This window comes from Rhizobium sp. ZX09 (assembly GCF_017357485.1).
GTDB lineage: Bacteria > Pseudomonadota > Alphaproteobacteria > Rhizobiales > Rhizobiaceae > Agrobacterium > Agrobacterium pusense.
This window is the reverse complement of sequence record NZ_CP031363.1, coordinates 2,649,134-2,737,500: the sequence shown is the minus strand read 5'-3', so window position 1 is coordinate 2,737,500 and position 88,367 is coordinate 2,649,134. Positions and strand designations below refer to the sequence as shown.

Sequence of the window (88,367 nt, the reverse complement as noted above, 5' to 3'; positions counted from 1 at the left end):
CATTCCTTGATTTATTTAGAACGAAAGACTTCGTCGCCAGCAGCGCCGCCGCCCTCGTTCAGTGAGCGGACTTATAAATCCATCACCTCAAACAAGTCAACACACCTACCGTCAAAAAACTGACATTTTTGGTAAGTTTTTGAAATATATGATGATAATTAGCCATTTATGCAAAAACCCACAGAATGCGCCAAATCCCGCAAGCGTTTGCTGCGCACCGGCCATCTGCGCCTTTTAAAACGTCCGAGCCTTCCCGCGGCGACCGCCATTTTGCCGGTGGCGCATCTTCGAAAGCGGCGTGGCCGGCTGTCAAACCGTTGTGTCGTGCTTTAAAACAACAAGAAGACGCTCTTATGCTACCCTCATACCAGGCTCCTTTGCATGACCAGAACACCAGCGCCAATAAAGACCGACTTACCTGAACTTCCCGTCAGCGCTGTTCTCGCGGAAATCGCAGGTGCCTTGTCGGGGGCGAGACGTGCGGTTCTCTCGGCCCCTCCCGGGGCGGGCAAAACGACGCTGGTGCCGATTTATCTCCTACAGCAGAGGTGGCGGGGCGACGGAAAGATCATTCTTCTCGAGCCACGCCGGCTTGCAGCCCGCGCAGCGGCGGGACGCATGGCCGATCTCCTGCATGAAGATGTCGGTGACACCGTCGGATACCGCATGCGGCTCGACAATCGTATTTCATCAAAAACCCGGATCGAGGTGGTAACGGAAGGCGTATTTGCCCGGATGGTTCTGGATGATCCCGAGCTTTCCGATGTCTCGACGGTGATATTCGACGAATTTCATGAGCGCTCGCTTGACGGAGATTTCGGGCTGGCGCTGGCCCTCGATGTCCAGACCGGTTTGCGTGACGACCTGCGGATCCTCGTCATGTCCGCAACTCTCGACGTTGAACGCATCAGCGCGCTTATGGGTGGCGCTCCGGTCATTCAAAGTCTTGGAAGGACCTTTCCGATCGACATTCGTTACGAGGAACGCTGGCAGGGCATGCCGGTCGATGAAAAGGTGGCAAGGGTGATTAGGGAAGCCCATGCATCGGAAACAGGGTCCATTCTGGCCTTCTTGCCCGGACAGTCGGAAATTACCCGGACGGCTGCAAGGCTGGAAGGACATTTCCCCGACGATACGGATATCATCCCGCTTTACGGCAATCTTTCTCAGAAGGAGCAGGACGCCGCGATCAAGCCGGCAGCCTCCGGGCGACGGAAGATTGTCCTTGCAACATCGATAGCGGAGACCTCGATAACCATCGATGGTGTGAGGGTCGTGGTCGACAGCGGTCTGCAGCGGTTGCCGGTTTTCGAACCGGCGACCGGCATCACAAGGCTTGAGACCGTGCGGGCATCACGCGCCTCGGCCGATCAGCGCGCCGGCCGCGCCGGCCGAACCGAGCCCGGTGTTGCCATTCGCCTCTGGCATCAGGGGCAGACGGCAGCACTCAGTGCATTTACGCCGCCGCAAATTTTGGCGAGCGATCTTGCCGGCCTTGCGCTCGATCTTGCCCATTGGGGTGTTCATGACCCTTCGTCTCTCGCCTTTCTGGACGCGCCACCTGAGGCTGCACTCAAAGAATCGGTCGCACTCCTGAAAAATCTTGGCGCCCTTGATGAAAGCGGCGCACTGACGCCGCAGGGCCGCCTGATGCGAGGCCTCTCCCTGCCGCCGAGGCTCGCAGCGATGGTGATTGCAGTCGCAGGCGAAGGCTCGGGAAAAAAGGCGGCGATGCTTGCGGTCATGCTGACGGAACAGGGCCTGGGCGGAAATGATATCGATCTCGATGACAGACTGCGGCGCTTTCTTGCCGATAGAGGTGAAAGGGCGCAGGCGGCGCGCAAGCTGGCTTTCCGCCTTCTCGACACAGTCGGTGATATGCCGGCGGCAAACGACCTGCCGAGCGAGGCGGGACCGCTTCTGCTGCACGCATATCCGGACAGGATCGCGCTTCAGCGCGGCGCGCGCGGGCGGTATGTCATGGCGAATGGCCGCGGGGCTGAACTGGCTGAAACGGAGCGGCTGGCGGCGAGCCGAATGCTTGTTGTCGCTGACATTACGGGACGGGCCGCGCAGCCGCGCATCCTTGCGGCGGCCGGCATCGACAGGGCCGATATAGAAGAGCGTATGCCACATCTTATCGTTCAGCAGGATCAGCTGCTGTTCGACAAGGCGAGCGGACAGGCGCGGGCGCGTCGGGTAGTGCGTCTGGGCGCCATCATTCTGGACGAAACGCCCCTGCCCCGTCCCGACGGTGAGCAGGCAGCGCAAGCGCTCGCCAACGGCGTTCGGGATTTCGGCATCGGCATACTTCCTTTTTCGAAAGAGACCGCGCAATTGCGCGATCGGATCGGATTTCTGAATGCCAGCATCGGAGAGCCCTGGCCGGATGTCAGCGACGAGGCGTTGCTTTCGCGGCTGGACGAATGGTTCATCCCTTTTCAGCATGGCGTCCGGAGCCTTCAGGACATCCGGCCCGGCAGTCTTTCCGAAGGGATTCTGTCCCTGGTGCCACATGAGGTCGCCCGAGATCTCGGCAGGCTGGCGCCGACCCATTTCGAAGCGCCGACGGGCCAGCGGCATCCCATCCGCTATGACGCCAGCGAGCCGACGCTTTCCATTCGCGTGCAGGAGCTTTTCGGGCTGAAGGCGCACCCGGCCATTGCGCAGGGGCGGTTGCCGCTGCTCCTGGAATTGACGTCGCCGGCGCACAGGCCGATACAGACGACGCGTGATCTTCCCGGCTTCTGGGCGGGATCGTGGAAGGACGTGCGGGCAGATATGCGTGGTCGCTATCCGCGTCATCCGTGGCCGGAGGATCCCGCCGATGCCCTGCCGACCAGCCGTGCGAAACCGCGCGGAACGTGATGATGACAAGGGTAAAGGAGACGAAGGTGGCTGGCCATCCGATCGAAACCACCAGGCTTGGCCGCGCCAGCCGCAGGATAAGGTTGCAGACCATTGTGTGGCTTCGCTGGCTGGCGGTTGCGGGACAAACGGCGACGATCCTGCTTGTCGCCTTCGGGCTGAATTTTCCGCTGCCACTTTTGGCCTGCGGCCTTTTGATCGCGGCGCTGGCGCTCGCCAACCTTTTTCTCACGGCCCGTTTTCCCTCCACCTACCGGCTGGAGCCGTGGGAAGCGACATTGCTGCTGGCCTTTGACCTTTTGCAATTGACGGCGCTGATCTACATCACAGGCGGACTTTCCAATCCCTTCGCGCCGCTGATCTGCGTGCAGGTCATCATTGCCTTTGCCTCCCAACCGTTGAGGCATTCCCTCATTCTCCTCGGCTTTGCCGTCATCTGCTCGACGGCGATCGCCTTTTCGCCCTTTCCGGTTCCCTGGTATCCCGGTGAGGTCTTGCCGATCCAGCTTCTGCTGCATGTCGGCACCTGGGTGGCGATCATTGCCACCACGTCTTTCGCAGCTTTTTATGCCTATCGCGTTTCCCACGAAGCCAATCAGCTCGCGGATGCGCTGGCTGCGACCGAACTGGTGCTGGAACGGGAAAAACATCTTTCACAGCTCGACGGCCTGGCGGCCGCCGCAGCGCACGAGCTGGGTACGCCCCTTGCGACGATCAGCGTCGTCGCCAAGGAGATGGAGCGGGAACTTGGGGATGATGAGAAATATGGCGAGGACATAGCGCTGCTGCGCAGCCAGAGCGAAAGATGCCGCGACATTCTGCGTCGTCTCACCTCCCTGTCCGCCGACAATGAGGAGCACATGCGCCGCCTGCCGCTTTCATCGCTGATCGAGGAGGTAATGGCGCCGCATCGCGAATTCGGCATTCGTCTGGAACTGGTTGAAAAGAACAATCGCGCCGACGAGCCGGTCGGAATCCGCAATGCCGGCATCATCTACGGCCTTGGCAACCTCATTGAAAATGGCGTGGATTATGCGCGCGAAAAAGTCACCGTAACGGTGGATTACGATCATCAGAACGTCGCAGTCATCATTGAAGACGATGGGCCGGGTTATGCCCATGACGTGCTTGCCCGTATCGGCGAGCCCTATGTGACCGAACGTCACAATGACACACGTGCAGGTGGGCTCGGGCTCGGGCTCTTTATCGCCAAGACCTTGCTGGAGCGCTCCGGCGCCACCGTCGCGTTCGAAAATCGCGGCACAACCGGAACCGGCGCGCGGGTCACAATCGTCTGGCCTCGGGCGCTCATGGAGGATAAAAGAAGCCGTTGACTTTACCATTCACGCTGAAGCGGCAATAAGAACAAGAAAAGCCGATGACGTTGCCGGGAAGGCCGGAGACATGAAGACAGAAGACCAGACCTTATCCACAAGCGCGCCGGCGGACGATATCGATCCTATCGGACCTGACAAATCTCTGCTGATCGTTGATGACGATGGCCCTTTCCTGCGGCGGCTTGCCCGGGCCATGGAGACACGTGGCTTTATTGTCGACACTGCCGAGACCGTGAGCGAAGGCATCGCGCGTTCCAAGGCTGCGCCGCCGAAATATGCGGTTGTCGATCTGCGGCTTGCGGATGGCAACGGGCTGGAGGTGATCGAAGCCATCAGGCAGAACCGCGACGACACGCAGATCGTCGTTCTGACCGGCTACGGCAATATCGCCACCGCTGTTACCGCCGTAAAACTGGGGGCGCTGGACTATCTGGCCAAGCCTGCCGATGCCGACGACGTGTTCAACGCCCTGACGCAGCGCAAGGGTGAAAAGACGGAAGTGCCCGAAAACCCGATGTCAGCCGACCGGGTTCGGTGGGAGCACATTCAGCGCGTTTATGAAATGTGCGAGCGCAACGTCTCGGAAACGGCGCGGCGACTGAACATGCACCGAAGGACGCTGCAGCGTATTCTCGCGAAGCGCGCGCCCAAATAAGCGCCTATTCGCCAAAGCTGCGCCCGGTGGTCCATTCCGCCAGCATAAGCCGGGTCGCAGCGGTTCTGGAAAAATCCAGCATGACAGATTTGCGGGTCGCCGGCGGCAATTTATGTTCGGGCGCGTCGCGAAGCATGTGAGCGCCATACCCATCCGACAGTATCAATCCGCATTCCTCCGGGAATATATCGGTCGGAACTTCCGGATGGGTGGCAAAAAACAATCGATCGCAATGCAGGCGGTATTCCGGCCATTTGCGATCGACGCGGAAATCCTCGATCGAGGATTTGATCTCGATGATCCAGATTTCACCCTTGACCGACAGGCTGATCAGATCTGCCCGTCGCCCGCTTGCAAGCGGCAGTTCCGGCAAGACCGAGTGGCGCATTTCGTGCAACAGCACCTGCACGCCGCGGCGCACCAGCATCGCCTTGTCCGACTGGCGGCCGTCGATTAAGGGATTATTGTTGGTAACGGAAAGAATAGTCATGGATAAAGGCTGCTGAAGCGTTTGGCCTATTGTTGCAAAAAAGGCAATCAACCGGCAATTTTAAATGCGGTGCCGTTTCGCGGCTGCACAACGGCTTGCCAAGAGCGGCTGAATGGAAAATAACCGATTTATCCTATTAAGCCTACTCCTTCGCACAATTTGGCGAATTTTCCGCGAGAACGACATGCGCATCCGTACCCCATTGACCATACTCGGTCTGACGGCAGCACTGGCACTGGCCGGCTGCGCCGAAACTACCTCCCAATCCGCCACTCCAACATCAGGCAAGATCGCAGCCTCCGTACCGGTTGCTGATCCCGTTCCGGCGAAAGTCGAGACGGTGCAGATCTTCAATGATGTTTATGGTCCGGTGACCGATGCGGGCTATGCGCTGCCGGCCATTCCGATCAACCGTGTGAATGAGAAGTACCGTCGCCAGATCGTCGAGTTCCAGACCAACGAGCGTCCCGGCACGATCATCGTCAATACGCGCGATCGTTTCCTTTATTATATCCTCTCCGGCAACCGCGCCGTGCGTTACGGCATCGGCGTCGGCAAGGCTGGTTTCGCCTGGGCCGGTGAAGCCTATGTGGCCTGGAAGCAGGAATGGCCGATGTGGCATCCGCCAAAGGAAATGGCAGACCGCAAGCCGGAAGTGGCGAAATATGTCGAGGCCGGCATGGGCCCCGGCCTTTCCAACCCGCTCGGCGCGCGCGCCATGTATCTCTTTAACGAAAAGGGACAGGATACGCTGTTCCGTATCCACGGTTCGCCCGAATGGGCCTCGATCGGCACCGCCGCTTCTTCCGGCTGCATCCGCATGATCAACCAGGATGTGATCGATCTTTACAGCCGCGTCCGCCCAGGCCGCAGCACCAAGGTCGTCGTGATCCAGTAAGGGCCGCAACAGCAGATCAAGAAAAAGCCGCCGGGAAACGTCCCGGCGGCTTTTTTACTGGTGAAAAGGGCGGAGATTACGCCGCCTGCTTTGCCTTCAGCTCGAGGCGGCGGCGGTGCAGGACCGGTTCAGTGTAGCCGTTCGGTTGCTCCCGGCCCTTCAACACCAGTTCGACAGCAGCCTGAAAGGCTACCGATCCTTCAAAGTCGGACGCCATCGGCAGATAGGCCGGATCGCCTGCATTCTGCGCGTCGACCACAGCGGCCATGCGCTTCATGGTCTCGACGATCTGCGCCTCTGTCACGACGCCGTGGCGCAGCCAGTTCGCCATGTGCTGCGCTGAAATGCGAAGCGTCGCGCGATCCTCCATCAGACCGATATTGTTGATGTCTGGTACCTTGGAGCAGCCGACACCCTGATCGACCCAGCGCACCACGTAGCCGAGAATGCCCTGCGCATTGTTGTCGAGTTCACGCTGGACTTCTTCCGGCGTCCAGTTGGGACGCGGCGCAACCGGCACTGACAGAATGTCGGAAAGCTTTGCACGGCCGCGGCTTTTCAGCTCTTCCTGAACAGCGGCGACATCGACCTTATGATAATGCGTGGCATGCAGCGTCGCCGCCGTCGGCGACGGCACCCATGCCGTGTTGGCGCCAGCCTTCGGATGCGCAATCTTCTGCTCCAGCATCGCTGCCATCAGGTCCGGCATGGCCCACATGCCTTTGCCGATCTGCGCATGGCCGGAAAGACCGCATTCGAGCCCAATATCGACGTTCCAGTTTTCATAAGCGGCGATCCAGGCGGCCTGCTTCATGTCGCCCTTGCGGATCATCGGACCCGCTTCCATGGAGGTATGGATTTCGTCGCCGGTACGGTCGAGGAAGCCTGTATTGATGAAGACCACACGATCCTTCGCTGCGCGAATGCTTTCCTTGAGGTTAACAGTGGTGCGGCGCTCCTCATCCATGATGCCCATCTTCATGGTGTTTGGCTGCATGCCGACAAGCTCTTCGACCCGCGTGAAAATCTCGTTGGCGAAGGCCACTTCTTCCGGCCCATGCATCTTCGGCTTCACCACATACATGGAGCCGGCCCGAGAATTCTGGCGTCGCCCGGAAGGGCCGACGTCATAGAGTGCAATGAGCGCCGTGACGACAGCATCCATGATGCCCTCGGGTACTTCACGCCCATCCCGGTCAAGGATTGCCGGATTGGTCATGAGATGACCGACATTGCGCACCAGCATCAGCGACCGGCCCGGCAGCGTCAGCGCGGAGCCATTGGGCGCTGTATAATAGCGATCCGGGTTGAGGCGGCGCGTGAAAGTGTGGCCGCCCTTGGAGACCTCTTCCGCCAGGTCTCCACGCATCAGGCCGAGCCAGTTACCGTAAACCAGAACCTTGTCCTCGGCATCGACGGCGGCAACCGAATCTTCGCAATCCATGATGGTCGTCAGGGCAGATTCAAGAATGACATCAGAGATGCCCGCCCTGTCGCCCTTGCCGATTTCGGTCGAGGGATCGATCACGATTTCGGTATGCAGACCGTTCTTGCCGAGCAGGATCGTCGCGGGCTTTGCCGCTTCCCCGGTGAAACCCTTGAATTGCGTTTCGTCCTTGAGACCGGTTCCGCCATTGCTGGCAACAAGCTGCAGCAGCCCATCGACGATCTCGAAACCGGTGACATCAGACCAGCTGCCGCTCAAAAGCGGAGCGGTTTCATCGAGGAAGTTGCGCGCCCAGGCGATGACCTTTTCACCGCGCTTCGGGTTATAGGCCCTGCCCTTTTCGGCACCATCGGCATCAGAAATGGCATCCGTGCCATAGAGTGCATCGTAAAGCGAACCCCAACGGGCATTGGCGGCGTTCAGCGCATAACGGGCATTCATGACGGGAACAACGAGCTGCGGACCGGCGACGGCAGCAATTTCCGGATCGACGTTGCTGGTTTCCACCTTGAAATCAGGACCTTCCGGCAAAAGGTATCCGATTTCCCTCAGGAATGCCTCGTATGCATCGAAATCCGAGGGAGCACCGTTCTCTCGGTACCAGCCGTCGATTTTTTCCTGCAACGCATCGCGCTTGGCGAGCAGTTCACGGTTCTTCGGAGAAAGCTCGTGAACAATGGCCGAAAAGCCTTCGAAGAACGCCTCGCTGTTTAGACCCGTGCCCGGCAGGACATCTTCAGTCAAAAAGGCATAAAGCCTGTCATCGATGGAAAGGCCGAATTTATTCGTGCGGCTCACATGCGCCTCCTCTATTCTGGAAACACAGATTGGACGCGGAGGCGGGCGCTCGTCAATTGCGGCAGCCAGCCAAATATTATTTCCTTTTTGGAAACAATGCAGCGTATAGTCGCCGTTTTCTACAAAAGCGCCTGGAGATCCTTGATGCGGTCATTCACCAGCCAGCCGTAATAATTTTCCTCCGGCAACAGTGGCTGTTCCCCGCCTGCGGCGCGCTGGCGGTTCTTTTGGGCCAGAATAGCAGCGCGCTGTTGCGACCCACCGACATTATAAAGCGTGGAGGTCACGCCCGGATTCTTCGAAATGTCCATATCGGCAATCGACCGGTAATCATCGATCGATTTGCGGATAGAGGCCGCCATGAAAGCCAGCGAGCGGTCGGGGTCCATGATGGCGGTGTAGACCGCGGTGGCGTCGTTCTCATCCAACTTCTCATAACCCGACGTTCTCGCCACCATGTCGGACAGCATCAGCGCCGTCAGCGGATTTATCTGGCCGAGGCCGAAGGTCTGGCCGGCATAAAAGGGCTGGAAGAACACAGCACTGAAACGGTTGTTCGGATAGGTCACGCCATCGACGGTCTTGCCGCGGAAACTGCCATCCCATACATCTTCCCGGCAGTTCCAGAGACTGTAGGAATCTTTCTTCGACTGGCATTTGGAAAATTGCGAATGCGTCAGAAACTGCGCAATCGTTTCATCCTTATAGCCGAAACGGAAGCTGCTACCCGCGTAAGAAGCTGCCTTGACGTAATAAGACTGCAGCCGGTCATAGGCATCGACATTATAAGTGTGTTCGCCAACGATCGCGCCGATCATATGGATCGGATCAATCCCGTAACGCCCGGCCGTCGACTTGATCTTGGCGATCAGCGCCTTGTCGGAAGACAAAAGATCGATGACCTTCTGGTATTTGCGCTCAAAAGACGTGTTGGACGCCTTGGTTCTTTTGGCGGAAGCACCGGGAACGCCCGGTTGCTCGGCATTGCGATTGCCCGGCGGCACGACCGTTGCGGCCTGCACATAAGAAGACGCGGTGACGGTGAACGTCAAAGCAGCGGCAAATGCCAGAAGAGTTTTGCGCACGAGCGAATGCCTTTTCTCAAGCCTGCGGCTTCTGCCAGCGAAAGGTGCTGGAAAACCTGATCATTCCACTAAAACGGTTCCAACCGGAATGCAGCCCTTCCCATAAACAAAATGCGGGCTGAATGCGAGATGAGGCAGATAAAATAAAAGAGTGCGGCAAATATGGCCGCACTCTTCTTTCCTCGATCCCTGAAGTCTTCAGAGAATATAGCGCGAGAGGTCCGTATCGGCGGCGAGGTCGCCGACATGTTTACGGACATATTCCTGGTCGATCTTGACGGCGGAACCGCCACGATCCGGCGCGTTGAAGGAAATTTCGTCCAAAACACGCTCCATTACCGTCTGCAGACGGCGGGCACCGATATTTTCGACCGACGAGTTGAGATGAACGGCCACATCAGCCAGAGCATCGATGGCGTCGTCGGTGAAGTCGAGATCCAGTTCTTCCGTCGCCATCAGCGCCTTGTACTGGCGGATGAGGCTTGCTTCCGTCTCCGTAAGGATACGGCGGAAATCTTCCCTCGTCAGTGGCTTCAGCTCAACGCGGATCGGCAGGCGGCCCTGAAGCTCAGGCAGGAGATCCGACGGCTTCGCCACATGGAAGGCGCCCGATGCGATGAACAGGATATGGTCGGTCTTGACCGGCCCATATTTGGTCGAAACCGTCGTGCCTTCGACGAGCGGCAGCAGGTCGCGCTGCACGCCTTCGCGCGAGACGCCGGCGCCCATGCCGCCATCGCGGGCCGCAATCTTGTCGATCTCGTCAAGGAAGACGATGCCGTCATTTTCCACCGACTTGACCGCTTCGCGCTGGATCATCTCATTGTCCAGCAGCTTGTCGGATTCGTCGCGGATAAGGTCGGCATAGGATTTCGACACCGTCGTGCGCACCTTCTTGGTGCGTCCGCCCATGGCTTTGCCGAACATTTCCGACAAGTTGAGCACGCCAATATTGGCGCCCGGCATGCCCGGGATTTCGAAACCGGGCATGCCCGATCCGCTATCGGCCACCTCGATGTCAATTTCCTTGTCGTCCAATTCACCATCGCGCAGCTTCTTGCGGAAGCTCTCGCGCGTGCCCGGTGACGCGGTTGAGCCGACCAACGCGTCGAGCACGCGCTCTTCGGCGCTCTGATGCGCCTTGGCCTGCACTTCGGCGCGCTTCTTTTCGCGCACGAGGCCGATACCAATCTCGACAAGGTCACGAATGATCTGCTCGACATCGCGGCCGACATAACCGACTTCGGTGAACTTGGTGGCTTCAACCTTGATGAAAGGCGCGCCGGCCAACTTGGCGAGGCGGCGCGAGATTTCCGTCTTGCCGACACCGGTCGGCCCGATCATGAGAATATTTTTCGGCATCACTTCGTCGCGCAGGCTCTCATCGAGCTGCTGGCGACGCCAGCGATTGCGCAGCGCAATCGCGACCGCCCGTTTTGCATCGTGCTGACCGATGATGTGGCGGTCCAGTTCCGAGACGATTTCCCGGGGAGAAAAAGTGGTCATTCTGTCCTCTCGGCTTTCCTGTTCCGGCCGGCCATTCGGCCCGGCCCACAGGACCCATTGGTGAGAAATACGCTTACTCGGCGTCGAGCGTTTCCACGACGAGATTGTGATTGGTATAAACGCAGATATCGGCGGCGATATCGAGCGCCTGCCGGGCCACGTCTTCGGCCGACTTGTCGGTATCCATCATGGCGCGGGCGGCAGCGAAAGCATAATTGCCGCCGGAACCGATGGCGATTGCGCCGTGCTCGGGCTCCAGCACATCGCCATTGCCGGTAATGGCAAGCGTGGTGGATTTATCGGCGACCAGCATCATCGCTTCGAGATTGCGCAGATATTTATCCGTGCGCCAGTCTTTTGCGAGTTCCACGGCGGCGCGCATGAGCTGGCCGGGATATTGCTCGAGTTTCTTCTCGAGGCGGTCAAGCAAAGTAAAAGCATCGGCCGTCGCGCCTGCGAAACCGGCAATCACTTCACCCTTGCCGATGCGGCGAACCTTGCGGGCGTTGCCCTTCATGACGGTCTGGCCGAGGCTCACCTGCCCGTCGCCAGCCATGACGACCTTGCCGCCCTTTCTGACTGTAATGATTGTTGTCATCAAACACCTGTCTGCCCTGCCGGGCCTGGAGTTAACGGGCCGGGTTGCGGCCCTTTTCGGGTTCTATGTAAGTCTGGTTTTTGCGATTGCAATCATCGGGATCACACCCGGTTTTCCGCAGGTCAGCCAAGACGATGGAACAACTGGATATTTGTGTCCCGTGCTGATAAGGAACGGCGACATTTTCACGGAGCGGCCAAAATGGCAGAACGTAAAGGCGAGATTATCCGCAAGACCAACGAAACCTCGGTTTCGGTGCGTGTGGATATCGACGGCACCGGCAAATCGAAAATTTCCACCGGCGTGGGATTTTTCGACCATATGCTGGACCAGCTGAGCCGCCATTCGCTGATCGACATGGAGATCGAGGTTCAGGGCGACCTGCACATCGATGATCATCACACCGTGGAAGATACCGGTATCGCCATTGGCCAGGCGATCGCGAAGGCGCTTGGCGACCGGCGCGGTATTACCCGCTACGCCTCGCTCGACCTTGCCATGGACGAGACGATGACCAAGGCCGCCATCGATATTTCCGGCCGGCCGTTCCTCGTCTGGAACGTCAATTTTTCCGCGCCAAAGATCGGCACCTTCGACACGGAACTGGTGCGCGAATTCTTTCAGGCGCTCGCCCAGAATGCCGGCATCACGCTGCATATCCTGAACCATTACGGCGCCAACAACCATCATATCGCCGAAACATGCTTCAAGGCCGTTGCCCGCGTTCTTCGCACGGCAACCGAGATCGACCCCCGGCAGGCAGGCCGCGTTCCCTCAACAAAGGGCATGCTGGCCTGACGCCAAAGCTGTCAGGAAGCCCATGACAAGCTATCTCGTTCTGGAAGCCCCCAACGGGCCGGACAGGGACCACAAGACGACCCGATTCATTGCCGATCGTTTCGTCTGGCTGGCTCTCTTTGCGCCATGGTTATGGCTTGCGATCAACCGGCTGTGGCTGGCGACGGCTATCGTTGTCATCGCACTCGTTGCGGCCGGACAAGTCTCGATGTTAGCCGGATTCGAACCTGCCGGAATTCTTGTTGGTTTCACGATTGGGCTCATAACAGCGCTGGAGGGACGCAATTTTCTCGTCCGGCACCTGATCCGCAAAGGTTGGACGCTGAAGTCAGTCGTTTCCGCCCCTGATCTTTCGAGCGCCGAAGACATATATTTCTCCGGTCTCTCCGAAAACGCTGACGCTGAAGAACAGCTGTCACACCCGGTCTGGACCCCTTCGCCGCAAAAGAGCGGCGGCAAAAACTTCGTCAACGATCCCGCCGGATCGTTTCTTTTCGACTTGAATGGAAGGCGCTGACATGCGTGTCGCGATCATCGACTACGGTTCGGGCAATCTGCGTTCGGCCACCAAAGCTTTCGAGCGTGCCGCCCGTGAGGCCGGTATCAATGCAACCATCGACCTGACCGACAAGCCGGATCATGTCGCCTCGGCGGACCGCATCGTGCTGCCGGGCGTCGGCGCCTATGCGGATTGTCGTGCCGGCCTCGACGCCGTTCCCGGCATGCATGAGGCGCTCCTCGAAGCGGTGGAGAAAAAAGCCCATCCATTCCTCGGTATCTGCGTCGGCATGCAGCTCATGTCCTCGCGCGGGCTGGAAAAGACTGTTAGCACCGGGCTCGGCTGGATCGAGGGTGACGTCGTGGAAATGACGCCTGCCGATAAGGACCTGAAGATTCCGCAGATCGGCTGGAACACGCTGGAGATTCGTCACGCGCATCCGCTGTTCGACGGCATCAAGACTGGCGCGGATGGCTTGCACGCCTATTTCGTGCATTCCTATCATCTGGCGGCAAAGCATTCTACGGATGTCATCGCCACCACAAATTACGGTGGCGCGATGACGGCTTTCGTCGGTCGCGACAATATGGCCGGCGCGCAGTTCCACCCGGAAAAAAGCCAGACGCTCGGCCTAGCCCTGATCTCCAATTTCCTGCGCTGGAAGCCCTGACATGATTCTTTTTCCCGCAATCGACCTTAAAGACGGCCAGTGTGTTCGCCTGAAACTCGGCGATATGGACCAGGCCACCGTCTATAATACCGACCCCGGCGCACAGGCGAAAGCTTTCGAGGATCAAGGCTTTGAATGGCTGCATGTCGTTGATCTCAACGGTGCGTTCGCCGGCCAGACGGTCAATGGCGCGGCGGTTGATACCATTTTGAAGGCGACGAAAAACCCGGTGCAGCTGGGCGGCGGCATCCGCACGCTCGATCATATCGAGGCCTGGCTGAGCCGTGGGCTTGCTCGCGTCATTCTCGGCACCGTGGCGGTGCGCGATCCGGTTCTGGTCATTGAAGCCTGCAAGCGTTTTCCCGGCCAGGTCGCCGTCGGCATTGATGCCAAGGGCGGCAAGGTTGCGGTGGAAGGCTGGGCGGAAGCCTCCGAAGTCGGCGTGATCGAGCTTGCCAAACGTTTCGAAGGCGCTGGTGTTGCCGCGATCATCTATACCGATATCGATCGTGACGGCATTCTGGCCGGTATAAATTGGGCCTCAACGCTGGAACTGGCCGACGCCGTCTCCATCCCGGTCATCGCGTCCGGTGGTCTCGCCTCCATCGACGACATCAAGCGCATGTTGCAGCCGGATGCGGCAAAGCTTGAGGGCGCGATTTCCGGCCGCGCGCTTTATGACGGCCGTATCGATCCGGCCGAGGCGCTCGCCCTCATCAAGGCCGCAAAGGAGGTACGCGTATGACCCTAAAAGCCCGCGTTATTCCCTGCCTGGATGTGAAAGACGGCCGTGTCGTCAAGGGCGTGAACTTCGTCGATCTGATCGACGCCGGCGACCCGGTCGAGGCGGCGAAAGCCTATGATGCGGCAGGCGCGGACGAACTCTGCTTCCTGGACATTACCGCCTCTTCGGATAATCGCGACACGATATTCGATGTGGTTTCGCGCACGGCCGATCATTGCTTCATGCCACTGACCGTCGGTGGCGGGGTTCGCGCCGTCGCCGACATCCGCAAGCTGCTTCTGTGCGGGGCCGACAAGGTCTCGATCAATTCCGCAGCGGTCAAGGATCCCGACTTCGTGGCGCAGGCGGCCGACAAGTTCGGCAACCAGTGCATCGTCGTTTCGATAGACGCCAAGCGGGTTTCGAAGGATGGGGAAGAAGGCCGCTGGGAAATATTCACCCATGGCGGACGCCAGCCGACCGGGATTGACGCCGTGGAATTCGCCATCAAGATGGTCGAACGCGGCGCCGGCGAATTGCTTGTCACCTCGATGGACCGCGACGGCACAAAGAGCGGTTACGATATCGGCCTGACGCGCAGCATTGCCGATCAGGTTCGAGTCCCCGTCATCGCTTCGGGGGGCGTCGGCACGCTGGATGATCTGGTGGCAGGGGTTCGGGATGGCCATGCGACTGCGGTGCTTGCCGCTTCGATCTTCCACTTCGGCACTTATTCGATCGGTGAAGCCAAGAACTACATGGCCGAGCATGGCATCGCCATGCGTCTCGACTGATTGCAGGATTCCCCCATGAGCGCATTTTCCCTTTCCGATCTGGAGCGCATCGTCGCAACCCGCGCCGCTGCCTCTCCTGACGAATCCTGGACGGCCAAGCTGATTGCGGCCGGCCAGGAGCGTGCGGCAAAGAAACTCGGCGAAGAAGCCGTGGAAGCCGTCATTGCGGCCATCGCAAAAGACCGCGACGGGCTGAAGAACGAAGTGGCGGACCTGCTTTACCATCTGCTGGTGGTTTTGAAGATCGCCGACATCCCGCTGAATGAGGTTTTCGCCGAGCTGGAGCGGAGGACCGGGCAAACCGGTCTTGCGGAAAAGGCAGCGAGGCCGACATCATGAAGATCGAGGCAGGCAGCGGGGAGAGAGGCATGCCGAGCACACTCGATCATTTCCGACCGGATGAATATTCGCCCTACCACTTCTTCAGTTCGGAAGAATGGTCGAAGTTTCGTGCCGATACTCCATTGACGCTTTCTGCCGACGAGGTCAAACGGCTGCGTTCGCTGGATGATCCGATCGATCTGGATGAGGTGCGGCGCATCTACCTGTCTCTGTCGCGCCTGCTGTCTTCCCATGTGGAAGCATCGCAGCTGCTGTTTGAGCAGCGCAACCGCTTCCTCAACATGGCTGACGTCAACAAGACGCCCTTCGTCATCGGCATCGCCGGCTCCGTTGCCGTTGGCAAATCCACGACGGCACGTATTCTGAAAGAGCTTCTGGCGCGCTGGCCTTCCAGTCCCAAGGTCGACCTCATCACCACTGACGGATTTCTCTATCCGAACGAGGTATTGCGGCGCGAGAATCTGATGGAGCGCAAAGGCTTCCCGGAGAGCTACGATATCGGCGCGCTCCTGCGTTTCCTGTCGGCCATCAAGGCAGGCCAGCCCAATGTCAAGGCGCCGCGTTATTCGCACCTGACCTATGACGTTCTGCCGAACGAGTTCACTGTCATCGACCAGCCGGATATTCTCATCTTCGAAGGCATCAACGTGCTGCAATCGCGCGACCTGCCGGCAGGCGGGAGGATCGTGCCGATCGTTTCCGACTTTTTCGATTTCTCGATCTATATCGACGCTGACGAAGGCCTTATTCACAACTGGTATGTGAACCGGTTCATGAATCTGAGAAAAACCGCCTTCCGCGATCCCAATTCATTCTTCAACCGTTATGCCTCGATCAGCGAAGAAGCGGCGCTCAGCATTGCTGAAGGCCTCTGGCAGAACATCAACCTGAAGAACCTGCGGCAGAACATCGTGCCGACCCGCCCGCGCGCCGACCTTATTTTACGCAAGGGCAAGAACCACCTGATCGACACGGTCGCGCTTCGCAAATTGTGAAAGATGCCGCGAAGGCGGCATCTCCGTCGCAGCGATTACAAGGCGTTATCAGGCAAGGTCTGGAATGCGCAGAACCTGGCCGGGATAAATCTTGTCGGGGTGCGTCAGCATCGGCTTGTTGGCTTCGAAGATGATGTTGTTCTTCGCGCCATTGGCCTTGCCATATTGCGCTTCCGCAATCTTCCAGAGATTGTCACCCTTTTTGACCGTATAGAAGACCGGTTCTTTCGCCGGCGCTTCGGCCACTTTCAACTCGCCGGCCTCGACCTTGGAAATGCCGAGCGTGTTGCCGACCGCGATGACCGCCTTTTCGAAAATCGATTGATCGGCCACTTCGCCCTTCAGGACAACCTTGTCATCCACCACCTCGACCTGAACCTTGTCGGTGCCGAGATCGTGGGAAGCGAGTTCCTTCTTGACCGCTTCGACATCCGGCGCGTCGTCGCCGCCGATACCAAGCTTCTTTCCCGCTTCCTTGATGAAATTGAACAGACCCATAGCACCCTCCTTGGTTGTAGGGAGGCTTACCAGACGATATTTGAAGCTCTATGACAAGGGCGAGAGATTCGTCGTCTGATCGTCGCTTATTCGCCCGAAGGTTTGCCGCGCATCTTCTTGATATCGGAGCGACCGGACTTCGCCTTGAGGCGGCGCTCGACGGAGCCCTTGGTGGGTTTGGTAGCCTTGCGCACCGGCGGCGGGGGGGCGGCGGCTTCGAGGATCAGTTCCTTCAGGCGCTCGCGCGCATCCTCACGATTGCGCTCCTGGCTGCGAAACCGGCTCGCTTCGATCATCAGCACGCCTTCTTTTGATACGCGCCTGCCACCGAGCCGCAACGCATTGACCTTCACCCTTTCCGGAAGGGAGGGTGAATTCGCAATGTCGAAAAATAGCTGAACCGCTGTCGAAACCTTGTTGACGTTCTGGCCGCCCGGCCCGCCGGCCAGCACGAATTGCTCCGTCAGCTCCCAGCCGGCAATGGTGATGCGGTTATTGATGTAAAGCGGGTCGCTGGCCATGTTTTCTCTCCGCGCCGGTGATGCCACAGATCCTGAAAAATGAAAACAAGGACAAAACGAAAGAACCCGGCAAAAAGAAACCCGGCACTTGGGCCGGGTTCCCCTCCTCCTCATAAACGAGGCTTATTCATTCTGCCGCGAGCAAAAGGCCCGGCGCTGCGTCACGAACCTTGCTGTCGACGTGGTCTTCGAACTTGGTGAAGTTCGTGACGAACATCGACACCAGCTTCTTGGCTTGCGCGTCATAAGCTGCGCCATCGGCCCAAGTGGAACGCGGATCGAGGATCGCGCTGTCAACACCTTCAAGCGACTGAGGGACGGCGAAGCCGAAATTCGCATCGGTGCGGAACTGTGCGTTCTTCAGATCCCCAGTGAGAGCGGCGGTCAGAAGCGCGCGGGTGGCCTTGATGGGCATACGCTTGCCGATGCCGTAAGCGCCGCCGGTCCAGCCGGTATTGACCAGCCAGCAATCCACACCGTGCTTGCCGATCAGCTCACGCAGCAGGTTGCCATATTCGGCTGGATGGCGCGGCATGAAGGGGGCGCCAAAGCAGGTGGAGAATGTCGCTTCCGGCTCGGTCACGCCCTTTTCCGTACCGGCGACCTTGGCGGTGTAACCGGAGAGGAAGTGGTACATGGCCTGCTCCGGTGTCAGCCGGGCAATCGGCGGCAGCACGCCGAAGGCGTCAGCCGTCAGCATGATGATCGTCTTCGGGTGGCCGGCAATGCCCGTCTCCGATGCATTCGGAATGAAGTGCAGCGGATAGGCGCTGCGGGTGTTTTCCGTCAGCGAATTGTCGTTGAAATCAGGAACGCGGTTTTCGTCCAGCACGACGTTCTCGAGAACCGTGCCGAAACGGCGGGTAGCGGCGTAAATTTCCGGCTCGGCTTCCGCCGAAAGCTTGATCGCCTTGGCATAGCAGCCGCCTTCGAAATTGAAGATGCCGTGTTCGCCCCAGCCATGTTCGTCATCGCCGATCAGCGTGCGCGACGGATCAGCCGACAGCGTGGTCTTGCCGGTGCCGGAGAGGCCGAAGAAAACGGCGGAATCACCTTGCGGACCGACATTGGCCGAGCAATGCATGGGCATGACACCCTTGGCCGGCAGCAGGTAGTTCAGCACCGTGAAGACCGATTTCTTGTTTTCACCGGCATAGGACGTGCCGCCGATGAGAACGAGGCCGTTGGTCAGATCGCAGGCGATGACTGTCTCCGAACGGACACCATGACGGGCCGGATCTGCCTTGAAGCTCGGCAGGTTGATGATGGTGAGCTTCTGCTTGAAGCCCGCCAGTTTTTCCTGCTTCGGACGGATCAGCAGATTGCGGATGAACAGCGAATGCCAGGCGAGCTCGGTGACGACGCGTGTCGGCAACGCATTTTCCTCATCGGCGCCGCCGATCAGGTCCTGAACATAGAGCGTCTTTCCGGCGGCATGGGCCAACATGTCCTGGCGCAACAACTCGAAGTTTTCCGGCGACAGCGGCTTGTTGTTGTCCCACCAGATGGTGTTCTCGGTGGACGCGTCGCGCACGACGAATTTGTCCTTCGGAGAACGGCCCGTGTGCTGGCCGGTGACGGCGCGCAGCGCACCATCGATGGTCAGCTCGGCCTCGCCGTTGCGGATTGCCTCTTCGTATAGTTCGCTCTCATTGAGGTTATAAAAGACGCGGGAAGCCTTGCCCAATCCGAGTTCTGCAACTCCGTTGGCAGGATTATGAACCCCAATCTCGGTCATGACGCGTTCCTTGTTAATGACGATAAGGCCGTTGAAATTTTCACGGAAAATACGTGGCACCTCTTGGAAACGCAAGAGCCGAAGTTTAAAAAACTTAGTAATTTCAATATATTAATCGATTTAAAAGATTTTATTTCTTTTTAAATCGGTTGAAGACGCATTAAAATTCAGCTGCGGCGTCTCTACGAAATCTCCTCGTCCTACCCTTGCGATTTTAGGTGAGTTTTCCTTTGCCACAATTTGTTCCACCTTTATACTCAAGAGAGTGGCTCGCGGCGCACAACCTGGCTGGGTGAATGTCGGGAGTTACGAGAAAATGACGATGGAGACCAACTACATGCAGACGATCGCGCTTGTCGACGATGACCGGAATATTCTCACTTCGGTATCGATCGCGCTCGAAGCCGAAGGCTACCGGGTCGAAACGTATACGGACGGCGCTTCCGCGCTTGACGGGTTGATCGCCCGTCCGCCGCAGCTCGCCATTTTCGATATTAAGATGCCCCGCATGGATGGCATGGAGCTTTTGCGGCGCCTTCGCCAGAAGTCGGATCTGCCGGTCATCTTCCTCACCTCGAAGGATGAAGAGATCGACGAATTGTTCGGCCTGAAGATGGGCGCGGACGACTTCATCACCAAGCCGTTCTCGCAACGCCTTCTGGTGGAACGCGTCAAAGCCATCCTGCGCCGCGCCAGCAGCCGCGAAGCATCCGCCGCAACCGGCAACGTTCTGAAGCCGACTGCAGACCAACAGGCGCGCACACTGGAGCGCGGGCAGCTCGCCATGGATCAGGAACGGCATACCTGCACCTGGAAGGGCGAACCGGTAACACTGACGGTAACCGAATTCCTCATCCTGCATTCGCTGGCACAACGTCCAGGTGTCGTGAAAAGCCGCGACGCGCTGATGGATGCCGCCTATGACGAGCAGGTCTATGTGGACGACCGCACCATCGACAGCCACATCAAGCGTCTTCGCAAGAAGTTCAAACTGGTCGATGGCGACTTCGATATGATTGAAACGCTTTATGGCGTAGGATATCGCTTCCGCGAAGCGGCTTGAACGAGCCGACTCACGCAGAAGGGACCGCCCGGTATGGGGTGGTAAGGACTTGAATACGTGTTGAAAAAAACGCCGGAAACCGTCTCGGACAGTGACGATGCCGAAGAACGCGGCAGCGAACGCCGCCATCGTATCCATCCGCTGACGATCATCCGGCGCATTTTCGGCAATGCGGTGTTTTCCAGCCTCACGCGCCGCATCCTGTTCTTCAACGTCGCCGCGACGGTGGTTCTGGTCGGCGGCATTCTCTATCTCAACCAGTTCCGCGAGGGGCTGATCGATGCGCGCGTGGAAAGCCTGCTGACGCAGGGCGAAATCATCGCCGGCGCGGTTTCCGCTTCCGCCTCTGTCGATACCAACTCGATCACCATCAATCCGGAAAAGCTGCTCGAGTTGCAGGCGGGCCAGAGCATCACGCCCGCACCGAACGATGAGGATTTGAGTTTCCCGATCAATCCCGAACGGGTGGCACCAGTGCTGCGGCGGCTGATTTCGCCGACGCGCACTCGCGCGCGGCTGTTCGATGCCGATGCCAATCTGCTGCTCGATTCCCGCCACCTTTATTCGCGCGGTCAGGTGCTGCGCTTCGACCTGCCGCCAGTAACGCCCGAGACGCAGACCTGGGGCGACTGGTTCACCAGCATGTTCAACCGCATGCTGCAGCCGAGCAGCCTGCCGCAATACAAGGAAGCGCCCGGCGGCGATGGCTCTATCTATCCGGAAGTGATGAACGCGCTGACCGGCGTGCGCGGCGCGGTCGTGCGTGTCACGGAAAAGGGTGAGCTGATTGTTTCCGTGGCCGTACCGGTACAGCGCTTCCGGGCAGTGCTCGGCGTTCTGCTGCTTTCGACACAAGCGGGCGATATCGACAAGATCGTGCATGCCGAGCGCCTCGCCATCATGCGCGTCTTCGGCATCGCCACGCTGGTCAACATCGTGCTGTCGCTGCTCCTCTCCTCCACCATCGCCACGCCGCTGCGGCGGCTGTCGGCGGCCGCAATCCGCGTACGCCGCGGGGCGAGAACCCGTGAGGAAATACCGGATTTCTCGGCGCGCCAGGATGAGATCGGCAACCTCTCTATTGCGCTGCGTGAAATGACGACGGCGCTTTACGACCGTATCGATGCGATTGAAAGTTTCGCCGCCGATGTCAGCCACGAGCTCAAGAACCCGCTGACCTCGCTGCGCAGCGCCGTGGAAACCCTGCCGCGCGCCAAGACCGAAGAGTCCAAACAGCGCCTGACCGAGATCATCTTCCACGATGTGCGCCGTCTCGACCGCCTGATCAGCGATATTTCGGACGCCTCACGGCTTGACGCCGAACTGGCGCGCGCCGACGCCGCGCCGCTCGATCTTGATGTGCTGATGAAGGGTCTGGTGGATATATCCCGCCAGATAAGCACCAAGAAGAAAAGCGTGACGATCGACTATGTTGTCGACCGGAAAGCGGGCACAAAGACCTCCTTCGTGGTGAACGGCCACGATCTGCGTATCGGCCAGATCGTCACCAACCTCATCGAGAATGCGCGCTCCTTCGTTGCCGAAGAAAGTGGCCGCATCACCGTGCGCCTCTCCCGTCACAAGGATCGTTGCATCGTGCAGGTGGAGGACAACGGGCCCGGCATTCAGGCCGAAGATATCGACCGGATTTTTGAGCGTTTCTACACCGACCGGCCGGCGAGCGAAGGTTTCGGACAGAACTCCGGCCTTGGCCTTTCCATCAGCCGCCAGATCGCGGAAGCCCATGGCGGCAGCCTGCGGGCAGAGAACGTCGTCGACAAATATGGCGTGATATCAGGCGCGCGCTTCACCCTGTCGCTGCCGGCGGCCGAAACCCATGAACGCTGAACGCTTCAACCTGCACGCAACCGCCATCGTTGTTCAAAACACCGGCATCCTTTTCACGGGGCCGTCGGGCAGCGGCAAAAGCGAACTCGCCTTCAGCTTCCTGACGGAGGCGGAACGGTGCGGATTGCCGGCCGCATTGATTGCGGACGATCAGATTTTCGTGTATCGCGATGGCGAGACCATCATCGCCGAACGGCCAGAAGCCATCGCCGGCCTGTTGGAATTACGCGGCAGCGGCATTGTTTCACTTAAAAGCATTGCGCGCGCGCCACTACATTTCGCCGTCACGACAGTTGTTTCACCCGAAAATCCAAGACTTCCCGAAGATGACGAGATGTTATCGCTGCCGTGCGGCGGGCATCTTCCGCTTCTGCGTATTCCGCTTTCAAGTCTCATGCCCTATGGAAAATTTGCTGCACTTGCTCAGAATCTTTTCAAAACGAATGTGAAGTGACGATGATTCGGGCGATTTTAGGCTTGCGATTCGCATTTTCCTCATCAAGATGAAATCCCACCGATGGACAGGATTGCCGCGTTGCGATAGTCGGCAATGAGAGTGCGTGTGCAAGGGAGCATTTCATGATCGGACTAGTGCTTGTCACCCATGGCAAGCTGGCTGAGGAGTTTCGTCATGCGTTGGAGCATGTCGTCGGTCCCCAGAAATTGATCGAGACGGTCTGTATCGGTCCCGAAGACGACATGGATCAGCGCCGGCAGGATATCATCGACGCTGTCGCGCGCGCCAATGACGGCAATGGCGTCATCATCCTGACGGACATGTTTGGCGGCACGCCTTCCAATCTTGCGATTTCGGTCATGAATAACGGCAATGTCGAAGTCATCGCCGGGGTTAACCTGCCGATGCTGATCAAACTTGCCGGCGTTCGCAGCGAAGACAATATGGACAAGGCCCTTCAGGACGCATCCGATGCCGGCCGCAAATATATCAACGTCGCCAGCCGCGTTTTAAGCGGCAAATAAGAAGTCAGCCCATGTCGCCACTCTCCCGGGAACTACCGATCATCAACAAACGCGGTCTCCATGCCCGGGCATCAGCGAAATTCGTGCAGATGGTTGAAGGCTTCGACGCGACCATCACGGTTTCGAAAGACGGCATGACCGTCGGCGGCACCTCGATCATGGGTCTCATGATGCTGGCGGCCAGCCCCGGATGCAGTGTCTATGTCGAGGCGAGCGGCAATCAGGCCGAAGAGGCGCTCGCCGCACTTGAGGCCCTGGTCGCCGACCGGTTCGGCGAAGAAGCCTGAGCCGGCGCCATATAAAGACATAAAGACTTCTTTATATCATTATTGCCAGATCGCTCGTGGCCTGCTAAACCGCTGCTACGTAAAAAGCCGGGCCGCGATGTGCGGCGCTTCTGATCTGGAGAATCTCATGAGCCTTGAGAAGGACTACATCGTCGCCGATATCAACCTTGCCGCATTCGGCCGCAAGGAACTCGACATCGCCGAAACCGAAATGCCGGGCCTGATGTCCTGCCGCAAGGAGTTCGGTGAAAGCAAGCCGCTGAAGGGCGCCCGCATTTCCGGTTCGCTTCACATGACGATCCAGACCGGCGTTCTCATCGAGACGCTGAAGGAACTCGGTGCAGACATTCGCTGGGCCTCCTGCAACATCTTCTCGACCCAGGACCATGCTGCAGCGGCCATTGCGGCAGCCGGCATTCCGGTCTTTGCCGTCAAGGGTGAGAGCCTGACGGAATATTGGGAATATACCGACAAGATCTTCCAGTGGACCGACGGCGGTCTCTCCAACATGATCCTCGACGATGGCGGCGATGCCACCATGTACATCCTGCTGGGCGCACGCGCGGAAGCGGGCGAAGACGTGCTCTCCAATCCCGGCTCCGAAGAAGAAGAAATTCTCTTCGCGCAGATCAACAAGCGCCTCAAGGCTTCGCCCGGCTGGTTCACCAAGCAGCGCGACGCCCTGAAGGGTGTCACCGAAGAAACGACGACCGGCGTGCACCGTCTCTACGACCTCAGCAAGAAGGGCCTGCTGCCTTTCCCGGCGATCAACGTCAATGACAGCGTCACCAAGTCCAAGTTCGACAACAAATACGGTTGCAAAGAATCGCTGGTTGACGGCATTCGCCGTGCAACCGACGTGATGATGGCCGGCAAGGTTGCCGTGGTGTGCGGATACGGCGATGTTGGCAAGGGTTCGGCCGCTTCGCTGCAGGGCGCCGGCGCCCGCGTGAAGGTGACCGAAATCGACCCGATCTGCGCACTGCAGGCCGCCATGGACGGTTTCGAAGTCGTTCGCCTGGAGGACGTTGTTTCCTCCGCCGATATCTTCATCACCACGACAGGCAACAAGGACGTCATCCGCATCGAGCACATGCGCGAGATGAAGGACATGGCGATCGTCGGCAATATCGGCCACTTCGACAACGAGATTCAGGTCGCATCGCTGCGTAACCTCAAGTGGACGAACATCAAGCCGCAGGTCGACATGATCGAGTTCCCGAAGGGCAACCGCATCATCCTGCTGTCCGAAGGCCGTCTTCTGAACCTTGGCAACGCCACCGGTCACCCCTCCTTCGTCATGTCGGCCTCCTTCACCAACCAGGTGTTGGGCCAGATCGAACTCTTCACCAAGCAGGGCGAATACAAGAACGACGTTTACGTGCTGCCGAAGCACCTCGACGAGAAGGTCGCACGCCTCCATCTCGAGAAGCTTGGTGTGCGCCTGACTGAACTTTCCGACGTTCAGGCAGATTATATCGGCGTCTCGAAGCAGGGCCCGTTCAAGGCGGACCACTACAGATATTAATTTCATAGTTAATATCCACTGAAATTACACAATATCTAGATGCCGCGCGCTTGACAAAGCGCGCGGCATCTTTTTTGCGCGCTCCCTTTTCGCAGATTTATGAAGGCGGTATTGTCATCAGACTTGATTCGGACGCACCACAGGGCGGTGCGGACGAAATGGGATGTCTTGTCGAAGATGCGGCACATAGGACGGAGACAGACCGGGGATGTCGGTTCAAAATTCGGATCTGCGCAAGCAGACAGTTCAACGCGTTGAAAACACGCAAGCGGGCGTGGCATTGAGCGCACAGACTCTGGTGCGTTTTGGCGCATCTGCGGACGGAAAACCGGTGTTCACTTTTCCTGGAAATGCTCTGGCACGTTGCCGGCTGGCAATCCGTGCGATCCGGACCGGCTTTTCACGGCTTCCCTTCCTGCTTTCCGGCACGTTTCTGGCCGGTTCAGCCACCGTAGCGCTGGCGCAGGATGGACTTGCGGCCAAAGCCGGCGCTCGGCTGTTTTCATCAGGTGAAACCATAACCTATTCGCTTTTCGTGGGTATGCTTTCCGCGACGCTGTTTTCAGTCGTCTGGCTGGTGCGCCAGCGCGGCAATATAGAGGCGGAGAGCAGCGAATTTCGCCAGGCGCTTGCCCAGTCTCACCACAAGATCGCCAAATACGAAGCGCTGATTTCCGACAAGAGCCGCCGCATCGTCATCTGGGATGGCGCAGAAAACCGTCCGGAATTTCTGGGGCAGCTGCCGGCCGAGACAGGCGTGCCGCAGGCGGACCAGGATTTTCTGGCCTTTGGCCGCTGGCTGAAACCGGCATCCGCCAGTCAGCTTGAGAAATCCATTGAGAAACTTCGTAGCCACGCACAGAGTTTCGATCTCACCATCGAAACGCATCGCGGCGAAGTTATCGAGGTTCAGGGCCGGGTTTCCGGCGGCAATGCCTTTGCACGCTTCATCGCCCTCAACAATCTGCGTGCGGAGCTCGCCGAACTGCAGGTGGAGCGTGAACGGCTGATCGCTTCCGTCTCGACTTTTCAGGAACTTCTCGATTCCATTGAGCAGCCCGTCTGGCGTCGCAATGGCGAAGGCGAACTTATCTGGGTGAACCATGCCTATGCACAGGCAGTGGATGCGCGGAATGCGGAACAGGCCATTCAGGAGAAACGAGAACTTCTGAACACGGTTACCCGGCAGAAGATACGCGCGGCCGCGACCCCGGAATCGCCCTATCACGACCGTATTTCCACGGTGGTTGCGGGTAATCGCAGCTTCTTCGATGTCGTCGACATCAAAACGGCGGGCGGGTCTGCCGGTATCGCCATCGATGCCACCGAGGCCGAAACCATCAGCGAGGAACTGAAGCGGGTTCTGAAGAGCCACGCCGAAACGCTGGATCATCTGGCAACGCCCGTCGCCATTTTCGATGGCCGGCAGCGGCTGCAATTCTATAATCAGGCTTTTGCGACCCTGTGGGGCCTCGACCTGATGTTCCTCGAATCTGGGCCTGACAATTCAGAGCTTCTCGACAGGTTGCGCACCGCCGGCAAATTGCCCGAGCAGCTCAACTGGAAGAACTGGAAGGAGACGGCGCTCTCCGTATACCGTTCGCTCGATACCAAGACCGATCTCTGGCACCTGCCCAACGGCCAGACACTGCGGGTGATTGCGACGGCCCATCCGCAGGGTGGCGCAACCTGGGTTTTCGAAAACCTGACCGAGCAGGTCGATCTGCAAATGCGCTACAACACATTGGTGAAAGTGCAGGGCGAAACCATCGACCATCTGGCCGAGGGGGTCGCCGTGTTCGGTGCGGACGGTCGTATTCGCCTGTCGAACCCGGCATTCCGGGCGCTGTGGGGTGTGACTGCCGAACAGGCCGAAACCGGAACGCACATCCGCGCCATCGAAACCGCCTGCGCACCATCCTACGACGGGCCGGACGGCTGGCGCGCCTTCAGCCAGTTCATCACCAGTTTCGATGATGAGCGGCCATCCCGGCAAGGCACACTGGAACTGCTTTCCGGCCTCGTCCTTGATTATGCGATCATTCCGCTGCCGGATGCGCAGACCATGCTGACCTTTGTCAACATGACGGACAGCGTACGGGCTGAGCGCGCCCTTATGGAAAAGAACGACGCTCTTCTCAAGGCAGATGAGTTGAAGAATGATTTTGTGCAGCATGTTTCCTATGAGCTGCGTTCGCCGCTGACAAACATTATCGGCTTCACCGATCTCCTGAAGACGCCGGGCCTTGGGGAACTGACGGAGCGGCAGGCGGAATATCTCGACCATATTTCCACATCCTCCTCGGTCCTTCTGACGATCGTCAATGATATTCTCGATCTTGCGACCGTCGATGCCGGCATCATGCAACTCAATTATTCGGATAATGACCTGAACGAATTGCTCGAAGATGTTTCGGTGCAGATCGCGGACCGGCTGCAGGAAAGCGGCATTTCACTTCAGATCGTCGTCCCGGCTCATCTCGGCAATCTGGTGGCAGACCACCAGCGCCTGAAGCAGATCCTCATCAAGCTCCTGACCAATGCGATCAATTTCGCGCCGGAAGGGTCTTCAGTTACGCTTTCCTGCCAGCGCAGCGAAGGTGACTTCATATTCTCTGTGGCGGACAAGGGACCGGGCATCCCGGAAGACATGCTGAAAACGGTTTTCGATCGTTTTTCGACCCGCGGCAATGGCGGCCGGCGAACCGGCGCCGGGCTTGGCCTTTCCATTGTCGAAAGTTTCGTCAGTCTCCACCATGGAACGGTTAGCATAGACAGCCGGCCCGGCAACGGCACCACCGTCACCTGCCGCATTCCTTCCGCCACGCGTCCGCATTCCATTGCCGCAGAATGATCGAAAATGTCTTGCCGATCACCATTCCTCTCGCGGGGGAAAAGGACACCATCAGGCTCGGTGAAGACCTCGCGCTGGCGCTGAAGCCCGGCGATTGTCTGGCGTTGGTCGGCGACCTTGGCGCTGGTAAATCGACGCTTGCCCGCGCCTTCATCCGAGCGATGGCGGACGAGCCGGATCTTGAGGTTCCGAGCCCCACCTTCACCATCGTCCAAACCTATGCCACCCGCATTCCAATTGCCCATCTCGACCTCTACCGGCTTTCGGATGTTTCCGAACTGGATGAGCTCGGCATCGATGAGATGCTGGAGGACGGCATCTGCCTGATCGAGTGGCCGGATATAGCAGGAGAGATTCTGCCACCCGGGCAGACCGTAACCCTGACGCTGACACATTCCGGCGAAGGGCGGATCGCCTCCATCGAGGCTCCGGCAAAACCGAAAGCGCGGCTTGAGCGGGTTTTTGCCATCCGGGAATTCCTCGCCAGAAATGGCCGAGGTGACGCGGTCCGCCGCTTTCTGAGCGGCGATGCTTCCACCCGTGCCTATGAGACCATTTCCACCGATGGCCCGGACCTTATCCTGATGGATTGGCGCCGCCCCTTGAAAGGCGCCATCGTCGCCGACGGCAAGACCTATGCGGAGATTGCCCATCTCGCCCAGGATGCCCGCTCCTTCGTGGCGATCGGTAATTATCTGCGGAATCGCGGCTTTTGCGCGCCGGAGATCATCGCGGGGGACATCGACCAAGGCATTCTCCTGTTGCAGGATCTGGGGCGAGATGGAGTGTTAGCCGCCGATGGCGCCCCAATCGAGGAGCGCTATCTGGAGAGCGTTGCCTTTTTGGCGGCACTTCATCAAGCGTCACAACCCGGTCCCCTGCCCGTGGGTGATGGCAACACCTATGAGGTTCCGCCCTTTGACCGGCAGGCGATGAAGATCGAGGTCTCGCTGCTGGTGGAATGGTATCTGCCCTATAAGCGCGGCAGGCCACTGTCCGATGGCGAGAAGCAGGAATATTACGCCATCTGGGACGCTCTGATCGACTCGCTTGCGGATTGCGAAAACGGGCTGCTGCTGCGCGACTTCCATTCGCCAAATATCCTCTGGCAACAGCAGAACGCCGGCGTACGACAGGTCGGCCTGATCGATTTTCAGGACGCGATGATTGGCCCGACCGCCTATGATCTCGCTTCCATTGTTCAGGATGCCCGGGTTACAATCGAGCCCGGATTGCAGGCACGCCTGCTTTCGCATTATCTCCAGAGCAGGCGACACACGCCTTCTTTCGACGAGGCTGCTTTTCTCAAGGCCTTTTCCATCATGTCGGCGCAGCGCAACTGCAAGCTTGCCGGTATCTGGGTCAGGCTGATGGAACGGGATGGCAAACCCGGTTATATGAAGCATATGCCGCGGACGTTCCGCTATCTCGCCGCAGCGCTTTCGCATCCGGAACTTGCGCCGCTCAGAGACTGGTGCCTGCGCATGGGCATGGACTTTAACGACTGAAAGACGGTTGACCACGATGACGATCACAAACGCGATGGTGCTGGCCGCCGGGCTCGGTACTCGGATGCGCCCGATCACCGATACGATCCCGAAGCCACTCGTACAGATCGCCGGCAAGCCAATGATCGATTACGTGCTCGACGCTCTTGTGGAAGCCGGTGCCGAAAGAATTGTCGTCAATGTGCACCACCACGCCGAGCAGATGGTCGCCCATCTTCAGCGCCGCGCCGATGCCGAAATCCTGATTTCCGACGAACGCTCCCAGCTGATGAATTCCGGCGGCGGTCTCGCCAAGGGTCTGAAGCTTCTGGAACCCGGCCCGGTCTTCGTCATGAATGCCGATCTCTTCTGGATCGGTGAGCAGCTGCACGTGGCAAGCAATCTGCGCAAGCTCGCACAATTCTTCGATCCCGGTCGGATGGACATGGCACTGCTCTGCGTCGACATGGATCGGACCACCGGCCACAATGGCAAGAGGGATTTCAACCTCGCCGGGGACGGAAGACTGACCCGCCATCGCGAGGGCGACACGAACCCCGTGGTCTATGCCGGCGCCATCGCCATGGACTCGCGGCTGCTTGACGATGCACCCACGGACGCTTTCAACCTGAATATTTACTTCGATCGCGCGATTGAAAAGGCCCGGCTTTACGGGCTGCCGCTGGATGGTCACTGGATTACCGTCGGCACGCCGGACGCCATAGACGATGCTGAGAACATCATCCGGCAATTCAGGGAAAAACGCTCTGCATGACGGGCTCCCACCACGCAAAGCGCGTTCTGACGATCGCCGCGGGAACACCGTTCCTCAAAACGCTTGCGGAAACGCTGTGCGACGGAAGACTGGCGGCAGGCTATCGATATGACCCGGCCGATCCCCTGTCGCTTGCCAAGGTGACGATATATGTGCCGACGCGACGTTCGGCCCGCGTGCTGCGCTCGGAATTCGTCGATCTTCTTGGCGGCCGTTCCGCCATTCTGCCGCTCATCCGGCCCCTTGGCGAAACGGATGACGACAGCGGTTTCTTCGATGTCGAAAACCCTGAGATCATGGATCTCGCGCCGCCGATTTCCGGCACCGGCCGACTGATCGAACTCGCGCGTCTCATCCTTGCATGGCGCAACAGCCTGCCGGACGCCATCCGGGCGATCCATTCCGATTCGCCGCTGGTGGCCCCCGCCAGCCCGGCCGACGCGATATGGCTCGCGCGTGCGCTGGCAGAGGTGATCGACGCAATGGATACGGAAGAAAAAGATTGGGAAGCGCTTCAGCATCTCGATACCGGTGATCACGCTCAATGGTGGCAGCTCACGGCCGATTTTCTAAAGATCGCCAGCATCTTCTGGCCCGCCCGGCTCGCCGAACTCAACAGATCTTCGGCCGGACGGCACCGCAACGCCATCCTCCGGGCAGAAGCGAACCGAATTGCCACATTGCCGGACACCGGTCCGATCATCGTCGCTGGCTCGACAGGCTCCATTCCGGCCGCCGCCGATCTCATCGCCGCGGTTGCAGCTTTACCGCAAGGCGTGGTGGTGCTTCCGGGGCTTGATCTTGCCATGCCGGAAGAGCAATGGCAGGCGATCGCCGAGGACCCCACCGATCCTTCGAGCCGCACTCACTCGCAATACGGGCTTTATGTCCTGCTGCAGAAACTGGGCATCCTGCGTGACGATGTGGTTCCGATCGGTGTCCTCGACAACGATCTGGAAAAGCGCGCCGCGGTGTTTTCGGCAGCGCTCGCGCCGGCCAAATCCACCAGTGACTGGAACCGATGGCGTGAAGACCGGGATTCCGCAATTTTTGACGATGCCTTTGCAGCGGCCACGCTGATTGAAGCTGCCAACGAGCGCGAAGAGGCCACCGCCATCGCAGTGGCGCTCAGGCTTGCGCTCGAAGCACCAGCCTCGGAACGGCCTTCGCAGGCGGCCCTGATAACACCCGACCGCGGGCTGGCGCGGCGCGTGGTAACGGAGTTGCAACGCTTCGGCATCGAAGCCGACGATTCGGCCGGCACGCCGCTTTCGGCAACCGCCCAGGCCGGCCTCACGCAACTCGCGCTGGAGGCGATCCTGAGACCCGGAGACCCGGTGCCGATTATTTCCCTTCTGAAACACCCGCTCGCCCGTTTCGGGCTCTCAAGCGAAGCTTTCACCAGAGCTTCGAAGGCGCTTGAGCTGATTGCGCTGCGAGGCGGCCGCGTCGAAACTGAAGTGGGCAATCTGGAAACGGTTCTTGACACCCAACTCCTTGCGCAACGCGAGGACAGACATCCGCCCGCCTGGCGGCTGGCCCTGCCTGACGGAAGCGTTGACGCCGCGCGTGATCTGGCGCGACGGATTGCAATGGCCACAGAGCCGCTGCGCTCCGCCTTCGTCCGCCGCGACCGATCTGGCCGGGCCTTTACCGACAGGTTGCCTCTTTCCGACTGGGCGGAACGGACCGGCCGCGTGATGGAAGCCATCTGTGGGGATGAAAATACAGATCTTGCCGCTCTCTGGTCTGGCGAGGCCGGAGACAAGCTTTCCAGCCTCTTTGCCGAACTGATGGAAAGCGGAGATATTCTCGACGCGGACGGTCCGCAATGGATCGATATATTCGCGGCGCTTGTGGCAGGGGAATCAATCAAGCCAAGATCGATGCGCCATCCGCGCATCTTCATTTTCGGCGCGCTGGAAGCGCGGCTGCAAAGTGTCGATACGGTCATCATCGGCGGTCTCAATGAAGGCCTCTGGCCGGGCCAAACGGCGAATAATCCGTTTCTTTCCCGCACCATGAAGACTGCGATCGGGCTGGAGCCGCCGGAACGGCGTATCGGCCAGCTCGCGCATGACTTTGAGATGGCCAACGGCACGCGACACATTTTCTACACCCGGGCGCTCAGGCAGGGCTCCACGCCTGCCGTCGCCTCACGCTGGCTGCAAAGGCTGCTGGCCTTGGGCGGCGAGGATTTTGCCAAGGTCCTTAAAAAACGTGGCGAGACATATCGCCATTGGGCGGGTCTGATGGATGAGAGCATCGAGCAGGAGGCGGCAAAGCGCCCTTCCCCGAAACCGCCGGCTGAATTGCAGCCGACGCGTTACTCCTTCAGCGAAGTGGGCCGCCTGCGCCGCGACCCCTATTCGATCTATGCGCGGCGCATTCTGAAGCTCGACGCGCTTGACCCGTTCAACCGCGACCCGAACGCAGCCGATCGTGGCACGCTCTATCACACGATCATCGAGCGCTATTCCCGTGAGGGGCACATTCCCGGTACGTCGGCCTCGCTTTCGGCCATGCAGCGCATTCTCGACGAATGTTTCGATGCGGAAAACCTGCCTCCCCATGTGGATGTCATCTGGCGACCACGTTTTGCAGCGGTGGCGCGCGCCTTCATCGACTGGGAAAAAGAACGTCATCCATCCATTCGTCACAGCTTTTTCGAGGCGCGCGCGGGCCAGGAAATCGTCGAAGCAGGCATAAGGCTCACCGGCGTCGCCGACCGCATCGACATCAAGACAAACGGTCAGGCGGATATTATCGACTACAAGACGGGGCTCGCGCCTTCCGTCAACCAGGCGCGGGCGCTGCTTGATCCACAGCTTGCGCTGGAGGCGGCAGCATTGATGCGCGGCGCCTTCCGCGAAGCCGGTTCACCCACGCCTGAAAACCTCATCTATGTTCGCCTGCGGCCGGGCGAGCGTTTTTTCGCCGATCAGGTCAATAACGAACATTCCAGCCGAAGCGGGAAAAGACCGCCAAAATCGGCGATTGAACTCGCGACGGAATCGATAGAACAGCTCACCAAATTCGTTCATTCGCTGCGCAATGGGGAAAACGGCTTCGCCTCGCGGCTGGTGCCGGAAGAACAGCAATCCTACGGCGGGGAATATGATCACCTCGCCCGCGTTTCGGAATGGTCGACGGCAGAACCGGGAGACGGCGATGACGATTGATCCCTTCGATGCCGGTCCTGCCGCCGACACACCTGAAAGCTGGATCGACTGGACCAGCGCCCGGCAGCGGCTTGCTTCCGATCCCGCCAGTTCCGCCTGGGTGTCGGCCAATGCCGGTTCCGGCAAGACCCACGTACTGACCCAGCGCGTCATCCGCCTGCTTCTGGCTGGCTGCCGGCCTTCGGCGATCCTCTGCCTCACCTATACCAAGGCTGCAGCGTCGGAAATGTCGAGCCGCGTCTTCGACCGTCTGGCGGAATGGGCTACTTTGCCGGATTCCGATCTCAGCGACCGCATCGCCGCCATCGAAGGCAAGGCGCCGGATCGCATCAAGCTCGCCGAAGCGCGCAGGCTCTTCGCCAAGGCGCTGGAAACGCCCGGCGGTTTGAAAATCCAGACGATCCACGCCTTCTGCGAGGCGCTGCTGCATCAGTTCCCGCTGGAAGCCAATGTCGCCGGCCATTTCTCCGTTCTCGACGACCGGGCCGCAACCACGCTGCTGGCTGAGGCGCGCCGTTCGCTCCTGACCGCTGTTTCGACGGAAAGCGATGCGGACCTGGCGCAGGCGCTGGCCTATGTTCTCGATCTCGCCGATGAAAGCGGGTTGGAAGCGCTGCTCTCCGCCATCATCGCCAATCGCAGTGCCTTGCGGGCCTTCCTTCTGGATGCCAAACAGTCAGGCGGCATCAATGCCCGGTTGCGGCAGGCGATGCAGATTGCAGATGGAGAGACCGAAGAAACTGCCGCGGTCGCCTTCTGGCCTCTGCCCGGCCTCTCCGGCCTCGCGCTCGATACGTATCTCACCCTTGCCGACGAGGTGGGTGGATCACGCGTCATCGATGTCGCCTATGCACTCAGGGAAGCAAAACGACAACCAGACCCCGTGCGGCGGATGGAATTCATCGAAGCCGCCCTGCTGACGGCCAAGGGCGAAAAGAAATCCGATGCCTATGTCATCAACAAGGGCATGCAGAAATCCGCCCCCGAACTTCTCGACGCGCTGACGCTGGCGCGGGACCATGTCGTTGCCTGCCGCAACCGTTATCGTCTGGTGCGGATGCTGGCGGCGACCAAATGCGCCCTTGTTCTGGCGGAAAGGCTGATCGGTGATTTCGAAGACCTGAAGAAACAGCGAAGCCAGCTCGATTTCGAAGACCTGATCGAGCGCGCGGCCAACCTCCTCAACCGCGATACTGCGGGTGCGTGGGTGCATTACAAGCTGGATCAGGGCATCGACCATATTCTGGTCGATGAGGCGCAGGACACGAGCCCGGTGCAATGGTCGATCATCCAGTCGCTTGCGGCGGATTTCTTCACCGGCGAGAGCGCCCGCATGGGGCGGCGTACGCTGTTTGCCGTGGGCGATGAAAAACAGTCGATCTATTCATTCCAGGGCGCGCGGCCGGAACGGTTTTCGCAGGAGCGCGAAGAGACCAAGAGACGGGTCGATTCGGTCGAACAAGCCTTTCACCGCATTCGCCTGCCGCTATCCTTCCGATCCACGGAGGATGTGCTGGCGGCTGTCGACCAGGTGTTTTCGGACCCGAGTAACGCAAGCGGCCTCAGTGCCGATAACGAGCCGGTGGAGCACCGGTCCAACCGCGCTGGCCATCCCGGCACCGTGGAAGTGTGGGATATGGTGGCACCGGAAACCACCGAGGACGAAGAGGATTGGACAGCCCCCTTCGATGCGCTGCGGGAAAGCGCGCCGGCCACCATAATTGCCCGCCGGATCGCCGCGCGCATCGCCGATATGATCGGACGCGAGACCATCATCGAAAAAGGCGTGGAGCGCGCCATCGAACCGGGCGACATTCTGGTGCTCGTCAGAAAACGTCATGCCTTCGTCAATGCACTGACCCGGGAGCTGAAACGGCGCAAGAACATACCCGTTGCCGGCGCTGACCGCCTTCGTTTGACTGACCACATTGCCGTGCAGGACCTTCTGGCGCTCGGTCATTTCGTTGTCCTGCCCGAAGACGACCTTTCCCTTGCCGCACTTTTGAAAAGTCCACTCTTCAACCTGACGGAAGGCGACGTTTTCGACATTGCCGCCATGCGATCGGAAACGGAGAGCGTCTGGAAACGGCTGCAAATCCTTGCGCAGGAAGATAATAGCCATCTTTCCAGCGTTACCGCCAAGCTGGAAGGTTTTATCGCGCTTTCTAAAACGGCCACCGTGCATGATTTCTTCGCAGCGGTGCTTACACTGCATGACGGACGCAAGAAATTTCTCGGCAGGCTTGGCAACGAGGCAAGCGACGTTCTGGATGAATTCCTGTCCTTCGCGCTGGATCACGAAAGGACCGGCCTGCCCGGCCTGCAGGCCTTTCTCTCCGTCCTGGAAACTGACTCACCGGAGGTGAAGCGGGAGCAGGACAAGGATCGCGGCGAAGTTCGCATCATGACCGTGCACGCCTCCAAGGGGTTGGAAGCACCCGTCGTTTTTGTCGTCGATGGCGGTTCGAAGGCCTTCAATCACAGCCATGTGCCTAAACTGCGTTTTGTCGAAGCGGGTGAAGACGCCTTCCCGGTCTGGTTGCCCGGCAGCGGATTTTCAAACCACCTTATCCGATCGGACGAAGAGCGGCTGAAGACCGCCGCCGAAGATGAATATCGGCGGCTGCTTTATGTGGCCATGACGCGCGCCGCCGATCATCTCGTCGTCTGCGGTTATCGCGGCCAGAAGGAAAATCCCGAATGCTGGCATGCCATCGTCAAAAAGGCGCTTGCCAACAACGAAGACCATTGCAAGCCCCAGCTTTTCACGGCGGATGGTGAGGAATGGCAGGGGCTCGTCTGGCGCAAATCCGAACCGCGCTCGACACCTGCCCCACTAAGGCCACCGGAAACGCCGCAGCAGGAAGACTATGCCCTTCCGGCGGGACTTCTTACCCCTTTGCCGGCCCTGCCCTCTCTACCGAGACCGCTCAGCCCTTCCGGCGCGGGCACCATCATCGATGACGGTGCGGATGATCTCGCCGTGCGCTCACCACTGTTCGGGGGGAAAGCCGAGGTCTCTTCATTGGCGCTGCAGCGCGGCCGGTTGGTGCATCGCATGCTTCAGGCGCTGCCCGATTTTCCGGCGGTCGAACGGGAAGAGGCGGCGCGCCGTTATGCTGAACGCGCGGCGCGGTTCTGGCCTGTTACCGAGCGCGAGCAATTGGTACGGGCCGTTTTGCGTGTCATGTCCGAACCCGCGGTTCAGCCGGCCTTCTCTGCCAACAGTCGCGCGGAAGTGTCGATCATGGGCACGATGGCCCTCGGCCGGCAGCAATATGCCGTCTCCGGCCGCATCGACCGGCTGGCGGTCGAGGGAGATCGCGTCATCCTGATCGATTACAAAACCAACCGAGTGCCGCCCCGCGAAGCGCGTGAAATACCCTTCTCCCATACGGCGCAGCTTGCCATTTATCGGGAAATTCTGGCACCGCTTTATCCCGGCAAGGAATTTGTCTGTGCGCTGATTTATACGGAAAATGCTGCCTTTATAACGGTTGGCGACGATGCGATGAGAGAGGCCCTTGCCGCAATAAAGACAAAGTGAGATACCGGGGCATTGAAATTTCGACGCGCCCGCATCACATCGCTAGTGGAAAAGATTTACTGAAAGGAGAGCCAGATATGGCTACCGTAAAAGTCGATGCCGCCAACTTCCAGTCCGAAGTCCTTGAATCCTCCGAACCCGTCGTGGTGGATTTCTGGGCCGAATGGTGCGGCCCGTGCAAGATGATCGCGCCGAGCCTTGAGGAAATTTCCTCCGAGCTGGCCGGCAAGGTCAAGGTCGCAAAGCTGAATATCGACGAAAACCCGGAACTGGCCGCTCAATTCGGCGTTCGCTCCATCCCGACGCTCGCCATTTTCAAAAGCGGTGAAGTGGCTGACATCAAGGTTGGCGCTGCTCCCAAGACAGCGCTTTCGGCCTGGATTTCCGGCGCCGCATAAGCATTATCAATGGAATGAAAGAAGCCCCGCAGCGATGCCGGGCTTTTTTATTGCGGCACTGTGCCGTTCAGGGCAAGTGCATTGCCAGCAAGGTAAAGCGAACCGCCGATCAGGATGCGCGGTGCCGGTCCTTCAGGGTCGAAGCGGCGCGACAACTCTTCCAGAGCATGTGTCAGAGACGATGTTGGCGCTGCAACGAGGCCAGCATCGAAGGCGGCATGGGCGAGTACCACAGGGTCGATCGCTGCATCCGTGCCGCCGATCGGCACGGTAAAGACATATTCGGCGATATCAGCGAAGGCCTTGAAATAGCCCACCGGATCCTTGGTGTTGATGAGGCCAGCGATGATGAAGAGCGGCCGCGGCGTCTTTTCCTCAAAACCCGCCATTGCCTCTGCAATCACTTCACCCGCACCGGGGTTATGGCCACCGTCGATCCAGATTTCCGCATCTTTCGGCGCCATTTCAGCGATTTTTCCAGTCAGGATGCGCTGAAGACGACCGGGCCATTCCACCGTGGTCATGGCCTTTTCGATCATCCGCTCCGTCACCTCAAAACCGGCAGCCTTGACGGCGCGGATCGCGGCGGCGGCATTGGCAAGCTGGTGACGGCCCGGGAGCCGTGGCAGCGGCGCATCCGTCAGTCCGAACTCGTCCTGATAGACCATGCGGCCGAATTCTTCATGGGCGGAAAAATCCTGGCCATAGACGGACGCCGGGCAACCGAGACGCTCCGCCGTGGCGACAAGTGTTTCGAGCGCCGCATCATATTCCTGATGGCCAATGACGACGGGTGAGCCCTTTTTCATGATTCCCGCCTTTTCGGCGGCAATCAGTTCCACGCGATCGCCGAGATAAGCCTGGTGATCAAGCGAAATCGGCATGATGACGGAAACCGCCGGGTTATTGATGACATTGGTCGCATCGAAACGGCCGCCCAAGCCAACCTCAACGACCGCGGCATCGGCGGGCTGTTCCGCAAAAAGCACGAACATAGCCGCAGTCAGGATTTCGAAAACCGTGATTGTCTGACCTGCATTGGCAGTTTCAATGCGGCGCAGCGCGTCCGCAAATATCTCGTCTTTGACGTAACGGCCTTTATCGCCCGCCACGCCTATACGGTATCTTTCGTGCCAATTTACCAGATGCGGTGAGGTATGAACGTGGACGGAGAGCCCTGCAGCCTCGAGGAGGGCACGGCAAAAGGCAGTAACCGAACCCTTGCCATTGGTGCCGGCTACATGGATCACCGGCGGCATTCTGTTTTGTGGATTGCCGAGTTTTTCGAGAAGACGGGAAATTCTGTCGAGTGAAAGATCAAAGCCCTTGGGGTGGAGCTGCATTAGCTCTTCAATGATCTTTTCTGCCTCACCGATCGCGGGCTTCGTCATGTCTTCCGTTCGCCTTTCAGGCGTTTTGCTTGTCATTTGTCCGCCGCCCCAAAAATGAAATCAGGCAACGTATAACATCATCCCGGAGGCAATTTATGCCTCCGGGCGACATATTTTTTTTCTCAGGCCGAAACGGCCAGGGGGACGACGGCGTTTGCGTTGTCAGCGGGCGCCTTGGTCATGATTTTGAGCAGATTAGCCAGCGTGTCCGGGATTTCGCGACGATCAATGACCATATCCACCATGCCGTGCTCCAGCAGGTATTCCGAGGTCTGGAAGCCTTCCGGCAGCTTTTCGCGAATGGTCTGCTCGATCACGCGCTTGCCGGCGAAGCAGATTTCAGCGCCCGGTTCGGCAATATGCACGTCGCCGAGCATGGCGTAGGAGGCCGTGACACCGCCTGTGGTCGGGTTCGTCAGAACCACAATGTAAGGCATGCCAGCTTCCTTCAGCATGTTTACCGCAACCGTGGTGCGGGGCAGCTGCATCAGAGAAAGAATGCCTTCCTGCATGCGGGCGCCACCGGAGGCCGGGAACATGACGAGCGGGCAGCGCTCGGAAATGGCGCGCTCAAAGGCCTTGACGATGGCTTCACCGGCGGCGATGCCGAGCGAACCGCCCATGAACTGGAATTCATGCACGACGGCCACGATCTTCAGGCCCTTCAGCAGGCCAACGCCGGCGAGGATCGTATCTTCCTGCTCGGTCTTTGCGCGGCTGTCGCGCAGGCGATCGGTGTATTTCTTGGAATCGCGGAACTTCAATGGGTCCTGCGCCACCTTCGGCTGCGGCAGAGCCTCATAGACGCCGCCATCGAAAAGATCAGCAAGGCGCGCTTTCGCTGGCATCTTCATGTGATAACCGGACGCCGGGATGACCCACTTGTTGTCCTCGAGATCCTTGTGGAAGACCATTTCGCCCGTTTCCGGGCACTTGATCCAAAGATTTTCCGGAACCTCCGGGCGGCGACCGAGCATGGAATTGATCCGCGGCCGAACGTAATTGGTGATCCAGTTCAACTGTCTACTCCTGACTGGGCCGCGCGCTTATTCTGCAGCGGCGAGGCGTGATGCACGCACGCCCGTTGAAAGTCCTTTTACCAGCGTCGTAACGGCCGGCACGGTGTCTGCGGTTGCCTGTCCATCCTTGGTCAGGCTGCCGGCAATCTGGTTGACGATGGCCGAACCCACCACCACGCCATCCGCCACGGCACCGATCGCCTTGGCATGATCAGCCGTCTTGACACCGAAACCGACGCAGACCGGCAGTTCCGTATGCGCCTTGATACGACCGACAGCGCCCGAGATCAACGACGGATCGGGAAGCGCTGAACCGGTGATACCATTCATCGAGACGTAATACACGAAACCTGAGGTATTTTTAAGGACGGTCGGCAGACGTTTGCCATCGGTGGTCGGCGTTGCAAGACGGATGAAGTTGATGCCGCGCGCAAGCGCCGGAATGCAGAGCTCATCATCCATTTCCGGTGGCAGATCGACCACGATCAGGCCATCGATGCCTGCCGCCAGTGCGTCGTCGAGAAATTTTTCGACACCATATATGTAAATCGGGTTGTAGTAGCCCATCATCACAATCGGCGTTGCATCGTCTTCCTTGCGGAACTCCCGAGCAAGATCGAGCGTGGTTTTCAGCGTCTGTCCGCCCTTCAGCGCGCGCTGGCCAGCGAGCTGAATGGCCGGGCCGTCCGCCATGGGGTCGGAAAACGGCATACCGAGTTCGATAACGTCGGCACCGGCTTCCGGCAGCGCCTTCATGATGCCAAGCGAGGTCTGGAAATCCGGGTCGCCGCCCATGAAATAGGTAATCAGGGCCGGGCGATTTTCCGCGCGCAGATCGGCGAAGCGCTTGTCCATACGTGCAGTCATGATCTTATACATCCATTCCAAGGAACTTGCTGACGGTGTGGACATCCTTGTCGCCGCGGCCGGAGAGATTCATCAGGATGATCTCGTCCTTGCCCATTTTCGGCGCACGCTTGATGACCTCGGCCAATGCATGGCTCGGCTCCAGAGCCGGAATGATGCCTTCAAGGCGGGTCAGCATCTGGAAGGCATCCAGCGCCTCATGGTCCATGATCGGCACATATTCGACGCGGCCGATGTCGTTCAGCCAGGAATGTTCAGGGCCGATACCGGGATAATCGAGGCCTGCGGAGATCGAATGGCCTTCCTTGATCTGACCATCTGCATCCTGCAGCAGATAGGTGCGGTTGCCGTGCAGCACGCCCGGCGAACCGGCGGTGATTGAAGCGCAATGCTCTTCGCCCGAAAGGCCCTTTCCACCCGCCTCGACGCCGACGATGCGGACGCTCTTGTCATCAAGGAAAGGATGGAAGATGCCGATGGCGTTCGAGCCGCCGCCAACTGCCGCAATGACCATATCTGGCAGACGGCCTTCCGCTTCCAGCATCTGCGCCTTGGCTTCCTCTCCGATAACGGCCTGGAAATCGCGGACCATTTCCGGATAGGGGTGTGGGCCAGCGGCAGTACCGATCAGGTAATAAGTGTCGTCGACATTGGTGACCCAGTCACGCAGTGCCTCGTTCATGGCATCCTTCAGCGTGCCGTGGCCGGCCGTGACCGGCTTTACCTCGGCGCCGAGAAGCTTCATACGGAACACGTTCGGGGCCTGACGCGCGACGTCCGTCGCGCCCATGTAAACGACGCAGGGCAGACCGAAACGTGCCGCAACGGTCGCCGAGGCAACGCCGTGCTGGCCGGCACCGGTCTCCGCGATGATGCGGGTCTTTCCCATGCGCTTGGCAAGCAGGATCTGGCCGAGGCAATTGTTGATCTTGTGTGAACCCGTGTGGTTCAGTTCTTCGCGCTTGAAGTAAATCTTCGCGCCGCCGAGTTCCGCCGTCAGCCGCTCCGCAAAATAAAGCGGGCTCGGACGACCGGTATAGTGCGCGCCGAGATGCTTGAGTTCCGCCTGGAACGCGGGATCGGTCTTGGCCTTGTCCCATTCCGCCTGCAAATCCAGAATGAGTGGCATCAGCGTTTCGGCAACGAAGCGACCTCCGTAAATGCCAAAACGTCCGTCCTCATCAGGACCAGCGCGAAAAGAATTGGGTGTTGGCGCGTCGTTCACTTCAAGCTCCCTTTGGGCCTTTCGACCAATCATTCACCACATCGAAAAAAGCGTCGATCATGGACAGATCCTTGACGCCCGGCGCGCTTTCGACGCCAGATGACAAATCTAGTCCGCTCGCCCGGGTTTCTGCCAGAGCCTCGGCGACATTGTCCTTGTTCAGCCCCCCGGAAAGCATGTAATCGATGCTTCCGTCAAGGGAGCGCAGGATGGTCCAGTCGAAGGAAACACCGTTGCCGCCCGGAAGCTCCGAACCAGCGGGCGCCTTGGCATCCAGCAGAAAACGATCGGCTATCCCGTTATAAGGACCAATTTTGGCAAGATCAGCGGCATCGCGAATGGAAATCGCCTTCATGACCGGCAGGCCGTAAAGCGCCTTGATGGTCAACAGCCGCTCCGGGCTTTCACTGCCGTGCAGCTGCAGAATGTCAGGTTTTACAAGATCGACGATTTCATCGAGATAATCATTATCGGCATTGACGGTGACGGCGACCACCTTGGCTGCGCCACGGGCGGCTTCGGCCAGCTTACCGGCTAAATCGGGCTCGATGTTGCGTGGACTTTTTTCAAAGAAAATAAAACCGACATGCGACGCGCCGCGCCTGATGGCGCGCTCCAGCGCTTCCGGTGTCTTCAATCCGCAAATCTTGATATCCGGTTTCATATCCGCGACCTGACACGAAATGCGACGAGAGTCGAGCCAAATCGCATCCGTTATTGATGGAATGTTTCACGTGAATCCAGATGGCGATCGACGCCCTAAGTTTCAATCGAAATCGATGGCGTGGAGTTTGGAGCCATTATGTTTCAGCCAGTCCTTGGCTTCATCGGTGTGCGGGCAGAGTTTTTCGCACAAAGCCCAGAATTTCGGTCCGTGGTTCATTTCCCTCAAATGCGCGACCTCGTGGGCGGCGAGATAATCGATGACCTTTTCCGGAGCCATGACTATGCGCCAGGAAAAGCTCAGGTTTCCATCATGGGAACAGGAACCCCAGCGGCTGCGTGTATCCTTCATGCTGATCGATCGCACCGGCCGGCCGGCCGCTCTGGCATGAACGGCCACAAGCCGCTCCAGGTCGGCCTTCGCCTCCTTTTTCAGGAAGGCCGCTATCCGCCGTCTCAGATGCTCGGGCGCGCCGCTGACTTTCAGAACGGGCGCGCCATCAGCGTCTTTCGCGACATGCGTCAGGCCGCGCAGGCTGCCCGTATGGTCAATACGGTGGGCTATGCCCCTGATATCGATGGTCGTGCCGGAACGCAGACCGTCGTCAGAATTGAACTTCGGAAGTTTGCCTTCCAGCCAGCCCTGATGTCTCTCGAGAAAATCATCCACCTGGCGATGATGCAGACCCATCGGGATCGTCAGCTTCAGCGCCCGGCCGCCCGGCTCGATGCGCAAGGTAATGCGCGTCGCCCGCGGGTTCTCCCTGACCGTGATCGGCACCTGCCGGCCTGCCACCGAGACGGTGCGCTGGCTCGGCACGACCTTCTTTGGCGCCGGGGACTTCAGGGATTTTCTGAGGAGCGAAAACATGAAGCCTTCATAACCGATTCGTCCATCCCTTGGCCACGCAAATGCGCGGCGTCACCTACCGTTTTGCCGTTAGGTCGTCTGGTGTTTGGCAATGAAATCCAGCATACGCGGCACGATTTCCTTGCGGAAGCGCGAACCGTTGAAGACACCGTAATGCCCTACATCCGGCTGCATGTAGTGCGCGCGTTTATCTTCAGGGATGTTGCGGCAGAGATCGTGCGCTGCCTTTGTCTGGCCGACGCCGGAAATATCGTCATTCTCCCCTTCGACAGTGAATAATGCGACCTTGCAGATGGCAGCGGGATCGACCGCCCTGCCCCGATGCAGCATGTTTCCCTTCGGAAGCGCATGGTCGATGAAGACGGTTTCCACCGTCTGCAGATAAAATTCCGCCGTCAGGTCCATGACGGCCAGATATTCATCGTAAAATTCGCGGTGTTTTTCGGCGGAATCGCCGTCATTCTTGACCAGGTTGAGGTAAAAATCCTTGTGCGCCGTCATGTGCCTGTCGAGGTTCATGGACATGAAACCCGACAGCTGAAGGAAGCCCGGATAGACATTGCGGCCGAAGGCTGGCTGCGGCCACGGCACCTGCATGACGACATTGTCGCGGAACCATTCGATCGGCTTAGCCTTGGCGAGACCGTTGACGGCGGTGGGGTTGATGCGCGTATCGATCGGCCCGCCCATCAGCGTCATGGAAGCGGGTGCAAACGCGTCACCATCCGCCTCCATCAGGGAAACGGCAGCCAAAACAGGCACGGATGGCTGGCAGACAGCAACCACATGTGCGCCCGGCCCGATCTCGTGCAGCATCTCGATGATATAGCTGATATAATCGTCGAGATCGAAAGTTCCTTTGCTCACCGGCACCGTACGGGCATCGGCCCAATCGGTGATATAGATATCCGCAGATGGCAGCAGGGCCTCCACTGTCCCCCGCAACAGGGTGGCGTAGTGACCGGACATCGGAGCCACCAGCAGTATCTTCGGATCGGACTGACGGGGCGTATCGAACTCTCTTTCGAAATGAAGAAGATTGCAAAACGGACGAGACCAGACGACCTCTTGAGCAACATTTATGCTCTGGCCATCGACAATCGTGTTGCCGAGACCGAATTCCGGCTTCGCATAACGGCGCGTCAGGCGTTCGAAGACCTCAAAGCCTGCATCCAGGCTCCTTCCCAAAGCAGTGCTGGAAAGCGGGTTCAAAGGATTGTTGCAGGCCTGGCGCATCATGTCGGCACCGGCACGCAGCGGCGCCATGGCCGCATGGTTCATTTCATAGAGATGGTAGAACACTGATGACGCCTCCCTCGCGATCACGCTCTTTTTTCCAACCATAGCAGCTTTTCGCAGGTGCACAAAATCGAAGGCGCCGGCGGTTTCCCGCCAGCGCCTCACTTTCCGTTGAACGCCGTATAATCAGATGTCGGCGACGAAGGTCTGCTTCTGGGAACCGAGACCCTCGATACCGAGTTCCACGACATCGCCAGCCTTCAGGTAACGCGGCGGCTTCAGGCCCATGCCGACGCCGGGAGGCGTGCCGGTGGAAATGACATCGCCGGGGTGCAGCGACATGAACTGGCTGAGATAGGAGACAACGTGGGCCACGCCGTAAACCATGGTCTTGCTGGAACCGTCCTGCATGGTCTGGCCGTTGACCTGCAGCCACATGCCGAGGTTCTGCGGATCGGTGATTTCGTCCTTCGTCACCAGCCACGGGCCGATGGGGCCGAAAGTGTCGCAGGACTTGCCCTTGGTCCACTGGCCCGCGCGCTCCGTCTGGAAGGCGCGCTCGGAAACATCGTGCGAAACGCAATAACCGGCGACATAATCGAGAGCATCCGCTTCGGAGACATATTTGGCGGTCTTGCCGATGACGACGCCAAGCTCGACTTCCCAGTCGGTCTTTTCCGAACCGCGCGGGATGACGACATTGTCATTCGGACCAACGATGGCCGAGGTGGCCTTCATGAAAATGACCGGTTCCGGCGGTACGGTGGCACCCGTTTCAGCGGCATGGTCGGAGAAGTTAAGGCCGATGCAGATGAATTTCCCGGTTCCCGCAACGCAGGCGCCGATGCGCTCTTCGTTCAGCACCGGAAGTGTGCCGACATCGATCGCGGCGATCTTCTTGAGGCCCTCGGGAGAAATGGCTTCGCCGCCGATATCTTTGACATGGGCGGACAGATCGCGGACTTTTCCTTCCGCGTCGAGGATTGCAGGTTTTTCCTGGCCGGGCTGGCCGACACGCATCAATTTCATGGAACTCTCTCCCGGTTGTCAGACAAGGTGATGCATATATGAACGATGCATTCATACTTGTCACCCCTTGACTGTGCCAAGTTTCGAAAAATACCTTTTCCTTCCCGTCAATCAAAAGGACATGGCCCGTGACGAACAGCAATAACCGGCAATCAGAATACCCCGTTGATCCCCTCTTCCTCGATCGCTGGTCTCCGCGCGCCTTCGATGGTCACGCCATGCCGGCGCAGCATCTGATGACCATTCTGGATGCGGCGCACTGGGCGCCCTCCGCCTCCAATCATCAGCCGTGGCGGTTTGTCTATGCACACAAGGACAGTAAAGACTGGCCGCTCTTCGTGGAACTGCTGATGGAAGGAAACCAGCGCTGGGCAAAAAACGCCTCCGTGCTGCTTTTCGTCATTTCCCGAGACCACAATATCTCGCACGACGGCGAGAAGAAACCGTCAACAACCCATTCCTTCGATGCCGGCGCCGCCTGGTTTTCACTTGCCATGCAGGCGCACCTGCTCGGTTACCATGCTCACGGCATGGCCGGCATATTCAAGGACAAGATCGTCGAAAAACTGAATATACCGGAAGGCTACAAGGTGGAGGCAGGAGTCGCCATCGGCACGCTCACCGACAAGTCCGTTCTTCCTGATGATCTGGCGGAACGGGAGGTGCCAAGCAAACGCCTGCCCCTTTCCGATGTTGCCTTTGAAGGTCGCTTCACCGGCAAGGCTGACTGATCTCCATTATCCCCATCAAATCAAAAGGCCCGGCGGAGATTACCGCCGGGCCTTTTGTTAAAGTTTCGTTTCACGTGAATCGTTACGCGAAACATTCCCCAAATTTAAATATCCAGGTTAGCGACGCTGAGTGCATTTTCCTGGATGAAGTCGCGGCGTGGTTCGACTTCGTCACCCATGAGGCGGGCAAACAGGCCGTCAGCATCAGTCGCGTCACTTACTCTTACCTGCAGCAGCGAGCGAACGTTGGCATCGAGTGTGGTTTCCCAAAGCTGCTCGGCATTCATTTCGCCAAGACCCTTGTAGCGCTGCATGGAGAGACCCTTGCGTCCGGCAGCGAAAATCGCATCCAGAAGCGCGCGCGGGCCGGCCAGCTCCATCGTGCCATCCTTGCGTTGCAGAACCGGCGGCGTGGCGTAGATGTCACGCGTGCGGGCTGCAAGCTGATCGATGTGCCGGGCATCGGCCGAACCGAGGAGGCCCATATCCAGCGTCGATACTTCCTTGACGCCGCGCACCATGCGTTCGAAGCGTAAACCGCCGTCTTGCAGCACAGTGCCGGACCAGCCGCGTTCGGTCTCTTCAGCAATCATGTCGAGACGCCGGGCCACTTCGGCAACAGTTTCCTCCGCACGCGCTGCGTCGGCGGAAAGCTCGGGGTTGAGTGCGCCGGCAATGGCCGCCTGCTCCACGATGGAGCGGCTGTAACGGGAATGCAGCCCGTCGATCAGCGAGCGCATGCGCAGCGCATCCAGAATGACTTCGCGAAGATCGGCGCCAACACGCACTTCGCCAGAGCCGAGCGTCAAAGATGCTTCCTCGATACCCATGGAAATCAGGTACTCTTCCAGAGCTTTCTCGTCCTTCAGGTACTGAACGGATTTACCGCGCGTCACCTTATAAAGCGGCGGCTGGGCGATATAGAGATGGCCGCGTTCGATCAGTTCCGGCATCTGGCGGAAGAAGAAGGTCAACAGCAGTGTACGGATGTGGGCGCCATCGACGTCAGCATCCGTCATGATGATGATCTTATGGTAACGCAGCTTATCGGCGTTGAACTCGTCCTTGCCGATGGAGGTGCCGAGCGCCGTAATCAGCGTGCCGATTTCCTGGCTGGACAACATCTTGTCGAAACGGGCGCGTTCGACATTGAGGATCTTGCCGCGTAGCGGCAGGATCGCCTGGGTTTCGCGCGAGCGGCCCTGCTTGGCCGAACCGCCGGCGGAGTCACCCTCGACGAGGAACAGTTCTGATTTTGCCGGATCGCGCTCGGAGCAGTCGGCGAGCTTGCCGGGCAGAGAGGCAATATCGAGCGCTCCTTTGCGGCGTGTCAATTCGCGCGCCTTGCGGGCGGCTTCTCGGGCGACAGCGGCTTCAACCACCTTGCCAACGAGGATTCTCGCGTCGGATGGATGTTCTTCGAGCCAAGTGGAGAGTGCTTCGTTGACGAGGCTTTCGACAACCGGACGCACTTCAGACGACACAAGCTTGTCTTTCGTCTGCGAGGAAAACTTGGGGTCTGGCACCTTGACGGAAAGGATGGCCGTCAGACCTTCACGGCAGTCCTCGCCCTGAAGGCTTACCTTTTCCTTTTTCAGGATGCCGGAGGTTTCGGCGTAGGAGGTGACCTGGCGGGTCAGCGCGGCGCGGAAACCTGCCATATGGGTGCCACCATCGCGCTGCGGAATGTTGTTGGTGAAGCAAAGCACGTTCTCGTGGTAGCTGTCGTTCCACCAGAGTGCGACCTCAACCGTAATGCCATCCTTTTCACCCTTGATGGCGACCGGCTTATCAACCAGCGGCTTCTTGGCGCGGTCGAGATAACGGACGAAGGCCTCGAGGCCGCCATCATACAGCAGTTCTTCCTGCTTGACGTCGGAATGGCGCTTGTCGGTGAGCAGGATGCGCACGCCGGAGTTCAGGAATGCGAGTTCGCGCAGGCGATGCTCCAGCGTTCCATAATCATAGTCGGTCATGGTGAAGGTTTCAGGGCTTGCTAGGAAGGTGACTTCCGTGCCCGAACGGCCTTCATATTCGCCGATAACGGAAAGCGGCGCGTCGGCGACACCATGGGTAAAGCCAATCTCGTGCACCTTGCCATTGCGGCGGATGCGGAGCTTCAGCCAGACGGAGAGCGCGTTGACCACCGAAACGCCGACACCGTGCAGACCGCCCGACACCTTGTAAGAATTCTGGTCGAACTTCCCGCCCGCATGCAGCTGGGTCATGATGACCTCGGCGGCAGAAACGCCCTCGGAGGAATGGATGTCAGTCGGAATGCCGCGTCCGTTATCGGTCACCGTCACGGAGCCGTCGGCATTCAGGGTCACCGTCACCAGGTCGGCGTGGCCCGCAAGCGCCTCATCGATGGCGTTGTCGACGACTTCGTAGACCATGTGATGTAGGCCGGAACCGTCATCGGTATCGCCGATATACATGCCGGGCCGTTTGCGCACGGCATCAAGGCCCTTGAGGACCTTGATCGAATCGGCTCCATATTCCGCGTTCGCGCCGACTTCGCTTGACGATGTTTCGGTCATAAGTACTCTTTCCAAAGTTTTCCTGGCCAGGTTTCCAGTGAGAGGGCCTGAAGCCAGCGAATCACTCAAATCCGACATGCGACTATAGAAATTCTATACCCAATCCCAAAGGCCGCATGCTTCAGGATGCTGCATAAAGCAGGGGATAGAGGGGTTTCAATCGCAAGAACGGCTTTTTTGCAGCACGGCTGACAGTTCCTCTACCACACTCGGCGGCAGCTTGCGAATATCCCGTGCCAACCGGTTGGCGAAAGCCGTATATTGCGGCGGCAGGCCGACTGTGTCGATCACCACCTTCGGGTCGGATGAGCCGGCAAGGAAGAACAGTTCCTCGGCCTCGTCCCAGATGATGTTGAAATATCCGGCAATGCGCTGGAGGAGATCGAAGCTCGGCTTGCCGCGCTTGCCATGCTCAAGCGCTGAAAGGTAGGCCGGAGAGACGCCGATGGCGGCGGCCATTTGCTTCTGCGTTACACCCTTGCGCTCACGAAGCTGCCGCACGGCCAGCGCAAAGGGCGTCATGACTTTTCGCCTCGCCGGCGCGAAAGCCGCACATAAAGCGCGCCATCGCCGCCGTGATTGGCCGACGCATCCTCATAGGAGGAAATCAGGTGGCGATATTCGGGTTTGGAAAACCACATGGGCACCGCCCTTTTCAAAGCCCCGTCACTGCCAATCGATCGACCCTTGCCGGTAATGACCAGCACATGTCTTAGACCCCGCTCATGTGCGCGCAACAGAAAATCGAGCAGTACGGCGTGGGCCTCGCTCTGGAACATGCCATGCAGATCGATCCGTCCTTCCAATGGCAGGCGGCCGCGGGTCAGCTTACGCTTGACCGGTTTTTCCATCGGCTGGTGGATTTTCGGCTTTTTATCCGGAGCTGGAGGGGGCGGCTCAGCCGGCTCCGCAAGGATGCGCGGAAAGGTGTCTTTACCGGTCAGAGAAACATCTGGTTCCCCCGCAGGGTCCTCCACGTCATCGAAAGCCAGCAAGTCTTCGAGCCTGCCGGAGATCGGCCGTGTGGTTTTTGCGACCTTTCCCCACAGAACGCGTTCTTCCTTGCCGAGCTTGCGACTGTTCTTCATCGCCGATACCTCTGCGCAGCAACCTGCGGTATCAGTATATAAAAATCTGCCTCATTGCGCACCGTGCCGGCAAGTTCTCCGGCTTCGAAACCCGAACCGGTAAAGATATCGCCGCGGGCCGGGCCAATGATGGCCGACCCGGTATCGAGCGCCAGCATCAGCCGCGCAAAAGGCTTTCCATCATCGAGATGGGTAAGCGACGGCGAATGGATGAAGAAGGGAAGCCCGAACGTGTGGATGAGCCTGTCCACAGCAAGCGAGCGCCCAGCGACGAGCGGTACTTTTGCGGCGGCGACCGGTCCCATATCCTCGTCGGCAACATCCGCCTCCCGGAAAAAAATGTAGGAGCGGTTATGCCATAGTACTCCATCCACCTGATCGGGATGGTCAGCGAGCCACTTGCGGATCGTCTGCATCGACACGGTTTTCGGATCGAGTTCTCCGCGATCGAGAAGCAGACGTCCGATCGGTGAAAAAGCATGACCTGCCTTGGCCGCATAGGTAATGCGCTTTATCGCACCATCGGGAAAAACCAGACGTGCCGCGCCCTGCACATGGACAAAAAACAGATCGACCTTCGATTTCGCCCAGGCGATCTCAAGTCCCCTGCCCTCCAGATAGCCTTCATCGATGGCGCGGCGATCGGGGAAGCAGGAAATCCCGTCTTCATCCTGCCTGCCGAAAGCATAGGATGTATCGAAGCCGACGGGCCGATTGGTATCGTCGATATCCACCAATTCGGGTGGTCGGCGGTAAATGGGATAACGCCAGATGTCGTCAGGTTCAGACGAGACTTCCAGTTCAGGCTCGTAGAAGGCGGTCACAAAACCGCTTTTTCCCTGCGACGGAAAAATCCTGAAAGGAACACAGTTGGTTTCAAAGAACCGGCGCGCCTGTTCGGGACTGTCTGCCTCGCATTTCTCAGCGACCTCCAGCAGCGAAACCAGTTCCGCCGCCGTGACGCCGAGTGCGCCAGTGCGATAGGGTTTTGCGCTCCGAAGATGCGACAGAATTGCGGTCATCGCCGGAAAAAGGCTAGCGGGATCGTCTTGCCGCCACCCGGGCAGGTCGCTGAAAGAAACTTCTTCGATCGAAAAGGGCGCGGTCATTGCTCGGATTCGGTGGCGATCAGCTTCCAGTTCGGATCGCGTGAGCGGATATCGCGCGAGAAGGTCCAGATGTCATCCACCTCCGCAACCGCATCCGGATCACCATCGACCAGCTTGCCATCCTTGTCATAGGTCGCCGAGATGAGCTGGCTGACGATCCGGAGCGTTATCTGCACCTCGGAATCGCGAATACCCGCCTGGGTGATATCGGCTTTCTCAATGCCAACAAAAGTCGATTTCACGACCTCACCGCGGCCTTCCCTTTCGGAAATCGCTGCGTCGAAACCTTCAAACACCTCTTTGGACAGCAGGTTCTTGAGCGTCTTGCGGTCGCCATCGGCAAAACCCATCACGATCATCTCGTAGGCCATGCGGGCGCCGTTCAGGAATTCCTTCGGGCGGAAGGACGGATCCTTCGTCATCACCTCACGCAGGGAGGCATTGAGTGCGCCGTCTGCAGGCGCCAGTGCATCCACCTCGGCGAAGCGGTTTTCATCTTCCGCCTCGGCGCGCTTCGGCAGTGTCACGACCTTGTTATCGTCCGTGACGGGACCCTTCGCGACATCGCGCGGGCTATAAGGATCAAAAGGCGGCTTTTCATTGCCCGTGCGACGGCCAAGGACGCTGCGCAGCTGAAAGAAGATCAGCACCGCTGCAACGAGAAAAAACAATGTGATAAAGTCGCTGAAACCCATCTTTTACCAAAACCGCCATTTAAATTCGAAAACCACACCATCATATAGTCTGCATCTTACCATCATTCAAATATGCAGATTCAATCATCGGTGTCCCGGGAACCGGCAATCTGCCAGAGATGCTTACGCAAGGCTAGAAGATGCGTTTTTCCTTTCTCCCAATCATCGTCCTGATGATGCCCATCCTTGAAATTGCCGGTTTCATTATTGTCGGCAAGGCAATAGGCCTGTGGCTGACACTGGCTCTCGTCCTGTTCACGTCTTTCCTGGGATTGCTCATATTGCGCCTGGGCGGCCTTGGCATGGTGAGAAATCTTCAGGATGCGGGCCGCACGGGCGCACAGCCTGCGGACGAACTCGTCAATGGCGCGATGCGCGTCGTGGCGGGCATCCTGTTGTTCATTCCGGGTTTCATCACCGACATTCTCGGCCTCCTGCTTCTGTCGCCGGCCATTCGCCGGTTTTTCTGGAAAGCCTTCGGACCGCGCGTCGTCGTGGCTGGTTCATTCAGACAGCCCGGCGCCCGGCCGGGCGATTATTCCGGTTTCAGCAATGGCCCGGGATCTCATGGCAATTCGAAGGTGGTGGATCTGGACGAAGAGGATTTTCACCGCGACGGGCCGAAAGACTCTCCCTGGTCGAACAGGCCCGGTAATCGCGACCTGCCCAAGCCCTGACACCGCGTCGATCGCATGGCGACGACCCGATCACGAAGGGTTGTAAGCCCGGAGTCGAAATGATAGACCGCCTTCCACGAATTCACGCCGCGAGGAACCGTAATGACCGCTGAAAATGGCGCACAGGGCGCAGCTAGCCCTTCTCTCAACATTCTTGCCCAGTACATCAAGGACCTTTCCTTTGAAAATCCGGGTGCTCCTCGTTCGCTGCAGGCCCGTGAGAATGCGCCGTCGATCAACATCAATGTCAACGTCAATGCAAATCCGATTTCCGGTTCGGATTTTGATGTCGTGCTGACACTGAATGCCGAAGCCAAGGATGGCGATAAGGTTCTGTTTGCGGCCGAGCTGGTCTATGGCGGTGTCTTCCGCATTGCCGGCTTCCCGCAGGAACACATGCTGCCGGTGCTGTTCATCGAGTGCCCGCGCCTGCTCTTCCCCTTCGCCCGCCAGATCATTGCCGACGTTACCCGCAACGGCGGTTTCCCGCCGCTCATGATCGATCCGATCGATTTTGCGCAGATGTTTGCGCAGCGCGTTGCCGAGGAACAGGCAAAAGCTCAGGTTCAGGCTGTCCCGAACTAAGCAGCGGCCATCTTCCATTACAGACAAACAAAACCCGGGTTCTTGGCCCGGGTTTTTCTTTACGCAGATTTGCGATTTAAGTATCTGAGCAGGCTTCAGTTCTGGTACCGGTTCCAGATCGCCTTGTCCCCCATGCCGAGAACGAGTTTGCCGTGGGCGGCAACCGTCTCTGCATCCAGCCGCGATGGCAGGGGGCGGGGCCGTCGCAGGGGCTCCAGCGGAATGTCTTCCTCAATGACAATGGTTTCCTGCCTAGCGGCAGAGCCGAAGCCGAGCGCGGTCTGGCGGCCGCCGATCATTTCGATATAGACTTCGGCCAGAAGCTCGGAGTCAAGAAGCGCGCCATGCTTGGTGCGATGGGAATTGTCTATTCCATAACGGCGGCAAAGCGCGTCCAGCGAATTCGGTCCCATCGGGTGCTTGCGGCGGGCAAGCGACAGCGTATCCGTCACCAGATCAGCGGCGACCGGTTCGATCCCCAGACGGGCGAATTCCGCGTTGATGAACCCCATATCGAATGTTGCATTGTGCGCCACCCAGCGCGCACCTTCGAAGAAATCCCGAATCTGGTCGACAACTTCAGCGAATTTGGGCTTATCCTGCAGGAACTCGTCGGTAATGCCGTGAACGGCAAGCGCATCGGGATGAACCTTGCGATCTTCGGGATTGATATAAAGATGCAGGGTGCGGCCAGTCGGGAAGTGGTTGATCAGTTCCACGCCGCCGATTTCGATGATCCGGTCCAGCTTCGACTCCAGACCTGTGGTTTCCGTATCGAAAATGATCTCACGCATGCATCTCTCCACGGCGCGACTCAACGGTCAGCTTCTGCAAAATGTCTCTTACCTGATCCCGGGCCGCTTCGACACCATTTCCGGAATCGATGATAAAATCGGCACGTCTACGCTTCTCCGCATCGGGCATCTGCCGGGCAAGGATCATTTCGAATTTTTCTTCGGTCATTCCTGGTCGTGACAGGACTCTTTCGCGCTGGATCTCTGGTGCACAACTCACCACCACGACTTTATCGACACGTTTTTCCGCACCCGTTTCGAACAGCAGCGGAATATCCAGAAGCGCAAATTTCCGGCTGTTTTTCCTTGCTTTGGACAGAAAGGTTTCCTGTTTTTTCCGAACCAGTGGATGGACGATTTCTTCAAGCCCTCTGAAATTAGCCGGATTCTTTCTCAAGATGTCACCGAGTTTTTCCCGGTCTACGACACCGGAAACGGTGGTGCCCGGAAAAGCTGCCTCGATCTGAGCTACGGCCTCCGCCCGATAAAGACCATGAACGACCTCGTCCGAGTCCAGAACCGGAACACCTTCTTCGGCAAACAATTTCGCGGTTGTCGTTTTTCCCATTCCAATCGAGCCGGTGAGACCGATGACAATCATCAATGTTTCTCCATGTCCCCGATGATCAGAGCACGCAGGGTCTCGTCCACCTCCGGCATTTTGCCGAACCATCGCCTGAACCCCGGTTTTGCCTGATGAAGCAACATGCCGAGACCATCGACGGTCGTGATGCCCTGCTCTTCCGCCATCTGAAGGATCGGTGTTCGTAATGGCACGTAGACGATATCGGTCACCACCGCCTTGGCAGCAAGCTGCGAAAAATCGAGATGCGGCGCCTCAGCACCATCCATACCGAGCGATGTCGTATTCACGAACAGCCCGGCGCCCTGCATGACCTCCTGCAGCGCTGCCTGGGGATGGGAAAAGACGCGTGGGCCAAAACGATCAGCCAGTTCGCGAGCACGTTCGAGGGTCCTATTCAGGACGTGGATTTCCGCGATGCCCCGGTCGCGCAGCGACTGAATGACGGCACGGCTCGCGCCGCCGGCACCAAAAACGACCGCCCGGTCCGTTTTGTCCCAACCAGGATGCCGCTCATCCAGGTTAGACACGAACCCGTAACCATCGGTATTGGTGGCATGGAGTTTACCCTCCTCCATCCAGATGGTGTTGGCGGCACCCAGTTCTTCCGCCAGAGCATCAGGACGATCCGCCAACCGGTAAGCGGCCTCCTTGTGCGGGATGGTGACGTTGCCGCCCACGGCCGTACCGGGCTTACCTTCCTTCACGGTTGCAATGAAATTCGCAAAATTGTCCGATACGACCTCGACTGCCTCATAGTTACCGGTGATACCGAATTTCTTGAGCCAGTAAGAATGAATGATCGGCGACCGGGAATGCTTGATCGGGTAACCAACAACGAAAGCGTTTATGGTTAATGTTTCACGTGAATCAGCCATCGATGACACCCAGGTCGCGCAGTTTCGATAAAAGCGGCAGAAGCGGCAGGCCGAGGATCGTGAAATAATCGCCTTCAATCGAAGTGAATAGCTGGATTCCCTCTCCCTCGAGCTGATAGGCGCCCACGCTGCTTAGAGCTTTTTCACCCACCCTCTGCAGGTGACGGGAGACAAATTCGGGGCTCAATGTTCGCACGGCAAGTTCAGCACTGGAAACCACCCTCCATATCACCTCCCCGCCGCGAACGAGGACAGCCGCGCTGTTCAAGCGGTGAACCTTACCGGACAATGACAGCAGATGTGCTTCTGCCTCGGCCATGGTCTTCGGCTTGTGATAGACCCGCGCACCGAGTGCCATGGTCTGATCGCAGCCCAGAACCAGTGCGTCCGGATGAAGCGAACCGACGGCAAGAGCCTTGGCAGTCGCGAGTTGTTTTGCGACTTCCTCCGGGCTGGCGCCCGCACGTTCCAGCCGCTCATCGAGCGCGCGCTCATCAATATCCGCTGGTATCGCCGAAAATGTCAGCCCCGCATTGCGCATCAGCATCTGGCGGGATGCGCTGGACGAGGCGAGGATCAACTCTTGTTTCATCGGCTGTCTGCTCCTGATGGTGCGATCCGGATTATCGCGTCCTCGGGCGAAGGGCAAGGATGGCAGCAGCCGTTTCCTCGATGGAACGGCGTGTGACGTCAATCAGAGGCCAATTATTGCGGGCGCAGAGCGCACGCGCATATTTCAGCTCTTCCATGATCGTGGCGCGATCCGTGTAACGGCGGCTGTCAAATCCGCCGGTTGCGCCCAGTTCGCGGTTTTCACGAACCTGCGATATGCGATCCGACGTCGCCACGAGACCGACGATCAGAGGCCGGGTGGCGGCATAGAGGCTTTCGGGCAAAGGCACGTTGGGTACAACCGGAATGTTTGCGGTCTTTATACCCCTGTTGGCGAGGTAGATGCTGGTCGGAGTTTTCGACGTGCGGCTGATGCCAATGATAACGACATCCGCCTCGTCATAGGTTTCCGGCATCTGTCCGTCATCGTGATCCATTGCAAAATTGAGCGCTTCGATCCGCGCGAAATAATCCGCATTGAGGGCGTGTTGCGCACCGACCCGCCGTCTTGATGGCGCGCCTAGATAAGTCTGAAAGATGCCGATAATGGGTTCGAGCACGTTGACACAGGGCACGCCGATCGCGTGACAGCGCAAATCCAGGAATTCTGCCAGTTGCTGATCGACGATGGTGTAGAGGACAATGCCCGGTTCCTTGTCGATGAGGTCAATGACCTGCGCAAGCTGCTTCTGGTTGCGGATCATCGGATAGATGTGTTCCACCGGCATGGATGCGTGAAACTGTGCCGAGACCGCGCGGCCGGCAGACATGAGAGTCTCACCTGTTGAGTCCGAAATCAGGTGCAGATGGAAGAAACTTTTTTTGTTCTCCACGCTGTTTTTCTCCCGCTGTTGATAACCCGGGACAAATGTCCGAACGAGCCTGCGGGTCGAACCGCGCCGTGAATAAAGTGGTGTTTTTCCACAATCCGCAAGTGGCTTTCACCATGCTCCGGGCAGCCTGTGAATTGCTGGAAGAGTTGACACTTGTCCAACCCGATTCACAGCCTGTCCACAGGTCAAGAACTTTCCAATAAGAATATAATCCATTGAAAATTCGAGATAAATTACGATTTTTTCAGGTTTTTCAAGATCGCTGCCGAAATTTATCCTACCACCGTGCTGAAAAGATGCGGCTGCGGCATTTCGACTGGAATGATTTTAATCCTTGCTACCCACAGACTCTAAGAAATAGAAAATCTTTTAAATCTCTTTGATTTTATTTTTTTAGAAGTTGGGTGTGATGAGCGAACGCAAGGTTATGACTGTTTTGAACGGGAAGACGGTCACGCCGCCGCCCATATGGCTGATGCGTCAGGCTGGACGCTATCTTCCGGAGTACCGGGAAACGCGGAAGAGCGCCGGAAGTTTCCTGGATCTCTGTTATAATCCCGAGTTGGCAACCGAGGTGACGCTTCAGCCCATTCGCAGGTTCGGGCTGGATGCAGCGATTCTTTTTTCCGACATTCTGGTGATACCCGACGCGCTTCACCGCAATGTGTCCTTCACCGAAGGCAGGGGCCCCGCCATGGACCCGATCGATGTCAGCGGTATTGGAGAACTCGATGCGTCTGATGTCATGGCGCATCTTTCGCCTGTCTTCGAAACGGTGTCGCGCCTACGCAGTTCATTGCTGGATGAAACGACGCTTCTTGGCTTTTGTGGCGCACCGTGGACGGTCGCGACCTATATGATTGCCGGTCATGGAACGCCCGACCAGGCGCCGGCGCGGCTATTCGGTTATCGGGAGCCCGCCGCGATGGAAAAGCTTTTGGCTTTTCTCGCTGAGGTTTCTGCGGATTATCTCGTGGCGCAGATCGATGCAGGGGCAGATGCCGTGCAGATTTTCGATTCCTGGGCGGGCGTGCTCGGCGAAAAGGAGTTCGAGAATTACGCGATAAAACCGGTTGCCCGTATCATTGCTTCGGTGCGCGCGCGGCGTCCCTCCGCGAAAATAATCGCTTTCGCGAAGGGGGCGGGTTATCTTCTCAAGGACTATCGTCGTAAGACCGGTGCAGACGCGATCGGGCTGGATTGGTCCGTGCCGCTCAGCTTCGCCAAGGATTTGCAGAAGGAAGGGCCTGTGCAGGGCAATCTCGACCCAATGCTGATGGTGGCGGGCGGGAGGGCTCTGCAGGATGGTATCGACGCCGTGCTGCAGGCCCTTGGGCAGGGTCCGTTGATCTTCAATCTCGGTCACGGCATCACGCCGCAGGCTGATCCGGACAATGTCACCCGGCTGGTCGAGCGGGTGCGTGCGGGTGGGACCGTGCCATGAATGACGAAAAACAGACTTCTGCGCGATCGGGAAACAGGGCCGCCCTGCGGGCTGGCGTCGGGCTGGGCGTTTTCATCGCAGTCGTCGCCCTGTTCTTTTACGTGGATCCTGCCGATCTCTATCTCTGGATCAAGGCGTTTCACATTATTGCTGTGATCTCATGGATGGCGGCGATCTTTTATCTGCCAAGGCTCTTCATCTATCATACCGATGCGCCGGCAGGTTCGCAGCAATCCGAAACTTTCAAGGTAATGGAGCAGCGGCTGATCAAGGTCATCATGAACCCGGCGATGATGATAAGCTGGGTGCTCGGACTTTATCTCGCCTGGTCGGCCTACGGTTTTTCTGGTGGCTGGCTGCACGCAAAAATCGCTATGGTCGTGCTTCTGACTGCGACCCATGTTTATTTCACGCGTAGTGCGAAACGTTTCGCCCGAGATGAAAATACCAGGCCTGCCCGTCACTGGCGGTTGATGAATGAGGTTCCAACGTTGCTGATGATCCTCATCGTCATACTTGTGGTTGTGAAACCCTTCGGTTAGAGCGGTGTATCGATAAATTTCGCGGAATTCGTGCTTTCCTCTTGCAGCAGCGATGTTCAATCGCTATTTTCGGACCACTCATCTTCGTGGCATGTGAATTATTCAGTCATCTGCGGTCTTTCCCACAGCATCTGATTCGCGAACACGCCCTCCCCCGACATTACATTATTAAACGGTCTTCTCTTCATGGCTGAAATGAAGCTTCAGGAACTTAAGAGCAAATCGCCTACCGACTTGCTGACTTTTGCCGAATCCCTGGAAGTTGAAAATGCGAGCACCATGCGCAAGCAGGAGCTCATGTTCGCAATCCTCAAGGTTCTCGCGAGCCAGGACATCGAAATCATCGGCGAAGGCGTCGTTGAAGTCCTGCAGGACGGTTTCGGGTTCCTGCGATCCGCAAACGCAAACTATCTGCCGGGTCCGGACGATATTTACATCTCTCCCTCGCAGATCCGTCGGTTTTCGCTGAAGACCGGCGATACGGTTGAAGGACCGATCCGCGGTCCCAAGGAAGGTGAGCGCTACTTCGCCCTTCTGAAGGTCAACACGATCAATTTCGACGATCCCGAAAAGATCCGCCACAAGGTCCATTTCGATAATCTGACGCCGCTCTATCCGAACGAGCGGTTCAAGATGGAGCTTGATGTTCCGACATCCAAGGATCTGTCGTCGCGGGTTATCGATCTCGTCGCACCGCTCGGCAAGGGCCAGCGTGGCTTGATCGTTGCACCGCCACGTACCGGTAAAACGGTTCTGCTGCAGAACATTGCCCATTCGATCACGGCAAATCACCCGGAATGTTACCTCATCGTTCTTTTGATCGACGAGCGTCCGGAAGAAGTCACCGACATGCAGCGTTCGGTCAAGGGAGAGGTTGTATCCTCCACCTTCGATGAACCAGCGGTACGCCACGTACAGGTCGCTGAAATGGTCATCGAAAAGGCGAAGCGCCTCGTTGAACATGGCCGCGACGTCGTCATTCTGCTTGATTCCATAACCCGTCTTGGTCGCGCCTATAACACCGTCGTTCCCTCGTCCGGCAAGGTTCTGACCGGTGGTGTGGACGCCAACGCCCTGCAGCGGCCGAAGCGCTTCTTTGGCGCCGCCCGTAATATCGAAGAAGGCGGCTCGCTGACGATCATTGCGACCGCGCTGATCGACACCGGCAGCCGTATGGATGAAGTCATCTTCGAAGAGTTCAAGGGTACGGGTAACTCGGAAATCGTGCTTGACCGGAAGGTAGCAGACAAGCGTATCTTCCCGGCGCTGGATATTCTGAAATCTGGTACCCGTAAGGAAGACCTTCTGGTGCCGCGCCAGGATTTGCAGAAGATTTTTGTCCTTCGCCGTATTCTCGCGCCGATGGGAACGATGGACGCCATCGAGTTCCTCATCGACAAGCTGAAGCAGACTAAAAACAATTCGGATTTCTTCGAATCGATGAACACCTGAACCGGAAATTAGCCGGATTCATCTGAGGTCGTTAAAGCCGCATTCGTTTATTCGAATGCGGCTTGACTGTTTTGATCGAGGTGCGCCATGCCTTCCCCTGATACGATATATGCACTTTCGAGCGGTGCCCTTCCGGCCGGGGTGGCCGTCGTGAGGATCAGTGGACCCATGTCTTTCGCCATGCTGACAGCATTAACCGGACGAGAGCTTCCGGCATCACGAAAAGCCAGGCTGAGTTTGATTCGGAATCGAAACAATGAGACCATCGACCAGGCGCTCGTTATGTCGTTCCCGGCACCGCATTCCTTCACAGGTGAGGACTGCGTTGAAATCCAATGCCATGGAAGCCGCGCAGTCATTGCCTCGATTTTTGCTGAGTTCGAGCGGTTCCCGGATGTACGTCCCGCGGAGGCCGGGGAGTTTTCGCGCAGAGCCTTCGAGAATGGCAAGATGGACCTTCTTGAAGTCGAAGGTTTGGCCGACCTGCTTCAGGCTGAAACGGAGATGCAGCGTCGTCTGGCGGTTGAACAGAGTACAGGCAATCTTTCGGCTCTTTATGACGGATGGGCTCAGCGCCTGACGCGTGCGCGTGCGCTGATCGAGGCGGAGCTCGACTTCGCCGACGAGGAGGATGTCCCGGATTCCGTATCTGGACAGGTATGGGAGGCGATAAGACAGTTGGAAGCGGAAATCGCCTCCCATCTGGAGGCCGGCGGAAACGGCGAGATTATCCGGGACGGTTTCAAGGTGGCGCTCATCGGAGAACCCAATGCCGGAAAATCCACCCTGCTGAATTCGTTAGCTGGCCGGGATATCGCCATCGTCACCGACATCGCCGGTACGACCAGGGACGTATTGAACGTGGACATTAACCTTGAGGGCTATCTGGTACGAGTATTCGATACGGCGGGCCTGAGGGAAACGTATGATGTGGTGGAACAGGAGGGTGTGCGGCGCGCTGTTTTGACAGCGGAGACTGCGGATCTCATTCTGGTGCTGCAGGATAACGATTCGTTTCCGAAACAAACCATCGCATCACTGTCTGCAAAGCCGCATCTGCGCGTCAGGACCAAGGCGGCGTTGTCGTCTTCGACGCCTAGAGCTGAGTTCGATCTGGCGATCTCGGCGAAAGAAGGGATTGGTCTCGATGAATTGCGGTTCTTGATAAAGCGGGAGATTGAATCGCGATTGCAAGGGGTCCAGACTTTGGTGCCCGCCCGGGCTCGCCATAAAAAACGACTTGAAGAGACGCTTAACTATGTTAGTGATGCGCTCGATTCTGAAGCCATGGACCTTGCTATAAGGTCGGAATATTTGCGGCTCGCAGCGACATCGCTTGGTCGTATTACAGGACGCGTCGATGTTGAAGATTTGCTGGGCGTCATCTTTTCAGAATTCTGCATAGGAAAATGATTCACGTGAAACATGGGCCGCGGACGCGCGGTTAGATCAGAACAGGGCGCAGATAGATGCACCAGTCATTTGATGTCGTTATTATAGGTGGTGGACATGCCGGCAGTGAAGCGGCCGCGGCTGCGGCTCGCCATGGTGCAAAAACCGCGCTCGTGACCCATAAACGCGACACCATCGGTGTCATGTCCTGCAATCCAGCAATTGGCGGGCTTGGAAAGGGCCACCTCGTTCGCGAGATCGACGCCCTGGATGGTCTGATGGGGCGGGTGGCTGACGCTGCCGGTATTCAGTTTCGCATGCTCAATCGCAAAAAGGGTCCGGCAGTGCGCGGTCCCCGCACCCAGGCGGATCGCCGTCTTTACCGTGAAGCGATGCAGGGTGAAATTGCAAATATCGAGAATCTTACCATTATTGAGGGCGACGCTTTTGATATTGAGATGACGAATGAGCGAGTGGCTGCTGTCGTCATGGCGAATGGTAGCCGGATTCCCTGCGGTGCCGTGGTACTGACAAGTGGTACCTTCTTGCGTGGCCTTATTCATATCGGCTCCGAAAAGGTACCGGCCGGCCGTGTGGGTGAAGAACCGTCAATCGGCCTTTCCAACACTCTATCGCGGCTTGGTCTTCGCATGGGGAGACTTAAGACCGGCACGCCTGCCCGTCTGGACGGGCGAACAATTGACTGGAGCGGTGTTGATCGACAAGGCGCAGACGAAGATCCTGTGCCCTTCTCCTTCATGACCGACAATATCGTGAATCCGCAAATCGAATGTGGAGTTACCAGAACCACATCAGCCGGACATAGGGTCATTCAAGAGAATATCCATCTTTCAGCAATGTATTCGGGTCAGATCGAAGGCGTCGGTCCGCGTTATTGTCCGTCGATTGAAGACAAGATTACCCGATTTGGCGAGCGTGATGGTCATCAGATATTTCTGGAGCCCGAGGGACTGGATGATCATACGATCTACCCTAACGGAATTTCAACGTCACTTCCGGCGTCTGTTCAGGAACAGTTCATCCACACCATACCCGGTCTCGAGCGGGTTGCGATATTGCAGCCGGGTTACGCGATCGAGTACGACTATGTCGACCCGCGAGAACTCAAGCCCTCCCTCGAGTGTCGCAAGATTGCGGGACTATTCCTTGCGGGGCAGATCAACGGCACAACCGGTTATGAAGAAGCAGCTGCTCAGGGGCTCGTCGCCGGCCTAAATGCCTCTCTTTATGCAAGCAACAGCGATCCGCATTATTTCAGCCGGACGGAATCCTACATCGGCGTCATGATCGATGATCTGACATCCAAGGGTGTCAGCGAACCCTACCGAATGTTTACGTCAAGAGCGGAATATAGGCTGTCGTTACGGGTCGATAATGCCGATCTGCGGCTAACGCCAGTCGGTCAGCGGGCGGGAATCATCGGTTATCACCGTCAAAAGCGATTCGATAATTTTATAGAAGAACTCGGTCGGGGTCGTGACTTGCTGAAGACCCTCACGATCAGTCCTTCGCAGGCAGCAAAACAGGGATTAAAGCTCAATCAGGACGGACAACGCCGCTCCGTTTATGAATTGCTTGCCTATCCTGATATGTCGCTTGATGTCCTCAAACAGCACTGGTCCGAGTTGGGTGGGCTTCCCGAGAAAATTGCGGATGTGCTGCAAATCGAGGCTGGCTACGCTGTGTATATGCAGCGCCAGAGCGCCGATATCGTGGACATCAAACGCGACGAAGAGCGAAAGATTCCTGACGATTTCGATTTTCAAAGCCTGTCCGGCCTTTCCAATGAGTTGAAACAAAAGTTGGAAAAGGCCCGTCCAGAAAACATCGCCCAGGCCGCACGTGTTGACGGTATGACGCCGGCTGCGATATCGCTGCTTCTCGCCCTTCTGCGGAAAAGCTCTCCTACGCAGAATGAAAAATTGCGTCTGCACCAATAGCGAGTCGGATTATGAAGATAAACGGCCAGAGTGTTTCACGTGAAACACAGGAGAAGCTCGAGCATTTTGTCGAGCTCTTCAAGAAGTGGAATAAGACCACCAATCTGGTGGCCCCTTCCACTCTTACAGAACTCTGGAGCCGCCACATTGCCGACAGTGCCCAGATATTTCATCTCTCTCCTTATCCTCAAAGATGGGTGGATCTGGGCAGCGGTGGAGGTTTTCCCGGTGTCGTCACTGCCATATTCCTCTCTGAAATTGGCGGCGGCTGGGTCGATCTGGTGGAAAGTAACAATAAGAAGGCCGCATTTCTCCGGGTAGCGCTAAAGGAAACTGGCGCGCGTGGAGCGGTTCATCCCGTGAGAATTGAGAAAGCACCTGCCATTCTCGAGACGTGCGATTCTGTGTCGGCCCGCGCACTGGCGGAGCTGGATTTGCTTTTCGACTATATTCATCCCTGGGCCACAAAAAATCCGGATCTCAAGGCTTATTTCAATAAAGGCCGGGATTATGAATCCGAAGTGCAGAAAGCACATGGTCGCTGGCAGTTTGATCTGGTAAAACATCGGAGTGCCATTGAGGCAGATTCTGTTGTTCTTGAAATCAGCAACCTCGCTCTGAGGCGCTGACAAGCTGGCCAGGTGCGGCATGACTTTGGAAAAAAACCGGATTATCGCAGTAGCAAACCAGAAGGGTGGTGTCGGCAAAACAACGACTGCTATCAATTTGGCCACAGCGCTGGCAGCAATCGGTGAGCGGGTATTGATAGTTGATCTGGACCCGCAGGGTAACGCCAGTACCGGGCTGGGGATTGACCGGCGAGAGCGGAAGCTCTCCTCTTATGATCTCCTAATTGGTGATCACAATATTGCGGAAGTCGCTGTCCCAACCGCCGTTCCAAATCTCGATATTGTGCCATCGACGATGGATCTGCTTGGTTTCGAGATGCAAGTTGCTACTGTCGCCAATCGCGTCTTTCTTCTGCGTGAAGCGATGGAGACGACAGAGGCTAGAGGCTATTCCTATATTCTTGTCGATTGCCCCCCGTCCTTCAACCTCCTGACGATGAACGCGATGACGGCCGCGCATTCCGTGCTGGTGCCATTGCAATGCGAGTTTTTTGCGCTGGAAGGCCTCAGCCAGCTGCTTGATACGGTCAGTCAGATAAGAGGGTCGGTCAATCCGCAGCTCGATATCCAAGGGATTGTTCTGACGATGTTCGATGCGCGCAATAATCTGGCGCAACAGGTTGTCTCGGATGTCAGGACGCATCTCGGAGAAAAGGTTTACCATACGCTCATTCCGCGGAATGTTCGCGTTTCCGAGGCCCCGTCTTATGGTAAGCCGGCAATTCTTTATGATTTGAAATGTGCTGGTAGTCAGGCCTATCTGCAGCTCGCATCGGAAGTGATCCAGAGAGAGCGTTTGCGTAAAGCCGCCTGACGTCTGCCGCAATCTACGGAGTGATATCTTATGAGTGATGATCTTTCCAAGCGCCGGCTGGGACGTGGTCTCGCGGCCTTGATCGGTGAAATGGACCAGCCTGTGCCCGTGGGTGAACCCCAGCGTACTGTCAGTGCTGATCGCACCATTCCGATAGAGTTCATTGCTCGTAGCCAACGGAACCCACGTCGTCATTTCGATGAAAATGAGCTGCAGGATTTGGCCGCGTCCATCCGGCAGCATGGCATTGTTCAGCCGGTGGTGGTACGGACGGTGGGAGTCAATCGATACGAGATTATTGCCGGTGAAAGGCGCTGGCGCGCTGCGCAGCTGGCCGGCTTCACCGACGTGCCTGTTATCGTTCGTGATGTCGATGACCGGACGGCGCTCGAATTGGCCATCGTCGAGAACGTCCAGCGCTCAGACCTCAATCCGTTGGAAGAGGCGATGGGTTATGAGCAGCTGATCGCGGAACACGGTTACACTCAGAACGATCTCGGTGAGATCATCGGCAAGAGCCGAAGCCACGTCGCCAACAGCCTTCGGCTCTTGAAGCTTCCAGATCCGGTACGCGACATGCTCGCGGATGGGTCGCTTTCCGCAGGTCATGCGCGGGCGCTTGTTTCCACTTCCGATCCGGCGAATCTCGCACGCATGATCGTTTCCAAGGGCTTGTCGGTCCGTGATGCTGAGAGATTGGCTCAGAACGACATCAAGTCGCAGGGCGAAGCTACGGAAAAGCGCCCTGCCGCGGAAAAAGATTCCGATACGGTCGCACTGGAGCGCAGTCTTTCTGATGCCCTCGGTCTCGACGTGAAGATTAACCACAAGGGGGGATCCGGGCAAATCCGTATCGCTTACCGCACGCTCGAGCAACTTGAGGCAGTGTGCCGCTTGTTGGAAAATAAACAATAAGTACTTGTTTTAATTGAAAAATACCCGCCTTTGGCGGGTATTATCGTTATGGCGACCGCCTAAAAATCTATTGCGCGGCCCTTTATTTCGTAGTCGCCGAAACGAACCGGTTCGGCACCGCCGCGGCCACCGGTTTCCGGCGGTAACTGTAGATCTGCCTGTTGTTTGCGCCGTTCTTCTGCTTCTTTCAGGGCCCGCTCAGCGGCGGGCGATAGCCGCCTCCGCTGCTCCGCGCCGTTGTCGTTATCCGCATCTTGCATGAGAAATCCTCCCTATAACGGGATATTGAAATATGTTTGCCGTTTCCCAGATTATATACCCATAGGGATTTTTTAAACCCCGGAATAATCCGGCGATGAGAATTCCGGCCACGACAGGGAGATTTCAGCGGATGAACATGATGCGCACGGCAATGCTTCTGGCCTTCATGACGGCATTGTTCATGGGCGTCGGTTTTCTGATCGGGGGCAAGGGCGGCATGATGATTGCTCTCGTCATGGCTGCCGGCATGAATCTTTTTTCCTACTGGAATTCAGATAAGATGGTTCTCTCGGCCTATCATGCCCGGGAAATCGATGAGGCGAATGCGCCTGAATTCTTCCACATGATCCGCGATCTCTCGCACAATGCCGGCCTGCCGATGCCGAAGGTCTATATTTACGACAGCCCGCAGCCAAACGCCTTTGCGACGGGAAGGAACCCGCAAAACGCCGCTGTTGCTGCTTCAACGGGTCTGCTGGAGCGTTTGACGCCCGAGGAAGTGGCCGGTGTGATGGCGCATGAACTGGCGCATGTGCAAAACCGGGATACGCTGACAATGACAATTACCGCTACGCTGGCGGGTGCGATTTCCATGCTCGGCAACTTCGCGTTCTTCTTTGGCGGCAATCGGGAAAACAATAATAACCCTCTCGGATTCATCGGCGTCCTGGTTGCGATGATCGTCGCACCGCTTGCCGCAATGCTGGTCCAGATGGCGATCAGCCGAACTCGCGAATATTCCGCCGACCGGCGTGGCGCTGAAATCTGTGGCAATCCTCTCTGGCTTGCATCGGCGTTGCAAAAGATTTCCGGCATGGCGCAGCGTATCCACAATGACGACGCGGAGCGCAATCCGGCAACAGCGCATATGTTCATCATCAACCCGCTCTCGGGTGAACGTATGGACAATCTCTTCTCCACGCACCCGAATACGGAAAACCGGGTGGCGGCGTTGCATGCGATGGCACAGGAGTTTTCCCCGCGAGGATCGACGCAGCCGCCATCGGGTGATAGACCTGAGCGCAAATCGGGTTCGGTTCCCAAGACAGGCTGGGGACGCGGCAATGAAAATGAGCGCAAGGGACCTTGGTCTTGACATCAGATATTCACAATAAGCCGTCGCGGTCCAAAAAACCGAGGTTGGCGCAAGGCAGGGGCCGTGAAGACGGCCCTTCGTCTTTCCAGGACAAACCCGGTCTTCCTGCGCGCATAGCTGCCGCCCGCATATTGGCCGCCGTTCTGGAAAAGAAAACCTCGCTGGACGGTATGCTGGACAGCGAAAATGGCAATCCTGTTTATCGCGCGCTGTCGCCCGCGGACAGAGCGCTGGTGAGAGCCATCGTCAATAGCGCGCTTCGTCACCTCCCTCGGATCGAAACGGCGCTGTCAATGCTGTTGGATGGCCCGTTGCCGCAGGGTGCGCGGTCATTGCACCACATTCTCGTCGTTGGCGCGGCGCAGATGCTCTACCTTGATGTCCCTGATCACTCGGCCGTCGATCTCGCTGTCGAGCAGGCGCATCGTGATCCACGCAACAGGCGCTTCGTAAAGCTGGTCAACGCGGTTCTGCGACGGCTGGGTCGTGAGAAGGCCGAAATCGAAAAGGCCGTCGCCAGTGTGTCGGTCCTGCCGGACTGGTTCTACGCAAGGCTGGTTTCGGCCTATGGGCATGAGGTGGCGCAACGCATCTCTCACGCGCAGCTCACACCTTCTTCCATCGACCTTACCGTCAAGGCCGATCCTGCCCTCTGGGCTGAGAAGCTGGGCGGAACCGTCATGCCGAATGGCAGCGTGCGCCTGGGTGAATTTGAAGGCCAGATACCTTCTCTTGAAGGTTTTGCGGAAGGTGCCTGGTGGGTGCAGGATCTTGCAGCCAGCATGCCCGTGCGATTAATGGGAGATATCTCAGGCAAGCGTATCGCCGATCTCTGCGCCGCTCCGGGCGGCAAGACGGCCCAGCTTGCACTTGCGGGTGCGAAAGTGACGGCGCTGGATCAGTCTGGCAATCGTCTTCGTCGCCTGAGGGAAAATCTCGACCGGCTTGGCCTTCAGGCTGAAACGGTTGAGGTCAATATGTTGAAGTATCAGCCGGAGCAGCTTTTTGACGCCGTTCTACTCGACGCACCCTGCTCTTCAACCGGGACATTGCGCAAACATCCCGATGTTTGCTGGACGAAGGACGAGGCCGATATTGCCAAGCTGGCTGCTCTGCAGGGCCAGATGTTGCGGCACGCGCTGACGCTGGTTGCACCAGGCGGTATCGTGGTGTTTTCCAATTGCTCGCTCGATCCTTCCGAAGGTGAGGCGATGATTGCCGAAGTCCTGGCGGAAAATCCCGATGTAGAACGTGTCGCCGTCCACAGTGAGGATTTGCCGGGAATGGAAGCGGCGATCAACGCCGAGGGTGACCTTCGCACCACGCCCGACATGTTCGGGGGGGTCGATGGGTTTTTTAGCAGTGTCTTGCGTAAGAAGTAGAAAAAAGCCAAGCTTTCGCGAATCATTGGATAATTGTCGATAACGTTCCGGTCATCACTGTTCACTGATAAAAACAAAACATGTGAAACGGGAAACACAGCTTGTTAGGGTCCTTTGCAGGCAGCATGAATGCCGCCGGTCTTCTTTCGCGGATGGCGTATCGCCATCTGTGTGTCGGCCTCACGCCGTTACGTCTGCATGTTTCACGTTTTGCCAATCGTGCGCCGGAGGGGCTGGTTGCGGCACCGACGGATCTTCGGGCAATCGATCCCTATTTTGCCGAGGAGTTGCTGCGCGGCCGTATCGCGCTTGCCGGCCGTGTCATGGAAACCGGTGGCCACTCGCCTTTTCAGGTGGAATATCCTTCGCTTGTTTTTGAAGAGCGGCTGCATGCGTTTAGCTGGCTGCGCCACATCCGTTCCGACAGATCGAGCGAGGCATGCAGGAAGGCCCGCCGTATCGTCGCCGAATGGATGGCCATCCATGGCAAAAAGCTTGCGGGGGTTGCATGGGCTCCGGAAATTGCAGCGCAGCGATTGATCGCCTGGCTTTCCCACTCGCCGGTGGTCCTGTACGAAGCAGATGCGGGGTTTTATCGCCGGTTTCTGAAAAGCCTGGTCTTTCACGTACGCTACCTCGAGAAAATCGTCAGGCACGCGCCGGATGGGGAGGTGAGGCTGCGGATCAGGATCGCGCTTGCCATGGCTTCTATCGCCATGCCCACCCGGATGTCGCGGATCGCGCGGCACGGAATGAAGCTGGCTCAGGAAATGGAGCGCCAGATCCTGCCCGATGGCGGGCATGTCTCCCGCAATCCGCGGGTGATGCTGGATCTGCTGCTCGACCTTCTGCCCCTTCGACAAAGCTATATCAATCTTGGCCATGACCTGCCGTCCGGGCTGGTTCCTGCGATAGACCGCATGTTTCCGGCGATACGGTTTTTTCGGCACCAGGGCGGCGATCTCGCCTTGTTCAACGGCGCAACGGCCACGCTCGCCAATGAGCTTGTTTCGGTGCTCCGTTATGATGAGACAGCGGGCCGGCCTTCCAAGGTGTTGCCGGATGTGAATTATCACCGCCTTGCCGCGGGCCAGACAGTGGTTATCGTGGATACGGGCTATCCTGGCTCGGCCGAGCTTTCACGTAACGCGCATTCGGGCTGCCTCTCTTTCGAGATGTCATGCGGAAAAAACCGCTTCATCGTCAATTCCGGGTTTCCGCGAAACGCGGCGCCTGAATATCAACGCGCTAGCCGGTCGACCGCTGCTCATTCCACCGTCACGCTCGCCGACACGTCTTCATGCAGACTGTCGCGGTCCAGATTGCTCGGACCGATCATGGTTTCCGGTGTCAGCCAGGTCGATAGCCGGCGCGAAACGGGTGCAAACGGCAATGATGTCCTATGGGCGGCGCATGACGGATATCTTCACAACTTCGGCTGTTATCACGAACGGGAGATAGAGCTGAATGCCGCTGGCACCAAGATAAAGGGTCGTGACCTGCTAAGGGCCGATCATAATGCCGCAAACGCGCAGACCCAGTCGGTCTCGGCGGTTTCGCGTTTCCACATCCACCCCCATATCCAGCTGCACCAACGGGATGATGAGTCAATTTATCTTGAGGCCGCGGACGGAACCACTTGGCTGTTGACGGCACCGGGGTTGGAGCTTTTCGTGACCGAGGACGTGTTCATGGCCGATGCGTCCGGCATGCGGCCATCGCAGCAGATCGAGCTACCGTTCAATCTCGCCAACACGCGGGAGATTCGGTGGCTTATCGAGCGTCAGGCCTGAGCCTTTCCCCTGGATTCGGCAAAAATACCCTAGTTTTTATCCTTCGACGTCCCCGCTGTTTATTCTTGCGGTAAGCTGTGTTAACGCGGCGGCAATCGCTGGAAAACCCGTTCCAGCCTGTCCTCCCCGTTTAACGGAGTATATTCGATGGCCGTCGTATCCAAAAAAATTCCCGCTCCCGACAAGGTCAAAATTCGCACGGCGCTGCTCTCCGTGTCCGACAAGACCGACATTATCGAGCTGGCGACAGTTCTGTCCAAACTCGGCGTCAAGCTGCTCTCGACGGGCGGAACGGCAAAGGCTATTGCCGATGCGGGTCTGCCGGTGACGGATGTCTCCGAGGTCACCAATTTTCCCGAGATCATGGATGGCCGCGTCAAGACCCTGCATCCCAACGTGCATGGTGGGCTTCTGGCAATCCGGGATGATGCCGAACATGTGGATGCGATGAAGGCTCACGGTATTGAGGCGATCGATCTTTCTGTCATCAATCTTTATCCGTTCGAGGACGTTCGCGCCAAGGGCGGCGATTATCCGACCACGGTGGAAAACATTGATATTGGTGGTCCGGCCATGATCCGGGCATCGGCGAAGAATCATGCCTATGTGACCGTGGTGACCGATCCGTCCGATTATCCTGATCTGGTTGAAGCCCTGCAGGCCGATGACGGACAGACAAGCTATGCGCTGCGCCAGCGCTTCGCCGCCAAGGCCTATGCCCGCACGGCTGCTTATGACGCAATGATTTCCAACTGGTTTGCCGAGGCGCTCGCTATCGAAACCCCTGACTACCGCGCCATTGGCGGCGTGCTGAAGGAAAAGATGCGTTATGGCGAAAACCCGCACCAGAGTGCCGGTTTTTATCTGACCGGAGAAAAGCGGCCTGGCGTGGCAACAGCGACGCTTCTTCAGGGCAAGCAACTGTCCTACAATAATATCAACGACACCGACGCCGCTTACGAACTGGTTGCGGAGTTCCTGCCGGAAAATGCGCCGGCCGTTGCAATCATCAAGCACGCCAATCCCTGTGGCGTCGCGACCGGTCCGACGCTTGCAGAAGCCTACCGGCGAGCGCTGGCATGCGATTCCGTCTCGGCCTTCGGCGGCGTCATCGCTCTCAACCGCACGCTTGATGCGGAAACGGCGGAAGAGATCGTCAAGCTTTTCACTGAAGTCATCATCGCACCTGATGTTACAGAAGAAGCAAAATCGATCATTGCCCGCAAACCTAACCTGCGACTTCTGGCAGCCGGCGGCCTGCCTGACCCGCGCGCGGCCGGCATTACCGCAAAGACGGTTTCGGGCGGCCTTCTGGTCCAAAGTCGCGATAATGGCATGGTCGAAGATCTGGATCTCAAGGTCGTCACCAAGCGCGCGCCGACGGCGCAGGAACTTGAAGACATGAAGTTTGCCTTCAAGATCGCCAAGCACGTGAAATCCAACGCCGTCATCTACGCCAAGGACGGCCAGACAGCGGGTATCGGCGCCGGCCAGATGAGCCGTGTCGACTCAGCCCGTATCGCGGCTCAGAAGGCCGAAGATGCCGCCAGGGCTCTCGGTCTGGCTGAACCGCTGACCCGTGGCTCTGCCGTCGCTTCGGAAGCCTTTTATCCCTTTGCTGATGGCCTGCTTGCGGCGATTGCCGCTGGTGCGACTGCCGTTATTCAGCCCGGCGGTTCCATGCGCGATCAGGAAGTGATCGACGCTGCCAATGAGCACGATGTTGCGATGGTCTTTACTGGCATGCGTCACTTCCGCCATTAAGCGCAATATGATCAGAAATGAACAAGGCCCGAAGAATCGCTCTTCGGGCCTTTTTTGTTTCACGTGGGACAGTGGCGTGAGGGGCTCAGGTCACTGCGCCGACCTGCCAGGGCACGAATTCATTATCGCCATAGTCGTAAATCTCGCTGACAGTCTTGTTGCCGGAGGCCACCGCTATGATGTGTTCGAAAATTCTTTCGCCGGATTCTTCGATTGTTTCGTTCCCGGTAACGATCTCGCCGCAGTTCAAATCCATATCTTCCTTCATGTGTTCATACATTTCGGAATTTGTAGCGATCTTGATGCATGGCGCGGGTTTGAAGCCGGAAACCGAGCCGCGGCCGGTGGTGAAACAGATGACGTTACAGCCGCCGGCAACCTGCCCTGTCACGGCGACAGGGTCGTAACCGGGTGTGTCCATGAAGACGAAACCCTGCTCCGTTACTGTCTCCGCAAATTCGTACACCGCCTTCAACGGCATGGATCCGCCCTTGGCGACCGCGCCCAGCGATTTCTCCAGAATGGTTGTCAGGCCGCCAAGCTTGTTGCCGTGAGAGGGGTTGTTGTTGAGTTCATCGCCGTTACGAGCCGTGTAATCACGCCACCAGTCGATACGCTGCAAAAGCTTTTCGGCGACGGCAGGGGTGATGGCGCGCTTGGTCAAAAGATGTTCGGCGCCGTAAATCTCCGGCGTTTCGGAGAGAACTGTGGTGCCGCCATTGCGGACGATTAGGTCGGAGGCATATCCGAGGGCCGGGTTGGCGGAAATGCCGGAGTATCCGTCGGAACCGCCGCATTCCAGCGCCACTTTCAGCTTTGAAAGAGGCTGTTCCGTACGGCGTGCGGCATTGACCATCGGCAGCATGGCCTTAATCTCGGCAATTGCCGCGTCGATCGTTTTGCGGGTGCCGCCATGCTGCTGGATTGTCATGGTGCGCAGCCGCTCGCCCTCCTCCATCTTGTAATGTTCGAGGATAGGCGCGATCTGGTTGGTCTCACAGCCCAAGCCGATCAACAGGATGCCACCAAAATTAGGATGGCGGGCATAGCCCTGGATGGTGCGGATCAGCAGACGGTAGCCTTCCGATTTTGTATTCAGCGCGCAGCCCCCGCCGTGGGTCAGCGCCACGACGCCATCGACGTTGTCGAAACCATCAAGGCCGCCCTGCTTGTTGAAATAATCGGCGATATAGCGCGACACCGTGGCGGAACAGTTCACAGAAGCGATGACGCCGATATAGTTTCTCGTTCCGACACCGCCGAGGCCACGGTCATATCCCATGAAGGTACGGCGCTCGGCTTCCGGCACCATGCCCTTCTCCTCAATGTCGACGCTGAACTGATGCGCGTGTTCGGAAGGCACCATGGCAAGATTGTGCAGGTGCACGTGCCGACCAGGTTCGATGTCCTGGGTGGCGATGCCAATCACCTGCCCGTATTTCAGCACCTCATCTCCGGATCTGATGAATTTAAGGGCCACCTTGTGCCCGCGCCCAATCAACTCCAGCGCCGCCAGATCGCCCCTGCCCGTCGCGCCGCCCGCCGGGATGGACCGACGCGCCACCGCAACGTTGTCGTTGGCGTTCAGCAAAATGGTTGCCTCGGAATTCTCACTCACGGATGTTCCTCCTCCCGGTATATTGCCTGCTATGTTCCTGGGTCAGTTTTCGACCCAGCGTCTCTTAGAACCTTCCAGATGGGTATGCATGGCGGCCTGCGCCAACAGCGGGTCTTTCAGTTCAAGCGCGGCGAGAATGGCCTCGTGTTCCTGAAGAGCATGGGTCCAGGTATCGCGGTCTTCAAACTTCACGCGGAGCTGGGCCGAAATGGGGCTATGGCGCTCATCGAAAAGGTTGGCCACCATTCGGGCTAAAACGCTGTTACCGGATTGCTCCGCTATTGTGACGTGAAACAGCCGGTCCTGGTCCAGCGGCTTGCGACCGGCCTCTATTTCCCTCTGCATGGTATTGAGTATCTGGCGCAGGGTCGCGATCGCTTCATCGGTCATCCGGCTTGCCGCCAGCACGATGGTGGCACCCTCCAATGCGGCGCGCGCCTGCATCAGTTCGGAGGGGCTATCGCCAAGCGATTTGGTATGGTGGGTCGTCTGCAGCGCTTCCGCCGAAACATAGACGCCGGAACCCATACGAATTTCCACTGTGTTGTCGATCTCAAGCGCAATCAGGGCCTCGCGCAACGAAGGCCTCGATACACCGAGCTTCTGAGCCAGTTCCCGCTCGGCGGGAAGCCGCGTACCGGGCAGGAATTCACCCAGATCGATGAGTTCGCGTATCTGGTCCGCAATCTGCTGATAAAGCCTGCGCGGCTCCGCTATTTTGGCCTGACCACTCATGAGTTTTACGACAAGTCCTGTCCGAAGTTCATATTTGGCCTTACCGTAGCGCCAAGCGTATCAATACGCAAGAAATTACTTAAATATGTGAAATTACATGTTTTTTACCGAAGCAGTTTAGATATGAAATTTTCGCTATGAGTCCGGATTCGCAAATTGTCAGCTAATTGGCTTGACCATTTAAAAAAACCGGCCTAACCATTTGACCTGTTCATGACCCCGGTGGAGCGGGGATACGGGTGGGAGGTTTCCAGATGTCGCAGGGCGCATCGACAATTCGGGGCGAGTACTCGCCTGAGGAGATGGCGCGCGCGGAGCGTTCGGCCCTTCTGCGTCTCGAAAATATCAGCAAGGAGTTCCCCGGCGTCAAAGCCTTGTCGAATGTGCATTTCGATCTGCGCAGAGGCGAGGTGCATGCTGTCTGTGGCGAGAACGGGGCGGGAAAATCGACGCTGATGAAAATCATCAGCGGTGTGTACCAGCCAAGTGATGGCACCATCCTGCACAAGGGCGTGAAGGTGCAATACGCCTCCCCGCTCGAGTCCGAAGCTGCCGGCATCGCCATCATCCACCAGGAACTCAATCTCGTTCCGCATCTTTCCGTCGCCGAAAACATCTATCTTGCGCGCGAACCGCGTCGCGGTTTCCTGGTTGACCGCAAGAAGCTGCGCCTCGATGCCAAGCGCTGTCTCGACCGGCTGGGTGTCGATATCGATCCGGATCAGATCGTCCGCGGCCTCTCCGTCGCCCAATGCCAGATGGTGGAAATCGCCAAGGCGCTCTCTCTTGATGCTGAAGTGCTCATCATGGATGAGCCGACTTCTTCTCTGACGGAGCAGGAAACCCGCCTTCTCTTCAAGGTCATCAGAGACCTCAAGGCTTCCGGCGTCGGTATCGTCTATATTTCTCACCGTCTCGACGAAATGGCCGAGATCGTCGATCGTGTGACGGTCTTGCGCGACGGACGTTATATTTCGACCGACGACTTCGCCTCCATCACCGTTGATGACATCGTCACGCGTATGGTCGGGCGTTCGCTGGAGGATAAATTCCCCGAGCGCACGTCGCGCCCGACGGACGATATCATCTTCTCCGTCGATGGGCTGACCCGCAACGGCGTGTTCAGCGATGTCAGTTTTTCGCTTCGGCGTGGCGAAATCCTTGGTTTTGCCGGCCTTATGGGCGCAGGTCGAACGGAAGTCGCGCGGGCGATTTTTGGGGCGGACCCGCTCGATGCCGGCAAGATCACCTTCAATGGGCGCGAGCTTTCGATCAGCTCACCGCAGGATGCGATTGAAGAAGGCATCGCCTATCTCTCGGAAGACCGGAAAAGCGACGGCCTCGCCATCAAGATGTCGGTGGCGGCCAATACGACGCTCGCCAATCTCGGCGAACTTTCCAACCGTTTTGGCCTGATCGACTTCAGGAAACACGACGAGGTCACCAAGCGATACGTCGACCTCTTGAATATCCGCACGCCTTCCATCGAGCAGACCGTGCGCCTGCTATCGGGGGGGAATCAGCAAAAGATCATCATCGGCAAATGGTTGTTCCGCCAATCCCGTATCCTGTTCTTCGATGAGCCTACACGTGGCATCGATGTCGGTGCGAAATTCGCGATCTACAAGATCATGGATGAGCTGGCCGCTCAGGGCATCGGCGTCATTCTCATCAGTTCGGAGCTGCCGGAAATTCTGGGGCTGACGGATCGCATCGCGGTTTTCCACCAGGGCCGGATTACGGGCGTGCTCGAAACCGCCAAGACCAATCAGGAAGAAATCATGCGGTATGCGTCCGGTTACGGCCGGGCCGCGCAGTGAGGAACGACATGGCCAATATTGCAGAACCCAAAAAGGGCTTCGCTGTCAGCGATCGCCAGAAGGACATCATCCAGAAATTTGCCGCGCTCGGCAGCCTGTTCGCCCTTGTCGCGGTGTTCTCCGCCACCAGCAGCGCCTTTTTTACCGTCAATAACGGCATGACGATCGCGTTGCAGGTCACGTCCATCGCTCTGCTCGGCATTGGCGCCACCTGTGTCATCATCACCGGCGGCATCGACCTTTCCGTCGGTTCGGTGCTGGCTCTTGCAGGGGTTGTTGCCGCTCTTGCGGTGAAGGAACTCGGCATGCCGGTGCCGGTCGGCATGTTGCTCGGCATTCTGACGGGTTCGCTCTGCGGGCTGATCAACGGGCTGCTGGTCACGCGCTTCAAGCTGCCGCCCTTCATCGCCACGCTCGGCATGATGCTGATTGCCCGCGGTGTGGCGTTGCAGATCACCGGTGCGCGCGCCGTGTCCGGCCTCGGCGAATCCTTCGGCGAACTTGGCAACGGCGCCCTTTTCCGCATCGTCAATATCGGTGATGATGGCTTTCCGAATGTCGTATTTCCAGGCATCCCCTACCCTGTCATCCTGATGGTGGTGATTGCGCTTGCTGTGTCCTTCATGCTCAACCGCTCGATCCTCGGCCGCCACATCTATGCCGTGGGCTCCAATGCAGACGCCGCACGTCTTTCCGGCGTCAACGTCGCCCGCGTCACCAACTTCACATACATCCTCTCCGGTACGCTTGCTGGGTTGACGGGCTGCGTTTTGATGTCGCGCCTCGTTACCGCCCAGCCCAACGAAGGTGTGATGTATGAGCTGGATGCCATTGCCAGCGCGGTTATCGGCGGCACATCGCTGATCGGCGGCGTGGGCACGATTTCAGGCACGGCCATCGGCGCCTTCGTCATCGGCATCCTGCGCAACGGTCTTAATATGAATGGCGTCTCTGCCTTCACGCAACAGATCATCATCGGCCTCGTCATTCTGGTCACCGTCTGGATCGACCAGTTGCGCAACCGCCGCTGATCAAAGGGCTGCGGACCCTTTCCGCACAAAAGATCGGCAGGGGAGGCCCGGTATGCCGACATCACGGAGGAAGAAATGAAGAAAATTGCGACTGCCCTTCTGACATCCGCAATCGCGCTGTGGAGCGTTTCCACCGTGCAGGCCGGTGAAATCGCCGTCATCGTCAAGACCGTCAATTCGACCTTCTGGCAGAACGTCCAGAAGGGCGCCGATGCGGCCATGAAGAATTCTCCAGGCAACACCATGACCTTCCAGGGTCCGGCTGCGGAATCGGCCATTGCCGACCAGGTTAACATGGTTGAGAACGCCATCAACCGTAAGGTCGCCGGCATTGTGCTTGCACCTTCCGATCCGGACGCGCTGGTGCCTGCTGTCAAGAAGGCCTGGGAAGCCCGTATCCCCGTCGTTCTCATCGACTCGCAGCTCGCCAAGGGCTCTGAGCAATATTACCAGTCGTTCCTCGCGACCGATAACAAGAAAGCCGGCGAACTGGCAGCGCAGGCGTTGATCGACAAGGTGGGCAAGGAAGGCAAGATCGCCGTCATGTCCTATGTCGCCGGGGCTGGTTCTGAAATCGGCCGTGTCGGCGGTTTCACCGATTACATCCAGATGAACTCAAACCTGAAGATCGTCGGCCCGTTCTACTCGCAGTCGCAGATGGCGACCGCGCTGAACCAGACGACCGACGTTCTGGCCGCCAATTCGGACCTGAAGGGCATTTTCGGCGCCAATGAGCCGACGGCCATCGGTGTTGGCCGTGCGCTCGCCCAGTCAGGCAAGGCCGGCAAGGTCGTCGCCATCGGCTTCGACGGCAACCAGGATCTGCAGAACTTCGTGAAGGACGGCACGCTCGCCGGAATCGTGGTTCAGGGCTCCTATCAGATGGGTGAAAAGGGCGTCGAAACCGTCACCAAGCTCATCAACAAGGAAAAGGTCGAGAAGTTCGTCGACACCGGCGTCGTTGTTGTCACCAAGGACAATATCGAAAAGCCGGAAGCAAAGAACGTTCTTTACTGATCAAGCGATGACGCGCCGCTTCACCGGCGGCGCGTCTTTCCAAAGGCAAGCTGGAAAGTCTCCGCGATGAAAGTCTCCGATACACGTAAATTGCCGCGCCGCGCCGTCGACGTTACCGTCATGGGTCTCGGTTGCGCCCAGATGGGCAATCTCTACCGCGTTACGCCCTATGAAGAGTCCAAGGGAGCGTTTGACAAGGCATGGGAAAGCGGCATGCGTTATTTCGATACCGCGCCGTTTTATGGATATACGCGGTCGGAGCGTCGCCTGGGGACCATGGTGACGGAGCATGACCGGAGCGAATATACGCTGAGCACCAAGGTCGGTCGCGTCATGGTTCCCGATGAGACCGTGGGCCCGGAAGAGGATGCCTATATTGCGCCGCTACCCTTCCGCCCGTTCTATGATTATTCCCATGATGGCATTCTACGCTCTTTCGAGGCCAGCCAGCAGAGGCTCGGCGTTCTGAAGCCGGATATTCTTTATGTGCACGATATCGGCTCCTACACCCATGGCGAAAAGCACCAGCATTACTGGGAGCAGCTGACCGCTGGCGGCGGCTTCCGGGCGCTTGGCAAGCTGCGTGAGGAAGGTTCAACTGGCGCTATCGGCCTTGGCGTCAACGAGTGGGAAATTGTCAACGACGCCATAGATGTCTTTGACATCGACGTCGCCATGCTTGCCGGCCGCTATACGCTGCTGGAGCAGCAGAGCCTTGCTTTCATGAACCGCTGCGCCGAAAGCGGTGTGGGCATCGTTGTCGCCGGTGCTTTCAATTCCGGCATTCTCGCGGGCAACCGCAAATTCAATTATGCCGATGCGCCTGCCGATATCCTTACGCGGGTTGATGCGCTGCAGGGTGTCTGCGAAGAAGTCGGTGTGTCGCTGCAGGCGGCTGCATTGCAATTTCCGCTGGCCCATCCGGCTTCGGTCACCGTCGTCTCGGGCGCGCGGAATGCGCAGCAGCTCGCTTCCAATATCGAATGGTTCGAACAATCTATTCCGGATGAGTTCTGGGCGGAACTGCACAGACGCGGTCTGATCGCCGAAGGTGCGCCGGTGCCGGGCGGAAAGGCCTGAGGCAATGCTTATCGACGCCCACCAGCATTTCTGGTTAATGAAGGACCGTGCCGGCCAATGGCCGCCGCCGTCGCTCGCCGCCATCTACCGGGATTTTCTTCCAGCGGATCTATCGCCATTGCTGGCCGCGGCCGGAATTTCCGGCACCGTGCTGGTTCAGACGATGGAGACGGCTGCTGATACGGATTTCATGCTGGCGCTGGCGGAAGAAACAGATTTCATCAAAGGTGTGGTCGGCTGGGTGGACATGAAGTCTCCCGATGCTGCAACGGAAATCGCCCGCCGGGCAAAACATCGGGCGTTCAAAGCCGTGCGCCCGATGCTGCAGGGCATGGAAGACGTGGCATGGATCGATGATCCGCTGCTCGATCCCGCCGTGGCGGCGTTGGTGAACCACGGCCTGGCGTTCGATGCGCTGGTCCTGCCGCCCAATCTGCCGCATCTCCTCGCGTTTGCCCGGCGTCACCCGCAATTGCCTGTTGTCATCGACCATGGTGCCAAGCCGCTGATTGCGACCGGCCACTACAGCGCCTGGCGCAAGGATATGGGCGCTTTGGCGGCTCTTCCCAATGTCCATTGCAAGCTCTCCGGCCTCCTGACCGAGCGCGGCGATCAGCGACCGGAAGCAGTGCGGCCCTATGCCGAAACCATTCTGGAGCTGTTCGGCGCAGACCGGGTGATTTTCGGCAGCGACTGGCCGGTTTTGCGACTGGCGGGCGATTATCAGGAATGGCTGGACTTCTGTCGCGATATCGTGCCGGCAGCGGACCATGCGGCAGTCTTCGGCGGTAACGCCATTCGTTTTTACTCCCTTTCCCACAGGTGATCCATGCTGGCGATTTTCTGCGACACTCCCGGTCAACTCAGCGCCAAGGATCTGCCTAAACCTGTGCGTGGCGAAGGTGAGGTGCTGGTGCGCGTCCGTCGCATCGGGGTTTGCGGTACGGATCTCCACATCTTCACCGGCAATCAGCCTTACCTCTCTTATCCGCGGATCATGGGCCATGAGCTCTCCGGTACGGTTGAAGAGGCGCCGCAAGGCAGCCATCTGTCCGTCGGCGACGTTGTTACCATCATTCCGTATATTTCTTGCGGAAAATGTAGCGCCTGCCTGAAGGGCAAGAGCAATTGCTGCCGCAATATCGGCGTGCTCGGCGTTCATCGTGATGGCGGCATGGTGGAATATCTGAACGTGCCGCAGCAATTCGTGTTGAAGGCTGAAGGGCTGAGCCTCGACCAGGCGGCGATGACCGAATTTCTGGCTATCGGCGCGCATGCGGTGCGCCGTGGCAATGTCGAGAAAGGACAGAAGGTTCTGATCGTCGGCGCCGGACCGATCGGCATGGCGGTTGCGGTTTTCGCGGTTCTCGATGGCGGCGAAGTCACGATGATCGATGGCCGCACCGACCGGCTGGATTTTTGCAAGGAGCATCTCGGCGTCGCCCATACAGTGACGCTTGGGGACGGTGACAAAGATCGTCTTTCCGAGATTACCAACGGTGATTTCTTCGATGCGGTCTTCGATGCGACCGGTAATCCTAAAGCCATGGAGCGCGGCTTTTCCTTCGTCGGCCATGGCGGTTCGTATGTGCTTGTTTCCATCGTCGCGAGCGATATCAGCTTCAACGATCCGGAGTTCCACAAACGTGAAACGACGCTGCTCGGCAGCCGAAATGCGACGCCTGAGGATTTCGAACGCGTGTTGCAGGCATTGCGGGAAGGGAAAGTACCTGAGGCGCTGATTACGCACCGCATGACGCTTGCCGACGTGCCATCGCAGTTCGCAGGGCTGACCGATCCGAAAGCCGGAGTCATCAAAGGCATGGTGGAGGTCGCATGACGCCCGAGACGCCCATCCTGCAATTCGGTACCAGCCGCTTTCTTCTGGCGCATGCGGACCTCTTTGTCTCGCAAGCGCTGGAAAAGGACGAGGCTATCGGTCGCATCGCGATTGTCCAGACAACCGGCAATGCGGAAAGCCTGAAGCGTGTCGCGGCGCTGAATAGTGGCGCGCCCTACCCCGTGCGCATTCGCGGCATCCGTGACGGGCGGAACGTGGATGAGGAAATTGAGGGCAAGGCTGTCGCGCGGGCCCTGACCTCGGCAACTGAATGGGAGGAAGTACGCCGCCTCGCCTGCGAAGCTGCTGTCATCTTGTCCAATACCGGAGACCGCGGTTATGAGCTTCATTCTGCGGATGGCGCAGATCTCGCGGCGGATTTTACGGCCGTCCCGAGGAGCTTTCCGGCGAAACTCTGCATTTTGCTGCTCGAACGTTTTCAGCGCAATCCGGAAGCGCCCGTGTCCATCTTTCCTTGTGAACTTGTGCCGCGTAATGGCGAAAAGCTGAAAGAGGTCATTCGCCGGCTTGCCGATGAATGGCAATTGCCGGCGGGTTTTGCCTTTTACCTGAACGAAAAGTGCCGTTTCGCCAATAGCCTGGTCGATCGCATCGTTTCCGAGCCTATCGATCCGGTAGGTGCAGTGGCGGAGCCTTACGCGCTCTGGGCGATCGAAAATCAGGAGGGGCTTGTCCTGCCCTGCACTCACCCTGCCGTGGTGCTGACGGACGATCTCGATCACTATGAAAAGCTGAAGCTTTTCCTGCTGAATCTCGGCCATTCCTATCTGGCGGAACGCTGGCTGCAGGATGCGCGGACGAAGGACGAGACGGTGCGTCAGGCAATGGACGACAACGCGCTGGTCGCGGATCTGGAAACGTTATGGCGCGACGAGGTTCTGCCGGTCTTTATTGCTGAAGGCATGGGAAATGATGCGCAGGCCTATATCGGCGTGCTGCGGGAGCGTTTACGCAATCCCTTCCTTGCCCATCGACTGGCCGATATCGCCGGTAATCACGATGAGAAGAAGCGCCGACGCTTTGCTCCGGTCATTGCCGCAGCGGACCGGCTGGGATTGAGCCTGCCGCAATCAAAGCTGCGCGCGGCGCTTGCCACCATCAGAAAGTAACGGAGCTTTTCATGCAGCGTATGGGAATGGTGATAGGCGTCAAGCCGGAGATGATCGCGGAGTATAAAAGGCTGCATGCCGCCGTCTGGCCGGAAGTTCTGGCGCTGATCAGCGATTGCAATATCCGTAACTACACGATTTTCCTGCGGGAGCCGGAAAACCTGCTGTTTGGCTATTGGGAGTATCATGGCACCGATTTCAGCGCCGATATGGCGAAGATGGCGGCAAGCCCCAAGAACCAGGAATGGTGGTCTTTTACCATTCCCTGCCAGAAACCGCTCGAAAACCGCAGGGACGGCGAGTGGTGGGCTATGATGGAAGAAACCTTCCACCACGACTGAACGATTTCCATAGGCACTGACCGCGAGTAAACGGCCATGACAAAAATTACTGATCTGCGTGTTTTCGACCTGCGCTTCCCCACATCCCAGAGCCTGGACGGCTCCGATGCGATGAACCCCGACCCGGATTATTCGGCGGCTTATGTCATTCTCGACACGGATGAGCCGGGGCTTAAAGGCCACGGCCTGACCTTCACCATCGGCCGGGGCAACGATATTTGCTGCATGGCCATCGAAGCGATGCGTCACCTCGTCGTCGGCACCGATCTTGCCACGGTCACCGAGAACCCCGGCAAATATTGGCGGCATCTGACCAGCGACAGCCAGCTGCGCTGGATCGGCCCCGACAAGGGTGCGATGCATCTCGCCACCGGCGCCGTTGTCAACGCAGTGTGGGATTTGCTGGCCAAGAAAGCCGGCAAGCCGGTGTGGCAGCTGGTGGCTGATATGAGCGCCGAAGAAATCGCCGATATCGTTGATTACCGTTATCTTACTGACGTGCTGACCCGGGACGAGGCGCTCGCAATTCTCAAGAAAGCCGAAAGCGGCAAAAAGGAACGCATCGAGACGCTGAAGAGCGAAGGTTACGCCTGCTATACGACTTCCGCAGGCTGGCTCGGTTATGACGACGCCAAGCTGCGCCGTCTTTGCCAGGAAGCCATCGATGCCGGTTTCAACCATGTGAAGATGAAGGTTGGACGTGATCTGGAGGATGACATTCGCCGTCTCACCATTGCCCGCGAAGTGATCGGCCCCGACCGTTATCTGATGATCGATGCCAATCAGGTGTGGGAAGTGGACCAGGCAATCGAGTGGGTGAATAAGCTCGCCTTTTCCAAGCCCTTCTTCATCGAAGAACCGACCAGCCCGGATGATGTCGCCGGCCATCGCAAGATTCGCGCAGCCATTGGTTCCGTGAAGGTGGCGACGGGCGAAATGTGCCAGAACCGCATCATGTTCAAGCAGTTCATCGCTGAAGGCGCGATCGATGTGGTGCAGATCGACAGCTGCCGTATGGGTGGCCTCAACGAAGTGCTGGCGGTGCTGCTGATTGCCGCCAAATACAATCTGCCGGTCTGGCCGCATGCCGGCGGCGTCGGGCTTTGCGAATATGTGCAGCACCTGTCGATGATCGACTATCTGGTGGTTTCAGGCACCAAGGAAGGTCGCGTCATCGAATATGTGGATCACCTACACGAGCATTTCATCGAGCCCTGCGATATCAGAAACGCCGCTTATATGCCGCCGAAACTGCCGGGTTTCTCCATCGAAATGAAGCCGGAGTCGATTGAAACCTACACTTTCGAGGGATGATCGAAAGAGAGCAGCGCCGCTTGAAGGCGCTGCCACTCAGCGTCGTTACCCGGAAGGCCGAAACGGATGTCGTCTGGCCTTTCATCGAAAATGCGCACGAGTATCCCGAGACGGCCGAGATGGTCGAACAGGGCCTTGGCACGCTCGTCCCGCACCAGTGTGAACAGAGGCGTGCCGCCAACCCCGTTCAGACCCGCTTTTTCCAAAAGGCGATTCATGCACCGTGCTTCATCCGCGAGACGCAGCCGCATCGCAGATTGCCACGTTCCATCCGCCAAGGCTTCCGTTGCAATGTGCAGCGCCGGGCCGGAAACCGCCCATGGGCCGAGCCTCGCCTCCAACCCCGCAGCGATATCAGGGTGCGCAATTGCAAAACCAAGCCGGATTCCCGCCAGGCCATAAAATTTGCCGAAGGAACGAAGGACGACCAGAGCATGCCGATCAACGCTATCCGCAAGGCTCTGGGCGCCTCCGGTTTCGATGAAGGCTTCATCCACCACCAGCAGGCCGCCGTTTCGATGCATTGAATCGGCGAGCCGCAAAAGAGTTTCGCGATCGATGATACGTCCGTCGGGATTGTTGGGATTGACCACCACCACGTAGTCGTGAGCGATCAGGTCGCTGACATGCTCCACTTCCCTCATGGTCAGCCCGGCCATGCGTGCGGTGCGGGCATGTTCCGCGTAGGCAGGTGACAGCACTGCGCCGCTCTTGGCGCCCCGGGCAAGTGCGGTTTGAGCCAGCAGCGGCATGAGCATCTGGGTGCCGGGCGATAGCGTGACATGTCGGGCGGAGGGTGCGCCGAAATGGGGTGCGGCCAGCCGTTTCAGATAGTCGGCCGTCTCGGGCTCCGGCAGGCGAGCGAATGCGCTGGCGGGAATGGCAGAATACGGATAGGGATGCGGGTTGATTCCGGTCGAAAGGTCGATCCACGGTTCAGACGCGTCTGGAAACATCAGGCGCGCTCTGCCGAGATTGCCGCCGTGGCGGATCGCAGCCTGTGCCATTTCTGATATTGTCTCGCCCATGTTCTTCGCTCTCGCTTTCCTGTCGCTCGTGATCGAACGCCTGACCGGTTATCCGGACTGGCTGTTCAAACATATCGGCCATCCTGTCACCTGGGTCGGTTCGCTTATCGCGCTGCTGGACCAAAAATGGAACCGGGACAGCGCGTCATTTTCACGGCGCAAGGCCGCGGGTGTTGTGGCGCTGGTTGTTTTTGTCGGGCTGACGGTGATCCTTGCATGGTTTGCGCAATCTGTTCTGCTTTTCCTGCCCTTCGGACTTCTGGCGGTCGCCATCCTCGGTGCTTCGCTTCCGGCACAGAAAAGTCTGGAACAGCATGTGGAGGCGGTTGCGACTGCGCTGGAGCGTGAAGGAGTTGAGGGTGGCCGCAAGGCTGTCTCGATGATCGTCGGCCGCGACCCGCAAAAGCTGGATGAGGCGGCGATCTGCCGGGCGGCGATCGAAAGTCTCGCCGAGAACTTTTCCGATGGCATCGTCGCCCCTGCCGTCTGGATGGGGCTTCTGGGCCTGCCAGGTGGTGCGGCCTATAAGGCGGTCAATACGGCCGACAGCATGATAGGTCATCGTTCGCCTCGCCATGAAGCGTTCGGCTGGGCTTCGGCCCGGCTTGACGATCTCATCAATCTGCCCGCTTCGAGATTGAGCGGCAGCCTGTTTGTGGTCGCCGCATTTTTTGTCGAGGGCGCGTCGCCAAAAGCGGCCATTGCCGCGATCCGTCGCGATGCGCGCCACCACCGCTCTCCCAATGCAGGCTGGCCGGAGGCGGCGCTGGCCGGCGCGCTGGGTTTTGCGCTTGCCGGACCGCGTTCTTACGGCGGACAGATGATCGAAGCGCGTTTCATGGGGGACGGCGGAAGGTCTGCGCTGGTCGCCGGCGATATTCGCACGGCGTTGCGGCTGGCACGGATTGCGGACCTGTTGCTGATCGGCCTATTCGGACTTCTGGCGATCCTTATCGCGCTATAGCCAGCAGACCGTCGAGATCGAGGTGCTGTTCCATATGCGCAGCCAGACGGTCGAGAACCGCATCCACCTGCGCATCATAGTTCAGGTCGGTGCCGCACCCGCCGAGACGCTCCAACCATGCGCCGCGCTGGCTATCATGAGCAAAAAGGCCGTGAATATAGGTGCCGAAGACACGACCGTCGGGTGAGATGCTTCCATCGTGATGCCCGTCGATCGTCGAAAACACCAGATTGCCTGCTGCTCCCGTGGTTTTCCCCACATGCATTTCGTAGCCGGATAAACCAACACCATCAAAGCTCACGCCTTGAACGGAAACGAGTCGCTTGTCACCCGTCAAAACCGTGTCGACATCAAGCAGGCCGAGCCCGTCCACAGTCGCAGGTGATCCCTCGATACCGTCAGGATCCGCAACGGTTTTTCCGAGCATCTGGTAGCCACCGCAAAGGCCGAGAACGTAGCCGCCGCGGCGCACATGCGCCTTTATGTCGATGTCCAGACCCGCATCTTTCAGCACGGCGAGATCGGCAATGGTGGATTTTGAACCGCACAGCAAAACCAGCCGGCAATCGGCGGGAATGGTCTCGCTCGGCCACACGCGGATCAGTTCCACGTCCGGCTCCATGTCCAGAGGGTCGAGATCATCGAAATTGGAAATGTGCGGCAGGATCGGCACGGCGATGCGGATCTTTGCGCCGGGTTTTCGCTCAGCCGGGCCGGAAAGACCGAGCGCGTCTTCAGCCGGCAGTTTCGTGGCATCGGAGAAATGTGGCAGAAGGCCTATCGAGGCCCAGCCTGTCCTTTTCTGAATTATCCGCATGCCGTCCGAAAACAACGCGGGATCACCGCGAAAGCGGTTGACGATGAAACCTTCGATCATCGCCGCATCGTCAGGTTCGAGGACGGCTTTGGTACCGACAAGGCTGGCGATGACGCCGCCGCGGTCAATATCGCCGATGAGGATCACAGGCGCGTCAGCAGCTCTCGCAAACCCCATATTGGCGATATCATTGGCACGCAGATTGATTTCGGATGCGCTGCCCGCCCCCTCCACCAGCACCAGATCGGCCTGTTGTTTCAGGCGGTTGAAGCTATCCAGCACGCGCGGCATCAACCCGGCTTTCAGGTGCTGGTAATCGGCTGCTCTGGCATTGCCGGCGATTTTGCCCTGAACCACCACCTGTGCCCCGGTCTCGCTCTGCGGTTTCAGAAGAACCGGATTCATGTGGACAGAGAGGGGTACGCCAGCGGCCCGCGCCTGCAGCGCCTGTGCTCGGCCGATCTCGCCGCCGTCGGCGGTAACGGCCGCATTATTCGACATGTTCTGTGGTTTGAACGGCATGACGGACAGGCCGCGCCTGACGAAGGCGCGGGCTAGACCGGCCACCATCAGCGATTTGCCGACATCCGAGCCGGTTCCCTGAAACATCAGAACCCGTGCGGCCATGTCAGAATTCTATCCCTGGCTGTGCTTTCACGCCCGCCTTGAAATGATGTTTTACCAGCGTCATCTCCGTCACCATGTCGGCGGCGTCGATCAGCGGTTGCTTGGCATTGCGGCCGGTGACGATGATGTGCAGATCGGGCCGACGGCTGGCCAGCGTCGTCACAACCTCGTCAAGCGGCAGGTAATCATAACGCAATGCGATATTCAGTTCGTCGAGTATCAGCAGGCCGATCGTCTGGTCAGCCATCAGTGTCACGGCTTCTTCCCACGCCTTCGCGGCAGCGGCAACATCGCGCTTCAGATCCTGCGTATCCCAGGTGAAGCCTTCCCCCATGGTACGCCACACCACCTTGTCACCGAACAGAGCCAGCGCCTGCTGTTCGCCGGTCGACCATGCACCCTTGATGAATTGCACGACGCCGACCCTGCGCCCGATGCCGAGCATACGCAACGCAAGGCCGAAGGCGGCCGTGGACTTGCCCTTGCCGGGGCCGGTATTGATCATCAGCAGACCTTTTTCGATGGTCTTTGCCGCGACTTCGGCATCCTGCACCGTCTTGCGGTTGACCATTTTCTGCCGATGGCGCTCGGCTTCGTTGTCGCTGATGTCGCGTGTCATCGCATATTCCTTCTTCACTCCAGCAGCCGGGAACTTATCCCTGCCCTTCGGAGCGGCGACTATACCCAATTTGCCGCACCCGGCAATGCGCGAGCCACGGGGGGCGGCATTGACCCCAAAGCCCGTTCGGCCTAAGGGTAAGGAACTGACGGTCTTTCCCCGGCAACGGGAAAAGCTAAGAGGGAACACGGTTCCACCCTGAAACGGGTCATTCCGTGGCTGCCCCCGCAACTGTAAGCGGCAAGCCCGCACCGTAAAGCCACTGGACCAGAGAGACGGTTCGGGAAGGCGGTGTCCGGGC

80 protein-coding genes and 1 riboswitch (1 of these 81 cut by a window edge) are annotated in these 88,367 nt (G+C 58.3%); of the genes, 48 read left to right on the top strand and 32 right to left on the bottom strand.

Going from position 1 to position 88,367, the window contains the following annotated elements:
- Nucleotides 1-381: 381 nt before the first annotated feature.
- The 3 genes from hrpB to BTN45_RS13350 all read left to right on the top strand — a co-directional run bounded on the left by hrpB (nt 382) and on the right by BTN45_RS13350 (nt 4,860).
- Entirely contained in the window at nt 382-2,868 is a 2,487-nt protein-coding gene (gene hrpB / locus BTN45_RS13360; RefSeq protein ID WP_207588260.1) for an ATP-dependent helicase HrpB, read from the top strand.
- Nucleotides 2,869-2,894: 26 nt separating this feature from the next.
- A complete protein-coding gene (gene actS, locus BTN45_RS13355) occupies nt 2,895-4,202 on the top strand; it encodes a two-component system sensor histidine kinase ActS (RefSeq protein ID WP_081093539.1) in 1,308 nt (435 codons plus the stop codon).
- Between the two features lie 70 nt (nt 4,203-4,272).
- Complete coding sequence (locus BTN45_RS13350) at nt 4,273-4,860, top strand: ActR/PrrA/RegA family redox response regulator transcription factor (protein WP_207588259.1); 588 nt, start codon at nt 4,273-4,275, stop codon at nt 4,858-4,860.
- 4 nt (nt 4,861-4,864) lie between these two features.
- On the opposite strand, the gene BTN45_RS13345 is transcribed toward BTN45_RS13350, so the two are convergent.
- The gene (locus BTN45_RS13345) at nt 4,865-5,350 is read right to left on the bottom strand and encodes an MmcB family DNA repair protein (protein WP_004444350.1); all 486 of its coding nucleotides are present in this window, start codon (nt 5,348-5,350) and stop codon (nt 4,865-4,867) included.
- 184 nt (nt 5,351-5,534) lie between these two features.
- Here BTN45_RS13345 and BTN45_RS13340 point away from each other — a divergent pair, with 184 nt between their 5' ends.
- Nucleotides 5,535-6,248: a L,D-transpeptidase gene (locus BTN45_RS13340; RefSeq protein WP_006700126.1), complete on the top strand. Its 714-nt coding sequence runs from the start codon at nt 5,535-5,537 to the stop codon at nt 6,246-6,248.
- A gap of 76 nt (nt 6,249-6,324) precedes the next feature.
- Here the strand turns inward: BTN45_RS13340 and BTN45_RS13335 are convergent, their stop codons facing one another.
- The 4 genes from BTN45_RS13335 to hslV form a co-directional block, all read right to left on the bottom strand.
- Nucleotides 6,325-8,493, bottom strand: coding sequence for a malate synthase G (locus BTN45_RS13335; RefSeq protein ID WP_207588257.1), 2,169 nt, complete (start codon nt 8,491-8,493; stop codon nt 6,325-6,327).
- 119 nt (nt 8,494-8,612) lie between these two features.
- The gene (locus BTN45_RS13330; protein ID WP_207588256.1) at nt 8,613-9,578 is read right to left on the bottom strand and encodes a DUF1402 family protein; all 966 of its coding nucleotides are present in this window, start codon (nt 9,576-9,578) and stop codon (nt 8,613-8,615) included.
- 198 nt (nt 9,579-9,776) lie between these two features.
- Nucleotides 9,777-11,084 (bottom strand): ATP-dependent protease ATPase subunit HslU, encoded by a 1,308-nt coding sequence (gene hslU, locus BTN45_RS13325; RefSeq protein WP_004444342.1) that lies wholly within the window; start codon nt 11,082-11,084, stop codon nt 9,777-9,779.
- A gap of 73 nt (nt 11,085-11,157) precedes the next feature.
- Nucleotides 11,158-11,682: an ATP-dependent protease subunit HslV gene (gene hslV / locus BTN45_RS13320; protein WP_004444336.1), complete on the bottom strand. Its 525-nt coding sequence runs from the start codon at nt 11,680-11,682 to the stop codon at nt 11,158-11,160.
- Nucleotides 11,683-11,883: 201 nt separating this feature from the next.
- Here hslV and hisB point away from each other — a divergent pair, with 201 nt between their 5' ends.
- The 7 genes from hisB to coaA are packed head-to-tail and all read left to right on the top strand — an operon-like array spanning nt 11,884 to nt 16,504.
- Nucleotides 11,884-12,480, top strand: a complete 597-nt coding sequence (gene hisB, locus BTN45_RS13315; RefSeq protein WP_112553009.1) for an imidazoleglycerol-phosphate dehydratase HisB — start codon at nt 11,884-11,886, stop codon at nt 12,478-12,480.
- Between the two features lie 22 nt (nt 12,481-12,502).
- A complete protein-coding gene (locus BTN45_RS13310; protein ID WP_037090013.1) occupies nt 12,503-12,997 on the top strand; it encodes a DUF2628 domain-containing protein in 495 nt (164 codons plus the stop codon).
- 1 nt (nt 12,998) lies between these two features.
- Nucleotides 12,999-13,649 carry an imidazole glycerol phosphate synthase subunit HisH gene (hisH, locus tag BTN45_RS13305; RefSeq protein WP_112553011.1) on the top strand — a complete coding sequence of 217 codons (651 nt, stop codon included), beginning with the start codon at nt 12,999-13,001 and terminating at the stop codon, nt 13,647-13,649.
- A 1-nt stretch (nt 13,650) separates the two neighbouring features.
- Nucleotides 13,651-14,394, top strand: coding sequence for a 1-(5-phosphoribosyl)-5-[(5-phosphoribosylamino)methylideneamino]imidazole-4-carboxamide isomerase (gene hisA / locus BTN45_RS13300; protein WP_207588254.1), 744 nt, complete (start codon nt 13,651-13,653; stop codon nt 14,392-14,394).
- Nucleotides 14,391-15,167, top strand: coding sequence for an imidazole glycerol phosphate synthase subunit HisF (gene hisF / locus BTN45_RS13295; RefSeq protein WP_004444327.1), 777 nt, complete (start codon nt 14,391-14,393; stop codon nt 15,165-15,167). Before hisA ends, hisF begins: the two co-directional genes overlap by 4 nt.
- Nucleotides 15,168-15,182: 15 nt before the next feature.
- A complete protein-coding gene (locus tag BTN45_RS13290; RefSeq protein WP_142186930.1) occupies nt 15,183-15,506 on the top strand; it encodes a phosphoribosyl-ATP diphosphatase in 324 nt (107 codons plus the stop codon).
- On the top strand, nt 15,503-16,504 hold the full coding sequence (gene coaA, locus BTN45_RS13285) for a type I pantothenate kinase (protein ID WP_004444323.1): 1,002 nt from the start codon (nt 15,503-15,505) through the stop codon (nt 16,502-16,504). The genes BTN45_RS13290 and coaA overlap by 4 nt, the downstream gene beginning before the upstream one ends.
- Before the next feature lie 48 nt (nt 16,505-16,552).
- On the opposite strand, the gene lysM is transcribed toward coaA, so the two are convergent.
- The 3 genes from lysM to BTN45_RS13270 all read right to left on the bottom strand — a co-directional run bounded on the left by lysM (nt 16,553) and on the right by BTN45_RS13270 (nt 19,261).
- On the bottom strand, nt 16,553-17,002 hold the full coding sequence (gene lysM / locus BTN45_RS13280) for a peptidoglycan-binding protein LysM (RefSeq protein ID WP_006700119.1): 450 nt from the start codon (nt 17,000-17,002) through the stop codon (nt 16,553-16,555).
- A gap of 86 nt (nt 17,003-17,088) precedes the next feature.
- Nucleotides 17,089-17,523, bottom strand: coding sequence for an alternative ribosome rescue aminoacyl-tRNA hydrolase ArfB (gene arfB / locus BTN45_RS13275; protein WP_004444320.1), 435 nt, complete (start codon nt 17,521-17,523; stop codon nt 17,089-17,091).
- Nucleotides 17,524-17,650: 127 nt separating this feature from the next.
- Nucleotides 17,651-19,261 carry a phosphoenolpyruvate carboxykinase gene (locus BTN45_RS13270; protein ID WP_035208087.1) on the bottom strand — a complete coding sequence of 537 codons (1,611 nt, stop codon included), beginning with the start codon at nt 19,259-19,261 and terminating at the stop codon, nt 17,651-17,653.
- Between the two features lie 337 nt (nt 19,262-19,598).
- Between BTN45_RS13270 and chvI the strand changes: the two genes are divergently transcribed.
- The 12 genes from chvI to trxA all read left to right on the top strand — a co-directional run bounded on the left by chvI (nt 19,599) and on the right by trxA (nt 37,211).
- Nucleotides 19,599-20,324 (top strand): two-component system response regulator ChvI, encoded by a 726-nt coding sequence (gene chvI / locus BTN45_RS13265; RefSeq protein WP_006700117.1) that lies wholly within the window; start codon nt 19,599-19,601, stop codon nt 20,322-20,324.
- 57 nt (nt 20,325-20,381) lie between these two features.
- Entirely contained in the window at nt 20,382-22,172 is a 1,791-nt protein-coding gene (gene chvG, locus BTN45_RS13260) for a two-component system sensor histidine kinase ChvG (RefSeq protein ID WP_022555320.1), read from the top strand.
- Nucleotides 22,162-22,626 carry an HPr kinase/phosphorylase gene (locus BTN45_RS13255; RefSeq protein WP_207588252.1) on the top strand — a complete coding sequence of 155 codons (465 nt, stop codon included), beginning with the start codon at nt 22,162-22,164 and terminating at the stop codon, nt 22,624-22,626. Before chvG ends, BTN45_RS13255 begins: the two co-directional genes overlap by 11 nt.
- A gap of 125 nt (nt 22,627-22,751) precedes the next feature.
- Complete coding sequence (locus BTN45_RS13250) at nt 22,752-23,153, top strand: PTS sugar transporter subunit IIA (protein ID WP_003505374.1); 402 nt, start codon at nt 22,752-22,754, stop codon at nt 23,151-23,153.
- An 11-nt stretch (nt 23,154-23,164) separates the two neighbouring features.
- Nucleotides 23,165-23,440: an HPr family phosphocarrier protein gene (locus BTN45_RS13245; protein ID WP_004444304.1), complete on the top strand. Its 276-nt coding sequence runs from the start codon at nt 23,165-23,167 to the stop codon at nt 23,438-23,440.
- A 127-nt stretch (nt 23,441-23,567) separates the two neighbouring features.
- Nucleotides 23,568-24,968, top strand: a complete 1,401-nt coding sequence (ahcY, locus tag BTN45_RS13240; RefSeq protein WP_004444302.1) for an adenosylhomocysteinase — start codon at nt 23,568-23,570, stop codon at nt 24,966-24,968.
- Between the two features lie 208 nt (nt 24,969-25,176).
- The gene (locus tag BTN45_RS13235; protein WP_207588250.1) at nt 25,177-27,822 is read left to right on the top strand and encodes a PAS domain-containing sensor histidine kinase; all 2,646 of its coding nucleotides are present in this window, start codon (nt 25,177-25,179) and stop codon (nt 27,820-27,822) included.
- The gene (gene tsaE / locus BTN45_RS13230; RefSeq protein WP_207588247.1) at nt 27,819-29,330 is read left to right on the top strand and encodes a tRNA (adenosine(37)-N6)-threonylcarbamoyltransferase complex ATPase subunit type 1 TsaE; all 1,512 of its coding nucleotides are present in this window, start codon (nt 27,819-27,821) and stop codon (nt 29,328-29,330) included. Before BTN45_RS13235 ends, tsaE begins: the two co-directional genes overlap by 4 nt.
- A gap of 16 nt (nt 29,331-29,346) precedes the next feature.
- Nucleotides 29,347-30,084, top strand: coding sequence for a nucleotidyltransferase family protein (locus tag BTN45_RS13225; protein ID WP_207588244.1), 738 nt, complete (start codon nt 29,347-29,349; stop codon nt 30,082-30,084).
- On the top strand, nt 30,081-33,266 hold the full coding sequence (gene addB, locus BTN45_RS13220; protein WP_207588243.1) for a double-strand break repair protein AddB: 3,186 nt from the start codon (nt 30,081-30,083) through the stop codon (nt 33,264-33,266). Before BTN45_RS13225 ends, addB begins: the two co-directional genes overlap by 4 nt.
- Nucleotides 33,256-36,813, top strand: a complete 3,558-nt coding sequence (gene addA / locus BTN45_RS13215) for a double-strand break repair helicase AddA (protein ID WP_207588241.1) — start codon at nt 33,256-33,258, stop codon at nt 36,811-36,813. Before addB ends, addA begins: the two co-directional genes overlap by 11 nt.
- A gap of 77 nt (nt 36,814-36,890) precedes the next feature.
- Nucleotides 36,891-37,211: a thioredoxin gene (gene trxA, locus BTN45_RS13210; RefSeq protein WP_003516334.1), complete on the top strand. Its 321-nt coding sequence runs from the start codon at nt 36,891-36,893 to the stop codon at nt 37,209-37,211.
- 47 nt (nt 37,212-37,258) lie between these two features.
- Here the strand turns inward: trxA and BTN45_RS13205 are convergent, their stop codons facing one another.
- From BTN45_RS13205 to BTN45_RS13170, 8 genes are all read right to left on the bottom strand, one after another.
- Entirely contained in the window at nt 37,259-38,638 is a 1,380-nt protein-coding gene (locus BTN45_RS13205; RefSeq protein WP_207588238.1) for a folylpolyglutamate synthase/dihydrofolate synthase family protein, read from the bottom strand.
- Nucleotides 38,639-38,724: 86 nt separating this feature from the next.
- Nucleotides 38,725-39,621, bottom strand: coding sequence for an acetyl-CoA carboxylase, carboxyltransferase subunit beta (gene accD / locus BTN45_RS13200; protein ID WP_006700113.1), 897 nt, complete (start codon nt 39,619-39,621; stop codon nt 38,725-38,727).
- A 27-nt stretch (nt 39,622-39,648) separates the two neighbouring features.
- Entirely contained in the window at nt 39,649-40,488 is an 840-nt protein-coding gene (trpA, locus tag BTN45_RS13195) for a tryptophan synthase subunit alpha (RefSeq protein ID WP_004444282.1), read from the bottom strand.
- A 4-nt stretch (nt 40,489-40,492) separates the two neighbouring features.
- Nucleotides 40,493-41,713: a tryptophan synthase subunit beta gene (trpB, locus tag BTN45_RS13190; protein ID WP_035208049.1), complete on the bottom strand. Its 1,221-nt coding sequence runs from the start codon at nt 41,711-41,713 to the stop codon at nt 40,493-40,495.
- A gap of 1 nt (nt 41,714) precedes the next feature.
- Nucleotides 41,715-42,377: a phosphoribosylanthranilate isomerase gene (locus tag BTN45_RS13185; protein WP_004444276.1), complete on the bottom strand. Its 663-nt coding sequence runs from the start codon at nt 42,375-42,377 to the stop codon at nt 41,715-41,717.
- Nucleotides 42,378-42,479: 102 nt separating this feature from the next.
- Complete coding sequence (locus tag BTN45_RS13180; RefSeq protein WP_207588236.1) at nt 42,480-43,247, bottom strand: M48 family metallopeptidase; 768 nt, start codon at nt 43,245-43,247, stop codon at nt 42,480-42,482.
- 69 nt (nt 43,248-43,316) lie between these two features.
- The gene (locus BTN45_RS13175; RefSeq protein WP_234904859.1) at nt 43,317-44,549 is read right to left on the bottom strand and encodes a polyhydroxyalkanoate depolymerase; all 1,233 of its coding nucleotides are present in this window, start codon (nt 44,547-44,549) and stop codon (nt 43,317-43,319) included.
- Between the two features lie 123 nt (nt 44,550-44,672).
- Nucleotides 44,673-45,515: a fumarylacetoacetate hydrolase family protein gene (locus BTN45_RS13170; protein ID WP_006700109.1), complete on the bottom strand. Its 843-nt coding sequence runs from the start codon at nt 45,513-45,515 to the stop codon at nt 44,673-44,675.
- Nucleotides 45,516-45,643: 128 nt separating this feature from the next.
- Between BTN45_RS13170 and BTN45_RS13165 the strand changes: the two genes are divergently transcribed.
- Nucleotides 45,644-46,246 (top strand): nitroreductase family protein, encoded by a 603-nt coding sequence (locus BTN45_RS13165; RefSeq protein ID WP_004444268.1) that lies wholly within the window; start codon nt 45,644-45,646, stop codon nt 46,244-46,246.
- 104 nt (nt 46,247-46,350) lie between these two features.
- Here BTN45_RS13165 and gyrB read toward each other — a convergent pair whose 3' ends face one another.
- From gyrB to BTN45_RS13140, 5 genes are all read right to left on the bottom strand, one after another.
- Nucleotides 46,351-48,786: a DNA topoisomerase (ATP-hydrolyzing) subunit B gene (gyrB, locus tag BTN45_RS13160; RefSeq protein ID WP_004444267.1), complete on the bottom strand. Its 2,436-nt coding sequence runs from the start codon at nt 48,784-48,786 to the stop codon at nt 46,351-46,353.
- Between the two features lie 156 nt (nt 48,787-48,942).
- A complete protein-coding gene (locus BTN45_RS13155; protein ID WP_004444265.1) occupies nt 48,943-49,308 on the bottom strand; it encodes a helix-turn-helix domain-containing protein in 366 nt (121 codons plus the stop codon).
- Nucleotides 49,305-49,874 (bottom strand): Smr/MutS family protein, encoded by a 570-nt coding sequence (locus tag BTN45_RS13150; RefSeq protein WP_004444262.1) that lies wholly within the window; start codon nt 49,872-49,874, stop codon nt 49,305-49,307. Before BTN45_RS13150 ends, BTN45_RS13155 begins: the two co-directional genes overlap by 4 nt.
- The gene (locus BTN45_RS13145; protein ID WP_207588234.1) at nt 49,871-50,983 is read right to left on the bottom strand and encodes a murein transglycosylase A; all 1,113 of its coding nucleotides are present in this window, start codon (nt 50,981-50,983) and stop codon (nt 49,871-49,873) included. Before BTN45_RS13145 ends, BTN45_RS13150 begins: the two co-directional genes overlap by 4 nt.
- A complete protein-coding gene (locus BTN45_RS13140) occupies nt 50,980-51,678 on the bottom strand; it encodes a Tim44/TimA family putative adaptor protein (protein WP_207588232.1) in 699 nt (232 codons plus the stop codon). Before BTN45_RS13140 ends, BTN45_RS13145 begins: the two co-directional genes overlap by 4 nt.
- A 140-nt stretch (nt 51,679-51,818) precedes the next feature.
- Here BTN45_RS13140 and BTN45_RS13135 point away from each other — a divergent pair, with 140 nt between their 5' ends.
- On the top strand, nt 51,819-52,355 hold the full coding sequence (locus BTN45_RS13135; RefSeq protein WP_142186910.1) for an FxsA family protein: 537 nt from the start codon (nt 51,819-51,821) through the stop codon (nt 52,353-52,355).
- A gap of 102 nt (nt 52,356-52,457) precedes the next feature.
- The gene (gene secB, locus BTN45_RS13130; protein ID WP_022555303.1) at nt 52,458-52,940 is read left to right on the top strand and encodes a protein-export chaperone SecB; all 483 of its coding nucleotides are present in this window, start codon (nt 52,458-52,460) and stop codon (nt 52,938-52,940) included.
- 95 nt (nt 52,941-53,035) lie between these two features.
- Here secB and dnaQ read toward each other — a convergent pair whose 3' ends face one another.
- The 5 genes from dnaQ to BTN45_RS13105 are packed head-to-tail and all read right to left on the bottom strand — an operon-like array spanning nt 53,036 to nt 56,640.
- A complete protein-coding gene (gene dnaQ, locus BTN45_RS13125) occupies nt 53,036-53,734 on the bottom strand; it encodes a DNA polymerase III subunit epsilon (protein ID WP_004444252.1) in 699 nt (232 codons plus the stop codon).
- Complete coding sequence (gene coaE / locus BTN45_RS13120) at nt 53,727-54,335, bottom strand: dephospho-CoA kinase (RefSeq protein WP_207588230.1); 609 nt, start codon at nt 54,333-54,335, stop codon at nt 53,727-53,729. The genes dnaQ and coaE overlap by 8 nt, the downstream gene beginning before the upstream one ends.
- The gene (locus tag BTN45_RS13115) at nt 54,335-55,195 is read right to left on the bottom strand and encodes a shikimate dehydrogenase (protein ID WP_207588228.1); all 861 of its coding nucleotides are present in this window, start codon (nt 55,193-55,195) and stop codon (nt 54,335-54,337) included. The genes coaE and BTN45_RS13115 overlap by 1 nt, the downstream gene beginning before the upstream one ends.
- Complete coding sequence (locus BTN45_RS13110; protein ID WP_207588225.1) at nt 55,188-55,787, bottom strand: Maf-like protein; 600 nt, start codon at nt 55,785-55,787, stop codon at nt 55,188-55,190. Before BTN45_RS13110 ends, BTN45_RS13115 begins: the two co-directional genes overlap by 8 nt.
- Before the next feature lie 31 nt (nt 55,788-55,818).
- Entirely contained in the window at nt 55,819-56,640 is an 822-nt protein-coding gene (locus BTN45_RS13105) for a pyruvate, water dikinase regulatory protein (protein ID WP_207588223.1), read from the bottom strand.
- Between the two features lie 409 nt (nt 56,641-57,049).
- On the opposite strand from BTN45_RS13105, the gene hemE reads away from it, so the two are divergent.
- From hemE to BTN45_RS13065, 8 genes are all read left to right on the top strand, one after another.
- Nucleotides 57,050-58,084 carry a uroporphyrinogen decarboxylase gene (gene hemE, locus BTN45_RS13100; RefSeq protein ID WP_207588221.1) on the top strand — a complete coding sequence of 345 codons (1,035 nt, stop codon included), beginning with the start codon at nt 57,050-57,052 and terminating at the stop codon, nt 58,082-58,084.
- Nucleotides 58,081-58,626 (top strand): protoporphyrinogen oxidase HemJ, encoded by a 546-nt coding sequence (gene hemJ, locus BTN45_RS13095; RefSeq protein WP_035208036.1) that lies wholly within the window; start codon nt 58,081-58,083, stop codon nt 58,624-58,626. The genes hemE and hemJ overlap by 4 nt, the downstream gene beginning before the upstream one ends.
- A 186-nt stretch (nt 58,627-58,812) precedes the next feature.
- Nucleotides 58,813-60,078: a transcription termination factor Rho gene (gene rho / locus BTN45_RS13090; protein ID WP_004444236.1), complete on the top strand. Its 1,266-nt coding sequence runs from the start codon at nt 58,813-58,815 to the stop codon at nt 60,076-60,078.
- Nucleotides 60,079-60,165: 87 nt separating this feature from the next.
- Complete coding sequence (gene mnmE / locus BTN45_RS13085) at nt 60,166-61,491, top strand: tRNA uridine-5-carboxymethylaminomethyl(34) synthesis GTPase MnmE (protein WP_207588219.1); 1,326 nt, start codon at nt 60,166-60,168, stop codon at nt 61,489-61,491.
- A gap of 56 nt (nt 61,492-61,547) precedes the next feature.
- Nucleotides 61,548-63,431, top strand: a complete 1,884-nt coding sequence (gene mnmG / locus BTN45_RS13080) for a tRNA uridine-5-carboxymethylaminomethyl(34) synthesis enzyme MnmG (RefSeq protein ID WP_207588217.1) — start codon at nt 61,548-61,550, stop codon at nt 63,429-63,431.
- A gap of 11 nt (nt 63,432-63,442) precedes the next feature.
- A complete protein-coding gene (gene rsmG, locus BTN45_RS13075) occupies nt 63,443-64,060 on the top strand; it encodes a 16S rRNA (guanine(527)-N(7))-methyltransferase RsmG (RefSeq protein ID WP_207588215.1) in 618 nt (205 codons plus the stop codon).
- 19 nt (nt 64,061-64,079) lie between these two features.
- Nucleotides 64,080-64,874 carry a ParA family protein gene (locus tag BTN45_RS13070; protein ID WP_004444228.1) on the top strand — a complete coding sequence of 265 codons (795 nt, stop codon included), beginning with the start codon at nt 64,080-64,082 and terminating at the stop codon, nt 64,872-64,874.
- A gap of 30 nt (nt 64,875-64,904) precedes the next feature.
- Nucleotides 64,905-65,789: a ParB/RepB/Spo0J family partition protein gene (locus BTN45_RS13065; RefSeq protein ID WP_004444225.1), complete on the top strand. Its 885-nt coding sequence runs from the start codon at nt 64,905-64,907 to the stop codon at nt 65,787-65,789.
- A 59-nt stretch (nt 65,790-65,848) separates the two neighbouring features.
- Here the strand turns inward: BTN45_RS13065 and BTN45_RS13060 are convergent, their stop codons facing one another.
- Nucleotides 65,849-66,049: a DUF1674 domain-containing protein gene (locus BTN45_RS13060; protein ID WP_004444223.1), complete on the bottom strand. Its 201-nt coding sequence runs from the start codon at nt 66,047-66,049 to the stop codon at nt 65,849-65,851.
- 131 nt (nt 66,050-66,180) lie between these two features.
- On the opposite strand from BTN45_RS13060, the gene htpX reads away from it, so the two are divergent.
- From htpX to purH, 4 genes are all read left to right on the top strand, one after another.
- Nucleotides 66,181-67,146, top strand: a complete 966-nt coding sequence (htpX, locus tag BTN45_RS13055) for a zinc metalloprotease HtpX (RefSeq protein WP_207588213.1) — start codon at nt 66,181-66,183, stop codon at nt 67,144-67,146.
- Entirely contained in the window at nt 67,143-68,528 is a 1,386-nt protein-coding gene (locus BTN45_RS13050; protein ID WP_207588208.1) for an RsmB/NOP family class I SAM-dependent RNA methyltransferase, read from the top strand. Before htpX ends, BTN45_RS13050 begins: the two co-directional genes overlap by 4 nt.
- A 125-nt stretch (nt 68,529-68,653) precedes the next feature.
- Nucleotides 68,654-70,321, top strand: a complete 1,668-nt coding sequence (locus BTN45_RS13045; RefSeq protein WP_207589739.1) for a heparinase II/III family protein — start codon at nt 68,654-68,656, stop codon at nt 70,319-70,321.
- 147 nt (nt 70,322-70,468) lie between these two features.
- Entirely contained in the window at nt 70,469-72,085 is a 1,617-nt protein-coding gene (purH, locus tag BTN45_RS13040) for a bifunctional phosphoribosylaminoimidazolecarboxamide formyltransferase/IMP cyclohydrolase (protein ID WP_006700260.1), read from the top strand.
- Between the two features lie 85 nt (nt 72,086-72,170).
- Here purH and BTN45_RS13035 read toward each other — a convergent pair whose 3' ends face one another.
- Nucleotides 72,171-73,703 carry an altronate dehydratase family protein gene (locus BTN45_RS13035; RefSeq protein WP_207588207.1) on the bottom strand — a complete coding sequence of 511 codons (1,533 nt, stop codon included), beginning with the start codon at nt 73,701-73,703 and terminating at the stop codon, nt 72,171-72,173.
- A gap of 42 nt (nt 73,704-73,745) precedes the next feature.
- Nucleotides 73,746-74,438, bottom strand: coding sequence for a FadR/GntR family transcriptional regulator (locus tag BTN45_RS13030; RefSeq protein ID WP_004444212.1), 693 nt, complete (start codon nt 74,436-74,438; stop codon nt 73,746-73,748).
- A gap of 254 nt (nt 74,439-74,692) precedes the next feature.
- Here BTN45_RS13030 and BTN45_RS13025 point away from each other — a divergent pair, with 254 nt between their 5' ends.
- From BTN45_RS13025 to BTN45_RS12985, 9 genes are all read left to right on the top strand, one after another.
- On the top strand, nt 74,693-76,258 hold the full coding sequence (locus tag BTN45_RS13025) for a sugar ABC transporter ATP-binding protein (RefSeq protein WP_207588206.1): 1,566 nt from the start codon (nt 74,693-74,695) through the stop codon (nt 76,256-76,258).
- 8 nt (nt 76,259-76,266) lie between these two features.
- Complete coding sequence (locus BTN45_RS13020; protein WP_004444206.1) at nt 76,267-77,289, top strand: ABC transporter permease; 1,023 nt, start codon at nt 76,267-76,269, stop codon at nt 77,287-77,289.
- Nucleotides 77,290-77,364: 75 nt separating this feature from the next.
- Nucleotides 77,365-78,306 (top strand): ABC transporter substrate-binding protein, encoded by a 942-nt coding sequence (locus tag BTN45_RS13015; protein WP_207588204.1) that lies wholly within the window; start codon nt 77,365-77,367, stop codon nt 78,304-78,306.
- A 66-nt stretch (nt 78,307-78,372) separates the two neighbouring features.
- Nucleotides 78,373-79,386, top strand: a complete 1,014-nt coding sequence (locus BTN45_RS13010) for an aldo/keto reductase (RefSeq protein ID WP_207588202.1) — start codon at nt 78,373-78,375, stop codon at nt 79,384-79,386.
- A gap of 4 nt (nt 79,387-79,390) precedes the next feature.
- Nucleotides 79,391-80,212 (top strand): amidohydrolase, encoded by an 822-nt coding sequence (locus tag BTN45_RS13005; protein WP_004444194.1) that lies wholly within the window; start codon nt 79,391-79,393, stop codon nt 80,210-80,212.
- Nucleotides 80,213-80,215: 3 nt separating this feature from the next.
- Complete coding sequence (locus BTN45_RS13000) at nt 80,216-81,226, top strand: zinc-binding alcohol dehydrogenase family protein (protein WP_207588200.1); 1,011 nt, start codon at nt 80,216-80,218, stop codon at nt 81,224-81,226.
- A complete protein-coding gene (locus tag BTN45_RS12995) occupies nt 81,223-82,356 on the top strand; it encodes a mannitol dehydrogenase family protein (RefSeq protein ID WP_207588198.1) in 1,134 nt (377 codons plus the stop codon). Before BTN45_RS13000 ends, BTN45_RS12995 begins: the two co-directional genes overlap by 4 nt.
- An 11-nt stretch (nt 82,357-82,367) precedes the next feature.
- Nucleotides 82,368-82,697 carry an L-rhamnose mutarotase gene (locus BTN45_RS12990; protein ID WP_022557029.1) on the top strand — a complete coding sequence of 110 codons (330 nt, stop codon included), beginning with the start codon at nt 82,368-82,370 and terminating at the stop codon, nt 82,695-82,697.
- Between the two features lie 36 nt (nt 82,698-82,733).
- Nucleotides 82,734-84,011 carry an L-fuconate dehydratase gene (locus tag BTN45_RS12985; RefSeq protein WP_006700268.1) on the top strand — a complete coding sequence of 426 codons (1,278 nt, stop codon included), beginning with the start codon at nt 82,734-82,736 and terminating at the stop codon, nt 84,009-84,011.
- Here BTN45_RS12985 and cobD read toward each other — a convergent pair.
- Nucleotides 83,993-85,039, bottom strand: a complete 1,047-nt coding sequence (gene cobD, locus BTN45_RS12980) for a threonine-phosphate decarboxylase CobD (RefSeq protein WP_207588197.1) — start codon at nt 85,037-85,039, stop codon at nt 83,993-83,995. The two genes, BTN45_RS12985 and cobD, sit on opposite strands and share 19 nt — an antisense overlap.
- On the opposite strand from cobD, the gene cbiB reads away from it, so the two are divergent.
- Nucleotides 85,038-86,003, top strand: coding sequence for an adenosylcobinamide-phosphate synthase CbiB (gene cbiB / locus BTN45_RS12975; protein WP_207588195.1), 966 nt, complete (start codon nt 85,038-85,040; stop codon nt 86,001-86,003). The genes cobD and cbiB overlap by 2 nt on opposite strands.
- Here cbiB and BTN45_RS12970 read toward each other — a convergent pair.
- The gene (locus BTN45_RS12970; RefSeq protein ID WP_207588191.1) at nt 85,990-87,447 is read right to left on the bottom strand and encodes a cobyric acid synthase; all 1,458 of its coding nucleotides are present in this window, start codon (nt 87,445-87,447) and stop codon (nt 85,990-85,992) included. The genes cbiB and BTN45_RS12970 overlap by 14 nt on opposite strands.
- Nucleotide 87,448: 1 nt before the next feature.
- Entirely contained in the window at nt 87,449-88,066 is a 618-nt protein-coding gene (gene cobO / locus BTN45_RS12965) for a cob(I)yrinic acid a,c-diamide adenosyltransferase (RefSeq protein WP_004444179.1), read from the bottom strand.
- A 132-nt stretch (nt 88,067-88,198) separates the two neighbouring features.
- Nucleotides 88,199-88,367, top strand: a riboswitch (cobalamin riboswitch) (it continues 49 nt past the right edge of the window).

Bases quoted from the DNA above. Each gene is read 5' to 3' on its own strand.
- hisB (WP_112553009.1), top strand. From the start codon at position 11,884: ATGGCAGAACGTAAAGGCGAGATTATCCGCAAGACCAACGAAACCTCG.
- hslV (WP_004444336.1), bottom strand. From the start codon at position 11,682: ATGACAACAATCATTACAGTCAGAAAGGGCGGCAAGGTCGTCATGGCT.
- cobO (WP_004444179.1), bottom strand. From the start codon at position 88,066: ATGACACGCGACATCAGCGACAACGAAGCCGAGCGCCATCGGCAGAAA.
- BTN45_RS13250 (WP_003505374.1), top strand. From the start codon at position 22,752: ATGATCGGACTAGTGCTTGTCACCCATGGCAAGCTGGCTGAGGAGTTT.
- BTN45_RS13180 (WP_207588236.1), bottom strand. From the start codon at position 43,247: ATGTTTTCGCTCCTCAGAAAATCCCTGAAGTCCCCGGCGCCAAAGAAG.
- BTN45_RS13205 (WP_207588238.1), bottom strand. From the start codon at position 38,638: ATGACAAGCAAAACGCCTGAAAGGCGAACGGAAGACATGACGAAGCCC.
- cbiB (WP_207588195.1), top strand. From the start codon at position 85,038: ATGTTCTTCGCTCTCGCTTTCCTGTCGCTCGTGATCGAACGCCTGACC.
- BTN45_RS13030 (WP_004444212.1), bottom strand. From the start codon at position 74,438: ATGAGTGGTCAGGCCAAAATAGCGGAGCCGCGCAGGCTTTATCAGCAG.
- hisF (WP_004444327.1), top strand. From the start codon at position 14,391: ATGACCCTAAAAGCCCGCGTTATTCCCTGCCTGGATGTGAAAGACGGC.
- secB (WP_022555303.1), top strand. From the start codon at position 52,458: ATGACCGCTGAAAATGGCGCACAGGGCGCAGCTAGCCCTTCTCTCAAC.
- BTN45_RS13140 (WP_207588232.1), bottom strand. From the start codon at position 51,678: ATGGGTTTCAGCGACTTTATCACATTGTTTTTTCTCGTTGCAGCGGTG.
- BTN45_RS13170 (WP_006700109.1), bottom strand. From the start codon at position 45,515: ATGAAATTGATGCGTGTCGGCCAGCCCGGCCAGGAAAAACCTGCAATC.
- BTN45_RS13185 (WP_004444276.1), bottom strand. From the start codon at position 42,377: ATGAAACCGGATATCAAGATTTGCGGATTGAAGACACCGGAAGCGCTG.
- coaE (WP_207588230.1), bottom strand. From the start codon at position 54,335: ATGATTGTCATCGGTCTCACCGGCTCGATTGGAATGGGAAAAACGACA.
- BTN45_RS13310 (WP_037090013.1), top strand. From the start codon at position 12,503: ATGACAAGCTATCTCGTTCTGGAAGCCCCCAACGGGCCGGACAGGGAC.
- cobD (WP_207588197.1), bottom strand. From the start codon at position 85,039: ATGGGCGAGACAATATCAGAAATGGCACAGGCTGCGATCCGCCACGGC.
- BTN45_RS13255 (WP_207588252.1), top strand. From the start codon at position 22,162: ATGAACGCTGAACGCTTCAACCTGCACGCAACCGCCATCGTTGTTCAA.
- BTN45_RS13135 (WP_142186910.1), top strand. From the start codon at position 51,819: ATGCGTTTTTCCTTTCTCCCAATCATCGTCCTGATGATGCCCATCCTT.
- hemJ (WP_035208036.1), top strand. From the start codon at position 58,081: ATGAATGACGAAAAACAGACTTCTGCGCGATCGGGAAACAGGGCCGCC.
- BTN45_RS12970 (WP_207588191.1), bottom strand. From the start codon at position 87,447: ATGGCCGCACGGGTTCTGATGTTTCAGGGAACCGGCTCGGATGTCGGC.
- BTN45_RS12990 (WP_022557029.1), top strand. From the start codon at position 82,368: ATGCAGCGTATGGGAATGGTGATAGGCGTCAAGCCGGAGATGATCGCG.
- BTN45_RS13060 (WP_004444223.1), bottom strand. From the start codon at position 66,049: ATGCAAGATGCGGATAACGACAACGGCGCGGAGCAGCGGAGGCGGCTA.
- BTN45_RS13290 (WP_142186930.1), top strand. From the start codon at position 15,183: ATGAGCGCATTTTCCCTTTCCGATCTGGAGCGCATCGTCGCAACCCGC.
- rsmG (WP_207588215.1), top strand. From the start codon at position 63,443: ATGAAGATAAACGGCCAGAGTGTTTCACGTGAAACACAGGAGAAGCTC.
- BTN45_RS13115 (WP_207588228.1), bottom strand. From the start codon at position 55,195: ATGGCTGATTCACGTGAAACATTAACCATAAACGCTTTCGTTGTTGGT.
- hisA (WP_207588254.1), top strand. From the start codon at position 13,651: ATGATTCTTTTTCCCGCAATCGACCTTAAAGACGGCCAGTGTGTTCGC.
- hisH (WP_112553011.1), top strand. From the start codon at position 12,999: ATGCGTGTCGCGATCATCGACTACGGTTCGGGCAATCTGCGTTCGGCC.
- htpX (WP_207588213.1), top strand. From the start codon at position 66,181: ATGAACATGATGCGCACGGCAATGCTTCTGGCCTTCATGACGGCATTG.
- hslU (WP_004444342.1), bottom strand. From the start codon at position 11,084: ATGACCACTTTTTCTCCCCGGGAAATCGTCTCGGAACTGGACCGCCAC.
- BTN45_RS13065 (WP_004444225.1), top strand. From the start codon at position 64,905: ATGAGTGATGATCTTTCCAAGCGCCGGCTGGGACGTGGTCTCGCGGCC.
- addB (WP_207588243.1), top strand. From the start codon at position 30,081: ATGACGGGCTCCCACCACGCAAAGCGCGTTCTGACGATCGCCGCGGGA.
- BTN45_RS13010 (WP_207588202.1), top strand. From the start codon at position 78,373: ATGAAAGTCTCCGATACACGTAAATTGCCGCGCCGCGCCGTCGACGTT.
- BTN45_RS13020 (WP_004444206.1), top strand. From the start codon at position 76,267: ATGGCCAATATTGCAGAACCCAAAAAGGGCTTCGCTGTCAGCGATCGC.
- BTN45_RS13225 (WP_207588244.1), top strand. From the start codon at position 29,347: ATGACGATCACAAACGCGATGGTGCTGGCCGCCGGGCTCGGTACTCGG.
- ahcY (WP_004444302.1), top strand. From the start codon at position 23,568: ATGAGCCTTGAGAAGGACTACATCGTCGCCGATATCAACCTTGCCGCA.
- BTN45_RS13270 (WP_035208087.1), bottom strand. From the start codon at position 19,261: ATGACCGAGATTGGGGTTCATAATCCTGCCAACGGAGTTGCAGAACTC.
- dnaQ (WP_004444252.1), bottom strand. From the start codon at position 53,734: ATGCGTGAGATCATTTTCGATACGGAAACCACAGGTCTGGAGTCGAAG.
- purH (WP_006700260.1), top strand. From the start codon at position 70,469: ATGGCCGTCGTATCCAAAAAAATTCCCGCTCCCGACAAGGTCAAAATT.
- BTN45_RS13155 (WP_004444265.1), bottom strand. From the start codon at position 49,308: ATGACGCCCTTTGCGCTGGCCGTGCGGCAGCTTCGTGAGCGCAAGGGT.
- coaA (WP_004444323.1), top strand. From the start codon at position 15,503: ATGAAGATCGAGGCAGGCAGCGGGGAGAGAGGCATGCCGAGCACACTC.
- mnmG (WP_207588217.1), top strand. From the start codon at position 61,548: ATGCACCAGTCATTTGATGTCGTTATTATAGGTGGTGGACATGCCGGC.
- gyrB (WP_004444267.1), bottom strand. From the start codon at position 48,786: ATGACCGAAACATCGTCAAGCGAAGTCGGCGCGAACGCGGAATATGGA.
- BTN45_RS13015 (WP_207588204.1), top strand. From the start codon at position 77,365: ATGAAGAAAATTGCGACTGCCCTTCTGACATCCGCAATCGCGCTGTGG.
- chvI (WP_006700117.1), top strand. From the start codon at position 19,599: ATGCAGACGATCGCGCTTGTCGACGATGACCGGAATATTCTCACTTCG.
- BTN45_RS13345 (WP_004444350.1), bottom strand. From the start codon at position 5,350: ATGACTATTCTTTCCGTTACCAACAATAATCCCTTAATCGACGGCCGC.
- addA (WP_207588241.1), top strand. From the start codon at position 33,256: ATGACGATTGATCCCTTCGATGCCGGTCCTGCCGCCGACACACCTGAA.
- BTN45_RS13145 (WP_207588234.1), bottom strand. From the start codon at position 50,983: ATGACCGCGCCCTTTTCGATCGAAGAAGTTTCTTTCAGCGACCTGCCC.
- BTN45_RS13340 (WP_006700126.1), top strand. From the start codon at position 5,535: ATGCGCATCCGTACCCCATTGACCATACTCGGTCTGACGGCAGCACTG.
- trxA (WP_003516334.1), top strand. From the start codon at position 36,891: ATGGCTACCGTAAAAGTCGATGCCGCCAACTTCCAGTCCGAAGTCCTT.
- BTN45_RS13245 (WP_004444304.1), top strand. From the start codon at position 23,165: ATGTCGCCACTCTCCCGGGAACTACCGATCATCAACAAACGCGGTCTC.
- BTN45_RS13000 (WP_207588200.1), top strand. From the start codon at position 80,216: ATGCTGGCGATTTTCTGCGACACTCCCGGTCAACTCAGCGCCAAGGAT.
- BTN45_RS13350 (WP_207588259.1), top strand. From the start codon at position 4,273: ATGAAGACAGAAGACCAGACCTTATCCACAAGCGCGCCGGCGGACGAT.
- BTN45_RS13235 (WP_207588250.1), top strand. From the start codon at position 25,177: ATGTCGGTTCAAAATTCGGATCTGCGCAAGCAGACAGTTCAACGCGTT.
- mnmE (WP_207588219.1), top strand. From the start codon at position 60,166: ATGCCTTCCCCTGATACGATATATGCACTTTCGAGCGGTGCCCTTCCG.
- lysM (WP_006700119.1), bottom strand. From the start codon at position 17,002: ATGGGTCTGTTCAATTTCATCAAGGAAGCGGGAAAGAAGCTTGGTATC.
- trpA (WP_004444282.1), bottom strand. From the start codon at position 40,488: ATGACTGCACGTATGGACAAGCGCTTCGCCGATCTGCGCGCGGAAAAT.
- BTN45_RS13025 (WP_207588206.1), top strand. From the start codon at position 74,693: ATGTCGCAGGGCGCATCGACAATTCGGGGCGAGTACTCGCCTGAGGAG.
- hrpB (WP_207588260.1), top strand. From the start codon at position 382: ATGACCAGAACACCAGCGCCAATAAAGACCGACTTACCTGAACTTCCC.
- hemE (WP_207588221.1), top strand. From the start codon at position 57,050: ATGAGCGAACGCAAGGTTATGACTGTTTTGAACGGGAAGACGGTCACG.
- BTN45_RS13110 (WP_207588225.1), bottom strand. From the start codon at position 55,787: ATGAAACAAGAGTTGATCCTCGCCTCGTCCAGCGCATCCCGCCAGATG.
- arfB (WP_004444320.1), bottom strand. From the start codon at position 17,523: ATGGCCAGCGACCCGCTTTACATCAATAACCGCATCACCATTGCCGGC.
- tsaE (WP_207588247.1), top strand. From the start codon at position 27,819: ATGATCGAAAATGTCTTGCCGATCACCATTCCTCTCGCGGGGGAAAAG.
- BTN45_RS12995 (WP_207588198.1), top strand. From the start codon at position 81,223: ATGACGCCCGAGACGCCCATCCTGCAATTCGGTACCAGCCGCTTTCTT.
- BTN45_RS13045 (WP_207589739.1), top strand. From the start codon at position 68,654: ATGAATGCCGCCGGTCTTCTTTCGCGGATGGCGTATCGCCATCTGTGT.
- rho (WP_004444236.1), top strand. From the start codon at position 58,813: ATGGCTGAAATGAAGCTTCAGGAACTTAAGAGCAAATCGCCTACCGAC.
- BTN45_RS13005 (WP_004444194.1), top strand. From the start codon at position 79,391: ATGCTTATCGACGCCCACCAGCATTTCTGGTTAATGAAGGACCGTGCC.
- BTN45_RS13150 (WP_004444262.1), bottom strand. From the start codon at position 49,874: ATGAAGAACAGTCGCAAGCTCGGCAAGGAAGAACGCGTTCTGTGGGGA.
- BTN45_RS13070 (WP_004444228.1), top strand. From the start codon at position 64,080: ATGACTTTGGAAAAAAACCGGATTATCGCAGTAGCAAACCAGAAGGGT.
- BTN45_RS12985 (WP_006700268.1), top strand. From the start codon at position 82,734: ATGACAAAAATTACTGATCTGCGTGTTTTCGACCTGCGCTTCCCCACA.